This window comes from Agromyces sp. NPDC058136, assembly GCF_042884375.1.
Classification (GTDB): Bacteria; Actinomycetota; Actinomycetes; order Actinomycetales; family Microbacteriaceae; genus Agromyces.
In genome coordinates, this window is record NZ_JBHVUA010000005.1 from 1 (window position 1) to 115,343 (window position 115,343).

Sequence of the window (115,343 nt, forward strand, 5' to 3'; positions counted from 1 at the left end):
GCGGCGCGGGTCGACAGCTCGGTGCCGCCCTCGAAGACGGGCAGCGCCTGCTCGACGTCTGCAGGCAGCTCGCCGGCCTCGAGCCGGTCGAGGAGCGCCTTCTTCTCGGGGTTCGCCGCGGCCCACGCGTCGAACGAGACCTGCCACTCGGCGTGCTCGGCGGCACCGCGGGCGATCGCCTCACGGGTGTGCGAGATGACCTCGTCGGCGACGACGAAGCTCTCCTCGGGGTCGAAGCCGAGCACCTCCTTCGTCGCGGCGAGCTCGGCCGCACCCAGCGCGGAGCCGTGGATCTTGCCCGAGTTCTGCTTGCCGGGGCTCGGCCAGCCGATGATCGTCTTCAGGATGATGATGGACGGCTTCGACTGCTCGCCCTTCGCCGCCTCGATCGCGCGGTGGAGCTCGGCGACGTCCTCGACGTACTCGCCGGTCTTCTTCCAGTCGACGGTCTGCACCTGCCAGCCGTACGACTCGTACCGCTTCGCCACGTCTTCGGTGAAGGCGATGTTGGTGTCGTCCTCGATCGAGATCTGGTTCGAGTCGTAGATCACGACGAGGTTGCCGAGCTGCTGGTGGCCTGCGAGCGAGGATGCCTCGCTGGTGATGCCCTCCTGCAGGTCGCCGTCGCCCGCGATGACGTAGACGAAGTGGTCGAACGGGCTCTCGCCCGCCGGCGTCTCGGGGTCGAACAGGCCGCGCTCGTAGCGGGCCGCGTAGGCGAAGCCGACGGCCGAGGCGAGGCCCTGGCCGAGCGGTCCGGTCGTGATCTCCACACCGTCGGTGTGGCCGTACTCGGGGTGGCCCGGGGTCTTCGAACCCCACGTGCGCAGCGACTCGAGGTCGGCGAGCTCGAGGCCGTCGCCGGCCAGGTAGAGCTGCACGTACTGGGTGAGCGACGAGTGGCCCGCCGAGAGGATGAAGCGGTCGCGGCCGAGCCAGGCGTGATCGGCGGGGTCGCGGCGCATCACCTTCTGGAAGAGGAGATAGGCGGCCGGGGCGAGGCTCATCGCCGTTCCGGGGTGGCCGTTGCCGACCTTCTCGACGGCGTCAGCCGCGAGCACCCGTGCGGTGTCCACCGCGCGATCGTCGATGGGATCCCAGTGCAGAGCGCCGAGCCGGATGGCGATGCCGCCCTCAGGGAGTGCCGCGGTACGTGAATCGGTCATGTGGGTTTCTCCTCTTCAGACGCGCGTCGATCGACGCGCGCGGTTCTTCGCAGGGCGACGACGGCTTCCGTCGTGAAGCCGAATTCGCGAGACAAGGACTGGTGATGGGGCTAGGTGCCGGGCTCACATCCCAGCGCGGGTTCGCACCTCGTCGGACTCGACGATCTCAGCGTCGCCCGCTGCCGTGCCGGGCTCCAGATGGGCGTCGCTGCGCTGAAGCGGGATCAGTGTGGGATCCTCGATGATCGGTCGGAACACGAGCTCCGCCGCACCTACCAAGAGAATCTCGTCTCCGAGCGCGGTATGGCGCAAGGTCAGATCGTCGACCCCTCCTGGAAGCGTGTCCCCGATCGACCGCTTGATCTCCTCTTCGCCCACGACCTTCCAGAGTGTGCCGAGGAATCCTCCCAGCACGACGCAATGCGGATTCAAGCCGTTCACGATGCTCCGCAGAGCGACGCCGAGGTAGTCGAGTTGCCGTCGGAGCTCCCGATGACCGCGGCTCCCGGGATTCGTCCAGGCACGTGCCAATGCGCATGGAAGATCCCCAACTCGGGATGAGTCGAGCCCCACGCACTCGAGAAGCCGGTCCCGTCGGACCTCGGTCTCGAGGCAGCCGACGGCACCGCAATGACACCGCGAACCGTTCGATTCCACGAGCGTGTGCCCGAACTCTCCGGAATGCCCCGTGTGGCCGCCCAGGAGAGTACCGCCCACGGCGATCGCTCCACCGATACCGCTCGCACCGCCATTGAGATAGACGATGGCGTCGATGTCACGGCCTGCGCCGAACGCAGCCTCGGCTCCGACACCGACGTTCGCATCGTTCGCCGCGAAGACGGGGAATCCGGTCGCCTCGGAGAGCGCGAGCGCTATCCGAGCGTCCCGCCATCCCAGATGAGGCGCGAGCACCACCACCGAGTCATCGACTCGCACGAGACCCGGCACCGCCACGCCGATACCGAGGGTGCGGAAGCCCGCTTCCAGTTCCGGACGCATGCCGTCGATGATCGCCGTGACGGTGTTGATGAACTCTCCGGGTGTCGGGATCCTCTCGTGCTTGTGACGCACCCGGCGCACGACCCGTCCGCCGAGCGTGACGACGGCGACCTCGGTGGCATCGATCTCCGGATTGACCGCGATCGCCGAGACCGTGGATGAAGCATTCACCATGGGACTCGGGCGGCCGATGCGCTTGGTCTGCACCGCGTCGGTCTCGTTCACGAGGCCTCGATCGTGAAGATCCGACACGAGCGCGCCGACCGTCGACCGATTCAAGCCGGTCGCCTTCGTGATGTCGGATCGGGATACCGGTCCCCGATGATGCGCCAGCATCAGCACCTGCGCGAGATTGCGCCGACGGACGTCATCGAGCGTCGAACCGACGGAATCACCTGTCAGTACTCGCACGGCCGCCCCCTCGATGCTCGAATGCGTGTTTCGCCGTTCTCTGGAGAACCGGGGCGGCCCGCAGCGCCCACCGCGAGCCGCCCTGGCACACGTCAGCGATTCGAGAACGCCGCGTCGAACGCCGCGGTCGGCGCGGAGAACGCGTTGCGGCGGACGAACTCCAGCGCTTCGGGCGCTCCGATGAGACGGTCCATGCCGGCGTCCTCCCACTCGACCGAGATCGGGCCGTCGTAGCCGATCTGGTTCAGTGCCCGGAACGCGCCCTCCCACGGGACGTCGCCTCGACCGGTCGACACGAAGTCCCAACCCCGACGCAGATCCGACCAGGGCAGGTGGGACCCCAAGCGGCCGTTTCTTCCGTTCCCGAGGTTGAGCTTCACGTCCTTGCAATCGACGTGATAGATCCGATCCTGGAAGTCGAGGATGAAGTCCACGGGATCGAGTTGCTGCCAGATGAAGTGGCTCGGGTCCCAGTTCAGGCCGAACGCCTCCCGATGACCGATCGCTTCAAGAGTGCGGACCGTCGTCCAGTAGTCGTAGGCGATCTCGGACGGGTGCACTTCATGCGCGAACCGCACGCCGACCTCGTCGAAGACGTCGAGGATGGGGTTCCACCGGTCGGCGAAGTCCTGGTAGCCCGCATCGATGAGTTCCTGGGAGGCGGGCGGGAACATCGCCACGTACTTCCAGATCGACGATCCGGTGAATCCGATGACCGTCTTGACACCGAGCTTGGCGGCCAACCGGGCGGTGTGCTGCATCTCCTCGGCGGCGCGCCTGCGCACACCCTCGGGGTCGCCGTCCCCCCACACCCGGTCCGAGAGGATGTCGCGATGCCGCTGATCGATCGGGTCGTCGCACACGGCCTGACCCTTGAGGTGATTCGAGATGGCGTACACGCGCAGGTCGTACTCGGCCAGAAGGGCCAGCTTGCCTTGAACGTAGTCGTCGTCGTCCCAGCGCCAGGGGTCGAGGTGATCGCCCCAGCAGGCGATCTCGAGGCCGTCGTAGCCCCAGCCCGAGGCGAGGCGCGCGACCTCCTCGAGCGGCAGGTCGGCCCATTGGCCGGTGAACAAGGTGATCGGACGCGTCATTGCATTGCCTTCTTTCGGGGTGTGTTTCGAGGACTCGGTCAGCTCACGGGCTGCCAGGCGGAGTCGGATTCGGAGCTCCGTTCGACCGCTCGCAGAACCTGTTGCAGGTGCAGTCCGTCGTCGAAGGAGGGTCGCGGGGGTTCGCCCGTCGCGATGGCGTTCACGAAATCATGCACCTGGTTGGAGAACCCGTGCTCGTAGCCGAGCATGTGGCCCGGCGGCCACCATGGAGCGAGGTACGGATGGTCGTGCTCGGTGACCAGGATCGTCCTGAAACCCTGCTCGAGCGGCGGCAGGGTCGCGTCGTAGAACTCGAGCTCATTCATCCGTTCGAGGTCGAATGCAACGGCTCCGAGCGAACCGAAGACCTCGATCCGCAACGAGTTCTTCCGTCCCGTGGCGAACCGGGTCGCTTCGAAGGACGCGAGTGCCCCGGCTCCTCCTTTCGGGTCTTCGAACCGCCCGGTGAAGAGCGCGACATCGTCGACGGTCACCTGACCCCGATCGATGGATGCCGTCCCGCTGAGTCCTACGCCCGTGCCGAGGAGCGGCCGCTCGTTCACGACCGTTTCGAGCACACCCGACACCGCGGTCAGCTGAAGCCCTGTGATGTACTCGGCGAGATCGATCGCGTGGGCGCCGATGTCTCCAAGCGAACCGGAGCCCGCTCGCTCCTTCTGTAGCCGCCAGGTGAGGGGTGCTTCCGCATCGATCAGCCAGTCCTGAAGGTACGAGCCGCGGACCTGGCGTACCGTGCCGATCCGACCGCTCGCCACCAGATGCCGGGCGAGCGCCGTCGCCGGCACGCGTCGATAGGTGAATCCGACCATCGACTGCATGCCTGCGCTGGTGGCGCGTCTGGCCGCGAACGCCATGGCCTCGGCTTCGGCCACGGTGTTCGCCAGTGGCTTCTCGCAGAGGACGTGCTTGCCAGCCTCGAGTGCGGCGATCGCGATCGCTGCGTGAGACTCGCCGGGCGTCACGATGTCGATGATGTCGATATCGTCCCGGGCGACGACCTCACGCCAGTCGGTCGAGGACTCGGCCCACCCCCATTTCGCCGCGGCGCTGGCGACACCCTCGGCGTCCCGGCCGACGAGCACCTGCATGGTCGGACTCGACGGGAGGTCGAAGAAGCGGGGCGCAACTCGCCATCCCTGCGAATGCGCTGCCCCCATGAAGCCGTAACCGATCATGGCTACGCGGAGCTCTGATGTCATTGATGCCCTCCTCGGAGCGGGAAGAGTCGGGGGCGCCCGTCGTTCGGCGAACACCCCCGACCGGAATGCTGTCTAGGACTCGAATGAGAGGTCGATGTAGTCCTCGACGTTGTCCTTCGTGACCACCGGGGCGTCGAGCACGACGCGGTTCGGAACGCTCGGCGTGATGAGGTCGGAAACGGTCTTGCCCTGCGCGATGAGTCGGGCGAAGGCGATACCGTCTGCGGCCTGCGTCGACGGGTAGATGATGGTCGCCTTGAGCACCGAGTCGTCGGCCTGAATCGCTTCCATCGCGTTCTTGGAGCCGGCACCGCCGACCATGAAGAACTCGTCGCGGCCGGCCGCATCGATCGCAGCGAGCACGCCGATGCCCTGGTCGTCGTCGTGGTTCCAGATCGCGTCGATCTTCGGGTTGGCCGCGAGCAACTGCGACGTCACGGCCTCGCCGCCCTGCACGGTGAAGTCGGCGGCGACGCGTGCCGACACCTCGAGGCCGCAGTCGTCGAGGGCGTCGGCGAATCCTTCCGAGCGGTCCTGTGTCAGCGGCAGCGAGTCGATGCCCGCGATCTCGGCGACGACGGCGTCGGGGGTGTCGCCCAACTGCTCGCAGATGTAGGTTCCGGCGCTGACGCCCATGCCGTAGTTGTCACCCAGGATGGTCGTGCGGGCGGCGAACGGGCTGGAGAACTCGCGGTCGACGTTGATGACGGGGATGCCGGCTTCCATCGCCTTGATCGAGACCTCGGTCAGCGCCGCACCATCGCTGGGCAGCAGGACGATCGCGTCGACCCTGTCGTTGATGAAGGTCTCGACGGCGGCGATCTGCGCGTTCACGTCATTGGTGCCTTCAGCGACGCGCAGGTCGACGTCGGGGAAGCTCTCGGCAGCGGCGAGCGCACCGGAGTTGATGGCGCCGAGCCAGCCGTGGTCTGCCGCGGGGCCGGACCAGCCGATGACCACGGTGTCGCCGCTCGCCGAGTTCTCTTCGGTAGTGGTGCCCTGATCGACGACGCTCGGTTCGTCGGCTCCACCGCCGGTGCAACCGGCGAGCATGGACAGGGCCACGAACGAGACGCCCAAGCCGAGCGCGATGCGACCGCCGGGGATGCGCTTGATTGCCATGTGATTCTCTCCTTTGAGGATTAGGTGCAATGAGCCACGGTCTGAGATTCGACAAATTGGCTTGCCAGACAACATAACAGCGAAACTTAGAGCCTGTCTACCCTGAGTTTGACTCAATAGGTTCACCAGAACCCAGTCAATTCAACGGAAACAGTAGGCATCGATCAATCGGTTCTGATATGTTGCGTCAATGATCAAAGTCGACCATGAGGATCTCCTCAGCGTCCGAGGAGTTACCAAGGCGTTCGCGGGCGTTCGGGCGCTCAAGGGTGTCGATCTCGACATCCGGGCAGGCGAGGTGCATTGCATCCTCGGCCAGAACGGTGCCGGAAAATCAACGCTCATCAAGGTGCTCGCCGGCGTGCACAAGCCCGACGACGGTGAGATCGTCTGGCGGGGCGAGCCCATCGACCTTCCCGATCCCGAGGCAGCCCTCGGCATCGGAATCGCCACCATGTATCAAGAGCTGGACGTCGTCGACGGCCTCACCGTTGCGGAGAACATCTTCCTCGGCCATGAACTGGCGCGGGGCGGCTTCACCCGTCGATCTCAAGCGCACAAGCAGGCGAAGGAGCTTATGCGCCGTCTCGGCCATGGATCGATCTCGCCGAACACGGAAGTCGGCCTGTTGAGCGCCGCGAACAAGCAGATCGTGAGCATGGCGCGGGCACTCTCGCACGACATCAAGCTCATCATCATGGACGAGCCATCGGCCGTGCTCGACAACGAGGAGGTCAAGAACCTCTTCCACGTCGTCCGCGAGCTCACTGCTGCCGGCATCGCGGTGGTCTACATCACCCATCGCCTTGAGGAGATCCGCCAGATCGGCGACCGGATCACCGTGATCAAGGACGGTCGTTCGACCGCGAACGGACTGCCGGTGGCCGAGACGCCGACCAGCGAGTTCATCCGGCTGATGACCGGCCGAGAGGTCGCAAACGTGTTCCCGCCTGCGACCCCGGTCCGCGACGACGCCCCGGTGATGCTCGAGGTCGAGGAACTGAGCTTGCCGGGCGTATTCTCCGATGTCAGCTTCAGCGTACGAGCCGGCGAGATCGTCGGCCTCGCCGGATTGGTCGGATCCGGTCGCACCGAGATCCTCGAGGCGGTCTACGGTGCGCGGAAGCCCGCTGGGGGGAGCGTGCGAGTCGCCGGCAGACCGATCCGTCGAGGGTCCGTGGTGTCCGCGGTGGAAGCCGGCATCGGGTTGTCACCCGAGGAACGCAAGAGCCAGGGACTGGTGCCGGAGGAGCCGATCTTCGTGAACGTGACCCTGTCTTCGATGAAGCGCTTCGCCAAGGCGGGATTCCTCGACGACCGGTCGGCGCGGAAGGCCACGGCCGCTCAGATCGACGCACTCGAACTGCGACCCTCCGACCCTGATCGCCCCGCCATCACCCTGTCCGGTGGCAACCAGCAGAAGATCCTCCTCGCTCGGTGGCTGGTGCACGGCACGCGCGTGCTTCTGCTCGATGAGCCCACACGGGGGGTCGACGTCGGCGCTCGCACCGAGATCTACGGACTGATCCGGCGCCTCGCAGCGGCGGGCAACGCCGTCGTCATCGTGTCCAGCGAGATCGAGGAGGTGCTCGGCCTGTCCGACACCGTTCTCGTCATCGCCGACGGACGCGTACTCAGCACAGTACCCGCAACGGAGATCGATGAGCACGGCGTGCTCGATCTCGTCATGAAAGGAACAGCAGCGTGAGCGACAAGAAGATCGACGGCAGCGAAGTCGTCGCCGCGGGCGCGGACCCCTCGCCCTCGCCCGATACCGTGGCCAGCAGCGTCCCGTCGCACACGGAGGCCCCGGTCTGGCGAAGGATGCTCAGCGGACCCGCCGGACGAATCGTCGGACTCGTCGTCGCCCTCGCCTTGATCTACATCGTCGGCGCGCTGACGGCAGGAGATACGTTCACGAGCGTCAGCAACCTGATGGTCATCCTCCGCCAGGCGTCCATCATCGGCGTGATCAGCGTCGGCATGACGTTCGTCATCATCTCCGGTGGCATCGATCTGTCCGTCGGCGCGGTGATGGGCCTCGCTTCCGTGGTGGCCACGTTGGACGTGGTGCAGAACTTCAGCGAGCAGACGCATTGGGTCACGATGGTGCTCATCGCGCTCGCCGTCGGCTTGGCTGCGGGCGTCGTCAACGGCGTCGTGATCGCGTACGGCAACGTCGTCGCGTTCATGGCCACCCTCGCGATGCTCGTCGCCGCCCGTGGTCTGGCCGAGATCCTCGCCGAACGTCGAACCCTGACCGTCGACGCCCGCGACTTCGTGGAGTTCTTCAACGCGGACTTCCTCGGCGTCGACATCCTGATCTGGATGTTCGCGTTGGTGTCCGTCGCTGCCTGGATCCTCCTCAACCGCACGACATTCGGCCGGCGAACGGTCGCGATCGGCGGCAACCGTGAGGCCGCGCGCCTTGCCGGCATCAACGTCAAACGTCATACCGTGCTCCTCTACGCGATCGCCGGCCTGACCGCGGGCATCGCGGCGATCATGATCCTCGGGCGCACGACGGCGGGGACATCGACCCACGGGTCGCTGTACGAGCTCGACGCGATCGCCGCCGTCGTCGTCGGCGGCACCCTCCTGGTGGGTGGGCGCGGCACGATCGTCGGCACGGTATTCGGCGTGCTCATCTTCGCGACCCTCACGAACGTGTTCATCCAGAACAACCTCTCCTCCTCGGTCCAAGCCGTTGCCAAGGGCGTGATCATCGTCGTCGCCGTGCTGCTCCAGCAGCGCTTCGGACGACGTGACAGCCGAACGACGTAGTGCTCGCCCACCGGCGATCCACGTGAATACCCACTAGAGAAAGACGATTGATGACTCTGCAGCCCACTCGCGACGACCGCTTCTCCTTCGGCCTCTGGACCTTCGGCTGGCAGGCCCAAGACCAGTTCGGCGGGGCCTCACGGGCCCCCGTCGACACCGTCGAAGCCGTCCACAAGCTCGCGGAACTCGGTGCCTACGGCATGACCTTCCACGATGACGACCTCTTCGCCTTCGAAAGCGACGACGCATCCCGTCAGCGGGAGATCGACCGACTGAAGCAGGCGATGTCCGACACCGGAATCGTGATCCCGATGGTGACGACGAATCTGTTCGGTCACCCGGTGTTCAAGGACGGCGGCTTCACCTCCAACGACCGTGCGGTGCGGCGATTCGCATTGCGCAAGGTCCTCCGCAACATCGATCTCGCCGCAGAACTCGGGGCTGAGACGTTCGTCATGTGGGGCGGCCGCGAAGGCAGCGAGTACGACGCCGCCAAAGACATCCGCGCCGCGCTGGCACGCTATCGCGAGGCGGTCGACCTGCTCTCGGAGTACGTGCTCGACAAGGGCTATGGACTGCGGTTCGCGATCGAGCCGAAGCCGAACGAGCCTCGCGGAGACATCCTGCTCCCGACGGTCGGACATGCCCTGGCGTTCATCGAGACCCTGGAACACCCCGAGTTGGTGGGGCTCAACCCCGAGACGGGTCACGAACAGATGGCTGGACTGAACTACACCCACGCCATCGCTCAGGCGCTCGATGCCGGCAAACTCTTCCACATCGACCTCAACGGTCAGCGCGGCATCAAGTTCGACCAGGATCTGGTGTTCGGGCACGGCGACATCCAGAACGCCTTCTCGCTCGTCGACCTCCTCGAGTTCGGCGGAGCCGACGGCGGGCCGGCCTACCACGGTCCGCGGCACTTCGACTACAAGCCCTCGCGGACAGAGGACCCCGAGGGAGTCTGGGAGTCGGTCTCGGCGAACATGCGGATGTACCTGCTCCTGAAGGAACGCGCGGCCGCGTTCCGCGCTGACCCCGAGGTCAAGGAGGCCCTCACCGCGGCGCGAGTCGCCGAACTCTCGCAGCCCACTCTCGCGGGTGGGGAGTCCTACTCGGACCTCCTCTCAGACCGGAGCTCATACGAGGATTTCGATGCGGGCTCGTACTTCGACGGGAAGGGCTTCGGATTCGTCCGACTCCAGCAACTCGCCATGGAGCACCTCCTTGGCGCTCGCTGATTCGGCCGACGAGCGTCGCGCGGGGGTCCTCGCGTGACGCTCGTCGCGGGCGTCGACTCCTCGACGCAGAGCTGCAAGGTCGTCATCGTCGATGCGTCGACCGGTGCGGTCGTCCGGAGCGGACGAGCCGCGCATCCGGCAGGATCCGAAGTGAATCCGGCCGAATGGTGGAGCGCGCTCTCGACTGCTATCGCTGACGCCGGAGGCCTCGACGACGCTGCTGCGCTCTCAGTCGCCGGCCAGCAGCACGGAATGGTCGCCCTCGACGAGCACGGCGAAGTGATCCGCGATGCCCTGCTCTGGAACGACACGCGCAGCGGAGGGGCCGCCGACGATCTTCGACGCGAGATCGGCGCCTCGGAGCACGCCCGGAGGACGGGCCTCGTTCCCGTCGCGTCGTTCACGTCGACCAAGCTCAGGTGGCTGCGCGACAACGAACCGGAGCACGCACGTCGCGTCGCGGCGGTCGCCCTCCCCCATGACTGGCTCACATGGCGTCTGCGCGGCTACGGCCCAAGCACCGATGACGCACTCGGCGCCGACCTGCACGCCCTGACGACGGACCGATCCGACGCCAGCGGGACCGCGTACTGGTCACCGACGTCCGAGTCCTACGATCGGGAGCTCCTCGTCCGCGCCCTCGGCCGGGACGCGGTCCTGCCCAGGGTCCTCGGTCCGTCCGAGTCACCGGGCGAATCGGCCGCGACGGCCGCGACGCAGGCAGGCCTCGTCCTCGGGCCGGGCGCCGGCGACAATGCCGCGGCAGCCCTCGGTCTCGGCGGGCGGGCCGGTGATGCGATCGTCTCCATCGGCACCAGTGGAACCGTGTTCGCCGTCGCTGAGCAGCCCGTCCTCGATCCGACGGGCACGGTCGCTGGTTTCGCCGATGCCGCCGGCGGATTCCTTCCGCTTGTGGCGACGTTGAACGCCGCACAAGTCGTCGACACCGTCGCGGCGCTCCTCGGACTCGACCACGAGGCGTTCGGCCGGCTGGCGTTGCAGGCACCTTCAGGCTCCGATGGCGTCGTGCTCCTCCCCTACTTCTCAGGCGAGCGCACACCCGACCTTCCGCACGCACGCGCGCAGTGGTCGGGCCTGAGCCTGGGGAACGCGAATCGTGAGAACTTCGCCCGATCGGCCATCGAGGGGATGCTCGCCGGCCTCGCAAGCGGACTCGATGCAATCACCGCGGCCGGCGCAGCAGCGGATCGCGTGCTGCTGATCGGCGGCGGAGCGCGCCTCGCGGCGACGAGGCAGGTCGCAGCCGAGGTGTTCGGGCTTCCGATCGTGGTGCCCGACCCCGCGGAGTACGTCGCGCTCGGGGCTGCCGCCCAAGCGGCGTGGACGCTGACCGGGAACCGCCCCGACTGGGCGCCCCCCGGTGCTGCGACGATTCGAGCTCAGCACTCCACCCGGGTGCGTGAGACTTACCGGCTGTACGCGGAGCGCTTCGCGGCGGCGACCCGCCGATGAATCCGACTGCTCGGGTGGGGGTGGGGACTACGCGGATGCCGCGTTCCGTCCGCCCTCACTCGGGCTGCCGAACCCGGCAGGGTCACGCAACACTCCGGTGAATGCGAGCTCGGCGGCGCCGATCAGCAGATTGTCGCGGCCCAGCGCTGAAGAAACGAGGGCGACCTCGGTGGCAGGTCCGCGCAACGCGGACGAACGGATCGCGGTGTCGAGCGAAGCACCGCCAACCACGTGCAGAGTCGCGAGGAAGCCCCCGAGGATGATGCGGGCCGGGTTGAACGTGTTGACGATGTTCCGAAGCGCGATCGAGAGGTACGCGAGCTGCGCGTCGACGACGGCGCGAACCGCACCGCTCGTCGCGTACTGCTCGACCAGCAGTGCCTCGAGGGACTCCGACTCGGAATCGCTTGCGCCAACCGATTCGAGGAGGGCGGCGCGGGTCACCTCCGTCTCGAGGCACCCTATGGCCCCGCAGTGGCACAGGATACCGGCGGAATTCACCAATGTGTGCCCGAGCTCGCCGCCGAACCCGCTCGCGCCCGTGAGGACCCGCCCGCCAGAGATGACACCCCCGCCGATGCCGCTCGCCCCTCCGTTCAGGTACACGATGTCCTCCAGCGCATCGCCGCCCCCGAAGAGGGAATCGGCGACGACGCCGCAATTGGCGTCGTTTGCGGCGTAGGCGGGCAGGCCGGTCGCCTCTGCGGTCATCTCGACCAGGGGCTCGTCGATCCACCCGAGGTGGGGCGCGAGCTTCACGAGTCCGTCCTGAGCGCGCACCAGCCCCGGCACCGCCATTCCGACGCCGGCGATGACATGAGAAGTCTCGAGTTCCGGACGCATCCCGGCGATCACCGCTGCCGTCGCGTTCACGACCTCGCGCGCCGAGGGGATGCGTTCGGTTGCGAAGCGAACGGTTCGGAGAACGCGTCCGCCGAGGGCGACCACACCGATCGTCGTCGCATCGAGCTCAGGATTGACGGCGATCGCTACCACGCGCTCCGACGGGGTGACGACTGAACTCGGACGTCCGACTCGCTTCGGCTCCTCGGACTGCCCGGTCGCGACCAGACCGAGCTCCTCGAGTTCGACGACGATGGTCGCGATCGTCGATCTGTTCAGCCCCGTCGCCCTCGTGATCTCCGCCCGCGTGAGCGCCCTGTTCGCGTGGACGAGGCCGAGGACCGTGGAAAGGTTGTTGCGGCGGAGTGAATCGAGGTTGCCGATTCTCGTCGGTTCCGCGGAGCTGACGTCGGGTGGCTGCCGCTTGGCCTTGGACAAAGAATGTCACCTCATTCCGGGAGCGGATGCCCCGCGTGATTTTGTTCGCTCTTCCACCATAAACCGATTCGCCGTTGGGTTTGGCTAAACCGACGGGGAGCCGATCGAACGAACTCGATCGGCTCCCCGGGCAGTGACAGGTGCGGCTAGCGCGAGACCTCCTTCCGCCTGCGATTTCGCACGATGACGGCGACCAGGATCGCGATCGCGAGCAGGACGAGCGCACCGATGCCGATGACCCCGGCGGCACTGACCCAGTCCGTCGACTGCTCCCCCGATTCGGCGGCATCGCTGCCGGCGACCGGAGTCTGATCGACGATCACGAACTCGATGGATTTCTTGACCTCGGCGGCCCTGGGAGAGGTGATCGTGACGGTCACGTCCCAGCTTCCCTCGGTGAACAGCGGCTCACTCGAGACCCAGAACCCCTCTCCTTCAGGGGCCGAGACCAACGGGGTCGGCCCGACGACACCGCCGCCTTCGGACTTCGCAGTGAGCACCGGGTCGATGATCTCCGACACCGGGTGACCATCCTCCTCGTACACGGCGCTCACGGTGACACCACCGGTGCCGTCCTGATCGACGTCGAGGACGATCTTCCCGCCGTGCGCGACGGCGGCCTGGGGGCCCCCCAGGGAGGCGAGCGCAACAAGCGCTGCCACCCCGAGGGCCCGCAGGAGGGCGACCGATCCGTTGGCGCGGGATGCTCCGTGGCGCCGTTGCATACCTCGAACCTCTGCTGTCTTCCTGATTCCGGGGTTCATGGTCATCCTCCGTTGATGCAGCCGATTCACTTGACGAGCAGGATCGTCGAGCCGTTCGTCGAACCACCGTAGGTGGCGTTTCCGAGGAACGTCGCCGAGAGGTGGTGCACGCCTCGGCTCAGGTCCGGCAGGCGCACCGAGTACTTCCCCTTGTCGCCGGCCTCCAGCTCGATCGTCGCGATGACGGTCGAGCCGTCTCGGATCTCCACCGTCCCGACGACCTTCGACTTGTCTGCTGCAACGACGCGGCCCGTGTACTTCACGGTCGAGCCGAGCTTGACGACGGTCTTGGCAGGCGCTCCGGTGGTGACGGTCTCGATGACCGGCTCCGGGGTGATGTCCTCGAGGGACACCGTCTCCGAGTCTCCGACGTTTCCGGCGTTGTCGACCGGACGGGACTCCACCGTCGCCGCTGCGGTGCCGGGCACCGTGAACGGGCCGGTGTAGGCCAGCCAGGCCTCGGCGTCGTCGATGCGGTACTCGATGCGGTTGAGACCGCTCGTGGCATCCTCACCCGACAAGGTGATCAGGCGAGCCTCGTCCGATGCCGCGACGGTGGGATCGACGGTGTCGATCTTCACGGTGCGCTGCTCAGTGGCGGAGAAGAACTCCCCGTCGGTCGCCCGAAGCCAGACGGTCGTCTCGCCCTCGTCGGCGATCACGAGCGGCTCGGCCAGCGGGGCGAAGTCGACCCCATCGGTCGAGTATTCGACCGATGCCGGAGCCTCACCCGTCGTGGCTGCGGAACCCGAGATCGTGACCGACCGGGTGTACCAGCCCGCTTCACCGTTCGGTGCGTCGGGCGCGAGCGTGACATCGAGGGTGATGGTCGGGACCTCGGGCTCGACCTTCGGCACGTCGAGGATGCCGACCTCCGAGATGTTCCCGGCGACGTCGGTCGCGCGGTACGAGACCAACTGCGCCGAGTCATCGAGCTCGAACGGCGAGCTGTACGCCTGCCATGCGCCGTCACCGAGTCGGTACTCCTGAGACGCGACACCACTCGTGGCCTCGTCGGCCGAGAGGGTCACCGTTCGCGGCGACGCATCCTGCGCGAGCACTGCCGAGACCGTGGGCACGGATCCATCGATCTTGAACGACACCGAATCGGAAACCGTCTCGGCACCGGGTGCCGAGGCACGGTACTCGACCGTGTGCTCGCCATCGGTCGACACGGAGACCGGAGACGTGTACTCGACCCAGCCCGCGCCGTCGACATTCACCTCACGGTAGATGCTGCTCGCTCCGCCGCCCTCGACGTTCACGGTGACCGCGACCGGCCCCGTGTACCACCCGTTCGCACCGTTCGGCGCGGCGGGGTCGACGACTGCAGCGACGGACAACTCGGTCGCCTTGACCACTCGGAAGTAGTCGAACTTGGCCGTGTTGGAGATCTGCCCCTGCGCCGGGTTGCCGAGCGCATACAAGCCGACCTTCGCGTTCCCGAGCCCGGCGTTCTGAACCGCCTGGAACGTCGTCCATGCCTGGCCGTCGCTCGAGTACGACCCCGTGAACGTGGTGCCGCTCTTCGCGAGACGCAGCCACACGATTCCGCTCGCCGGCGCCGCAGCACTGGGTTGCGGGTTCTGGATGGCACCGCCGACCTCGCTGCGGAGTTCGAGGCCGCGATCGATCGTGGACCCGGCCGCGTTCTTCGCCAGGATGTCGAGCTTCACGTAGTTCTGGTCATCGCCGTACAGGATGATTCCGCCCTGCTGGTACCGGCGGTCCAGGTCGGTCGCATCGACCTTCGTCTCCACGGTCCAATCGCCCTCGGGCTGCGGCTGCAGCACGATGTTGTCGATCGGCGTGCCGTTCCCGTAGATGTCGGCACTCGTCGTGTCGATCTCCAGGTTGCCGCCGCCGACGCGGTACCCCACCTTGTTCTCATTGACCACGGACCAGCGACAGGTGCTCAACGTCGCTCCGTCGAACTCGTCGTTCGGGGTGTCGACAGTAGCCGTGTCATCCGGGGTGATCGTGAACCAGTCGTACTCGGCGTTCGGCGGGGTGACCCCCACGGTCTGCGTCGATGTGCTCCCGGCCACGAACAGGCCGATCTTGGGGTTGTCGATTCCAGCGAGCGTGAACGTCCCGTTGACGGCGGTGAAGTTGATGCCGTCGGTGGAGTACGAGCTCGTCAGCGTGGTCCCGTCACTCGTGATCCGAACGAAGAAGTCGTCCGGGAACTGCGTTCCGAGTGCGGGCGTGTTGATCTCCTGCGGTGCCGCGTTGTCCTCCTTCAGGAACTGGAAGACACGTGCGGCGGCATTGGAGGTCGAGCTGCGGCCCTGCTGCACGAACTTCACATAGTTGTCGTCGTTCTCGTACACGATGAGTCCGGCCTGCTGATACTGGATCCGTGCCTCGAAGCCGAGCTTGGCCGTCGCGGTCCAAGCGCCGTCAGGCGCATCCTGCAGTACCAGGTTCGGCGTGTCGCCGCCTGCGCCGTGGATGTCCGATCGGACTGCGGGGATCGTGAGCACTCCGTTCGCAACCGCTGCACTCTGGTTCAGGCGCACGCTGTCGCTCCAGCGGCCGGCGTCCAGCGCGGTTCCGACGAAGTCGTCGGAACGCCCGCTGAAGCAGATGCCCATGGGTTCGAGCACGGTGATCAGCTCGCTCTTGGTGCTCGAGGCACCTGCCGCATCCGTCGCCTTGACCGTCAGCTCGTACTTGCCGGGCCGGTCGTAGACGAACTGCGCCGTACCACCGCCGGGCTGGAATCCGGCACCCGTGCCGGTGTCCCAGCTGTACGTGATCGGCCCATCGCCGGCCACGCCGTCGGGGTCCACGGCCGACGCGGAAGCGTTGACCGTGACCGGCGCGGAACCGTTGTTAGTGTCCACACCGAGCGTGATCTGCGGCGGCGTGTTGCTGATCACGCCATCACCGTAGAAGTGCATGTAGTTGACGTTCGCGACGCCCTCGGTCATCACGAAGTAGAGCGTGCCGGTGCCGGCGGGCAGGTTCTCGACGAAGTCCGCCTTCACGTCTTCGTACACCTGCCAGCCCGTCGCCTTCGGCGTCCACCGGAACGTCGCGAGCGTCGGTCCGTCCGGAGCGTTCCAGCGGGCCTCGATCGTGCTCTGGCCGCCGGGGCCCTTCGCGACTCGCAGCATGGCACTGTCGAGGCCGACCAGGTTGAACGGCGTGTAGGACCACCAGTCACCGGTGTCGATGTAGCTGACGTTGCGTCCGCCGCCGGCGCTGTCGCCGGTCACTTCCGTCTGGACTCCGCCCGTCGTGCTGCCGATCCGACCTGTCTGGTCGAAGTACTCGGCCTGCATGGTCGACGGGTTGAGCACGCTCTGCCCGAATCCGGTCAGTGGTGCTCCTGCAGCACCACCGTCATCGATGTAGCTGAAGTTGACGACCCAGAAGAGGTTCGCCTCCAGACCGTGGCCGGAGTCCCGCGCGGTCTCGAATGAGCCCTCGCATCCGAACTGCTCGCCGAAGTCGTGGTTGTGCGAATCGTGGCCGAGTGCCGGAAGGACGCGAACCTTCGTGCAGTCGATCGGGCCAGCCGCGTCGGGGTCGTTCACGACGACCTTGTACTCGACGGTGTCGCCCCACTCGAACACTCCACCGTTCTCGGGGAAGACGATGGAGACCTCCGGCTTCGCGTTGCCGACGACGATCGGCACCGTCGCGACGGCGGTCTTGCCGTCAGTGTCGGTGACAGTGAGGCTCACGGCGTACTGCCCGGGGGCGGTGAAGAGGTGCGTCGGGTTCTCCTCAGTGCTCGTCTGACCATCGCCGAAGTTCCAGAGGTACGTCATCTGCTTCGCCAGCGGATGGCGTGTGCCGGCCGAGCTGAAGTGCGCCTCCAGGCTGGTTTCGGCGGTGTTCGTGACGTCGGCCGACGCTCGCGCGATCGGCGAGGGGTTGCCCTGGGTGTAGTCGATTCGGTAGATGCCGGAGTCCGCCGCGGATCCGCCGAAGTCCGATCCCCAGTCGACGATGTAGAGCGCACCGTCGGGGCCGAACTCGAAGTCCATCGAACGGTTCCACTTGATCTCCGCCGGCAACCCGGTGTCGAAGATGCCCGGCATCATCCGGTCGATGTCCACGACGCGGCTTCCGTCGGCACCGGGCTCGTCGCGGTTCAGCTGGAACGAGTACATCTTGCCCTGGTTCCACTCGCCGAAGAGGGCGCGGCCATCCCAGTACTTCGGCCATTTGGTGTCGGACTCGAGGTCGGGGTCGAAGTCGTACGCGGGGCCGCCCATTGGCGCACCGCTCCGACCGATCTCAGGTGCCGGCGGACGGGGTCCGCCCGCACCGTCGGCTGCGAGCCCGTTCTCCATCCACAGCTCAGCCGTCTTCACCGCCGGAAGCGTCGTCAGGCCGGTGTTGTTCGGGCTGTTGTTGATCGGCGCGGTCTGCGAGAAGGGCGCACCCGACACGCGCGAGGCGAAGTCGAAGTCGTTGTAGCTCTTCACGCCGACGACGAACGGCCAGCCGTAGTTGCCGGCCTCGTCGATGATGTTCCACTCGACGGTGCCACCGGGTCCACGGGACGCGTTCGCGCCTCCTGCGTCGGGGCCGTAGTCGGCGAGGAGAACGTTGTTCGTCTTGGGATCGAGACCCATCCGGAAGGGATTGCGGAAGCCCATCGCGTAGATCTCGGGACGGGTCTTGTTCGAGGCATCGGCGCTCTCATCGAAGAGGTTTCCGGCGGGGATGTCGTAGCCGCCGGCGTCCGTCGGGTTGATGCGGATCAGCTTGCCACGGAGGTCGTTGGTGTTGGCGGACGTACCCTGCGCGTCGTAGTCCTGACGACCGGGTCGCTCGTCGATCGGGGCGTATCCGTCGGACTGGAACGGGTTCGTGTTGTCGCCGGTGGCGAGCAACAGGTTTCCATCGTTGTCGAAGAGCATGTCGCCGCCGGCGTGGCAGCACGTGTTGCGCTGGGTAGTGACCTTCAGCACGGTCTTCGCGGAGGCGGGGTCGAACTTGTCGGTCGTGAAGTCGTAGGTGTAACGCGAAATACGGTTGTGCGGACCGTCGGTGCCCACGTTGTCGGGCGCCCAGTACATGTACGCCCAGCCGTTCTGACCGAAGTCGGGGTCGAGCACCATGCCGAGCAGGCCGTCCTCATTTCCCTGGGTGACCGGGAGCGTGAGGGTCGTGCTCTTCTGGTTCGTGCCCGCAACGAGTCGCTGCACCCGACCGTTGCGCTCGATGAAGAAGACGTTGCCCTTCTCATCGCCGGCCTGGACGACGGTGAGCGCCATCGGGTTGTCGGTGTTCTGGTCGAGCGTCACCTTCTCATAGCTGCCGCTCTGGCTGGAGCTGCACCCCGACGGCACCTGCGCCGCGGCGATCTTGATGCCGCCAAGCAGGTGGCTGAGGAACCCTGGCTCCGCATACGACGCCTCAGTGTGTCCGAGGCCGGTGTACCAGGAACGACCTCCGTCGAATTCCTGGCACCACGAGATGGGGTGCTCAACCCCGTCGGTGCCGCCGACGTAACTCGTCTCGTCGAGCGAGAGGAGCACATGGACCTTGTCCGCCTGGAAGCTCTTGTAGTTGTACCACTCGTCGAAGCGCGTCCAGGTGTCACCTGTGAGGTGCTTGGTCGACTCGTTGACGCGGTCATTGATCTTGAGCTTGGCGTTCTGCTGCGCCGGGTGGCCGTCGAAGTACCCACCGACGAGCTGGTTGTACCAGGGCCAGTCGTACTCGGCGTCGGACGCCGCATGCACGCCGACATAGCCGCCGCCATTGCGGATGTAGCTCTCGAAGGTGAGCTGCTGCTCAGCGTTCAGGAAGTCGCCCGTCGTCGAGTTGAAGATGATGGCGTCGTACGCATCGAGAGCCGCCGCGTTCTCGGGATCGAAGATCGCCGCATCAGCGGAGGTATCGACGCCGAAGTTGTTGGCCGCGCCGAGCGCCTGGATGGCTGCGGTCGCGGTCGGGATCGCCGAGTGCGCGAACCCCGCCGCCTTGGAGAACACCATGACCTTGAAGTCCGGTGTCTCCGCGGCCGCCGGAGCTGCCGCCTCCGCGGCGTTCGCGGCGGGGCCGGAATCGGCCAGGAACGGCAACGCGAGCCCTGTGACGAGGGCTGCTGTGAGCATTATGCCGCCGAGGCGGCGCCACGGATGGCGGACTGCTGTGTTCACCGAGATCTTCCTTCGCATCGGAGGAGGCACTTCGTCGTGACCTGGCTGGGTCGACGTCGACCCAGCTGTGTGGATGCTAAGAGGCCGTTTTGTTGTTTGTCAAGTAAAATCTGATGATCGCTCATCGATCCCAGCCCCCCACCCCCCCCCTGGAGGCCGCGGACGGTGCCGCTCGGCGCGACGGCTTCGCGAGGGACTCGCGCGAAGAATGGCGGACTGGCCTCCGCTTCCCCAAATCCCAAGGCCCGCGACGCATCCGAGCCAGAGACGGCCACGCGGACGAGCCGCGCGGGAGATATCACGCGACACACACGCCCTGCACGACGCGTGCGCACTCCCACCCGACCATGCGCAACCCTCGACCGCCGCGCAACGCGCCAGAGTGAGTTTTGCTTGACCTGCCAACATATTCGCATTAGCCTCAGCTCACGGCCAGCGAGTCGGTCGGCAACCCGCCGGGCCACACGCTCACCACCACCTGTCATCGTCGACGGAGTATCAAATGTCCCGAGCCACCACAGCAGCCGCACTCACCGGCACAGTGGCGCTCGGCACTGCGCTTGCTGATCGCGTCAAGGCCTTCAGCGTCGGTGCTCCTCTGTTGGCGGCGGAACTGTGGGACGAGGTATCTCATCGCACCGTCCTCGCGGGTCCGGACATCGACCGCCTCATCGGCGCCGCTCGCGCCGCCGACGGCGGCAAGTTCATGCGCCCTCGACTCGTCGCCGCCGCCTACTTCGGCTTCGGAGGCGACGATGACCGCCTGCTCCGACGCGTCGCTGCTGCGCAACAGCTCCTGCACCTCGGCCTCTGCATGCACGACGATGTGATCGACGGCGACCGTGTGCGTCACGGCCGCTCGAACGTCGTCGGCCTCGCAGAGCTCGAGGCACGTGCCGCGGGCTTCAGCACCGCTGCCGCAGCTCGACAGGGTGAGGCGTCCGGGATTCTCGCCGGCGACCTCGCACTCAACGCGGCGGTGCACGCCCTGCTCTCGGCGCCGACGGCAGACGCCACGCGCCTGCGTCTGGCTGAAGCGGCACTTGTGGCCGTCGAACGCGCGATCACCGGCGAGATACTCGATGTGCGGTCGGAGCAGCTCGCCCCGGCCAGCTGCGACCCGCTCCGTGTTGCGTTGCTGAAGACGTCGTCGTACAGCGTGACCCTTCCGCTTCTCCTCGGCGCCCTCGCCGCCGGCACCGAGGTCACCCCACTCCTCGGCGCGTTGGAACGCATCGGCGCCGCCTTCGGTATCGCCTACCAGCTCAGCGACGACGACCTCGGCCTGTTCGGCTCCCCCGCCGCCACAGGAAAGTCCGCCACGTCCGACCTCCGCGACGGAAAGCGCACGGAGCACATCAGACTCGCGCACGCCCGCGCTGATGAGGAAGGCCGTGCCGTCGTCGACGCGGTGCTCGGCAAGGCCGATGCAAGCGACGGCGACGCCGATCTCGTCCGCGAGATCGTGACCGCGACCGGCGCTCGCGCCGCCGTGCACGATCTGATCAATTGGCACCTGGACCACGGCATCGACATCGCCTTCGAGAACCTGCCCCCCGCACTCGCCGCCTACCTCGCCGACCTGGCAGGGGCGCTGCGCGGCCGCGAGTGCTGACCCCGAACCGAACACCGACGACATCTCCCCGGAGAGGACCGACATGACCCCCACCCCCGAATACCCGACTGACACCATCGCACCGGATAGCGCATGGACCAGAGGCCGAGTCGGACTCTGGCTGATCGGGGCGCGAGGCTCCGTCGCGACAGCCGCCGTCGTCGGCGTGCACGCGCTCGCCGCCGGGGTCGCGCCGCCCACGGGATGCGCGACCGCCGGCCCGGCGTTCGCGGAGGTGCCGCTCCCAGATTTTTCTGAGATCGTCATCGGCGGCCACGATGTCAGCACTCTGCCATTGGCTCGCCGTGCCGAGGCGCTCGCCGATGCCGGCATGCTCCCGGCCTCCGTCGTCGCCGCCGTCCATCACGCGCTGAGCGCCACCGATGCGGCGATCCGGCCCGGCTACGACCCGGCGACGTCGACCGAGTCGCAGTCCACCGCAATCAGCCGCCTGGCCGGCGACATCACGGCGTTCCGCGCGCGCAACTCACTCGCCCACGTCATGGTGATCGACGTCTCCTCGACCGAGGCGCTCCCCGATGATCGGCCCGAGTTCCACGACACCGTACTCCTCGCCGAGGCGCTCGCCGACACGGAGCGCAGCTTGCTTCCAGCGAGCTCCGTCGCCGCATTGGCGGCGGTCGAATCGGGCAGCGCATACGCCTGCTTCACGCCGTCGGCCGGATTGTGGCTCCCCGCGCTGCGTGCGATGGCGGACCGACGGGGTATCCCCTACGCAGGTCAGGACGGCAAGACCGGCGAGACGCTGCTGCGCACGGTGCTGGCGCCGATGTTCACCGAGCGTGGAATGCGCGTCCGATCCTGGGCTGGCACGAATCTGCTCGGCGGCGGGGACGGAGCCACGCTGGCCGATCCCGACGCTGTGCGGAGCAAGCTCGTCTCGAAGAACCGCGGCCTGTTGAGTCTCGTCGGCGAGCATGTCGTCGCGCCACTCCATATCGACAACGTTCCCGACCTCGGCGATATCAAGACCGCGTGGGACCATGTGCACGTCGAGGGATTCCTGTCCACGCGGATCACACTGCAGACCACCTGGAGCGCGTATGATTCGATGCTCGCCGCGCCGCTCGTCATCGATCTGGCCCGCTTGCTCGCGTTGGCGGATGCCGCGGGGCAGCACGGCGCACTGCCGGCGCTGGGCTTCTTCTTCAAGGATCCGTGGGGCAGCGACGTGCACGCGTTCGCGGATCAGGCGATCGCTCTAAGGTCCTGGGCGACCGACACCGGATTCGCCGTCGCGCATGCGTCGGTTCCGTCCCCGGTTCTCGATGGTGCACGATGACGACGTTCCGCGACGTACTCGAGCTCGTGCGCGCTCCCGCAGCGCTCACCGTGCTCGGCGACACCGTGGTCGGCTCGCACGCCGCCACCGGCGGATTCACGCGGCGCGGCTGGCTCCTCCCGCTCGCCTCTGCGGCGATCTACAGCGGCGGCATGGCATTGAACGATTGGGCCGATCGCCGCGTCGACGCGACGGAACGGCCTGAGCGGCCGATCCCGTCGGGTCGCGTGAGTCCGGCGCAGGCGCTCGTCGTCTCCGCTGTGTGCGGTGCCGCTGGGCTGGCACTCGCCGCAGCCGGCGGCGGTCGCCGTTCGCTCGCCACGGCGGTACCGCTCACCGCAGCCGTGGTGGCGTACGACGTCATGGCCAAGCCAACCGCGGCCGGCCCGCTGGTGATGGCGGCCTGCCGGGGGCTGGATGTCCTGATGGGTGCGCGCGGATCGGTGCGCGCGCTCCCCGCCGCGCTCTCGATCGCCGTCCACACGGTAGGGGTGACCGCCCTCTCGCGGGGCGAGGTGCATGGTGGAACGGCCACCGACCTCGGTGCCGCGTTGGTGGCGACCGGGGCCGCAGCCGCATCGATCGAGGCAGTCGCTCCATCCGTACGGGCTCCCATGGCGCAACTCGCGGGTGCGGCAGGTGCGGTCGGGTACCTCGCCTCGGCGCTCCCTGACCAGCTGACAGCGCTCGACGATCCGTCACCCATCCGTGTGCGCGATGCCACGCGCTCCGCCATCGGCTCGGTCGTGCCGCTGCAGGCCGCCCTCGTCGCGAGGAGCGGATCGTTCATCGTCGCGCTCGGCCTTGCGGCGCTCGATGTGCTCCGGCGAGCGCTCGTCGCGCGCCGTCGAGCAGGAGACGTCACATGACTCGCGCGACGCTCGATCGCAGCCCCACCGCGTCGGGCTTGCCCGGTGCGGCGTTCGCGGTCGGCTACGGGACGAACGGCTTCGTCGACCATCCCCTCGACGACGCGGTGCTCGTGCTCGACCGGCTCGGCTACCGTGCACTGGCGCTGACGCTCGGGCATCCGCACCTCGATCCGTTCTCGGCGGACGCCGACCGCACGGCGCTGCGCCTGCGCCGACGCCTCGAGGAGCTCGGCTGGCGGGTCGTGATCGAGACGGGGGCGCGGTACACCCTCGACCCATTCCGCAAGCACCGGCCGAACCTGCTCGACGACGACGCGAGCCTCCGGGAGATCTTCCTGCGCCGGGCTGTCGACGTCGCCGGCATCCTCGGGGCGGACTGCGTCTCATTCTGGTCCGGAGTTCGTCCAGACGGGGTCGCTCCCGCGCAAGCGGGCGATCGACTGCGCGACCGCCTCGCGGGTCTCCTCGAGCACGCCGCGAGGAGCAACGTCGCACTTGCGATCGAACCGGAGCCCGGCATGCTCGTCGAGACGGTCGCCGACGCGCTGCAGCTCCACGCGGACCTCGGACGCCCTGACTGCCTCGGGCTCACGATCGACCTCGGACACTGCCTGGTGGTCGAGCCGGAGGGTGTCATCGGCGCGCTCCGTGCGGCAGGGTCGCTGCTGCGCAACGTCCAGGTCGACGACATGACTCCGGCCGCGCACGAGCACCTCGAGCTCGGCCAGGGCGAGCTCCCCCTCGGCGCGGCTCTCCGTGAGCTGCAGGAACTCGGCTATCGCGGCATCGCCGCGATAGAACTGCCTCGGCACTCGCACGACGCGCCGGGCGTCGCCGCCCGGTGCCTCGCGACGATGCACGATGCATGGGCGGAACGATGAATGACGATTGGATCGTCGCCGGGGTGCTGACGGTGACAGCGCACCCGGCATCCATCGCCGAGCTGTTTCCGGCGGCAGGGCGTGCCGTGGGCCGCGAACCCCTCGCCCCCGAGCAGGATCCGCGCGGCCTCGTGCGCGGCACGGCCGACGACCGGGCACGCGAGGAGCTGCTCGGAGCACTGCTCGCGGCACTCGCCCCGCAGGACGCCGCGCCCGCCGTCGAACAGCTCTACCGCCACGGAGACGACGCCGAGCGCCGCGGGGTGCTCCGCGGCCTCAGTGCGGCCGACCCCGAAACGGAGCCGGTGGTCGCCGCCGGGCTCGAGCTCGTCGCGGACGCCCTTCGAACCAACGACCCGCGCCTCGTCGCGGCCGCCATGGGGTCGTTCAGCGCACGGCACCTCGATCAACACGCGTGGCGGCACGGCGTGCTCAAGGTGCTATTCATGGGCATCCCGCTCACCGCCGTCGCCGGCGTCGACCGGCGGGCGGACGACGAACTCGCCCGCATGGCGGCCGCGCTCGTGGCCGAGCGCCGCGAGGCCTCCCGACCGATCACCGACGACATGGCCCGGCTCGCGACCGCGACCACGACCGCCCCTCAGGAGGATTGACCGTGCGTATCTTCGACCCGCATATCCACATGACCTCGCGAACGACCGACGACTACGCGGCGATGTACCGCGCCGGCGTGCGGGCAATCGTCGAGCCCTCCTTCTGGCTCGGCCAGCCGCGCACGAATCCCGGCAGCTTCGCCGACTACTTCGATGCGCTCATCGGCTGGGAGCGATTCCGGGCGGCCCAATACGGCATCCGACACCACGCCACGATCGGGCTGAACCCGAAGGAGGCGAACGATCCCCGTTGCCGCGAAGCGCTCCAGCTGCTCCCCCGCTACCTGTCGAAGGACGGCGTCGTCGCGGTCGGCGAAACCGGCTACGACTCCAACACGCCCGCTGAAGACGAGGTGTTCGCCGCGCAGCTCGAACTCGCGCTGCTGCACGATCTCCCGGCGCTCGTACACACCCCGCACCGTGACAAGGCGGCCGGGACATTGCGCACGCTCGACGTGGTGCGCGAGTCGGGTCTCCCACCTGAACGAGTAGTCGTGGACCATCTCAACGAAATGACCGTGGCAGCGGTCGCCGAGAGCGGCTGCTGGATGGGCTTCTCCATCTACCCCGACACCAAGATGGACGAGCAGCGGTTCGTCGCGATCCTCCGCCAGTACGGAACCGAACGGATGTTGGTGAACAGCGCGGCCGACTGGGGTCACTCCGACCCGTTGAAGACCCGTGCCACCGCCGAGGCGATGCTCGATGCCGGGTTCTCAGCGCATGACGTCGACCTCGTGCTCTGGCAGAACCCCGTCTCGTTCTACGGACAGAGCGGCCGTCTCAACCTCACTCCGGTGGCAGGGTTCGCCGCGCACGACGCCGACGCGCCTGCGGCATCCGGCGCGAACTTCGAGGGCAACTCCGTGCTGCGAGGGGTGCGCGCCTGATGGAGCTCTCCTACTGCACCAATGTGCACCCAGCCGAAGACCTCGACGGGGTGATCGCCCAACTCGACGCCTCTGCAGGCCCGGCGCGCCGGGCCGCGGGCCTCGATCGCCTCGGTGTCGGCCTCTGGCTCCCTGCCGACCTCGCCCGACGACTGACTGTCGACACCGAGGGTGTGAACCGTTTGCGCGCGTGCCTGGAGGCGAACGGCCTCGAGGTGCGCACCGTCAACGCCTTCCCGTACGCCGCGTTCCACGCCGAGGTCGTGAAGCATGACGTCTACCTTCCGGACTGGACCGATCCGAGGCGCGCCGACTACACCCTGAACTGCGCCCGAGTCCTGGCGGAGCTCCTCCCCCCGGACGGCGACGGCAGCATCTCGACGCTGCCCCTCGCCTGGCGCAGCCCCTGGACCCCCGACCACGATGCGCGGGCGACGGCGGAGCTGCGGCGCGTCTCCGATCGGCTGCGTGAGCTGCGTCGCCGCACGGGCCGAACGATTCGGCTCGCCATCGAGCCCGAACCCGGTTGCGTGCTCGACACCGTCGCCGATGTCGTCGACTGGCTCGCTCCACGTCTCGGCACCGAGGGCATCGATCCCGAGCACATCGGCATCTGTCTCGATACCTGCCACCTCGCCGTCTCCTTCGCCGATCCTGTGGAGACGGTAGGCCTCATCGAGGCCGCCGGCATCCGCATCGTGAAGGTGCAGGCGTCCGCGGCCCTCCATGTCGAGGATCCCGCCGACTCCGCGAGCCGATCGGCCGTCGCCGCGTTCGTGGAGCAGCGGTACCTTCACCAGACCCGCGAGCTCGCCCCCGACGGCGTCGTGCTCGCCGCCGACGACCTCCCCGACGCCCTCGAGAAGCTGCCCGCGGAGGGGCCGTGGCGCGTGCACTTCCATGTGCCCCTGCACCTCGCGCCGACCTCGCCGCTCACCGCGACCACCGATGTGCTGCGCGCCGCGTGCGCAGCGGTACGGCAAACCAGCCACGGCGAGGAGGCGCACCTCGACATCGAGACCTACACCTGGTCGGTCCTGCCCGGCGGCGTCACCGATCTCACCGCCGGCATCTCGGCGGAACTGCGGTGGGCGCTCGACGAGCTCATCCAAGCTCCGGACGCCGAGCGCGCAATGCTCGTCCCGAAGGCGGTCGCGACATGACCCGGCTGCTCCTGCTCGACGTCGTCGGGCTCACCGAGCGTGCCCTGAGGAACATGCCCCGGCTCAGCGACCTCGCCGCCCGCGGCGTGCAGACCAGCCTCGGCACCGTGCTGCCCGCCGTCACCTGCAGTGTGCAGTCGACCATGCTCACCGGACTTCCGCCGTCTCGGCACGGGATCGTCGGAAACGGCTGGTACCTGCGCGACATCGGCGAGGTGAATCTCTGGCGACAGCACAACGCACTCGTTCGCGGAGAGAAGGTCTGGGAGACAGCACGTCGAACCGACCCCGGGTTCACCACCGCCAACGTCGGCTGGTGGTACGCCATGGGCGCGAGCACCGACCTCACGGTGACGCCGCGCCCGGTATATCACGCCGACGGTCGCAAGTCGCCCGACTGCTACACGCGCCCGCCGGCATTGCACGATCGGCTCACCGAGGAGCTCGGAACGTTCCCGCTCTTCGACTACTGGGGGCCGACCGCCTCGATCCGCTCGAGCCGCTGGATCATCGATGCCACCCGGGCGATCCTTCGCGATCCGGCGCCAGATCTCGTCATGGCGTACCTGCCCCATCTCGACTACGACCTTCAGCGATTCGGCCCCGACGCTCCTGAAGCCGATCGTGCGGCTTCGGACCTCGACGCGGCGCTTGCGCCGCTGCTCGACGATGCGCAGGCCCACGGGGCATCCGTCATCGCCGTCGCCGAGTACGGCATCGCGCCCGCGCACTCGCCCGTGGACATCAATCGGGTGCTCCGGGCGACGGGCCTGCTCGAAGTGCACGTGCAGCAGGGTCGCGAACTCCTCGACCCGCTGTCCTCGCGCGCCTTCGCAGTCGCCGACCACCAGGTCGCCCATGTCTACGTGGCCGATCCTGCCGACATCCCCCGAGTCCGGGACGTGCTCGAACAGACCCCCGGCATCGATGAAGTGCTCGACCGGGAGGATCAGGCACGCTACGGTCTCGACCACGAGCGATCTGGCGAGATCGTCGCGATCGCCGAGCCCGGTGCGTGGTTCACCTACTACTACTGGCTCGACCCGAATCGTGCGCCGGACTTCGCGCGAAGCGTCGAGATCCACCGCAAGCCGGGCTACGATCCCGCGGAGCTCTTCCTCAATCCCGCCAACCCGACGGTGAAGCTCCGCGCTGCGATGGGGTTGCTGCGCAAGCGCCTCGGGCTGCGCTACACCATGGACGTCATTCCGACGGATCCCTCCTGCGTTCGCGGTACGCATGGCCGGCTGCCGGAACGCGCCGACGACACGCCGCTGCTGATCTGCTCCGACGCTGATCTGCCGTTCTGGGATCGGGCGGGCGCCGTCGTCCCGGCCGCCCACGTGCGGGACCTCGTCCTGCAGGCGGCCCGGACCACCGGAGCCGTGGTGGCGCCGTGACGGGCGAGCCCGGCGCCGTGATCGGCGCCGCCGATGGCGGCGAGCAGGTCGTGCTGCTCGACGATGTCGGATCGCAGATCGGCACCGCAGACAAGGCGTTGGTGCATGGGATCGACACCCCGCTCCACCTCGCCTTCTCCTGCTACGGATTCGACGAAGCCGGGCGGATGCTGTTGACGCGCCGCGCACTGACGAAGCGCGCGTGGCCCGGTGTCTGGTCGAATGCGTGCTGCGGGCACCCCGCACCAGGGGAATCCCCCGAGGACGCGGTCACGCGGCGGGTGCGCCAAGAACTCGGAGTCGGGCTTCGCGGCCTGAGGATCGTGCTGCCCGATTTTCGCTACCGGGCCGTCGCCGCTGACGGGATCGTCGAGCACGAGATCTGCCCCGTGTACTTCGCCGAACTGCCCGCGTCCCTTGCCCCCGATCCCGACGAGGTTCTCGAGTGGGCGTGGGTGGCGCCCTCCGCGTTCATCGAGGTCGCCGCCCGTGCGCCATTCCTCCTCAGCCCGTGGAGCGTGCTGCAGGCCGCCGAGTTCCGCCGGCTCGATCTGTTCGCAGGATCAGGCGTTCACGCGGGGGCACGGTGCTGAGAGCATCGAACCTGTGCAATGAGGCTGCGGAATCCGTCTGACAGCACGAAGCCCCGGCATTTCCATGGAAATCCGGGGCTGTTGTAGCGAGGGCGGGACTCGAACCCGCGACACCACGATTATGAGCCGTGTGCTCTAACCACCTGAGCTACCCCGCCGGGAGGTTCTTCGAGCATAAGCTCAGAATGAACCAGAGCCCCGAGTCAGGATTGAACTGACGACCCCTTCCTTACCATGGAAGTGCTCTACCACTGAGCTATCGGGGCGTGTGCCGCATTTGGCAACCGTACGAGGATATCACCTCTCAGAGGGTGCTTCGTACCACTCCACCGAATGCGACGCCGTGCGACCGTTCCGGTCGCATCACCAGGACGGTGCGACCACCCCGGGCAGCTTCCACGCACCGAATGCGGGGCCGTCGGCCCGCGCGGTGAGCGCGTCGGTCGCACCGGTTCCGGAGGCCTCGAGCCGCAGCTCTCCGAAGGCGACGAGCGGCTCGCCGAACTCGCGCGAGACGCCCGCGAGCGGCGCACTCGCCGCCGAGCGCGCCGCCACGACGAGCACGGACTCCTCGGCCGATTCGCGCACGAACGCGACGAGTTCGTCGGTGACCGCGAGCCAGCGGATGCCGCCGTTCGCGAGCACCGCGTGCGAACGCCGCAGTTCCACGAGCCGGCGGTACGCCTCGAGCACGGGCACGACCGCGGCATCCTGCTCGGTGCCCCAGGGCATCGGCGTGCGCGAGGCCTCGCCGTCCTCGCCGGTGAGCCCGAACTCGTCGCCCGCCCACACCACGGGGATGCCGGGCATCGTGACCGCGAGGCCGAAGGCCACGGGCACGGTGCCGGGGCGCGCGTGCGTCGCGAAGCGGGGGGTGTCGTGCGTGTCGAGCGCGTTCATGCCGCCCAGGCGGGTGCGCCACGGGTAGCCGGCCGCGAAGCGCAGGTGCGCGTCGACGAACTGGGTTCCGGTGAACGTCGGCACCTGCGCGAGGGCGAAGCCGATGCCGCCGCCCGCGGGGCTGCCCGGCTGCTGCAGCCAGCTCCAGAGCGGGCGCGTGAAGGGCGTGTAGCTCATCGCGCCGTGCCACGCATCGCCCTGGAAGTCGCTCGCCCCGTCGTTCGTCGACTCGCCGAGCAGGATCGTGTCGGGGTTCACCGCGAGCATCGTGCGGCGGATCGCCCGGCGCACCGCGCTGTTGAGGTCGACGGCGCCGAGGCGGCCGGTCATGTTGGCGACATCGATGCGCCAGCCGTCGAGCCCGAAGGGCGCCTGCAGGTACTTCGCGACGATCGAGTCGGGGCCGTCGACGAAGCGGCGGCGCAGCTCCTCCGACGACCAGTCGAACTTCGGCAGGCTGGGCACGCCGAGCCACGACTCGTAGCCGTTCGGCACGGCCTCGTCGAAGGAGTAGAAGTCGCGCTCGACCGACGCCGGGTCGGCCTGCGCCGTACGGAACCACTCGTGCGCGTCGCCCGAGTGGTTCGAGGTGAGGTCGCCGATGACGCGGATGCCACGGGCATGCGCCGCCTCGACGAGACGCACGAGCGCCTCGTCGCCGCCGAGGAGCTCGTCGACGTGGTCGAAGGTCGTCGCGTCGTAACGGTGGTTCGACCGGGCCGGGAACACGGGCGTCAGATACAGCAGGTTGACGCCGAGGCCCGCGAGGTGGTCGAGCTTCTCGCGCACTCCGTCGAGGTCGCCCCCGAAGAACTGGGCCGAACGGCCCGGCGGCACCGGGTCGAGGGCGTCGCCCCACGCCGCGGGGATCGCCCACTCGGGCGTCGCTCGCTCGTCGGCCGCCGCCGACCGGGCGAAGCGGTCGGGGAACACCTGGTACAGCACGCTGCCGGGAACCCATTCGGGCACGGGCTCGTGGGCGACGAGCTTGAAGTCGTCGTGGTCGCGGGTCTCGCCCTCGCCGAAGCCGAGCTGGTTCAGCCAGTGCTGACGGCCGTCGTCGCCGACGAGCAGCCAACGGTAGCCGTGCACGGGGTTCGCGACCTCGACGCGGGCCTCCCACCACTCCCAGCCGTCGCCATCGGCTTCGGCCCCTGCGCCCGGGGCGGGCACCCGCACCGCCTCGTCGAAGCGCGGCTCCCGGTCGGGGTTCGACCGGGTGCCGACCCAGCTCAGCGGGCCGAAGCCCTCGGGCACGCGCAGCCGGACCGGCACGGTCTCGCCGAGCCTGGGGCTCTGCGTGGAGACGTGCAGCGGCGATCCGTCGTGGTGCGGGTTCAGCATGGAGGCATCCTCTCGTGGGCACTGTTGCAGAATGGAGCGTCGACGACGAGCGCGACGCGAAAGGAACCGCGGTGGCGACCCGAATCGAACTGATCGAACGCGAAGGCCTGGCCGCGTTCGCGGCCGCGAACGGCTGGGCGTACGACGCCGTCGGCGACCCGCCCGCGCTCGGCGAAGGGCTCTGGGAGCAGGTCGCGAACGGCACGGCGCACGAGAAGATCATCGCCGACGGCTGGCAGACCGGGCACCTGCGCGGCGGCACTCGCACGGCCGAGTCGGTGCGGCACACGGCGTCGGGCATCAGAGTCACGACGCGCGTCAGCTCGAGCGGCCCGATGCGCAGCATCGACGTCGGCTACCTCGCGATCGACCTGCCGCGGTACCTGCCCAACATGATCCTCGACTCGGGCCGCAACGACGGACTCATCGGGTCGAGCCTCGCCCGCCCGCCGCGCGAGAACCAGCGGCTCTCGCTCGAGGGCGACTTCGACCGGCACTTCCGTCTGTACGTGCCGAAGGGGTACGAGCGCGACGCGCTCTACGTGTTCACGCCAGACCTGATGGCGCTCGTGATCGACGAGACGGGCGACCTCGACGTCGAGGTGCGCGACGACCTGCTCATCGTCATGCGGCCCGGCGGGTTCGACTGGGCGTCGCCCGCGACGTGGGAGCGCTTCGAACGCATCCGCGCGGTCGTCGGCGCGAAGTTCCACGATCGCACCGACATGTACGTCGACGAGCGGGCCGCGGCGCCAGGCACCGCTGACGGCGCCGACGGCCACCCGGTCGCCCCGGCCGGCCGGCGGCTGCGCCGCAAGATGGACCCGGGCCTCGCGATCGGGCTCGGCTTCGGCATCGGCGGCGTGGTGATCGCGATCGGCACCGTCGGAGGCCTCGCCCTCGCGCACGCGCTCGGCGCGTTCTGACGCGACGGGCGTCGCCGGCCGCGTGGCATCCGGCTCGCTTCGACAGGACGAGCCGGTCGGCGCGCCCGCATGCAGCGGCGCCGACCGGCTCGTCCTGTTCACGGAATCCTCCAGGCGCGCGCCCTACTTGACCGCGCCCGCGGTGAGTCCGCCGACGATGTACTTCTGCAGGAAGAGGAACAGCGCGACCACCGGCAGCGCCGCCATCACGGCACCGGCAGAGAAGGCGCTCCAGTCCGCGTAGCGCGGGTTCGAGACGAGCTTCGTGAGGCCGACGGCGAGCGTCTGCTTGTCGGTGTCGATGAGCAGCACGGATGCCACGACGAACTCGTTCACCGTCGCGATGAACGACAGCAGCGCGACGACCGCGAGGATCGGCGCCACGAGCCGCAGGATGATCGTGAAGAAGATGCGGGCGTGCCCCGCACCGTCGATCTTCGCGGCCTCGTCGATCGAGGCGGGAATCGTGTTGAAGAAGCCGTACATGAGGTACGTGTTCACGCCCAGCGCGCCGCCCAGGTACACCATGATGAGGCCGAGGTGCGTGTTCAGACCGATCGCCGGGAACAGGTCGCCGATCGTCGACATCAGCAGGAAGATCGCGACCACCGCGAGCAGCTGCGGGAACATCTGCACGACCACGATCGAGATGAGCCCGAAGCGGCGCCCCGTGAACCGCATGCGCGAGAAGGAATATGCCGCGAGCGCCCCGAGGAACACCGTGCACACCGCCGTCGTGCCCGCGATGATCATCGTGTTGCCGAACCACGTCGCGAACGGCACCTGCGGGTCGCTGAGGATCCGCACGTAGCTGTCGAGACCGATCTTCGAGAACAGCGCGTTCGAACCGGTCAGCGTGCCGTTCGGGTTGAGCGACGACGACACGACGAACACGATCGGGAACAGCGAGAACATGACCATGACGACGCCCACGATGTGACGCCACCCCGTCGCCGAGAACCAGCGGCCGAAGCTGAACGGGCGCTTGGGCAGCTCGAGCGGCGCACCGCCCTTCGCCGAGAAGGCCCGCGTCGAGGCATCCGTCATCTCTTCGATCTCGCCTGCGGCGAGACTCACTCCCGTACCGGGCACGACCTTGCGAGCGGCCATCAGTTCAGCTCCTCGAGGCTCTTGGTTCGGCGGAACGCGATGATCGAGATCACCGCGACCACGATGAAGATGATGATCGAGTACGCGCTCGCGAGACCGTAGTCGCGCGTCTGCCCGGTGAACGCCACCTTGTAGACCATCGTGATCAGGATGTCGGTGTAGCCGACCGGGATCGGCGCGCCCGAGTCGCGCGGGCCGCCGTCGGTGAGCATGTAGATCGTGTTGAAGTTGTTGAAGTTGAACGCGAACGATGCGATCAGGAGCGGCGCCACGGTGACGAGCAGCAGCGGCAGCTTGATGAGGCGGAAGATCGCCCACGGCTTCGCGCCGTCGACCTTCGCGGCCTCCTGGATGTCGTCGGGGATCGACTGCAGCGCACCCATGCACACGAGGAACATGTACGGGAAGCCGAGCCACAGGTTCACGATGAGGATCGACACCTTCGCCAACCATGGATCGGTGAGCCACGGGATGGAAGCCCCGCCGAGGAGCACCTGGTTGATGAAGCCGAAGCTCTCGTTCATCATGCCCGCCCAGATGAGCGCCGACAGGAACGACGGGATCGCGTACGGCAGGATCATCAGCACGCGGTAGATCTTGCGACCCCGCATGCGCATGTCGTTGAACACGATGGCGAGGAAGAGGCCGAGGAAGAAGGTCGATGCGACCGAGATGAGCGCGAACGCGAAGGTCCACGCCGTCACGTAGAGCAGCGGGCCCGCGAGGCGGGTGTCGGTGACGGCCCGCACGAAGTTGTCGAAGCCGACCGTGATCTGCCAGCCGGGCAGCAGCTGCTCGCCGTCCTCTGCGGTGAACGCCCCGACGCCGGTGTCGGAGTAGACCGTGCCGGTCGTGAGGTCGGTCATGGTGCCGGCGGCCTCGTCGTACTCGAGCGTCGAGACGTAGAGGTAGCCGCTCGACCCGTCGGGCGTGCGGAGCGCCCCGTCGTTGGGGTCGTCCGAGGCGGGCACCGCGAGTGCCGTCACCTCGTCGGTGCGCTCGAGCACCTCGGCGAACTGCAGCGTCGTCCAGCCGTCGGCCGAGACGGCGAGGTCGCCCTCGAATTCGACGCCGGATGCCTCGGCGAGGGGCTGCTCGTTGGTGCCGACGAGGGCTTCGCCATCGGGGTCGGTGACGAGCAGGCCCAGTTCGCCCGCTCGCTCGACGACGGTGACGCCGTACGTGGGCGAGTCCTCGACCCGCTCGAGCGAGGAGGCCATGAGCGAGGAGACGGCCTGCTCCTGGGTGCCGTTGTGGCCCGTGCCGTAGTTCGTGAAGGCGATGTACCCGGTGTAGAGGAGCACGAACACCTGGAACACGACGAGGAAGATGACCCCCGGCGTGAGGTACTTCGCCGGGAGCTTCCGGCGGGAGAAGTAGATCCAGTTCACGAGCGCCGCGACGGCGGCCACGACGACCATCACCGTCCACTGCTCGTGCAGCGCGAGCACGAACACGGCGTAGACCGCGAGTGCGTCGAACAGACCCAGCGCGACGAGCTTCACGAGCAGCGCCACCATGCCGCCCGAGGCCTGTTCGGCGATGCCCGCGGCCTGACGCTGCCGTTTGCTCTGCTGCGGAGGTGCGTCCTCGCGGACGTCTTCGGTCGCGATGCTCATGCTGGTGCCTGGTCTTTCGTGTCGCGTCTGGGGTGCAGATGCGCCTCGAGGGCGGAACCCGCTGGTCGAGGAGCGCCGCGCGAAGCGCGACGCGTCTCGAGACCCGGGTTCCGCCCCTGAGGCATCCGGGATCAACCGGCGTCGATCGCCGCCTGCACGTCGGAGGCGAGCTTCTGCCAGGTGGCGACCGGGTCGGCACCGTTGATGATGTCGGCCTCGGCGATGCCCCAGTACTGCCACACCTTGCCCATGGCGGGGATGGCGGGCATCGGCACGGCGTCGGCACCCACGGCTGCGAAGCCGGCGATGATCGGGTCGGCCGAAGCGGTCTCGGCGGCCGCCGCGTTCGCGGGGAGGATGTTGCCGGCCTCGAACAGCTCGAGCTGGGTCTCCTCCGAGCCGAGGTAGTTCACGAGGAAGTCGTTCGCGGCGACCTTGTTCTTCGACTCCGAGGAGACGAAGAAGCCCTTGACGCCGGCGAACGGCTGGGTGGCCTCAGCGGTGGGGCTCGGGGTCGGGTCGATCGCGACGTTGATGCCGGCGTCGACGGCCGCGCCGACGTTCCACGGGCCGGTCAGCCAGAAGGCCGACTTGCCGGTGAGGAAGCTGTCCTTCGCGATGTCACCGTCGATGTCGGTGTTGAACGCCTTGGTGCCGTTCTTGCCCTGCGTGCCGAGCCAGGTCGCGAACGCCTCGCCGCCGGCGTTGCCGAGCTGCAGGTCGTCGGCGTTGTAGCCGTTCTCGTCGCTGCCGAACACGGGAGCGCCGAACGCGGTCTGGAAGGGGTACAGGTGGTACGGGTTGCCCTCGGCGCCCTGCTCCACGACGAACGGCTGCGTGAGGCCGGCCGCGGTGCCCTTGGCGAGCATGTCGTCGAAGCTCGTCGCCGCCTCGGGAACGAGGTCGGCGTTGCGGAGGACCGCGATGTTCTCGATCGCGTAGGGGAGCATGTAGGTCGTGCCCTCGTAGGTCGACGCGTCGACGGCGACCTGGAGGTAGTCGGCAGCCGAGTCGCCGAGCTCGATCGGGGCGACGACGCCGTTGGTCGAGAGCTCGCCGAGCCAGTCGTGGGCGCCCATGGTCACGTCGGGGCCCTTGCCCGTCGGAACCTGCTGGATGAAGTCGTCCTTGATGTCGGCGACGTCCTTGCCGACGATGTCGACGGCGACGCCGGTCTTCTCCTCGTAGGCGGCTGCTGCGCCCTTGAGTGCGTCGACGCGCTCGGCGTCGACCCAGACGGTCAGCGTGCTGCTCGCGCTCGACTCGGAGTCAGATCCGCCGTCGGCCCCAGCGCAACCGGCGAGACCGAGCGTCGCGACCACCGCGACCGCACCGGCCGCAAGGAGGCTCTTCTTGTTCACCCTCATTGGTGTGTCCTTCTCAGTGTGCGTGAGATCGGCGCCTTCGCCTGGTGGCTCGAACCGCACACCGCGCCCGAAAGGCCGTTCTTCCTTGTGTCGCTCGCGATTGCAAGCGATTACAGGTATACCCTGCTTTCTTCTCAACGCCAAACCGGCGGTTCCTGATCGATATCGGTTCGTGACCATCGAACACTTGGGGATTCCTGCAAGCGTTTCCACGGTGTATCAAGAATGTCGTACAGTTTCCGACATGACTTCCGAATGGTGGCGCACTGCCGCGATCTACCAGATCTACCCCCGCTCCTTCGCCGACGCGAACGGCGACGGCATGGGCGACCTCGCCGGCATCACGCAGCGTCTGGGCGACCTCGCCGAGCTCGGGATCGACGCCATCTGGCTCTCGCCCTTCTACACCTCGCCCCAGAAGGACGCCGGCTACGACGTCGCCGACTACTGCGACGTCGACCCGCTCTTCGGCAGCCTGACCGACTTCGACGCCATGGTGTCCGAGGCACATGCACGTGGCATCCGCGTCATCGTCGACCTCGTGCCCAACCACTCGAGCGACCAGCACGTCTGGTTCCAGCAGGCCCTCGCCGCCGCCCCCGGCAGCGCCGAGCGCGGCCGCTACCTCTTCCGCGACGGCCGCGGCGCCGACGGCGAGCTCGCTCCGAACAACTGGGAGTCCGTGTTCGGCGGCCCCGCCTGGACCCGCATCACGGAACCCGACGGCACCCCCGGCCAGTGGTATCTCCACCTCTTCGACTCGTCGCAGCCCGACTTCGACTGGACGAACGAGGAGGTCCGCGAGGAGTTCCGCCGCATCCTCCGCTTCTGGCTCGACCGCGGCGTCGACGGGTTCCGCGTCGATGTGGCCCACGGCATGATCAAGGCCGACGGCCTCCCCGACTGGACCCCGCCCGCCGAGGGCGGCAGCATGGGCGGCGCCGCCGGGCTCGAAGAGGCCGTGGTCGACCCCGCCGTCGCGCAGGCACCCTACTGGGCGCAGGACGGCGTGCACGAGATCTACCGCGACTGGCGCGCGCTCCTCGACACCTACCCCGGCGAGCGGATCCTCGCCGCCGAGGCCTGGGTCGACCCGCTCCCCCGCGTCGCGAAGTGGGTGCGGCCCGACGAGATGCACCAGGCGTTCAACTTCGCCTACCTCGAGACCCCGTGGCAGGCGGGCGCACTGCGCCGCGTCATCGACGACTCGATCGACGCGTTCGCCGCCGTCGGCGCCCCTTCGACCTGGGTGCTCTCCAACCACGACGTCGTGCGGCACGCCACCCGCCTCGCCCTCACCGAACCGAACCCCCAGGGTCACGGTGTCGGCCCCCGCACCCCCGGACTCGGCGACCCCGCGACCGGCCTCCGCCGCGCCCGCGCCGCGACCGCGCTCATGCTCGCCCTCCCCGGCTCGGCCTACCTCTACCAGGGCGAAGAACTCGGCCTGCCCGAGGTCATCGAACTGCCCGACGACGCCCGCCAGGACCCGACGTGGTTCCGCACGAACGGCGAACGCTACGGCCGGGACGGGTGCCGTGTACCGCTGCCCTGGGCCTCGGCCGCGCAGTCGTACGGCTTCGGCGACACGGATGCCGCGTGGTTGCCCCAGCCCGCATCGTGGGCCTCGTTCGCGCGCGAGGCGCAGCAGGGTGTCGAGGGCTCGACGCTCTCGCTCTACCAGGCGCTCCTCGCCGGCCGCCGCGCCCACGGCCTCGCCGACGGCTCGCTCGAGTGGCTCGACGGGGGTGCCGACGGTGCCGACGTGCTGACGTTCCGCAACGGCGACGTGACCGTGATCGCGAACACCGGGGCGACGCCCGTCGCGCTGCCCGCCGGCGAGGTCCTGGTCACGAGCGGCCCGCTCGACGTGGCATCCGCCGAGATGCCGGGCGACACGACCGTCTGGCTGCGCACCGCGTAGCGGGCCGCCCCGCGGCCCGCCCGCCCTCGCTCTTTTCAGGACGAGCACGTCGACATCGCCCACCGGCAACGTGGATATCCGCTGATCCTGAAAAGCGCGGTGTCCCGACAGGCCTCGCGCATCCCGCAGCACGCGCTTTTCAGGACGAGAGCCGCCCGACCGGCTACACCGACGGCGTTCGCCCGCTCGTCCTGAAAAGCGCGGAAGCTCAGCGCCCCTCGAAGCCCCGGTAGCGCGGCAGTGCCCGCCCCTGGACCGCGACGGCGCGCGCTCGAAAGCCCCAACGATGCTCGCCCCGGGCGATGATGCCGAGCAGCTGCGCGCTGGTCGCCTCCCAGTGCTCCATCACCATGCGATAGCTGAGACGGACCACGAGGTAACCGCGGATCGCAAGCTCGAAGTCGCGTCGGCGATCGCTCTCGAACTCGTCGTCGCCGGCGTGGAACCGTGAGCCGTCGACCTCGATGACGAGGCGATCGCCGACGAGCAGGTCGACTCGCCCGACATCGGCGATCGGCGCCTGACTGCGAAAGCGGATACGACGCGAGCGCAGCAGCATCCGCACCTTCGTCTCGATGATCGACTCCGACCCGGCATCCGAACTCTCGATCGTGCGGTGACGCGAGGGCGCACTCAGCGCCCTGACCTCGTCGAGCTCGGGCAGCGAGAGCCGCCCTGAGGAGAGCGCGGCGTCGAGCACGGTGATCGCCGTCTCGGGCGACGCGCAGTTCAACAGTTCGGCCAGAGCGAGCGGCAGCGGATCGACCGCCGCGACAGGTACGGGATCACTGCGATGGTGCAGACACACCCGGTCATGGTCGCGATCGAGTGCTCGCAGCCCCGACGAAGCGAGGTCGGGTGCGCGGAGTCGCGAAGCCCCGCGCGCGACGCGGACGTGCAGCAGGTCGTCACCGGGGACCGGGATGCCGTGCATGCGTACGACCGTCGCCGCCGTCGCGAACCCGCCGACGCGCACTGCCCGGACCGCCTCGGGATTCGCACCCGGCGTGGCGATCCATCCGCGGCGGACGCGCGACACTCGTCGAGACGCGATCGCCTCGGCAATGTGTTCGCGCGAAACTCCGGAGGCCCGAAGCCTCGCCACCGGGCACACGCCGCCCGCAGCGGCGACGACCTCGACGACCGCTGCACCGCGGTCGACGCGGGTGCGAGCTGCAGGGCCCCCCGCACGTTCGGCACGACCCGCCGATTGGGACGACGACATGCCTCGAGTCTCGACGCTCGGAGAGCGCCACGACGACGCAGATCGAGATCTGTGGAGAACCCCGACTCAGTTGGTGTTGGCGTACAGCCAGTCGAGCGGGTCGACCCACTCGCCGTTGATGCCGCCGATGCGGATCTCGAAGTGCAGGTGCGGGCCGGTCGACATGCCGGTGTTGCCGGTTTCGCCGATGACGTCGCCGACCTCGACGACGTCGCCCTCCTCGAAGAGGCGCGAGCCCGAGATCATGTGCGCGTAGACGCTCACGACCGTCTGACCGTCGATCTGGTGCTCGATCATCATGACGACGCCGAGCGAGCCGCCCGAGTCCGTCGACTTCACGACGACACCGTCGGCGATCGACTGGATGTCGGCGCCGTAGCCCGGGTTGAAGTCCTGGCCGTGGTGGTCGCTCGAGCAGCCCGCGCAGTCGCGGTAGCCGAAGCGGTCGCCGATGTGCACGCCGACCGCGAAGGGCCACTGCACGCTGCCCGAGGGGTTGTTCGTGAAGGTCGCCTCGGCGCGGATGCCCGCGGCTTGGGCGTACTCCTCGATGGTCTGCGTCTTGTAGCCCTCGCTGTCGACGCCCTGCGCGAGCACGCCGTCGTTGATCTCGACACGCTGGCCGTCGATCGTGGTCGTCGAGACGCTCTCGAGCGCCATCGCCTGCACCTCGGCGGGCGTGAGCAGCGAGAGCGACGGCACCGAGGTGGCGACGGCGAGCATCGCCGCGAAGCTCATCGCGACGACGCTGGCGATGCTGCGGGTGCGGTTGCGACGCCGCGCCGGTCGTGCGTTCTTCGGGCCGGATGCCACGGGGCGGGCCTCTGCGGCCGGCGTCGTGCGGCGCGGAGCGCGGCTTGCGCCTTCGGCGCTGCGGCGAGCGGATACCGCGGGGTGCTCCATGCGGCCGGCGGGCTCGGCGTCGTACGCCTCGGCCTCCACTCGAGCGGCGTCGATCATCGCGGCGAGGTCGTCGCGCTGGGCTGCGCCGCGCGGCGCGTGCGGAATGCTGTCGGGGGCCGCGGGCACCTCGGGGGCCGGCAGCTGCACCGCGACGGGCGCGGTGCGAGGCCCGGCGGCGGCTCCGGCGATGAGCGAGGCGAAATCGGCCGACGCGGCGGCCGCTGCAGCGGCGGTCGAGGTGGCCGCACCGGCCGCGGCAGCCGCACTGCCCGCGGGCTCGACGGTCGCGCCGCGACGCGCACCGCGCACCTCGGGCTGCGCCTTCTTGCCGAATCGGTTCTTCGCCGGCTTCTCGGCCTTGCGATCGCTGCGGGCTGCGCGGGCATCGCGGTCGGCTCGACCCGAACGGCGGCCCGACTCGTCTGCTTCGTCATCGTCGGCGCCGAGCCCGGCGAAGAGGTCGTCGAACCCGGTGGTCGCCCGCGCGGGCGCGGCGGGCGCCGTGACGGGCGCAGCGGGCGCGGGCGCAGGTGCCGGCGCGACCGGCGCAGCGGCGCGCGGCGCCAGCACCGGCGCGACGGCAGACATGGCGGAGGCCGAGCGGCGGTCGACCGGGTGGTCGATCGGCTCGGCCTCGGTGGGCGTTGCGGGGGTGGTGCGGTGGTGAAGCTGGTGGGATGCTGCGACGGGAGTCGGGGTCGGGGCGCTCGCGCCCGAGAACAACTCGTCGAACCCGGGATGCGAGGCCCTCGGCGCCGCTGCAGGCTGCGAGACGAAGGGATGCGCCGCGGGCTGCTGCGAGGCGACCGGCTGCGCCGCCATCGGCTGGCTCGGCCACGCCGGCTGCTGAGCGGGCGCCTGCTGGGCGGTTGCCTGCTGCTGAGCGGGCGCCTGCTGCGCCGCCGCCTGAGCCTGATACATCGGCGCCTGAGGCGACTGAGGTACCTGAGGCACCTGCGGCGCCTGATAGGCCTGAGCCCCGTACGAGCCACCGGCCGCGAGCTCTGCCCGACGTGCCGCCTCTGCCTCGCGCTCGCGCAGCTCTCGACGGGTCAGGGGTCGCTCGGGCCGCACTTCATCGCGTGTGCCAGGCGTGGATCCGTCGGGCACGAGGGGGGACTCGAGCACGTGTAGGGGCTTTCGGCTTCGGGGGCGAGCTTCGGGGGAGGTGGGCATCGCGCCGGCGCGCGGCGAGATAACAGGTTGGTAAAGACTACCCGGAATCGACGGTGAACGCCACGCGAAACTGCGCGATCCGTCGCGAGAACGGTCGATGAACGGCCGGATGCCGCGGAACACCGGTGCGCACGCCGACGAGGGCGCACGCGAACACCCCATCAGCCTCCCGACTCAGGCCCACGCCCCGGCCGCGGCGAGCGCGGATTCGAGCTCCTCGTACAGCCCGGGCGCGGCGGCGAGCACGAGCTCGGCACCCTCTGCGCCGCCCCGTGCTCCCCCGACCCGCGCCCCGGCTTCTCGCACGATGAGCGCGGCGGCGGCGTGATCCCACGGTGAGAGCCCGTGCTCGTAGAAGGCGTCGAGCCGCCCGGCCGCGACCCCGCACAGTTCGAGCGCGGCCGAGCCGTTGCGGCGCACATCGCGCACCTGCGGCAGCAGCGCCAACAGCACCGCGGCCTGTTCGCGTCGCACCTCGGCCGCGTAACCGAAGCCGGTGCCGACGAGGGCCCGCCCGAGCGGCACCCCGGTGGTGACATGCAGCGCGGTGCTGCCGAGCCGCGCCCCGCCGCCGGCGCGCGCCTCGTAGACCTCGCCGTTCGACGGGTTCACGACGATCCCGACGAGCGCCCGCCAGCTCGACGGCTCGGCCGGCTCCTCGACGACGGCGATGCTGACCGCCCAGCTCGGCGCCCCGTAGAGGAAGTTCACGGTGCCGTCGATCGGGTCGACGACCCACGTGAGCCCGCTCGTGCCGAATCGTTCGGCCCCCTCTTCGCCGAGGATGCCGTCGTCGGGCCGCGCCGCGAGGATGCGTTCGCGGATCAGCGACTCGGTGTCGCGATCGACCGCGGTGACGATGTCGGTCGGCGTCGACTTGGTCGCGGCGACCTCGACGCCGCCCCGGCGAGCCTCTGCGGCGAATTCGGCGGCTTCGAGGGCGATGTCGCGCGCGAGATCGAGCAGGCGGTCGAGCTCGACGGATGCCACGTGCCGGGTCATGCCCTCACGCTAGCGCGGCCCGACGACGCCCGCCATGGCCGCGAGCGGCGCACGCGGCCGGAACGGGGCCCGCGCCGCTGCATCCGCCCGGATACACGAAAACCCCGGTGAACCGGGGCTTTCTCTGGTGGCGAGTGAGGGATTCGAACCCCCGAATGCTGAGCAGTCTGATTTACAGTCAGATCCCTTTGGCCGCTTGGGTAACTCGCCATCGCACCCGACCACGTTCTGCACACAACCGGGGGCCTGACAAGGATACCCGCCGAGGCCCTGTGGCGGAAATCGAGCGCCGAAGTCGCCGATCAGGCGCCGGATGCCACGTCGGCGAAGCCCTTCGCGACACCCGCCGTCGCACGACGTCGCCGGGTCGCCGCGAACAGCATTGCCGCAGCTCCGATGACGACCGCCCCCGCAGCGAGCGCGACGGACGGCGAGGCGTCCGCCCCGGACTCCGCGAGCTGCCCGGCCGGGGCGGGCGCGGGCGAACCGGGCGCGGGCGGCGTCGACGGCACGACCACGACGGGCACGACCGCGATGGGCGGTACCGCGACCTCGGCCTGCGAACCGTCGACGACGACCGGGGCGGGCGGCGTGTATCCGGCAGGCGGCACGACCACCAGGGTGTACTCCTCGGCCTGCGGCAGCTCGACGGTGAACCCGCCGCCCTCGCCGACCGGCACCTGCAGCGTCTCGCCGGTGACATCGAGCACCGGTTGGCCGTCTGCGTCGCCGATCTCGACGACCGTTCCGGGTGGGACGGGCGCGCCGCCGTCGAGCACGACGGTGCCCGTGATCGTGGTCTTCGCGGCGGCCGCGGCGAGCCAGAGCTGGTACGACGGCGAACCGTTGACGGCACCGTAGAGCAGCTCGACACGACGCACCGCCGGATCGGGGGTGAAGCCGAGGTAGGCACCTGACGTGTCGTCGAAGTTGCCGACGACGGTGCCCGTCGTGAAGGTGATGCCGAAGTCGTCGATCGTTCCGGTGCCGACCCAGCGCGGCACGTCGTCGAAGGGACCGGGCCCGGCGCACGCGCTCGGTTTCGGCGAACCGGCGGCGCAGTAGTTCGCGGGCGTCATGGCGCCGAGCGCCTCGATCGGCAACGGCGCTCCGGCGTCGTCGAAGACGGTGACGTACACCCAGTCGGCATCGATGTCGCCGAGCACGAACCCCCAGTCGTCACCGCGCACGGCTCCGAGGTCGATGACCGTGCGCGACGGCGGCGGGTTGTCGACGGCGGGCGGTACGGGTGCAAGGGCTCCCGTCTTCGGCCGGACCGTCAGGTACGGCTGCAGCCGGCTCGATCCGTACCTCGTGCCGAAGTCGGTCGACGCGTTGAGGAAGGCGCTCGCTCCGGACGCCTCGGTCAGGGTGATCGAGTCGCTCGTGACGGTGACGGCCTGCCCGAACCCGGTCGAGGCCGGAAGCGTGCCGGTCACCGTGAAGGCACCGGCCGCCCCACCGACCGTCCAGTCGGCGTAGACACCGACCTCGGTCGCCGGGTCGACCGCGCTCGCAGGCGCGGCGGCGCCGACGACGGCGAGTGCGATGATTCCGATTCCCCCAGCGAGCGACATCCGTCGAATCGACATGGTCGCCATGCTGGCACACCCACGCGACGAGGTCTACCGTCAGTTCGACGAACGCCACCAGGGCATCTCGGCGGTGTCGTTCCGGTCGCGCGCCTCATCGCCGTCGCCTGAGCTCGAGCCCGAGCTCGAGCCCGAGCCCGAGCTCGAGCCCTCACCGCGGCCGCGGCTCAGTGCTGCGTTCTGCCGCTCGTCGTAGGTCGAGAGCCAGCCCCGGTGCCCATCGGTCGCCGACTGCACGGGCACCGGCTCGGTGCGCGGCTCCCGCGGGTCGCCGGCCTCGCGCGCGTTCCGCTCGCGATCCCACTCCTCGCGCTGCCGTGCCCGCTCGTCGAGGGCGGCCTGCTCGGCGCGCGCCCACTCGGCCCGTTCACGTGAGACCCGGGCGGGCTCCGAGCGGCGCTCCTCGGCGCCGGGCTTGCCGCCGCCCCGGAGGCCGGCACGCTGGATGACGCGCTGGATGGTGAGGCCGCGCTCGTTCGGCGAGGCGACGAAGCGGATCTCGCGGAGCCCCTGGTCCTGCGCGGCCGATTCGAAGATGAAGTGCCCGTAGTTGAAGATGCGCCCGAGGATCGGCTTGTGCACCGAGATGTCGAGGATTCGCGCGATCGGCATAGTCGCGATGCGCTGCGAGAGGATCCCGTGCACGCGGAACACGCGCATGTTCGTGATGACGAAGCGATCCATGCGTCGGGCGAGGATCCGCCATCCGCCGTGCAGCACGAGGAACAGGGAGCCGAGCAGCGGCACGAAGTACAACTGCGACGGCAGCCACGCGAGCAGGAACAGCACGGGCACCGCGGCCATCATCTCGAGCGCGGCGAACACGTTCGACGCCCAGTGCTTGCGCACCTCGTCGATGATCACCTCGCCGTCGTCGGAGATGAGATGCCGCTCGACGTGCGGATCGAACAGGCTCACGGCAGGTTCACCCGGCTATGAGGCGAGGGAGGTGAAGAACGTGATGATCGAGTTGCCGGCGTTGAACACGGCGTCGACCGCGCCCTGCACGGCATTCGCCGCGTCCTCGGGCCGGGTGATGAGATAGAAGGCGGCGAAGACCACGACGAGGCCCAGGACGATGCGCTTGACCCACTTCACGGTGGCGGTTCCCTTCGAGTGACGGATGGGCATGCCGACCACCCCTCTGGGCACACCCGTAACCAAGGCATTGTCACCCGAACGAGCCACGCGTACAACGCGCCGCGCCGCGGAGCGGCGGGTGCGAACGGGCAGCGGCGGGTGCGAACGGTAGGATTCCAACCGGTTACGGGGAGTTGAGGAGCCATGGCCGGCATCGAAGAGGTCGCGAAACTCGCGGGGGTCTCCACCGCGACGGTGTCGCGCGCGCTCAGCGGCCGCGGGCACGTCTCGCCCGCGTCGAAGGCGAAGGTGCAGGATGCCGCGGCCCGCCTCGGCTACGTCGTCTCGTCGAACGCCTCCTCCCTGGCGTCGGGGCGCACCCGCAACATCGGCGTCGTCATCCCCTTCCTCAACCGGTGGTTCTTCTCCTCGGTGCTCGAGGGCGCGCAGCAGGCGCTGCTGCGGCACGGCTACGACCTCACCCTCTACAACCTCGCCGGCGACGGGCACGAGCGCTCGAGCGTGTTCGAGCACTTCCTGCTGCGGCAGCGGGTCGACGCGGTCATCGCGGTATCGCTCGAACTCACCGAGCCCGAGGTGGCGCGGCTGCACGAACTCGGCAAGCCGCTCGTCGGCGTCGGCGGCCCCATCCCCGGGGTGCGCACCCTCACGATCGACGACGTCGCGGTGGCGCGCCTCGCGACCGAGCACCTCATCGGCCTCGGCCACCGGCGCATCGCGCACATCGGCGGCGATCTCGAGTTCGACGTCGACTTCCACCTGCCGACGAACCGGCGCCTCGGCTACGAGGGGGCGCTGCGCGACGCGGGCATCGAGCCCGACGCCCGACTGTTCGCGCCGGCCGACTTCACGATCCGCGGCGGCTACCACGCGACGAAGCAGTTGCTCGGCGCCCCCCACGACCGGCCGACGGCGATCTTCGCCGCGTCCGACGAGATGGCGATCGGCTCGATCCTCGCCGCCCGCGACCTCGGCCTCGTCGTCCCGCGCGACGTGTCGATCATCGGCATCGACGACCACGACCTCGCCGACTTCTTCGGGCTGACGACGGTCGCCCAGTTCCCGCGGCTGCAGGGCGAGCAGGCCGTCGACATCCTCATGGACGAGCTCGAGCCCGGCGTCGGCGCCGCTCCCCCGCCCGCCGCGCACCCGCTGCCGTACGAGCTCCGGGTTCGGTCGTCGACGGCACGACCCCCCGAATGACCCGGGCGGATGCCTCGGCGCGCGCGCCGTGGCATCCGATCGTCTGAAATCGCGCCTCGGTAGACTGGTCTGCATGGCAGATGCAACGTTCGACATCGTGAGCAAGGTCGACCACATGGAGGCCGAGAACGCCGTCAACCAGGCGCGGAAAGAGGTCGAGCAGCGCTACGACTTCAAGAACGTCGGGGCGTCGGTCGAGTGGAGCGGTGAGAAGATCCTGCTCAAGGCGCAGACCGAGGAGCGGGTGAAGGCCGTGCTCGAGGTCGTCGAGTCGAAGTTCATCAAGCGCGGCATCACGCTGCGGGCCCTCGACTCGGGCGAGCCGTACGCCTCCGGCAAGGAGTTCCGCATCGAGATCGCGCTGAAGAACGGCATCGACAGCGACAACGCGAAGAAGATCTCGAAGATCATCCGCGACGAGGCGCCGAAGAGCGTGAAGAGCCAGATCCAGGGCGACGAACTGCGTGTCTCGTCGAAGAGCCGTGACGACCTGCAGGCGACGATGGCGCTGCTGAAGGGCAAAGACCTGGACGTCGCCCTGCAGTTCACGAACTTCCGCTGAGCCCGCGGCGCGCGCTCAGAGGTAGCCGCGCAGCCAGGGAGTGATCGCGGCGTACGCGGCCGACCTCGCGGGCTCGCTCGAGAGGAACACGTCGTGCAGGGCGCCGTCGATGCGCTGCACCGTCACCGACGGGCCGAGCTTCAACGCCCGCTCGGCGATCTCGTCGACGACGAGCACACTGTCGCTCGACCGCATCGACTCGTCCCAGCGGGTGAGCAGCGACGAGCGCGCCGACAGCAGCGTCAGCACCGGCGCGCCGACGTCGATGCCGGCGGCGACCGTCGTGTGCCCCGCGAGCACCGCCATGAGCCACGCCGGCGACGTCGCGAACCCCCGGTCGGGTCGCCAATCGTGGTTGTACTCCCACTCGCCGCCCTGTTCGCGCGCCACGGCCCGCGTGTAGAACCCGAGGTCGACGTTCGGCAGCGGTGCGAGGGGGTCGACGCGCGCGCCGAGCTCCATCATCGGCAGCAGCGCCTGACGCCCGACCTTGCTCAGCTGGAACTCGAGCCACGGACTGTTGAGCACGAGCGCCGCGGCCCGGCCCTGGTGCCGCGCCGCCCACAACGACAGGGTCAGCCCGCCCGTCGAATGCCCCAGCAGGATCAACGGGCGGCTCGAGCGCGGCGCCGAGGGCGAGCCCGTGGCATCCGGTTGCCCCATCGCCGCGAGCGCGGCCGCGATGTCGGGGTCGTACCCGGCGAGGTCGGCGATGAATCCCGGCTTCTGCCACGGGCGCAGGCTGCGCCCGTACTTGCGCAGGTCGAGCGCGTAGAAGCGTGCGCCCAGCCCGGCCCAGTACTCGGCGAGCTCGGGATTGAAGAAGTAGTCGCTCCAGCCGTGCACGTAGAGCACGTCGGCGCCGGATGCCACGCCCGGCGTCAACCGCAGCTTCCACCGCGGGCGGTACCGCACGAGGGTCGCGACGACCTCGCCCTCGGCATCCTCGCCGAGCGGGAGCGTGAGCTGCTCGAAGCGGTCGCCGAGGAGGTCGGGGCGCCAGGTGTTCGGTTCGATGAGCTCGGTGCTGCGCAGGCTCGCATCGGTCTCCGCCACGCCGCCCTCCCCTCGTCGCGAGGCCAGCCTATCGAGACGGCCCCGAAAGGTCGTCCGTTCGCACCACGGGTGGTCGTCGCGGCTACTGCGGGCTGAAGGCGTTGATGATGCCGATCACGCCCGGGGTCATCACGACGATCATGAGCACGGGAAGCAGGCAGAACACGAGCGGGAACAGGATCTTGACCGTGACCTTCTGCGCCTGCTCCTCGGCGCGCTGCCGGCGCTTCAGGCGCATCTCTCCAGCCTGGACCCGAAGCACGTCGCCGAGCGCGATGCCATAGGCGTCGGCCTGGATCACCGCCCGAACGAACCGCCGGAGGTCGGGCGAGTTCGTCCGAGCCTCGAGTTCGAGGAATGCGTCACGACGTGTACGGCCGATCGACATGTCCTGGAGCACGCGGATGAGCTCCTCGGGGAGAGGTCCATGCCCGTTTCGGGCGGACTTCGCCATGGCCGCGTCGAAGCCGAGACCGGCCTCGACCGCGATCGTCATCTGATCGAGCGTGTCGGGCAGTGCGCGTCGGATCGCCTCCTGGCGGTCATGGGCTCGGCTGTTGATCAACACATCGGGGAGGAAGAACAACAGGACGGCCGCGAAGACAGCGAGCAGGACCTTGATCGGCTGAATGCCGCCGGAGAATGCGAACATCGTGCCGAGCACGGCGCCGACGACGCCGAGCACGAGCTTCCATGTGATGATCCCACCGAGGGTCCACCCGATCGGGCGACCGGCGAAGATGATCTGCTTCTCAATCCATCCGACGTAGCCGCGAGGTGCCGCGGCGATCAGCGATGCGCCGATCGTGCCGCGCTGCACGGGTTCTTCGACGGCGCCGGCCTCGTCCGAGAGCGCGGCCACGGTCTTTCGGGCCGGGAAGAGCAGGAAAACGAACGCCGCGAACGCGATCGCAGTGAGCAGCGCCACCCCCAACATCACCCAGGTCAACATCAGAACTTCACCCTCACCGTGAACGAGATCCAGATGGTCCCGACGATCATGAGGATCGCCGCGATGACGAGCGCGATGATCCCGTAGACGCTCGTGAAGAACACCGAGAGATAGTTCGGCTGGACGACGAGGAGGAACAGGAACACGCCGATGGGGAGTCCGACGAGCACGATCGCCGACAAACGACCTTCCGCGCTGAGCGCCTTCACGTGACGCCTGATCTGGTTGCGCTCGCGAATAGTGCGGCCGACCTGGTCGAGCACTTCGGCGAGGTTTCCACCGGTCTCCTGGTTGATGGCGATCGCCTGCGCCACCCATTCGAAGTCGGCACTCTTCATCCGTCGTGCAGTGCTCGTGAGCGCCTCGGAGAGGTTCCGCCCGAGTCGAGTCTCGTTGACCACCCGCGCGAGTTCCTCGCTCGTCGGCTCCTCCGCCTCGGCGGCAACCGCCCCGATCGTGCGGTTGAGTCCGTGACCGGCCCGCAATCCACCCGCGAGCATCTGCACCGTGTCATCGACCTGGTCGGCGAACTTCGCCTGACGCTGCGAGGTTCTGATCACGAGAACGAGCTTGAAGATGAACGGGGTCGCCGCGCCGAACAGAATCGCGAGGAGGAACCAGCTGCCGTTCGCGATGCCGAGCAGCACCCCGATGAGCGTCATCACACTCGTCGCGGAGGCGACGAGGACGAGAACGCCCGACCGATCCGTCTTGATCCCGGCGAGTTCGAGCACCTCGGAGCTGAACATTCCGCCCGAACGGTTCGACGTCGCGGACTCGATCGCCGCCGTGGTCCGGTCGGTGAGCTTCGTCAGCGTGGAGACGTGCTGCTCACCCGGCGCGAGCCGCCGTTCGCGCGCGACCCTGGGAGCCTGCGGCGCAATGACGAAGAGCACCAGGACCACCAGCGCGAGGAGGCAGATGGCGATGCCGACGACGAGAATGATCGGATTCATCGGATCTCTCCCAGCATGTCGTGATGCACGACCTGGAAGAGCGACATCGGGAGCGCGATGCCGTGGTCGGCGATCCGCTCGGCGAATCGCGGCCGCACTCCGGTCGGTTCGATGCGCCCTCGGAGCCGTCCCTCCTCATCGAATCCGGCGGAGTAGTCGAAGCTGAACGCGTCCTGCAGGGTGATCACATCGCCCTCCATGCCGTGCACCTCGGTGACGCTCGTGATGCGCCGCACCCCGTCCTTGTGCCTCGAGATCTGCACGATGATGTCGATCGCGGAGGCGATCTGCTCCCGGATTGCGCGGAGGGGAAGCTCCATGCCCGCCATGAGCACGAGCGTCTCCATGCGCGAGATCGCGTCGCGCGGCGAGTTGGCGTGCAACGTCGAGATCGACCCTTCATGACCGGTGTTCATCGCCTGCAGCATGTCAAGCGACTCGGCGCCACGGACCTCGCCGACGACGATGCGGTCGGGACGCATTCGCAACGAGTTGCGCACGAGGTCGCGGATCGTGATCTCACCGCGCCCTTCGATGTTCGGCGGGCGGGATTCGAGACGCACGACGTGGTCCTGCTGAAGTTGCAGTTCGACCGCGTCTTCGATGGTGATGATGCGTTCGTCGGCGGGGATGAACGCCGAGAGCACGTTGAGCAACGTCGTCTTTCCGGTGCCGGTTCCGCCCGACACCAGGATGTTCAGTTTCGCGCGCACCGCGGCGTCGAGCACCGTCGCGACCTCTCGAGTGAGGCTGCCGAACCCGATGAGATCATTAACGGTGTACGGGGTCCCCGCGAACTTCCGGATCGTCAGTGACGCGCCGTCGACGGCGAGCGGCGGGATGATCGCGTTCACGCGCGAACCGTCTTCGAGACGTGCATCGACGAGCGGCGAGGATTCGTCGATGCGCCGGCCGACCTTCGCCACGATGCGCTCGATGACCCGCCGCAACTGCGGTTCGCCGGTGAAGCGGTGCGGGGTCTCCTGCAGGCGGCCGTTCCGTTCGACGTAGAGCCGATCGAACCGGTTGACCATGATCTCGCTCACGCTCGGGTCGGCGAGCAGCGGCTCGAGCGGTCCGTACCCGAGCACATCCGCGCCGATGTCGTCGATGAGCCGATTGCGCTCGGCCGTCGAGAGCGCGAGCTGCTCACCCGCGACGATCTCGGCGAGCTCCGCACGCGCGAGGATGTGCAGCTGTTCTTCGGTCATGGTCGGGTCGTTGAGCCGGGATCCGATGCGGCCGAAGAGCTCTTCGGCGGCCTTCTCCTTCACTGCGGCCAGCGGATCGACCGAACCGACGGGCCGCACCTGCATCGCTCTCGGCACGGCAGGCTGCCGGAATGACGGCTGCTCACCGTCGCCGGCCGACGCGTCTGCTGGCGCGATCGACGGTGAGAGGCCCTCGGGAGGCTCGGAAGCATCGGGATCCGCCGGCAACCGTTGGGACGTCGGCGCGAAGGGATCGGCAGCTTCGCGCTCCGCGCGGAGCGCGTTCAGACGCTCATTCAGGTTCATTCGTCCGCCGCTTTCTCTGGATCTTGCTGCGCTTGGGGAACGCCTCGGGTGCGATGCGGAGCACGATCGAACGGATCGCCTTCGCCGCCGGGTCGCGCACGTCGTCGTGGATGAGCGGCACGCCCTTGTTGGAGGCGAAGAGCACCGCCGACGACTTCGGCACCTCGATGTCGACCCGGGTGCCGATGATGTTCTCGACGTCCTTGATCGTGAGCCCGCTGTTCTTGTCGGTCTGGTTCACCACAACATGCCGATTGCTGGGCATGAGCCCGATCTTCGTCAGCAGCTCGAACTCGGTGCGGGTGGCCCGCAGGCTCGGCACACCCATGTTCGTCACGAAGATCGCATCGGTGACGTGTTCGAGCGTGATCAGGGTGTGCTCGCCCAAGCCCGGCGTCGTGTCGATGACGACGTAGCGGAACGCCTCGCGAAGCCGGTCGATGAGTTCGGCGAGGGCTGCCGGTGCGACCTGATCACCGAGCTCCGGCGACGGCGCACTCGCGACGACGAAGAAGCCGTCGTCGTGGTGCGTGAGCGTGGTCTTCAGGACGAGCTCGTCGGCGGCAGCGTCGGCGACGGCGTCGACGATGGTGCGTTCGGGCGCGAGCGCGAGCGCTGCGGTGATGTCGCCGAACTGCAAGTCGGCGTCGACGAGCACCACCGAATTCGGGGCGATCTCGGCAAGCCCCGTCGCCAGATTGATCGCGATGGTTGTCTTGCCCTGCCCACCTTTCGGCGCCACGACGGCGATCGCCTCGGTCGGGACTCCGGCCTCGATCGGCGGAAACTCCCATTCCGGAGCAGCCGGCTCCGGCTCGAGTTCCTCCTCCGATGTCTCCTCGACCACGGTTTCCGCCGGCGCATCGACCACGCTGGTGACATCAGCCTCGCTCAGGGCGACGAAGGGCATGTCGTCGATCTCCAACGCCGGCGGCGCATCGAAATCCTGAGTCTCGGCATGGCCGTTCGCGACGAGCCAGGCCGCCAGGCGATCGAGCAGTGCCAGTGTGGTCTCGTCGGTGGCGTCTGGGTTCAGCACCGCGTGCAGCGCGAGCTCGTCGACCCAGTCTTCGAGATCGGAGCGCTGCTCCCTGACGACGATCAGCCCGAGCGTCGGATGCTTCGCGGTGAGCGCCGCGACGAGTCCCCTCGTCTCCTCGTAGTTGAGGACCGGACCGAGCAGTGCGATCCGGGGCGCCTCGGGCACTCGGGTGACTACCGCCTCGGGACCGAAGGTGAGGAACTCGCCGGGGACGACGGTGAGGCGCTCGCCGAGCACCGACCGGAGTCGGGTCTCGTACTCGGCCGAGCGGCTGACCAGCAGAAAGGGGGGCGTACCCACCGGATCACCCGAAGATGTTCTCGCCGGAGCGCGGCGTCGAGCCGCCCTGGTCTGCGGTTTCGGGCTCGAGCGTCAGCCAGATGCCACCGTTGCCGTCCTGTTGCTGCTCAGCACCGTAGACGATCTTCTCGACCTGGGGCGTCGTCGCCGCGATGGTGACGAGGAACGTGTTGACCATCTGCGGAGCAGCGCTCTCGTCGTCTTCGTCGACCGCGACATCTGCACCCGCGACGATCCTCGTCACCAGCATGCGGTGGAAGATGTACTGGGTGATCGCCTTGTCCTCGTTCGCCTGCAGCGACTGGGTACTCGTCGTGTAGACGACGCCGACGGTGCTTCCGGGCTGGACCGCACCGCCCACCATCCGGTCGGCGGGCACCGTGATGGTGACTTCCTGCATGCCCTCGGGAACCGGGACCTCGCCTCGTGCGGCGAGTTCGAGGGGATCGATGAATCGAGCCTCCGCCAACTGCTCGCCGGGCAGGAGATCGGCATCCGCGACGAGGCCGTCGAGCACGGTGAGGTCGGTGACGGCTCCCTCGACCAGGTTGCGGTTCGGCACAGTGTCGAGCTTCACGAAGTCATCGACGACTTCGCCGGCGGTCCCCTTCGGGATCGTCTCCTGAACGATGTAGACATCGGTGAGTTCGGCACCCTCTGCGGCCCGGGCATCGGCCCCCCGGACGTAGACGACGAGGGCGAACGCACCGACGATCGCGAGAACGAGGGCGATGATCGCCCCGATGATTCGGGTCTTCATGGCTGCGTGCTTTCGGTAGGGCGGATGGGTGGATCAGTCGAGCAGGCCGGCGAGTTCTTCGGGGGTGATGATCATGCGCACGACGCTGAGTCCCTCGCCGTCGCCGTCGCCGAGCTCGAACGCTTCGTCGACCGAGACGTACTTCACGAAGTACCCCTGGAGACCGCGGCAGCTGCCATTGCAGCGCGGCGCGGTCGGATCGGTGTAGGTGTTCGGGCCACTCAGCTTGAAGCCCGTGAGCACGAACGCGGCGAACTGCTCGATGTGGAAGCAGATCTTTCCGCCGCTGGCGTTGTTGGCCTCGGAACACGTCCCGTTGACCTTCTTGAACGAGTCGTAGATCGGGATGAGCACGGTGCTTCCGAGCCGGAGTGCCAGGTCGGTGTCGGGATCACCGCTCCCGACATCGCAACCGCTCTTGGACAGGTTGTTGCCGCGATCGGCCTTGTGCCAGACCGAGCCGGCCGTGAGGTCGATGTCGGCGAGGCAGTCGACGGCATCGAGCCATCCGAAGCCACCGGGCGAGAAGGTCGGGTCGCAGCCGCGGCGCGCCTCCGTGTTGTATTCGACGAGGATCTTCGTGGGTGTCGCGTTGGGATCGATCGGCGGGAACTCCTCGAACTCGCACGCCCCGATCGCGAGGGGGAGCGTGCTGCCGGCGACCGGCGTGCCCCACTCGGCGGACCCCGACGCATGGACCGTCTCGGCTCCCGCCCCGGCGAACACGCGCGCGAGATAGTGATCGACATCCGCACCGGCGGTCACCGTCACGACGTTGCCCGCCGTGTTCAGGCTCGGCGCGTTCGCAACGGGGTCGTACGGCAAGGTCGTGTTGCCGACGACGTACGACTGCGCGGTCGCGGTCGCACCGCTCGCGCAGGTCGCCTCGTTCTTCGCGCATGCCGCGGCAAGCGCCAGGGCAGCGCCGTCGACGCCGTTCTGCAGCTCGGTTCGCTCGGACACCAGTGCGCCCACGTCGACCGCGATCGCCCCGGCTCCGATGAGAGGTACGAGCATGACCGCGACGAGCACCGCTGATGCACCGCGCTCACGGCGCAGCTTGCGAATCATCCGCCGCATATCATCTGCCCCTTGCCTTCGATGACGAAGTCGTCGCCGGTCACCAGATCCCAGAAGCCCGGCACGATCAGCGACGTCTCGTAGTTCACCGTCGCCGTCACCGGCATTCCGGGGTTGTCCTCGCATGAGCCCGGCGTGATCGAGATGTCGCCCACCGTCAGAACGGGGTTCAGAACACCGGCGGTCGCTGCGACGCCGGCAGCCTTCGCCGTACCGACGTTGTCCTCGATCGCCATCACCCGAGCGGCCTCCCGCGCCGAGTTCGCGACGACGAGCTGGATGTTGAAGAGCCGGCCGAACTCGAAGATCCCGAGGATCACGAGCAGGAGCAGCGGCAGCACCAGCGCGAATTCCACCGCCGCTGCGCCACGTTCCCGGCCTTGCTTCTTCTGATTCATTCCGACCTCTCGAAAACCCAGATTGGGGAACCGCATTCCAGCGGTTCCCCAACTCGACTCACCTCGCGGCGTGCCGACAGTGACGACGAGATGCCGTCTTAGAGGGCTGCTGCGATCTGGTCGAAGATCAGGTCGAGGTTCGTACCGACGAGCGTGACCGCCGCGATGATCACGACGGCGATGAGGGCGACGATGAGGCCGTACTCGACCGCGGTCGCGCCCTCCTCGTTGGAACGGACGGAATTGATGACCGCACGAGCGCGGGCGTATGCCTTCAGCATGAGGGACCCCTTCGGGTTATGGGACACCTGCACTCCCAAGCGGGTGGTGCATCCCGCATGCGGGTACATGCGGTGACATGAAAGGTAGCCACCGCATTCCCGGTGCCCTATGCCCCACTTTGGGGGATGCACCCCCTCATCGACGCAACGAATGCCCCCGATCGGCCGTTTCTCGCGCAAGATGCGATACCTTGCCCCCCAATCTGGGGGTTTAACGGGGTACAACGTTGGGGTACAGGCGTACCCGGGTATCGGGGTACAGGTGTACCCCGGTTCAGAGGGCGGGGTGCGGGGGTCTCGATACGCTCGCTTCGCTCGCTACTCGACCGCCGAGGTGCGATCGGTCAGCCCACCGGTCCCACCAGCAGCACCGCCACGAGCGCGCCCGCGAGCATCGACGGCCCGAACGGAATCGACCCGCGCATCGTCACCCGCTTCAGGATGAGCGCGATGATCGCGAGGACTCCCCCGATCACGAATGCGGCGAGCAGCGCGACGAGCCACGCCGTCAGCCCGAACCAGCCGGCGAGCATCCCGATGACGAGGGCGAGCTTCACATCGCCCATGCCCATCGACGACGGCGAGATGAGGGCGAGCACGAAGTACACGGCGAACATCGCGGCCGAGCCGACAAGAGCCCAGACGAGCGACATCCACGAACCCGTGGCCCAGGTCGCGGGCACGAGCAGCACCGCCACGGCGCCGAGCGCCGGAAACACCACGGCGTTCGGCAGGCGCTTCTCGACGAGGTCGACGATCGAGAGCACCGTGGCGCACGCGGCGAAGGCGAGGAGGGCCGGCAGCACCCAGTCGAGACCGAAGCGCAGGCCGAGCACGCCGAAGGTCGCCGCGGTCGTCGCGGCGGCGGCGATCCGCAGGGTCGCGCGACGTGGCATCCGCTCGCCGGTGATCGAATGGGCCGACCAGGCAGCCAACGGCCACCAACCGAGCGCGAACCCGACCGCGGCGAGTGCGAGCGCGGTCAGCGGCACGATCAGGGGCATGGTGGAGAGCGTAGCGCCGCCCGGCCGCTCAGCCGTGCAGTGAGAGCAGCAGGCGCCCCGCGTCGAGCGCGTGCACCGCGTGCGGCACGCGCGCCGCGACGTAGACGATGCCGCCGGGCGCGAGTTCGACGACCCGGCCGTCGGCCTCGAAACGGAACCGTCCCTCGAGGCACTGCACCGTGATCGGCACCGCGGCGGTGTGCTCGGTGAGCGCTTCGCCCGCGTCGAGGGCGAGGTGCATGAGACGCACGCCGTCGGCCTTCAGCAGGCGCGCGGTGCTGATGCGGGCGGGCTCGACGGGGTGCGCGGCCGCGATCTCGTCAGCGGCGGTCGCGACGACGATGAACGAGTCGGTCATATGGCGCCCTTCTCTCGGTGACGGGGGTCTCGAGACGCGTCGACGCTTCGCGCCGGCGCTCCTCGACCATCGGGGCCGCTACGCGACCTCGCCGACCGAGATGTCCACCATCTCGTCGCGCGGCACGACCTTCACGCGCTTGCGCCCCTCGGCGGCGCCGAGCGCCTGCTCGTGCTCGTCGAGGCGGTGCCAGCCGTCGAGATCGGTCCAGCGGATTCCGCGGGACTCGAGCAGCTCGATCACCGATTCCTCCGACGGCGACTCGGGCCGCCACCAGTTGCCGAGGTCGTTGATGACGTGCTTGATGGTCTCCATCGCGTCGGACTTGGTGTGGCCGATGAGGCCCACGGGGCCGCGCTTGATCCAGCCGGTCGCGTAGACGCCGTACATCTGGCGCGCCTCGCCGGTCTCCTTGTCGCGGATGAGCACCTGGCCCTCGTGGTTCGGGATGACGCCGAACTTCTTGTCGAAGGGGATGCCCGGCAGCGGCGAACCGAAGTAGCCGACCGCGCGGTAGACCGCCTGGATGGGCAGTTCGCGGATCTCGCCGGTGCCGACGACCCCGCCCGCGCCGTCGGAGACGGTGCGTTCCCAGCGGATGCCGCCGACGCGCCCGTTGCCGTCGTCGATGATCTCGAGCGGCTTGGCGAAGAAGTGCAGGTGCAGGCGGCGCGACGCCTTGCCGACCTCGCGCTGGCGCCACTGGTTCAGCACCTTGTCGATGACGAAGACCTGCTTGTTGCCCGACACGGCCGCGCGGGCGGCGTCGTCGTAGTCGAAGTCCTCGTCGTAGACGATCATGTCGACGTCGCGCAGTTCGCCGAGCTCGCGCAGTTCGAGCGGGGTGAACTTCACCGACGTCGGGCCGCGGCGACCGAAGACGTGCACGTCGGTCACGGGCGACTCGGCGAGCCCGGCGGCGACGTTCGCGGGGATCTCGGTCGGCATCAGGTCTTCGACGTGCTTCGCGAGGATGCGCGAGACATCCAGCGCGACGTTGCCGTTGCCGATGACCGCGACCTCCTTGGCCTCGAGCGGCCAGGTGCGCGGGAAGTCGGGGTGCCCGTCGAACCAGCTCACGAACTCGGCGGCCCCGTACGAGCCCTCGAGTTCGATACCGGGGAGGTTGAGCGACGCGTCGCGAACCGCACCGGTCGCGAAGATGACCGCGTTGTAGTGCTTCTTGAGGTCGTCGAGCGTGATGTCCTCGCCGAAGCGCACATTGCCGAAGATGCGGATGTCACCGCGGTCGAGCACCTCGCGGAGCGCCGTGATGATGCCCTTGATGCGCGGGTGGTCGGGGGCCACGCCGTAGCGGACGAGTCCGTAGGGCGCCGGCAGGTGATCGAACAGGTCGATCGAGACGTCGAAGTTGCGCTCGGCCTTCAGCAGGATGTCGGCGGCATAGATGCCGGCCGGGCCCGCACCGACGATCGCCAGTCGCAGCTTGTTCCTCGTCACGTCTCTCCTCGCTTCGTCACTCGGCTTCGTCCTCTGGGCGCTGCGCGGTCGGCGCCGCCGTCGTCAGCTGTGGCGCTCGACGACCGTCTCCGCGAATCGCGTCAGCGCCTTCTTCACACTTCCTTCGGGCAGGGGCGCGAGCGCCTCGACCGCTTCGGCGGCCCAACGGTGCGCCTCGGCGAGCGTCGCCCGGGTCGCCTCGTGCTCGCGCAGCTCGGCGACGATCGCGTCGACCGTCGCCCGCGACGGCACGATGCGCGACGCGAGCGTGTTCGTGTCGAGCGGGTCGCCGAGATCGGCGGCCGTCACGTTCACGGTGATCACGTCGCGCTCGATGCGGGCGAGCAGATCGGCGGATGCCTCGTCGGACTTCGCCATCTCAGCGAGCCTCAGGAGGGGCAGCGTCACCACGCCGGCCCGCAGGTCGGTGCCGGGCACCTTGCCGGTCTCTTCGGGCTGCGGCGACAGGTCGATGACGTCGTCGATGAGCTGGAACGCGACGCCGATCTTCTCGCCGAACTCGACGATGGGGGCCTCGAAGGCCGGGTCGGCGCCCGAGAACACGACCCCCGACTGCGCGGCCGCCGCGATGAGCGAGCCCGTCTTGTCGGCGAGCACCTGGATGTAGTGCTCGATCGGGTCGTCGCCGTCGGTCGGGCCGACGGTCTCGTGCAGCTGGCCGAGCACGAGCCGCTCGAAGGTGTCGGCCTGCATGCGGATCGCCCGCTCGCCGAGGCTCGCCATGAGCTGGCTGGCCCGAGCGAACAGCAGGTCGCCCGTGAGGATGGCGACCGAGTTGCCCCACACGGCATGCGCCGCGGGCACGCCGCGGCGGCGGTCGGAATCGTCCATCACGTCGTCGTGGTACAGCGAGCCGAGGTGCGTGATCTCGATCGCCTCGGCGGCGGTGATGACGTCGTCGGTCGCCCCCGCACCGAGCTGCGCGGTGAGCAGCGTCAGCATCGGGCGCACCCGCTTGCCGCCGGCCTCGAGGAGGTACCGGGTGGAGACGTCCGCGATGGAGTCGGCGAACTGCACCTCACGGACGAGGCCCGCCTCGACGCGTTCGATGCCGGCATCGATGGCCCGCGCCATGGCCTTGTCGGCGGCGGACGCGAAGACCCGCTCGCTCAGACCCAGGTTGGCGGCGAGCGCGGAGCCGCGACGGGCGACCGGGTGGCTCGGTTTCACGCTCACCAGCCTACCGGTGCCCGCATGCGCGCCCGTGTCAGCGACGGCGAACGGATGTCACGGGCTTCGCCCTGATGTCGGGCGCGGGTGGCTACGCGACGGGCTTGCGGCCGCGGTGCAGCGCGACGACGCCCATCGTGAGGTTGCGCCACGCCACGTCGGTGTACCCGGTCTCGCGGATCCACGCGGCGAGCTCGGGCTGCGCCGGCCACGCGTTGATCGACTCGTTGAGGTACTCGTAGGCCGTGTCGTTCGAGCTCGACAGCTTCACGAGCGGCGGCATCACGTACTGCTGGTAGACGTTGTAGCCGAAGCGCACGAACGCGACCGGCGGGTGCGAGAACTCGCAGATCACGAGGCGCCCGCCCGGCTTCGTCACGCGGAAGAACTCGGCGATCGCCCGCTTCGGCTCGTTGACGTTGCGCAGGCCGAACGAGATCGTGACGGCGTCGAAGGAATCGTCCTCGAAGGGCAGCTTCGTGGCATCCGCCTCGACGAAGACGAGGTTCGTCACGTGCGCCTGCCGCTTGCGACCGACCTCGATCATGCCCGGCGAGAAGTCGGCGGCGACGACCGAGGCGCCCGACTTCGCGAGGCTCGCGCTCGAGGTGCCGGTGCCGGCAGCGACGTCGAGGATGCGTTCGCCCGGCTTCGGGTCGACGGCGCGCGTCGTCGCGACCCGCCAGAGCGGGGCGTTGCCGACCGAGAGCACGTTGTTGGTGCGGTCGTACGCGGCGGCGACGCGATCGAACATCGCCGACACCTCGCGGGGGTCCTTGCCGAGGTCTGCGCGGGTCATCCTTCGATTCTACCGGCGGTCGGTCAGCCTCCGAAGGCCTCCACGATCGGGCGGAACTTCATCTCGGTCTCCGCGAGCTCCTCGGCGGGCACCGAGTCGTGCACGATGCCGCATCCGGCATATGCCGTGACGGTGCCGTCGGGGTCGACCTGCGCGCAGCGCAACGCGATCGCCCATTCGCCGTCGCCCCCGCCGTCGACCCAGCCCACGGGGCCCGCGTAACGGCCGCGGTCGAAGCCTTCGAGTTCGGCGATCGCGCGGAGCGCGACCGTGCGCGGCGTGCCCGCGACCGCGGCCGTCGGGTGCACCGCCTTGACGAGGTCGAGCGAGTTCGACCCGTCGCCGAGGGTGCCCTTGAGGTCGGTCGCGAGGTGCCACAGGTTCGGCAGCTGCAGGGTGAACGGTTCGGGGCTCGTGTCGAGCCGTGTCGTGTGCGGGGCGAGGGTCTGCACGGCGCTCGCCACGGCGAGCGCGTGCTCGGCGAGGTTCTTCTCGCTCGCCGCGAGCGTGGCCGCATGATCACGGTCGGATGCCTCGCCGGCGCCCCGCGGCGCTGTGCCCGCCAGAACCCGTGCCGAGACGGTGCCGTGGTCGACCCGCACGAGCGTCTCGGGGCTCGCGCCGATGAGTCCGTCGACGGCGAAGACCCAGGTGTCGGGGTAGTCCTCGGCGAGCCGGTTGATGGTGGCCCGCAGGCCGGCGTCGTCGCTCAGGGTGCCGACGAGTTGGCGGGCGAGCACCGCCTTCTCGAACTCGCCGGCGTCGATGCGGCGCACCGCCTCGGCGACGGCCGACTCGTATGCCTCGGGCGGCAACGATCCCGCCGCGAATGCGACGCGCGGCACCTGCCGTTTCGGGGCGGGCTCGGGGATCGTCACCTCGGCGGGCGTCTCGAATCCGATCCGCGTCACCCACGCCCGGCCGTCGCGGCGGCCGATGACGAGCTCGGGGACGATGAGCACGCTCGTCGCGGCCGACTCGTCGGCGAACGCGAAGGCGCCGAACGCGACGAGCCCCGTGCCGGGCAGGCCGACCCGGTCGTCGATGTCGGCCTCGCCGGCGAGCGAGGTCCACGCGGCCGCCGCGTCCTCGATGCGGGTCTCACCCGTCGTCTCGATGCGCAGCACTTCGCCGAGCCCGACGATGCCCTCGCCGCGACGCATCCACACGAGCGGGCGCCGCGGGTCGGTGCGCGGAATCAGCGGTTCGGTCTCATCGACGGCCACCGTCCTGACGACGAGGCGCGCCTGGTGCGTCTGACTCACCGAACCAGCCTACGCGCCACCCGGTGGTTGAGGAGCGCGCGACGCAGGAGCACGCGTCTCGAAACCGCGAGACGAATGTCGAGCGGGTTGAGGAGCGCGCGACGCAGGAGCACGCGTCTCGAAACCCGGTGACCCGAACGACGAGGTTTCGAGACGCGTCGCCGCTCCGTGTCGGCGCTCCTCAACCAGCGGGCTCAATCTGCGGCGAGCCGCGCCTGCTGCTCGGCGACGTCGTAGTCGGCGGCGGGCCACGAGAGGTTCATGGCCTCGAGCGCGTCGATGAGGAGGTGCTGCACTGCGAGCCGTGCGTACCACTTGCGATCGGCGGGCACGACGAACCACGGGGCATCCGCCGTCGACGTGCGATCGAACACCCGCTGGTACGCGTCGCGGTACGCGGGCGCGAGGAGCCGCTCGTCGATGTCGCCGGGGTTGAACTTCCAGTGCTTGTCGGGGCGTTCGAGACGCTCCTGCAGTCGCTGCTTCTGCTCGTCGAGCGAGATGTGCAGCATCACCTTGATGACCGTCGTGCCGTTCGCGATCTGCCCGCGTTCGAACTCGTTGATCGCGTCGTAGCGGCGTTCGATCTCGGCGGGCGGCGCGAGCTCGCGGACCCGCCCGATGAGCACGTCCTCGTAGTGGGAACGGTCGAACACGCCGATCATGCCCGGCCCTGGCGTCTGCTTGCTGATGCGCCAGAGGAAGTCGTGGTCGAGCTCTTCCTCCGTCGGCTTCTTGAACGCGGCGAGCTGCACGCCCTGCGGGTCGACGGCGCCCATGACGTGCTTCACGATGCCGCCCTTGCCCGCGGTGTCCATCGCCTGCAGCACGAGCAGGATGCGACGCTTGTCGCCGCCCATGCGACTGCCTGCGAAGAGCTGCTCCTGCAGTTCGGCGAGGATGCCTGCGCCTTCGGCGAGGGCCTCCTTCGCATCGTCCTTGTCTCCGTCGAAGCCGGGGTGCCCGTTCGGGTCGACCCCGTCGAGCCGGAACCCCTCGCCGACCCTCAGCGTGTCGGCCGGGTCGGCGGTCCAGAACGTTTCGCGACTCATTGCGCCCCCTCTGCAGCGGCGCGGCGCCGCGGTGCTCCTCACATCCTGCCGAGCGCGGATGCCACGGGGCAAGGCCCCCGCCCGGTGAGCGTTACGTCACTGATACGCGCTTGGCATCGCGCACCCGATACCAGGCGCGCATCAGTGACGTAGTGCCGCAGGGCGGATCAGCGCGGCAGCGGCACCTCGAGGAGGGTCGGGCCGTCGACGCGGGTGCCGAGGGCTTCGTCGAGCTCCGCCCGGGTGGTGGCGCGCGCGTACGTCCAGCCGTAGGCGGCGGCGAGCGCCGCGAGGTCGACGTGCTGGGGGGTGAACTGCACCCGGTCGAAGGCGTCGGCGGGCGCCGTCCCGGCGACCTCGAGCGCGTCGAAGATCGTGCCGCCGCCGTCGTTGCCGACGATGACGAGCAGTCGCGGTCGCGACTCCCCCGCGCCGAGCAGCAGCGAGCCGACGTCGTGCAGCAGCGTGAGGTCGCCGATGAGCGCCCGCGTGACGCCGGCCGACGCGACCGCCGATGCGGGGCGGGCGGCGACGACCCGCTCGACCGCTTCGGCGTGCGCGAGCTCGGAGGCGAAGTCGGTGCCCGTCGCCGCGGCGAGATCGCCGAACGCCGCGGCCGGCGTCGCCTCGGCCGGCAGGTCTTCGATGGCCGCCGCCTCGGCGCGCGGCCCCTCGTGCGGGTGCGGCGCGGGGGCATCCGACTGGCTCGCGATGGCGATGCCGAGCGCGGTCGCGACCGTGCCGTCGATGCCCGCGAGACCGCGGTTCGCGTGCACGGCGATGCGGCGGCCGGGCACCGCCCGGTCGGCGTCGCGAATGAGCCGTGATGCCCCGAACACGAGCCGGTCGTGCGGCCACGTCGCACCCCAGATGGCGTCGACGAGCATGCGGCGCGTGATCGGCGCCCGGGCGGCGGCGAGCTGTGCACGCATGAACTCGCGGTGCAGTTCGAGATCGCCGACGTGGCCCGTCTCGTCGATGCCCTCCGCGACGGCGGGCGCCGCGGTCGGCAGCCCCGACTCGACGGCGATGCGGCTCGCATGCACCCAGCGGCGCACCCAGGTGCGCTCCTCGAAGGTCTGCGGGGCGGCCGCGCTCACCGGGTCGGCGTGCACGGCACGCTCGAAACGGTGCACCCGGCGGCCGGGGTTGAACCACTCGATGCCCGACGGGGCGACGACGATCGTCTCGACGTCGTCGCGCTGCACGAGCGCCGGCACCTCGCGCGACAGCGTCGGATGCCCGAACACCACGACCCGCTCGACCACGTCGCCGAAGCCCGGCTCGCGCAGCAGCTCGCGGTACGCGACCACGAGGTTCGGGCCGAAGTGCGCGCCGCTCGTGACCTCGGCCGCGAGCGGCCAGTCGCCCGCACGGGCGAAGGCTTCGGCCTCGGGGCCTGCGCCCGCACCCGCGACGACGAGGGTGCGCGGCCCCCGCGCGATCAGGACGCCGGATGCCTCGGGCAGTGCCTCGGCAGCGGCTGAGACCGCGTCGGCGTCACCGTCGGCACGCGACTCAGCGATGCCTTCGGTCGCACGGGCGATGGTCTCGGCATCGACGGGCGAGGAGAGCGGCTCGCGCAATTGCAGGTTGAGGTGCACCGGGCCGGGCCCGGGGTGCGCGACGAACGACCCCTCGGCGTCGCGTCCGAGCGCGGCGGCGACGACGTCTCGGGCGAGCTGCTCGGCGACGCGCTCCTCGCCGGGCGCACCCTCGGGCGCGGCCGCATCGAGCTCGAGGCGCACGGCACCGGCGAAGATCCCGGGCTGCATCGTCGTCTGGTTCGAGCGGATGCCGCGGAGCTCCGCCGGGCGGTCGGCCGTGAGGAGCACGAGCGGTACTCCCGAGTGATGCGCCTCGAGCACCGCCGGGTGCAGGTTCGCGACCGCCGTGCCCGAGGTCGTGATGACGACCGCGGGGCGCCCCGACTCGACCGCGAGGCCCAGCGCGAGGAACCCCGCACCCCGCTCGTCGAGACGCACGTGCAAGCGCACGAGCCCCTGCCGTTCGAACTCGGCCGCGGCGAGCGCGAGCGCCTGCGACCGCGAACCGGGGGCGACGACGACGTCGATGACGCCGGCACGCACGAGCCCGCCGAGGAGCGCCACCGCGTACGCAGACGACGGCGCGACCGGCGCGGCCGGGCCGCTCGGCGCCGGCTCAGGCATTCGGGCGCGGCGACTGGCCGGACTCGCCGGGAGCTTCGGGGTTGTCGGGACGCTTGCCGGGTTCGGCCTTGTGGCCGGCGGCCGGGCCGTCGGCCGAGGCATCCGTCTCGCCGTCGAGCTCGGCGAGTTCTTCTTCGAGGCGACGGATGCGCTCCGCCTGCACCGCGTCGTCGCCGAGGCGACGGAGGAACTCGGTGTCGTCGTCGGGGGCGACGGTGCGGAGGCGCCCGCTCGGCATCCGCTCGGCGCGAGCGCGCCCGACGATGAACCAGAGCAGGGCACCCACCACGGGCACGACGAGGATCACGACGATCCACCAGCCGCGCTTGATGCCGCGGATACGGGAGCGATCGATGAGCGCGCAGTCGACGACCGCGTAGACGACGAACACCACCACCGCCACGATGAGGCCGAAGAGCAGCCGCGCATTCATGCAGTCAGTCTAGGCTCGCCCGGTCACGACTGGCTGGGAGCCGCCCTCAGACTGCGCACCTACACTGTCAGGGTGAAATCCGTGCCCGTCTGGATCTGGTACACCGCGCTGCGCATCCTGCTGTTCGCGGTGCCGCTCGCCATCCTCCTGCTCGCCGGCGTCAACCCCTGGGTCTCGACGCTGCTCGCCGCGCTCTTCGGGTTCAGCGCCTCGCTCCTGTTCCTCCGCCGTCAGCGCGAGTCGATGTCGAGCGAGCTCTACGCCGCGCGCCACCGCGAGACGCCCGTCGTGCGCGAAGACGACGAAGCCGAGGACGCCGCGCTCGACGCGAGCGAGCTCGCCGCGGAGAAGCCCGCCGCGGAGTAGTCCGGGCTGCCGCCCAGCGGCCCGAGACCCCCGCACGGGCGCGCCCCGCGCTACAGGGCGAACGCCAGCCCGAGCCCCACGCCGTACAGCAGCGCCGTCGCGCTCGTGAGCTGCAGCGCGATGATGAGTTCGCGCGGCGTCTTCGCGGCGACGACGACGATGCACGCCGGCACCGCCGCGAGCAGCGCGAAGAGCACGAGCCACGCCGTCGGGTAGAAGAGTGCGAAGAACACGGCGATGCCGAACGGCACGAGCGTGAACACGACGAACAGGATGCGGCCGACGACCGGGCCCACGAGCACGGCGAGGGTGCGCTTGCCCGCCACCTTGTCTTGTTCGACGTCGCGCAGGTTGTTCGCCATGAGCACGGCGCACGCGAGCAGCCCCACCCCGGCGCCGCCGAGCCACGCCTCGAGGTTCACGGTGAGCGCCTGCACGTACGCCGACCCGGCCGTCGCGACGATGCCGAAGAAGACGAACACGAAGAGCTCGCCGAGTCCGGCGTAGCCGTAGGGTCGCTTGCCGCCGGTGTAGAACCAGGCGGCCACGATCGCGGCGGCGCCCACGGCGATGAGCCACCACTGCTGCGTGATGACGACGAGCGCGAGCCCCGCGAGCGCCGCGAGCGCGAAGAACGACAGCGCGACGGCGAGCACGTGCTTCGGGTTCACCGCGCCCGAGGCGGTCAGGCGTGCGGGCCCGACCCGGTGGTCGTCGGTGCCGCGCACCCCGTCGGAGTAGTCGTTCGAGTAGTTGACCCCGATCTGCAGGGCGAGCGCGACGACGAGGGCGAGCAGCGCACGCGCCGGATGCCACGGGGTGTCCACGAGCGCGATGACCCCCGCGCCCGTGCCGAGCGCGACGGGCGCGATGGCGAGCGGGAGGGTGCGCAGGCGCGCCCCCGAGATCCAGTCACGGGCGGTCGCCGGCCCGACGGGTGCCGCCGGGGCGCCGCTGCGCGGGGATCCCGCCTTCGCGGGGTTGCCCGATCGGCCGTGCGTGCGCGAGCGCTTCGCGAGGTCGTCGGCGGGATTCATCCGTTGGGGTTTCGGGCGTGCCACATGGCAATGCTAGTTCGGCCCCCTGTGGCCGCGCTGGCGGCGGGACGCACTGATGGCGGGGCGGGCCGCCGACGTGCTCAGCGCACCTCTTTGACGGCGTCGAGGTAGCGCGCGACGACCTCGAGCTCGTCGACGGTGAACCCCTCGTGCACCCGCTGCATCCCCGCGAGGATCTCGCGGTATGGATCGTCCTCGCCACCGGAGCCGGCGCCGGGCAGGGCGTCGGGGCGCAGCTGCACGACCACGCGCCGGCGATCGTTCGGATCGGTGGAGCGCTCGATGTAGCCCTGCTTCTCGAGCCGGTCGAGCACGCGGGTCGTGGTGCTGGTCGGCAGGCCGGTCTGCTGGCTCACCTCCCCCGCCGTCATCGGTGCGCCGTTGCGCGCGATGAAGCCGAGTGCCTGCAGGTCGACCACGCTCACGCCCATCGATCGGGCGACGCGCTCGTTGGTCATCACCGAGGAGGCGATCACGAGCTGGAGCAGCTCGACGATGCGCGAGGTGACCTGGGCCTTGCTTGACATCGTGGCGCCACGCTCCTATTCTTCCCGTTATGGGAATGTCCCAATATGGGACTATACCGATCCGGTACGAATTCAGTCTATGAAAGGGCGGCCGACATGACCACCGCACCCCGCCGAGGCCTCGCCGTCGGCATCCTCCTCTTCGCCTCGTTCATGGACCTGCTCGACGTCACCATCGTGCAGGTCGCACTGCCGTCGATCGGCAGCGACCTCGGGGCATCCGAAGCCCAGCTCGAGTGGATCGTGAGCGGATACATGCTCGCCTTCGCCGTCGCCCTCATCACCGGCGGACGACTCGGCGACCTCTTCGGCCGCCGCAGGGTCTTCCTCATCGGTGTCGCCGGCTTCACCCTCGCCTCCGCCGCGGCGGCCGCCGCCTGGTCGGGCGAGGTGCTCGTCGCCACCCGCATCCTGCAGGGGCTCTTCGCGGCGCTCATGGTGCCGCAGCTGCTCGCGACCGTGCAGGCGCTCTTCACCCCGCGCGAGCGGGCACCGATGTACGGGCTCATCGGCGGCGTGAGCGGCCTCGCCGCAGTCGTCGGCCCCGTGCTCGGCGGCTGGCTCATCGACGCCGACCTGTGGGGGCTCGGCTGGCGCACGGTGTTCCTCATCAACATCCCGGTGGGCATCGCCATCTTCGTGCTCGCCGCGCTCATCGTGCCCGAGACGCGTTCGACCCGACCGATGCGACTCGACCTCGCCGGCGTCGTGCTGCTCAGCGGCGTGGTGCTCGCCGTCATGGTGCCCCTCGTCGAGGGCAGGTCGCTCGGCTGGCCCGCCTGGCTCTGGGCGCCGGTCGCCGCCGGCGCGGTGCTGCTCGCCTGCTTCGTGCTGCACGAACGCCGGCGGATGCGGCGCGACGGCTCGGCGCTGCTGCCGATGCCGCTCTTCGCCGATCGCGGGTTCTCGGCGGGCATCGTCACCCAGGCCGCATTCCAGGGCTCGCTCAACGCGTTCACCCTGCCCTTCATCATCTACCTGCAGGTCGGGCTCGGGTTCGACGCGCTGACCGCGGGCCTCAACCTCCTCGCGTTCAGCCTCGGCGCGCTCGTCGGCACGGGCGCAGTCATCCCGCTCGTCGCCAGGGTCGGAAAGGTCCTCGTCACGATCGGCGCGGCAGTCCTCGCGGTCGGCGTGCTGTGGGTGTTCGCCGTCGTCGCCGACACCGGCGCCGCGTTCACCGGCTGGGCCGCCCTCTGGCCGATGCTGCTCTCCGGCGTCGGCCTCGCCTTCCTCGTCATCCCGCTCGTCGACGTCGCGCTGGCCACCGTGCCGGTGTCGGATGCCGGAGCCGCGTCGGGCACATACAGCACCTTCCAGCAGCTCGGGGCCGCGGCCGGTGTCGCCGTCTCGACGACGGTGTTCTTCGGCGTGGTCGGCGACGACTGGAGCCGGGCGCACCTGCTCACCGCCCTGCAGGCCTCGGTCTGGGTCGCCGTCGCCGGGTTCGCGATCGCCGCGCTCTCGAGCCTCATGCTCCCCCGGCGCGCGGAGGTGCAGGCGCACCTCGACGAAGCACGCAGACTGGCTGAGGCCGATGTCGAGGTGGAGGCCTCACCTGCGTCGACCACCGCTGGGGCCCCCTCGGCGGGCTGAGCCCGGCGCACCCTCGAGGTGAGCGAGTGCGGAGCAGAGGGACGCGCGCGGGGCGCGTCAGGCGTCGGCGGCGAGGGTCGTGATGGCCCGCCGGTCGGGCTTGCCCGAGGCGAGCACGGGCCAGGGCTCGGCGACCACGAGCCGCACCGGCCTCGCGGCCGGGCCGAGGCCCGAGGCATCCGTGACCTCGCGCAGTCGGGCGAGGTCGGATGCCTCGTCGCCGACGCCGCCCGGCACGACGACGACGGCGCGCTCGCCCCACTCGGCGTCGGGCACGGCGACGACGACGGCCGTGTCGAAACCGTCGAGGCGGCGCACGGCACGCTCGACCTCGCCGAGCACGACCTTGACACCGCCCGAGATCATGACGTCGTCGGCCCGCCCGCGCACGCGAAGCCGCCCGGTGGCCTCGTCCAGTTCGCCGAGGTCGCCCGTGCGGTACCAGCGTGTCCCGCGTTCGGCGATGAACGCCGCGGCCGTGCGTGCGGGGTCGTCGAGATACCCGTCGGCGAGGCTCGAGCCGCTGAGCTCGATGCGCCCGTCGACGAAGCGGATGCGGGTGTCGCCGATCGGCCGCCCGTCGTAGACGCAACCGCCGGCGGTCTCGCTCGACCCGTACGTGCGCACGATGCGCACGCCCGCGGCGTCGGCGCGATCGGCGATGGCGGGTGCGAGCGCCTGCCCGCCGACGAGCACCGCGTCGAAGGAGCGGAGCGCCGCCCCGACGAAGGCGTCGCGCTCGGCCGCGTCGAGCAGTCGCGCGAGCTGGGTGGGCACGAGCGAGGTGTAGTGGGGCACGTGATCGAGCATGCGGGCGGATGCCTCGGCGAACGCCGCGGGATCGAACGCGCCGCTCGGCAGCGCCACGGTCGGGGTGCCGGCGACGAGGCCCCGCACGATCACCTGCGCTCCGGCGATGTAGTGACCGGGAAGCGCGAGGAGCCATTGCCCGGTCGAGCCGAGCGCGTCGTGCGTGGCGTCGGCGCTCGCCGTGAGGGCGTCGGCCGAGAGCAGCACCCGCTTGGGGGCGTCGGTCGAGCCGCTGGTCTCGACGACGAGGGCGACGCGGTCGTCGACGTCGATGGGCGAACCGGGCAGGCCGGCCTCGGGCACCGGCCAGACCGCCGCGCCCCCGTCGAGGGCGGCGGCGAGCGAACGCGTCAGCTCCGGGACATCCGAAGCCGAAACCTGCATGAGTGGTTTCATCGCAGCACCCGACACCGGCCGAACCGGTTCGCCATAACCGGCATCAGTAGTGCCACGGGTACGGGCCCCAGTCGGGGTCGCGCTTCTCGAGGAATGCGTCGCGCCCCTCGACCGCCTCATCGGTGCCGTACGCGAGGCGCGTCGCCTCGCCGGCGAACACCTGCTGCCCGACCATTCCGTCGTCGACCGCGTTGAACGCGAACTTCAGCATCCGGATCGCCGTCGGCGACTTCGTGAGGATCGTGCGCGCCATCGCGATCGCCTCGCGCTCGAGCTCGGCGTGCGGCACCACCCGGTTCACCGCACCCATCTCGTAGGCACGGTCGGCCGAGTACTCCTCGGCGAGGAAGAACACCTCGCGCGCGAACTTCTGCCCGATCTGGCGGGCGAAGTACGCCGAGCCGTAGCCGGCGTCGAAGGAGCCGACATCGGCATCCGTCTGCTTGAAGCGCCCGTGCTCGCGCGACGCGATCGTGAGGTCGCAGACGACGTGCAGCGAATGCCCGCCGCCGGCCGCCCACCCGGGCACGACGGCGATGACGACCTTCGGCATGAAGCGGATCAGGCGCTGCACCTCGAGGATGTGGAGGCGCCCCGTGCTCGCGGCCGCCGCCGGGTCGCGCACGACCTCGTCCTCGTCGGCCGAGTACTGGTACCCGTCGCGCCCGCGGATGCGCTGGTCGCCGCCCGAGCAGAACGCCCAGCCGCCGTCCTTCGCGCTGGGGCCGTTGCCCGTGAGCAGCACGACGCCGATGCGCGGGTTCGTGCGCGCGTCCTCGAGCGCTCGGTAGAGCTCGTCGACCGAATGCGGACGGAACGCGTTGCGCACCTCGGGCCGGTCGAACGCGATGCGCGCGATGCGGCCGTCGAGCGAGTGATGGTAGGTGATGTCGGTGAAGGATGCACCCGCGGGAGCCGCGGCCCACTCGCTCGGATCGAACAGTTCGGAGACCTCGGCACTCATGGGTCCAAGCCTATTCGGGTGCTGCCGCCCGCGACTCAGGGTTCGGCGAGTGCCTGTCCCGTGAGGAATCCGCTCACGAGCGCATACGCCATCGTTCCCACGGTCAGCAGTCCCCAGGTGATCGGGATCGCCGCCGCGATCACGATGAGGATGCCACCGACTCCGATCGCGATGTCGCGCCCCGTCGACTCGGGGCGCACCTCGCTCGTGGTGAGCCCCAACTCTTCGATCCCCGCAGCCGTCATCCCCCCACCCTAGGCGCACGCGGTCCGCCGCGGTCGGGCGGTCCCGGAATCCGGTGCCTGCTCAGGCGGCCGGGGCGCCGCCGCCCGTGAGCACCCGTACCGCCGTCGCCGTGCTCGTGCCGAGCAGCACGAGCCCCGAACCGAACCCGGCGACGAGCTGGACGAGGGCGGCGTCGTGCGTCGTGAAGGCGATCACGAGCCCGATCGCCCCGAGCGATGCCATAACCGCGCCGACGACGAGCAGCTCGCGCTGCCCGCGCACCCACCAGAGGGCGAACGCGAGGAAGTGCAGGCCCACGATGAGTGCGATCCAGCCGACGTTCGCCGCGGGCTCGATGCGGTTCAGCACGGCGAGCCCGCCGAAGAGGAGCGCCGCCTCGATCGCGACGATCACCCAGAACGCGACGTGCGAGCGCGCGAGGTCCTGTGCGGGCGGGCGCCCGCCGCGCCGGATGGTCGCGATGAAGCCCGCAACGACGACGACCGCCGCGACGACGCCCAGCGCGCCGATGACGAGCTGCGCCGGCTGCCCGAGCAGCGCCGTGTTCGCGATCACGAAGACAACGCCGAACGACGCCCCGATCACGTGACCGGGATAGATGCCGCTCGCCCGGCTCGTCCGGGCGGGCAGGGTGGTCGCGGGGTTCGTGTCGGTGCTCACGCGGATGAAACTACGGCATCGAGCCGCCCCCGGTGCCAGACTGTCCACATGTCGCCCGCAGCCCTGCCCGAGCTCGACGAACTGCTCGCCACCGCCCGCGTCGTCGCGCTGCCGCTCGTCACCCGCTTCCGCGGCATCGAGGTGCGCGAGGCGATGCTCTTCGAGGGCCCGCAGGGCTGGACGGAGTTCTCCCCCTTCGCCGAGTACGACGACCACGAGGCATCCGCGTGGCTCGCCGCCGCGATCGACTTCGGCTGGAACGCGCCGCCGCCCGCCCTCCGCGACCGCATCCCGGTGAACGCGACCGTGCCCGCCGTCGACCCCGACAGCGTCGCCGCCGTGCTCGCCCGGTTCCCGGGCTGCCGCACCGCGAAGGTGAAGGTGGCCGGTTCCGACCAGACCCTCGCGCAGGACGTGGCGCGCGTGCGGGCCGTGCGCGAGGCGCTCGGGCCCGAAGGGCGGGTGCGGCTCGACGCGAACGGCGGCTGGAACGTCGACGAGGCCGAGCACGCCATCCACGCGCTCGCGCCGTTCGACCTCGAGTACGTCGAGCAGCCGTGCGCCACCGTCGAGGAGCTCGCCGAGATCCGCCGCCGCACGAAGTACATGGGCATCCCGATCGCCGCCGACGAGAGCGTGCGCCGCGCCGACGACCCGCTCGCCGTCGCCGAGGCGGGCGCCGCCGACCTGCTCGTCATCAAGGCGCAGCCGCTCGGCGGGATCCGCCGGGCCCTCGAGATCATCGGGCGCACCGGGCTGCCCGTCGTCGTGTCGAGCGCCCTCGACACGAGCATCGGCCTCGCGATGGGCGCCCACCTCGCCGCCGCCGTGCCCGAACTCGAGTTCGATTGCGGGCTCGGCACGGCGTCACTGCTCGCGGCGGATGTCACGCGCTCGCCCCTCGTGCCCGAGCACGGGTCGATCGAGGTGCGTCGGGCGCTGCCCGACCCCGAGCTGCTCGAGCGCTACGCCGCGTCGGCCGAGCGGGTCGACTGGTGGATCGAACGGCTCGGCCGCTGCCACTCGGTGCTCGCCGGCTGACCGACGGCCTCCGCACGGCCCGAAGACCCCCTGAGCGCGTCGACGTGCTCGCGCGCGAATGTGTCGGCGCCGGTGATCAGCACCGTGGTCATGCGATTTCTCCCTGTTCCGAGCTGATGAGGGCGTCGATGACTGCGAAGAATCGTTCGATGCCGGGGTGGTTCGCGCCCTTCGCCCGGGATGCCGCGAGGTCGGCTTCGCCGAGCCACTCGACGATGTCGAGCCACTCGTTGAACGAGGCGCGCGTCGATGAATCCGTCGCGGTCGGCGCGGAAGTCGGCGAGCATCGCCGGCCGCGCGGCACGCAGGGCTCGGGCGTCGCTCGCCCGGAATCGTGTGAGTTCGATCGTCATTTCGTGCCAACCCTTCGTCGGCTCCTGACGTTATAGTAAGTTTTAGTGATCGTCAATTAAACTGACCATTTAGGAGCGCGATGCGGCGCAGCGAACGGAAGAACCTCGATCCCGACCTCGGCATGCTGACGGCCCGGCTGCTGTTCACGGTGCAGCGCGAACTCACCGCGGCGCTGCCTGAACGCGGGCATGCGGACCTCAAGCCCAAGCACGGCGCGATCCTCGCCCACCTCGACGCCGAGGGCAGCCGGGCGACCGACCTCGCCAGATTCTCAGGGCAGCACAAGCAGGTGATCGGCACGCTCGTCGACGAGCTCGTCGAACTCGGGTACGTGCGGCGCGAACCGGACCCGGCCGACCGGCGCGCCAAGCTCATCGTGCCCACCGACCGTGGCCTCGCCGAGATGCGGGCATCGGATTCGATCATCGAACGGATCGAGGGCCACTACGCCGAGGCCATCGGGGCCGCGGAGTTCGACCTGTTCAAGGCCACGCTGCGTCGAATCGTCGAGACACCGACTCCCGGAAGCGCGAAAGCCGAATAGCCGACCACTCGAGCGCGACGCCGCATCGCACGAGGCCTCGTCGGGCGGATCGAATGACTCGGCACCGCCACGCCCTGCCCCTCAGCCCGTGATGGTGGCGCGGTCGAGGTAGTCCGCGATGGCGTCGCGATTCTTCGAGAGGCAGCCGATGCGCTGCTCGAGCTGCGCCCGGCGCGCTGCGAGCGACTCGGCGAGCGCGCGGGCGATGACGGGGGCCTCGGGGTCGGTGACGCTCGCGAGGCACGGGATCATGTCGAGGATGACCGCGGTCGGGATGCCGGCGTCGATGAGGTCTCGCACCTGCCCGACGCGTTCGACGGCACCCTCGGGGTAGTCGCGGTACCCGTTGCTCTCGCGCGTGGAGGAGATGAGCCCCTGCGCTTCGTAGTACCGAAGCAGGCGCGCGGAGACCCCGGTCTGCGAGGCGAGTTCGCCGATGCGCATGACACCTCCAGGGAATCGACTTGACCTTAACACTAGTGTCAAGGTTCGACACTGGCGGCATGGCTTCTCCGATCACCGCTTCCTCACCCGTCGTCGGCTCGCCGACGCGCACCCGGCTGCCCGTCAACGGCCTGCTCGCACTCGCCTCGATCGTGTTCGTCGGCGTCGTCACCGAGATCCTGCCCGCAGGTCTCCTGCCGCAGATGAGCGCCGACCTCGGCGTCTCGGAGGCGCAGATCGGATGGCTCGTCGCGGCCTATGCGGTCACGACGGCGGTGACCGCCATCCCCCTCACCGCACTGACCCGAGCGGTGCCCCGCAAACGACTGCTGCTCTCGCTCGTGGTGGGCTTCGCCCTCGTCAGCGGCATCACCGCGATCGCGGGCGACTACACGACCATCCTCGTGGCGCGCACGTTCGGCGGAATGCTCGCGGGGCTGCTCTGGGCGATCGCCGCCGGGTACGCGATGCGCATGGTCGAACCCGAGCACTCGGGTCGCGCGCTCTCGATCGCAATGGTCGGCACGCCGCTCGCGTTCGCGTTCGGGCTGCCGATCGCGACGACGCTCGGCTCGCTGCTCGGCTGGCGCGCGGCCTTCGCCGTGCTCGCCGGCCTCGCCCTCGTGCTCGCCGTGTGGGCTGCACTGGCCCTCCCGGCGTTCCCAGGAGAACGGGCGGGCAGCCGACCGGGCCTCCGCGCCGTGCTGCGCCTGCCAGGTCTGGTCGCCGTGCTCGCGACCACCGCCGCCTTCGTGCTCGCCCACAACGTGGCGTACACCTACATCGCCCCGCTCGCCGTCGCCTCGGGTCTCGATGAGCGCATCGACGTGGTGCTGCTCGTGTTCGGCGTCTTCGCGGTGGCCGGCGTGCTCGTCTCGGGTGCCCTCGTCGACCGGCACCTCCGCGCGATGGTGCTGATCGCCGCGGCGGCGCTCGGCGTCGCCATGCTGGCGATGGGATTCTTCGCCGAGCAGCCGGTCGTCGTCTACGGCGCGGTCGCACTCTGGGGCGTCGCCTACGGCGGCGCACCGACCCTGCTGCAGTCGGCCCCCGCGCGCATCGCCGGCAGCGCCGCGGACGTCGCCCAGTCGATGGTGGTCGCCACCTGGAACGGCTCGATCGCGGTCGGCGCGTTCCTCGGCGGCGTGGTGCTCGACGCGGCGGGCGTCGGCGGGCTGCCGTGGATCGCGCTGGCCCTCGTCGCCGTCGCGGCGCTCATCGCCTCGACCTCGCGCGCGGCGTTCGCACCGCTCGACTGAGCGCGAAGGAGCGTCTCGAGACCTGGGGGCACCAGGTCTCGAGACGCGTCCTCATCTGTCGGGCGCTCCTCGACCAGCGGAGGCGGCTACCAGAGCAGGATCGGCACCGGCACCGTCCGCGTGCCGGCGTAGCCCTCGTCGCCGGTGAAGACCGCGTGCACGAGGTGCAGGCCGCGGCCGAGCTTCGGCAGCTTCAGGTTGACCCGGCCCTTGTCCTTCGCGGTCAGCGAGACCTCGGCGAGCTTCGTCCCGCCCTCGTACACCGCGAACGTGCCCGTCGGCGTCGAGCCGTCGAACGCGACGACCTTCGCGACGTACTTCACGGCCGAGCCCGCCTTCGCGAGGAGCTTGTCGGGCGCACCGAGGGCGAGCGTCGCCACCGCGGGCGGCGGCTGCTCGTCGACCAGCACGGCGACGCTGCGGGCCGGCACGGTGACCGTTCCCGTCGCGGCATCCCAGCTCGTCTGCTTGACGACCGCGTCGGAACCCGAGGCCTGCGCCTCGGCGAGCGCGAAGCCGCGCCCCGCGAGCCCGCCGACCGTCTGGCTGACGGCCGACGGCGAGGCGTTGAACACGACGAGCGCCCCGTCGAGCTCGGGGTCGACATCGTCGCCCACGAGGTCGTCGATCTGCATGACGATGACGCCCGGCGTCGCGTCGGGACCCGAGTTCGGGAAGGACACCTTCTGCTCGATGAGCTCGGCCGAGCCCAGCTGCAGCAGGTCGACCGAGGAGCGCACGCGCAGCAGGTCGAGGGCGGATGCCTCGGCTGCAGCCATGTCGGCCGCCGTCGGCTTCAGGGCGGGGTCGGCGAGGAGCGGGCCCATGACCGACCACTTGCCGCCGTTGTCGGCCTCGCCCGGGAGTCCCGAGCCGAAGGTCGACTCCTGGCCGGTCCAGTCGATGCGGTTGAACCAGTCGCCCGAGTTGTAGCTGTTGCGGTCGAGCGACTTCGAGCGCAGCAGCTCCGTTCCGGCGTGCCAGAACGAGGGCGACTGCGAGAGCGTCACCGTCGCGAGCGACAGCGTGTTCATGCGCACCCGGTCGGCCATCGGCGTGCCCTGCGGCAGCTTGAACACCGAGAGATCGTAGAGCGTCTCGTTGTCGTGGGCGTCGACGTAGTTGATGACCTCGTCGGGCTGGTCGGCGTAGCCGGCCGGTGAACCGCGGTAGTCGAGCTGGTCGCCGCGCACGCTCTGCCCCGTGGCATCCTCGAGCTCGTAGGCGCGCAGGTTGCCCGCCAGGCCGAGCTTCACGAGATCGGTCTGGTGCGCGAGGTCGGCGAGCTGGTCGGCCTGCGACGGGGTGCCGGGGCGCCCGTTCGGGTCGGTGCCGAGGCCGGTGCCGAAGCCCTGCTGGAACGTCGAGGAGCCGTCGACCGGGCTGCCGCCGTGCACGGCGTCGCGCAGCCGGTCGTTGAACGTGCCGATGCCGGTGCCGCCGAGCTGACCCTGCGTGGCTTGCTCGAACAGCGCGTTGTTCGCGACCTCGCCGAAGTTCCAGCCTTCGCCGTACAGGTACACCTTCGACCCGTCGACCCCGTCGGCCTCGAGGGTCAGCTCGTCGAGCGCGGCGCGCACGGCGAGCATGTTCTCCTTCGAGTGGTGGCCCATGAGGTCGAAGCGGAACCCGTCGACCTTGTACTCCTTCGCCCACAGCACGACCGAGTCGACCATGAGCTTCTCGGCGACCTCGTGCTCGGTGGCGACGTTCTGGCAGCACGTCGAGGTCTCGACCGCGCCGACCGCGTTCAGCCGCTGGTAGTAGCCGGGCACGATGCGGTCGAGCACCGACTTCTGGCCCTGACCGGCCTCGGCGGTGTGGTTGTAGACCTCGTCGAGCACGACCTGCAGGCCCGTCGCGTGCAGCGCCCCGACCATCTCGCGGAACTCGGCGACGCGCGCCCCGCCCTCGGGGTCGACGGAGTACGAACCCTCGGGCGCCTGGAAGTGGTACGGGTCGTACCCCCAGTTGAAGCCGTCGAGGTCGCGGACCGCGTCGATGCACGCCTGCTGCTCGGCCGAGGCCGGGCCGAAGCTCGCAAGGTCGCACTGGGGCGTCGCCTGCGCGGCGCGCTCCTCCTCGATCGTCGCGAGGTCGAACGTCGGCAGCAGATGCACGGTGTTGATGCCCGCCTCGGCGAGCTCGGTCAGCTGCTGGGTGCCGGCCGAGTCGCGAGTGAAGGCGCGGTAGGTGCCGCGCTCCTCCTCGGGCACGGTCTCGTCGGTGATCGAGAAGTCGCGCACGTGCAGTTCGTAGACAGCACGGTCGACGGGCCGCTCGACGACGGGCGCGGGCGTCTCGGCCCACTGCCCGGGGGCGAGGGCCGGGTCGTCGAGGTCGACGACGACGGTGCGCGCCGAATTCGTCGTGAGGGCCACGGAGTACGGGTCGGTGACCGAGTTCTGCTCGATCTCGCCCGTCGACGGCGCGAACACCTCGACCGACCAGCGGTACTCGTCGCCCGCGGCGACGCCGTCGACCGACCAGGTGCCGCTCGCGTCGTCGCGCACGGCCTCGGTCACGCTCGGGTCGCCGGTCGCGCCGGCGCTCCAACGCTCGAGCGAGACCTGACGGGCGGTGGGCGCCCACAGGGTGAGCGTCGCGTCGCCGTCGTTCCAGCTCGTCCCGAGCGCGGTGGATGCCACGGCGTCGGCGTAGAGGTCGTCGAGCACGCCGGGCAGCTGCACGCCGGTGAAGGCGGTCAGCTCGTCGCCGACCCGCTGCGCGACCGCGAGCTGCTCGGTGAGGAGCTCCTCGACCTCCGCCCGGTCGGCCCCCGTGACGCGCAGCGCAACGAAGCCGTCGAGCGCGGGGAACTTCGCGAGCTGCTCGTCGGTGAGCCCGGCCGGGTCTCGTTCGAGGGCGACCGCGTCGCCGCCGCCCGTCACCTCGCCGGCCGTCACCCCGAGGCCCGCGTCGGCCGCGTGCTCGAGGGTCCACGTGGCATCCGATGCCGGGGCGCCGCCGAGCAGGGCCGCAGGCCAGGCGAGCGTCTGCTCGTCGACCCAGTGCGCCTGCGACTGGCCGGATCCGGCGAGCGGCGGGTCGGTGACGACGATCTCGAGCACGTGCGTCGCGAGGGTGTACCGGAACTCGACGAGCTTGCCGCCGGTCGCGGTGAACGTGTAGTTCGCGCCGCCCGGCGCGCCGCCGACGCCGTAGTTCTCATCCCAGCCGAGCCCGTGCGCGACCTTCGCCTCGTAGGCGCCATCCGGAATCGACGAGGTCGAGAAGGTGTACACGCCGTCCCGGTCGCCGTCCTGCATGAGGGAGGCGAGGCAGTCGGGCGCCCAGTCGCCGGCGCAGCCGATCTCCTGCTGGAAGCTGCCCGGCAGGGTGACGACGGGGCCTTCGGCGCTCGACGACACGACCTTCGTGACCGGGTTCCAGTAGAACGTCACCGGCTTCGAGCCGTCGGTCGAGTACGTGATGTTGCCGCCGTTCTGCTCGCCGTTCGCCCCGTAGTTGAGGTCCCAGCTGCCGTTGAGCGCGACCTTGTACTCGTAGTCGCCCGCAGGCACGTCGAAGGTGCCCGAGTAGATGCCGTCGGCGCGGAGCGTCAGCTTCGCGGCCTCGCAGCCCGGGGCCCAGTCGCCCGCACAGCCCATCTCGCTGTTGTGCGAACCCGGCACGGTGACGAGGTCGATCGGCTGCTCGGGCTCTTCGCCGCCGTCACCGAGATTCACGGCGTTGCCGACGCTCGCGTAGGTGCTCGCCGCCGACCGCTGACCGGCGGCGTCGGTCGAGACCGCGCGGTACTCGATGAGCGTGCCCTTGGCGAGGCCGGCCGTGTCGTGGAAGACGCGGGGGCTCGTGTCCTCGGCGGTGCCGAGCGCGTGCCACGCGTCGTCGCCCGCGCCGGCGACACGCCACGCGAAGCTCGTCTCCTGCCAGGTGGCGTCGTCGACGTCGGCCCCGACGGGCGTGATGCCCGTCACCCCGGCGCCCGCGACGGGCACCGCGACCGAGATCGCGGCGGCCGCGTCGGGCGCGGTCACCTCGCGGTCCGCGCGCAGCACCACGGTGCCGAGCGCGGGCACGGTGACGGATGCCACGCCGTCGGCGTCGGCCGTGACCGTCGCCGTGCCTGCGCCGCCCGCGCCGCCGTCGTAGAGCACCTCGAACACGCCGCTCTTCGTCAACGTCGGCACCTGCACGGTGCGCGCCTCGGCGGCGTTGTTCGCGGCGACGAGGAACTCGACCTTGTCGCTGCGGTCGGCGCGGCTGAACGCGTAGACGCCCGCACCGTTGTCGACGTAGCGCTCGATCTGCGCGCCCGTCGAGAGCGCCGGGTGCGCCTGCCGCAGCGCAGAGAGTGCGGCGATGTGCTCGTAGAGCGGGGCATCCGTGCCGAATCGGTCGACGCTGCCCGCCTGCTCACCGGTGACGAGCTGCTGGTTCTGGTACTCGGTCACCTGGCTCGCGAACAGCGACTGGCGGGCGTCCTTGTCGCCGCCCGTGCCGGCGAAGCCCTGCTCGTCGCCGTAGTAGACGACGGGCTGGCCGCGGGTCAGGAAAAGGAGCTCGTGCGCGAGCTCGTCGCGCTCGAGCGGGGCGCCCGTCGACTGCAGGAAGTAGCCGACGCGACCCATGTCGTGGTTGCCGAGGAAGGTCGGCAGCGCCGTCGCCGACGAGTCGGGCGTCGTGTAGTAGTCGTCGCCCGCGAAGAGCGACTGCAGGTTCTTCGCCGAGTTGCCGGCGGCGAAGCTCACCGCCTGCGACTGGAAGGTGAAGTCGAGCACCGAGTTCATGTCGGTCTTGCGCACGTACGGCGAGAGCTTCTGCGGGTCGGCGTCGTACACCTCGCCGAACATGAAGAAGTCGTCCTTGCCGGCGGCGTGCGCGTAGTCGAGCACCTCGGTCGACCACTGCTCCCAGAACTCGAAGTTCACGTGCTTGGCGGTGTCGATGCGGAACCCGTCGATGCCGAGGTCGATCCAGCCCTGGTACACGTCGATGAAGCCGTCGACGACGGTCGGGTGCTCGGTCATGAGGTCGTCGAGGCCGACGAAGTCGCCGAGGGTGACCGACTCGCCCTCCCACGTCGAGTCGCCGCGGTTGTGGTACAGCGTCGGGTCGTTGAGCCAGGCCGGCACCTTGAGGTCGGCGTCCTCGGCCGAGATCATCGGCGTGTACGGGAAGCTCGTCGCCGCGTCGAGCGCCGGGAAGTCGGCGGACGTGTCGGCGCCGGCGAAGTCTGCGGGGTCGAACGTGCCGCCGGCGGCGTCGCGGTACGGGCTCGTCGCCTGGTCGACGTACGAGTACTGCTGCTCTTCGTAGTCGATGACGTCGGCCGTGTGGTTCGTGATGATGTCGAAGTACACCTTGATGCCGCGGTCGTGCGCGTCGGCGATGAGGGCCTCGAGCTCGGCGTTGGTGCCGAGGTGGGGGTCGATCTGGGTGAAGTCGGTGACCCAGTAGCCGTGGTACCCGGCGCTCGCGTTCTGTCCCTCGCCCTGCACGGCGCGGTTCTTGAAGCTCGGGGTGAGCCAGATCGCGCTCGTGCCGAGCCCGTCGATGTAGTCGAGCTGCTCGCGGAGGCCCGCGAGGTCGCCGCCCTGGTAGAAGCCCTTGTCGGCGGGGTCGAACCCGGTCGCGAGGCGGTCGCCGGTGAGCCCGCCCTCGTCGTTCGACGGGTCGCCGTTGGCGAAGCGGTCGGTCATGACGAAGTAGAAGGTCTCGTCGCTGCCGGGCTGACGCACCGGGTCGGCCACGAGGGCCGCGTCGGATGCCTCGTCGTAGGCGCCGGCCATCGCGCCCGGGGCGAGCTCGAGGCCGACCTTCTTGAGGGTGTCGTCGAACACGACGCGAACGGCGGTGTCGCCCGCGACGGTGAGCGGGATGTTGTCGCCGCCGCCGTTCAGCCCGTACGCCTCGTCCCATGTGTCGTTCACGGCGACCTTGTACTGCCAGTCGCCCGCGGGCACCGTGAAGTCGGCCGCGAAGACGCCGGGCGTCGACGTCGGCAGGAGCTCGGTCTCGGCGCAGGCTGGCGCCCAGTCCTCGGCGCAGCCGAGCTCGGACTGCAGGTCGCCGACGAGCGCGAAGCTGCGATCGGCCGCGGTCGCGGCGGTGATGCCGAGGCCGGGAGCGAAGCTCAACGCCGTCGCGGCGAGCCCTCCGGTCACGGCGGCGGCCAGCCACCTGCGGACGTGTGAGCGTTGCGTCATCTTCGACTCCCGATTCCCGGCACGACTCCGTGCACCGACACTGCTCGCGAACGTAGCAGCGTCGGATCGGTTAATGCAAGCGTTTGCAATCGGGATGACTCTGGGTTGCCGTCTCCCGCTTGATCACTCGCGAGCATCCATGCAAACGCTCTCAATTGTGAGCCCAGCCGGGCTCAGTCGGGCTCAGCCGTCGATGGGCGGGTAGGTGTCGAGCAGGAACGTCCGCAGTTCCTCCAGGCACTGCTCGATCGGGCCGGCGGCGTAGTGCTTCTCCTCCCAGACGCCGAAGAGCGTGATCACGAGCGGACCGGCGTTCGTCGTGATCGGGAGGGGGACGAGGTCGAAGCGCGGATCGTCGGAGAGGATGCAGATGCCGCGTCCGGCGGCGGCCATCGCCTGCGCGAGCGGCGGCGACTCGGTCTCGATCGCGGGGGTGAACTTCAGCCCCGCACGTGCCGCCGCCGAGTCGAACAGCTGGCGCACGCCGTGCGCGCGGCTCATCACCAGCAGCGGGTGCGCGACGAGTTCGGCGATGCCGATCGAGTCGCGATCGGCGAGCGGATGATCCGGTCGCACCTGCGCCCAGAGGTACGCGTGACCGAGGATCTTCGTGCGGAACTCCTCGGGAGGCAGGCGGGTGCCGACTGCGAAGTCGGCACGTCCGCTCGAGATGGCGCCGTACACCTGCTCGGGCATCGCCTCGATGACGTTGCCGATGACGCCGTCGGGCCCCGAGCGCACGATGAACGGCGCGACGATGTCGGTCGCCGTCGTCGGGGCGGTGACCACGGTGAGGTTCGGTGCGGTCCCTCGCGCGATCGCGGATGCCGCGTGGCCGGCCTGCGAGGCGCGGGCGACGAGGTCCTCGGCGATGGGCTGGAACCTGCGGCCGGCCGGGGTGAGGGCGAGCCCGCGCGCCGAACGCTCGAACAGCTCGAACCCGAGATCCTGTTCGAGGCGACGGATCTGCCGGCTCAGCGAGGGCTGCGCGACGTGCACCTCGGCCGCCGCGGCGTGCAGGGTTCCGCCACGGCAGACGGCGAGGAAGTAGCGCAGCAGTCGCAGATCCATCGATACCTCCCAGGCATCACTTCGGCCGAAAACAAGTATTGGCGCGTCAACTCTCGCTGTCCATAGACTGGCCGCACTTCGACGCCGAAGCGACCCCCCTCGGCGGCGACACCCACCCCCAGGAGGCAGTCATGGCAGTCATCCCGACGCGACGCCGTCGCGCACTCACCCTTCTCGCCGCCGGGGCCGCCGTCACCGGCCTCGGCCTCACCGGATGCACGGTCGGCGGTGCGAGCGGTGCCGACACCGGCAGCGACACGGCGGTGCTGAGCGTCGCCGCCTCCGCCGCGATCACGACCTGGGACCCGGTGAGGTCGTTCTCGACGGAGGCGCTCTACCTCGGCAACGTCTACGAGCCGCTGCTGTGGAAGAACGCCGAAGGCGCCTCCGAGGACTTCACGCCCGGCATCGCCGAATCGTGGGAGGTCGACGCCGACGGGCTCACCTGGACGTTCCACATCCGCGAGGGCGTCACCTTCCACGACGGCGAGGCCGTCGACGCCGACGCCGTCGTGGCGAGCATCGAAGCGGCGAAGGAGTACGCCGGAGCATCCTTCATCTGGGCGCCGCTCGAATCGATCGAAGCGACCGACGAGACGACCGTGGTCATGCACCTCGCTTACTCGGCGCCGATGGACCTCGTCGCCGCATCGACCTACGGCGCCTGGATCGTCTCGCCGAAGGCGCTCGAAGCCGCGGCCGACGACGAGACGTACTTCGAGGCGGGCATCGACGCGGGCACCGGGCCGTACACCGTCTCCTCGTACACCCCCGGCGAGAAGGTCGTGCTCGAGGCGTACGACGAGTACTGGAACGAGGACGCGGCCCCCGGCTACGACATCGTCGACATCGCCATCACGCCCGACGCCGTCACCGCGCAGCAGATGCTGACGTCGGGCGAGGTCGACCTCGCCACGAACCTGCCGCTCGAGAACATCGACACCATCGCCGAAGAGCTCGGCAGCGAGGTGCGCACGGCGAACTCGCCGTTCAACTTCCTCGCGTACTTCAACACGACGCGGCCGCCGCTCGACGACCCGAAGGTGCGCCAGGCCTTGAGCTACGCCGTCCCCTACGAGGACATCATCGAGGTCGGCGGCGCAGGCTACGGCGCCCAGTCGCACGGGCCGGTGCCGAAGGGCATCTTCCCCTACTCCGAGGACGTGCCGCAGTACCAGCAGGACCTCGACAAGGCGGCCGCACTGCTCGCCGAGGCCGGGCACGCCGACGGGCTCGAACTGACGCTCAGCTACGCCTCCGAGAACTCCGCCGAAGCCCGCTTCGTCCCGCTCATCAAGGACGCCTTCGCGAAGATCGGCGTCGAGCTCGACGTGCGCGCCGAACTGTTCAACCAGCAGTGGGAGACCGCGAAGGCCGACCCCGCCACCGCGCAGGACATCTTCGTCGTCTACTACTGGCCGACGTACAGCGACGCGGGCGCCGACAACCTGTACTCGCTGTTCCACTCGAGCGATGAGCCGTTCTTCAACCTCAGCTACTGGAAGAACGCCGAGTACGACGCGCTCGTCGACGAGGCCGGCACCCTCACGGGCAGCGACCGCGCCGCCGCCCAGGCGATGTACGAGCAGGCGATGGACCTGCTCGTCGACCAGGCGCCCGGCATCTTCCTCTACGACGCGCAGGCCGTGAGCGTCATCCCCGAAGACCTCGAGGTCGCCGACTTCAACGAGAACTACCCCTTCACGACCTTCTTCGCCCCCATCCGCCCGGCGAGCTGACCCGCCCGGTCCGCCGTGCCCCGCTCGGGTGAGCCCGCCCCCACGGGCTCGCCCGAGCACCCCCGAACGTCACAGGAGACCCCATGTTGCGCTTCCTCGTCAGCCGGCTCGGAACCGCGGTCCTCGTGCTCTTCGTGCTCACCCTCGTCGTGTTCGTGCTCTCCCGCGTGATCCCGGCCGATCCGGCGGTCGTCTACGCCGGGCCGAAGGCGCCGCCCGAAGAACTCGAGCGCATCCGCGAGAAGCTCGGCTTCGACCAGCCGATCGTCGTGCAGTACTTCAGCTACCTCGGCGGGCTCGTGACCGGCGACTGGGGCGACTCCCTCGCCACCAAACGGCCCGTGCTCGACGAACTCGCGACCCGCCTCCCCGCCACCCTCGAACTGCTCTTCGCCGCGATGCTCATCGCCGTCGTCATCGGGATCCTCCTCGGCGTCATCGCCGCGAAGCGGCCCGGCGGGCCGCTCGACGGGGTCATCCGATTCCTCGCGATCGGCGGGGTCTCGATGCCCGCCTTCTGGCTCGGGCTGCTGCTGCAGGTGCTGTTCGTCGGGCAGCTGAAGCTCCTCCCGGCGACCGGCCAGTTCAGCACCGAGGTCGACTACCTCTCCCCCATCACGACCGTCACCGGTTTCCCGCTGTTCGACAGCCTCATCACCGGCAACTGGGCGGCGTACAGCGACGGGCTCGCCCACCTCGTGCTGCCCGCGATCACCCTCGCCGCCTACCCGCTCGGCCTCATCGCAAGAATGACCCGCGCCTCGATGCTCGAGGTCCAGGGGCAGGACTTCATCTTCACCGCGAACGCCTACGGCCTCCGCGACGCGCTCATCAGGTGGAAGCTCGCGCTGAAGAACGCGATGCCCCCGACGATGACCATCATCGGGCTCGCGGCCGCGTACGCCCTCACCGGCACCTTCTTCGTCGAGGTCGTCTTCAACTGGCCCGGCATCGGGCAGTTCGCTGCCGGCGCGATGCTCGCCGTCGACTACCCGGCGATCATGGCGATCACGCTCCTCGGAGCGGCCGGCTATCTCATCGCGAACCTCGTCGTCGACCTCGTCCAGGCACGACTCGATCCCCGAGTGAGGCTCTCATGACCGCCGCCGCCGCGCTGCCCGTCTTCGTGCCGATGGGCGGCAGCACGCTCAGCCGGATCGGGCGGGTGCTGCGCACCGACCGGCTCGCCGCACTCGGCCTCGCACTCATCGTGCTCGTCGTGATCCTCGCCGTCTTCGGCCCGTGGCTCGCCCCGTTCCCCGAGCAGGGCTACGGCGAGACGAACGTCGCGACCCGCGGGCTCGCGCCGAGCGCCGCGCACTGGTTCGGCACCGATCAGCTCGGCCGCGACGTGCTCAGCCGGGTCATCATCGGCGCCCGCCCCGCGCTCACGATCTCCCTCTTCGTCGTGTTCGTCGCCGCTCTCATCGGGATCCCGCTCGGAGCCATCGCCGGCTACCGCGGCGGCTGGCTCGACGAGGTGCTCATGCGCGTCACCGAGGTCTTCCAGGCGTTCCCGCCGCTGCTGCTCGCCATGGTCACCGTCGCCATCCTCGGCCCCAGCCTCATGAACGCGGGGCTCGCCCTCGCGATCTGCTGGTGGCCCTGGTACGCGCGGCTCGTGCGGGCCGAGGCCCGCTCGCTGCGCGACCGCCCCTTCGTCGAAGCGGCGCGATCGATCGGCGTGCCGATGTGGCGGATCCTCCCCCGCCACATCCTGCGCAACTGCCTGACCCCGGTGCTCGTGCAGGCGACCGTCGACGTCGGCAGCGTCGTGCTGGCGGCAGGCTCGCTCGCGTTCATCGGGCTCGGCGCGCAGCCGCCCGCACCCGACTGGGGGCTCATGGTCGCCGAGGGGCGCGGGCAGATCTTCACCGCCTGGTGGATCTCGACGTTCCCCGGTCTCGCGATCTTCGTGACCGTGCTCGGCTTCAATCTGCTCGGCGACGCGCTGCGCGACTTCTTCGACCCCCGGCAGGTGCAACGATGACCTCGCCGTTCCCGGCGCAAGCGCCCACGCAGACCCCGACGCGCGAGCTGCTCCGCATCGACGAGCTCGAGATCGCCTTCGCCGAGCGCGGCACCCTCACGAACCGGCCGGTGCGCGGCATCAGCCTCACGGTGGCGCCCCGCGAGGTCGTCGGCATCGTCGGCGAGACGGGCTGCGGCAAGAGCCTCACCGGGCTCGCCGTGCTCGGGCTGCTGCCGCGGGCGGCGGTGCCGAGCGGCCGGGTGCTGCTCGACGGCGTCGAGCAGCCGCTCGACGGGCGCGGCTCGGCGCGCGGCGATGCGATCTCGATCGTGTTCCAGAACCCCGGCACCGCCTTCAACCCCGTCTTCACCCTGGGCCGGCAGATGCGCGACGTGGTCGCGCGGCACCAGCGCGTCGACGGCCGCCGGCTGGGGCGCGCCGAGGCGAACGCGCACATCCTCCACTACCTCGAACAGGTCGGGCTCCCCGACCCCGAACGCATCGCGCGCAGCTACCCGCACGAGTTGTCGGGCGGGATGCTGCAGCGCGCCATGATCGCGATGGCGCTCGTCTGCGAGCCGAAGCTCCTGATCCTCGACGAGCCCACGACGGCACTCGACGTGACGATCGCGAAGCAGATCCTCGAGCTCATCCTCTCCCTGCGCGACCGCTTCGGGTTCGGGGTGCTGCTCATCACCCACAACCTCGGCGTCGTACGCGAGGTCTGCGACCGCATCGCGGTGCTCTACGCGGGCCGGGTGGTCGAGACCGGTCCGACGGCGGCCGTGCTGGCCGCCCCGGCGCATCCGTACACGCGGGGCCTCCTCGGCGCGCTGCCCGCGCGGCATCGGCCGGGGCAGCCGCTCGAGGCGATCCGCGGCTCGGTGCCGGGCAACCTGCTCGGGCTCGAGGGCTGCTCGTTCCGCGACCGCTGCCCGGTCGCCGTCGCCGGGTGCGCGACGATCGACCCCGGACTCGAACCGGTCGCGCCGCTGCACGAGGCGGCCTGCATCCTGGCCGGCGAGGCCGGCGACCCCGGCGAGGCCGGCACCGCCGACCGGACCGCGTCGAATGGAGGCCGCCCATGACCGACATGCTTCGCGTCGAGAACCTCGTCAAGGTGTACAAGGCGCACGGGTCGGAGGTGCGCGCGGTGGACGGCGTGAGCTTCACGATCGAGGCGGGCACGACGTTCGGCCTCGTCGGCGAATCGGGGTCGGGCAAGAGCACCGTCGCACGCTGCGCACTGCGGCTCATCGAGCCGACCTCTGGCACGTCGAGCATCGACGGCGAGGCGATCGGCGCACTGCGCGGGCGAGCGTTGCAGCGGCTGCGCGCCCGGACCGGCATGGTCTTCCAGAACCCGGTCGCGGCGCTGAACCCGCGGATGACGATCGAGGAGTCGATCGCCGAGCCCCTGCTCACCCACACGACTCTGCGTGGTCGGGCGCTCTCGCAGCGCGCCCGCGAACTGCTCGACGAGGTCGGGCTCGCCGCCGCGCACGCCGAGCGGCTGCCGCACCAGCTCTCGGGCGGTCAGTGCCAGCGCGTCGGCATCGCGCGGGCGCTCGCGACCCGGCCGAAGCTGCTCGTCCTCGACGAGCCGACCAGCGCCCTCGACGTCTCGGTGCAGGCGCAGGTGCTGAACCTCCTGCAGGAGCTGCGCCGCGAGCACGCACTCAGCTACCTGCTCATCTCGCACGACCTCGACGTGGTGCGCCACATGAGCGACACCGCGGGCGTGATGCGCCGCGGTGCGCTCGTCGAGGTCGGCCCCGCGCGCGAGGTGCTCGTCGACCCCCGCCACGAGTACACCCGGCGACTGCTCGCGGCGATGCCCGAGACGCCCGGCGCGGTGGTCTTCGCGGGCGGCGACGGCCCGGGGCATCCGCCCGGTTTCGATGCGCCGGATGCCACGGGCACCCGCCCTTCGATCGCCACCGACCCCACCGAGAACAGGACCCTCTCGTGACCGCACCGGTTTCTCAGCCCCTCGTGACCGACGTCCACCCGCCCCGCCTGCCGGGTGCCGCCCTCGGCGAGCCGACGCTCGAGACCTGGCAGGACGCCCCGCACAACCGTTGGGCGTTCGCGCACGTGTCCGAGTTCGTGCCGACGGCACCGATCGCGCGACGACCCGTCGACGGCGGGGCTGAGCACGTCGTCGGGATCGATCGCCTCGAGGCGGCGATGCCCGGACTCGTCGAGCGGCTCGAGCAGAGCTACACGGACGCCATCGTGGTGGTGCGCGACGGCGCCGTCGTCGCGGAGCACTACCGCGACGGCTTCGCGCCGAGCGACGTGCACCTGCTGATGAGCGTCTCGAAGTCGCTGTGCGGGCTGACCGTCGGCACGCTCGTCGACGACGGGGTGCTCAGCCCCGATCGGCTCGTCGCGTCATACGTCCCGGCGCTCGCCGGCAGCGCCTACGGCGATGCGACGCTGCAGCAGGTGCTCGACATGACCGTCGACGTCGACTACGACGAGGACTACCGCAACCCCGCCTCGGAGGTGCAGGCGCAGGATCGGGTCGCCGGCTGGCGGCCGCGGCGGGGCGGCGACCCGGCCGACACGTACGCGTTCCTCGCCACCCTCCGCGGCGACGGGCGGCACGGGAAGCACTTCAAGTACTGCTCGGCCGCGACCGACGTGCTCGCGTGGGTGGTCGAGAACGTCACGGGCCTGCGGTACGCCGACGCCGTCTCGCAGCGGCTCTGGTCGAAGCTCGGGTGCGAGCACGACGCGCAGATCACCGTCGACCCCGGTGGCTTCGCCTTCGCGAACGGCGGCATCTCGTGCACGGCGCGCGATCTGAGCCGGGTCGGGCAGCTCATGCTCGACGGCGGGGTCGTCGCGGGCCGCCGCATCGTCTCCGCCGACTGGGTCGACCGCACCGTCCGCGGCGGCGATCGCGCGGCCGCGGCGGGCACGGCCTTCCAGCGCGTGCACCCCGACGGCTCGTACTCGAACCAGTGGTGGGTGACCGGCGACCGCCGCGGCGACTACTACGCCGTCGGCATCCACGGTCAGTTCATCTGGGTCGATCCGTCGACCCGCACCGTCGTCGCGAAGTTCTCGTCATGGCCCGAACCGATCACCGAGCACTGGAACCGGGTGCACGCCGAGCTCTTCCGCGAGGTGTGCGACGCCGCGGCGCTCCTCGAGCGCTGACCCCGCCGTCAGAGCAGCCGCGCGAAGGCTCCGCTTCGGAACTGCTCTTCGCGCAGGCGCCGTGCCTCGTGCCGGAGCTGGTGGCGGCGGACCTGCTCGTCGCGGTCGAGGGTCTGCGCGGTGCCGCGAAGCAGGATGCTGCGCGCCTCGGCGAAGCGGCGCGCCAGCCGTGCGTGCAGCGTCGAGCGTCGAGTCGGGCGGATCGTCGTGGAGACGGATCCGGCGAGTGCGGTGTTCATGATGATCCCCTGTCGGTTCACGGCTCCCGCCTCCGCGGGCCGTGATTCCATCCCACTCCCGGGCGCTCATCGGGGCATCGGCGAGCGCTACCGAGATCACGGGACGCGCTACCGAGATCACGTCGAGAGCAGGTTCCGTTCCTCGGCGATGCGCACGGCCTCCTGACGCGACGCGACCCCGAGCTTCGCGAGCACGGCGGCGACATGGCTGTCGACCGTGCGAACGGAGACGACGAGCCGCTCGGCGAGCTCGGCGTTGGTGAGTCCCTCCGCGAGGAGCCGCAGCACGTCGAGCTGCCGGTCGGTGAGGCCGTCGGGGTTCCGGCGGGTGAGGCTCGACGGGCCGCGCGGGATGCTTCGGACGCCGCGGTCGCGCAGTTCGGCACGGACCCGGCGGGCGAGCGGTTGCGCCCCGATTCGATCGAGGATGACGAGCGCATCCAGCAGGTCGGCGTCATCGGGGCTCTCGGCGAGCGCCGAGGCCTCGTGGTAGGGACATCCGGCCGCTCGCCAGAGGTCGGCGGCGCGCCGCCAATCGCCGCGCGCCTGCACGGCGAACGGATGCTCCCCCTCGGGCGCTTCGACCTCCACGCCCGCCCGGCGCAGCAGTGAGGCGAGCTCCGCCCGGAGATTCTCATCCCGCCGACGCACCGCCTCCTCGTGCACGGGAAGGGCGATCGCGCGCACCGCCGCCCGGTCGCCGCGGAGCAGCGCGGCCTCGGCGCGAGCCGCGGCGGCCGGGCCCGTGCGCTGCAGCTCACCGAGCCGTTCGGCCACGAGTGTCGCCTCCTCGAGCGTCGACTCGCCGTCGGGGTCGCCGCGGCGGATTCCGACCATGCCGATGATCGTGAGCGCGACGCAGTACAGCTGCGGCATCGCCTCGGTCTGGTACGCGGCCGCTGCGAGGGCCTCGTCCCATTGCGCTCGCGCGAGGTGCAGCCGCCCGCGTTCGGCCTGCTGGTAGGTCCACAGTCCGAAGACCTCGGTGCGCTCCGAGAGTTCGAGGGCCGGCTCGAGGTAGCGCTCGGCGAGGTCGAGCCGGTACTGGTCGAGCAGGCTCCAGACGAGGTTCACGTGTGCGCGGGCCGCGTCGTCCATGAGGTTCGCGGCGACGGCGATCTCGGCGGCCTCGAGCAGCTCCGCGATGCCGTCGTCGCGCGTCTGCAGCATGTGCGCGGTGCCGAGATTGTTGAGCGCATGGGAGAGCGCCCTCGGTGCCCCGACCTCCCGCGCGATCGCGGCGGCGCGCGACGCGAGGTCGATCGCCCGAGGCAGTTCGTGGGCGAGCATCGCGAGCTGCGCCTCGTTGCTCAGCGCCAGCGCGAGCAGCCCCCGGTCGTCCGACCCGGCGAGCGCCGCCGACGCCTCACGACCGGCCTCCTCGGCAGCCGATCGATCGCCCGCGAGCCATTGGAATCGTGAGAGCCAGCGAAGGCTCGCCCCCAGCGCGGTGAGGTCGCCCCGCTCGCGCCGAAGGCGCACCACCTCGGTCTCGGCCTTCACCGACTCGGGCCCCTGCCCGATCGTGTACGCCTCGATCGCGTACCCCTCGAGCAGCTCGCTTCGCTCGGCCGCGTCGTACCGGTCGAGGTGGGCCAGCGCCGTGCGGAAGTGCGCGGCCGCCTGCACGTGCGCGCCGGATGCCGAGGCGTCGCTCGCGGCGCGCGGCGCCCAGGCGACGACGGTGTCGATGTCGCCGGCCGCGACCGCGTGGTGCACGAGCGTCGACGGATCGGCGGCCCCCGACGCGAGCAGTTCGACGAGCACCCGGCGCTCGAGCTCGATGCGACGGGAGGCCGGGAGCGCATCGACGATCGCCCGGCGCGTCAGCTCGTGGCGGAACCGCACGCTCTCGGGGTGGACGTCCAGGAGTCCGGCCTCCTCGGCCGTGCGCAGCGCGCCGGCCGATCCCGGGACCAACCGCGCGAGCAGGGCGGCGTCGACCGCCGACGGCAGCACCGCGAGCTGCTCGACGTGATCCTGCGTCGCCTCGTCGAGGCGACGCAGCCGGCCGGTCACCGCGTCGACGACCGTGGGAGGAACCGCGGCTTCGTCGGCCGAGGCGACGAGTTCGGTGACGAAGTACGGGTTGCCCTCGGTCATCGAGTAGACCCGATCGGGGTCGAGCCCGCTGCCGGCCGTCAGCGCACCGACCGCGTCGGCCGAGAGGTGCCGCAGCGCGAGACGCTCGACGTGGTCGCCGTGGCCGAGGTCGCCGAGAAGCCGGGCGAGCGGATGGTCGCGGTCGAGTTCGTCGCGGTACGTGAGCACGAGCACCGCGGGCAGATCGTCGATGCGACGGGCGAGGAATCGGAGCGCGTCGAGCGTGGCCTCGTCGGCCCAGTGCACGTCCTCCACGATGAGCACGGTGCCGCCGGGTGCGGCGAGTTCTTCGCGGAGTGCCTCGAACACGTCCTCCCGGTCGCCCGCGCGAAGCGCCTCGCCCAGCCGCGACCCGACCGACGACGCGAGGTCGCGCAGCGGCCCCAGGGTGCGGGGCGTCGACATGGCGTCGCACGCCCCGACGAGCACCCGCACCCCGTGGGGCGCCGCGCGTCGCAGGGCACCCACGAGGCTGGTCTTTCCGATGCCCGCCTCGCCGTGGACCAGCACGACCCGCCCGCGTCCGGCCGCGGCTTCGCGCGCGGCGGCGAGGAGTTCGGCGAGCTCGGGTTCACGTTCGAGCAGATCCCTGCCCATGGAGCGATCGTGCCCGCACCAGGCCGGCGCCGCAACCGGGCCGGCCCTGAGTCATCCGCGGATCAGAGACCCGAGTAGGCGTGCAGACCCTTGAAGAAGAGGTTGACCACGGTGAAGTTGAACAGCACCGTCGAGAAGCCGATGATCGCGAGCCAAGCCGACCGCGAACCGCGCCAGCCGCGCGTCGCACGCGCGTGGATGTACCCGGCGTAGACCACCCAGATGATGAAGGTCCACACCTCCTTGGTGTCCCAGCCCCAGTAGCGGCCCCAGGCCTTCTCGGCCCAGACCGCGCCGGCCATGAGGGTGAAGGTCCACATGATGAAGCCGATGATGTTGACGCGGTAGGCGAGGTTCTCGAGCGAGACGGCGTCGGGCAGCGTCGCGAGGAAGCTCGCCTTCACCGCCTTCGCCGAGGCGATCACGGCCTCGCGGCGGGCCTGCATGAGCTGCACGACCGACAGCGCGAAGCCGAGCGCGAAGAAGCCGACGGAGGCGCTCGCGACGAACACGTGGATCACGAGCCAGATCGACTGCAGCGCTGGCGGCAGCGGGATGGGGCTCACGTAGAAGTTGATGGTCGCGATGCCGAGCAGCACGAGCACGAGGCCGGTGACGAAGGTGCCGAGGAACCGGAGGTCCTGCTTCGCGACGACGATGACGACGAGGAACACCGTCGTGATGATGAGCGTGCCGGTGAGGGCGAACTCGTACATGTTGGCCCACGGCACACGACCCGCGGCGAGGCCGCGCAGCACGGTGCCCGAGAGGTGCAACAGCCAGGCGAGCACCGTCATCGCGACGCCGACGCGCAGCGCGGGCGAACGGCCGTAGGCGACGGATGCCCCGGCACCCGGGCCGCCCGCGGAGCCGAGCTTGATCTTCGCCGGTCGCTTCGAGGCGTCGGCCGCAGCAGCGTCGCCCGACGTCACGCCCGACGTCGCGGAGGCCGCCGCGGCTGCCTGCAGCACCCCGACCCGCGCGGGCGCGTCGGCTGCCGATGCGGGCGTGGCATCCGCCGCCGCCGTGGCCGCGGCCGAGCGCTTCGCGAGGTCGATCGAGAACGCGATGAACGCGATCGCGTACACGACCATGGCCGAATACACGCAGAGGATGGAGATCTCGTCGAGCTGCACCGTTCTACCTTACGTCGAATGCTGGGTTGGTCAGGGGGTTACTTCGAGGGGGCAGGCGAATCCGCCGGCCCGGCGTGCTTGTCGGCGAACGACGCCACGGCGTCCTCGAGCGTCGGGTCCTCGCCGCGGGCGAGGCCGGCGTACTCGAGCACCACGCGCCCGTCGGGCTGCGTGACCGCCTTCACCCACATGCGGCGACGCGGAACGAACAGCGAGACGAGGAGTCCGCCGAGGATGAGCGCGGCGAACGCGAGCACCCACATCTGCGTCGGGTCGTGGTGGATGTCGAACGAGGCGAAGCGCGGCACGCTCTGCGAGTAGTCGTCGCCGGCGTCGGGCGAGGCGTTCTCGAACGTCACGGTGCCGAGCCCGTTCGGCAGGTCGACGGTCTCGCCGGGCATGAGCTCGATCGAGTCGACGCCGGTCTTGCCGCCCGTGAGCTGCTCCATCGTCGAGGGGTCGAGGGTGTACACCGAGGTCGGCTTGCCCTCGTTGATGCCGAGGTCGCCCGTGTACACGTTGAGCGTCAGCACCGGGTAGATGAGGTCGGGGTAGCTCGACGCGTACGCACCCGTGTCGAGCGTCTCCTGCGTCGGGTAGAAGAAGCCGACCATGCCGAGCTGCTCGGGCATGCCGTCGGGCACCTTCACGACGCCGATCGAGGTGAGGTTCGCGTCCTGCGGGAGGAACGGCACCGAGTCGGTGAACACCACGTCGCCGTCGGCGTTGCGCACCGTGATCGTCGGGGCGTAGCCGTTGCCGAGCAGGTACACGTCGGTGCCGTGCGTGTAGAGCGGCTCGTTCACCTTCACCGTGCGCTCGACCGGCGCTTCGCCCTTGCCCTCGACGGTGACGTGCGCGGTGAAGTCGATCGGCTGCCCGATCGCCTCGCGGTTCTGCGTCTCGTAGACGGCGTCGAGTTCGCCGAGCGAGAGCGAGTACGGCTGCAGCGCGCTGTCGTCGAAGAAGCGGCCCGGGTTGAACGAGTCGTACGCGGCGAGCGTGTTGACGAAGGCCTGCCCCTCGACGATCACGCGCTGCCCCGAGAACCCGAAGCCGCCGCCGAAGCCGACCGCGACGAGCACGCCGAGCAGCGCCGTGTGGAACACGAGGTTGCCCGTCTCGCGCAGGTAGCCGCGCTCGGCCGAGACCGACAGCACCCCGCGCTGCTCGTACCGCTCGACGCGGTACCCCGCCTGGCGGAGCTGGGTCGCCGCAGCGTCGATCGCCGTCTCGGCGTCGATGCCCTCGGGGGCCGTGCGCTCGGTGTAGCCCGCGAGCCGGGCGAGGCGGGCGGGGGTGCGCGGCGGCCGCGCGCGCAGCGCCTCGAAGTGGTGCTTCGTGCGCGGGATGATGCAGCCGATGAGCGAGACGAACAGCAGCAGGTAGACGGCCGAGAACCACGCCGAGGTGTAGACGTCGAACATCTGGAAGCCGTCGAGGATCGGCGCCAGCCTCGGGTTGTCGTCGAAGTACTGGGTGACGCCGTTGGGGTCGCTCGAGCGCTGCGGCACGAGCGAGCCGGGCACGGCGGCGATCGCGAGCAGGAGCAGCAGGAGCAGCGCGGTGCGCATGCTCGTCAGCTGCCGCCACGCGAAGCGCACCCAGCCCACGAAGCCGAGCTTCGGTTGGTTGACGGATGCCTCGCCCGCGTCGGGCTCGGTCGAGTCGATGTGGTCGGCGGGGCGCGAGGGCGCTCCGGGGTCAGATCGGGAGGTCAAAGCCCGTGATCACCGCCTGCAGTTCGTACATCCAGATGGACCAGAGACCCGTCACCATGCACACGCCGATCGCGATGAGCAGCGCACCGCCCACGAGGTTCACGACGCGGATGTGACGGCGGAGGAACGCGAGCGACCCCGTCACCCAGCCGAACCCGGCGGCGACGAGGAGGAAGGGGATGCCGAGGCCGATGCAGTAGACGAGCCCGAGCAGCACGCCGCGCCAGGCCGATGCCGAGTCGGCGCTGAGCGCGAGCACGACGGCGAGGGTCGGGCCGATGCACGGCGTCCACCCGATGCCGAACACGATGCCGAGGAGCGGAGCCCCGGCGAGCCCGGTCGCGGGCCGCCAGCTCGGTTTCAGCGTGCGCTGCAGAAAACTGAACTGGCCGACGAACACGAGCCCCATGACGATGAGCAGCACGCCCGCCACGCGGATGATGACGTCGGTGTACTGCAGGAGCCACGCCCCAGCGACCCCCGCGACGAGGTTGAACGCGACGAACACGAGGGTGAACCCGGCCACGAAGAGCAGCACGCCGAGCATGAGCCGCCGACGGTTGCGGCGCTCCTCCGCGGCGTCGGCCGAGGCATCCGTGAACCCGCCGAGGAACCCGAGGTACCCGGGGACCAGCGGCAGCACGCACGGGGAGAGGAACGAGATGAGACCCGCCGCGAGTGCGATCGGCACCGCCGCGAGCAGTTGCCCGCTGAGCACGACCTCGCCGACGCCGCCCATGCCTACGCCTGCTCGGCGAGGAGGTCGTCGATGATCGACGAGAGGATCGACGCCTCTTCGAGCTGCCCGAGGATGCGGGCGGCGACGCGCCCCTCCTGGTCGAGCACGATCGTCGTCGGCACCGCCGCGGGCGGCACGCGCCCGGCGAACGCGAGCTGCACCTCGCCCTCGTTCACGTCGAGGATCGAGGGGTAGGTCACGCCGTAGTCGTCCTCGAAGGATGCCGCGGTGCCGGCCTGGTCGCGCACGTTGACGCCGACGAAGCTCACGTCGGCGGGGTCGACCTCGGAGTACACGTCTTCGAGGATGGGCGCCTCGACGCGGCACGGGGCGCAGCCCGCGTACCAGAAGTTCACGATCTGCACCTGGCCCGCGGCATCGGCGCTGTCGTACTGCTCGCCGTCGACGGTCTCGCCCGCGAACTCGATCGGCTCGCCCCGCTCACCTGCCGGGTACACCGAGATCGTGCCGTCGCCGGCGATGTAGTTCTTGCCGCTGCCCTCGCGGAACTGATCGGCGAGCGGGTCGCTCGCACACCCTGCGAGGGTGAGCATGGATGCCACGGCGAGCGCCGCGACGAGTGCCTTCTTCTTCACACCGCTCCTACGTCGGTCGCCTGCGCGGCGAGTCCCGCCGCCGGATCCGTGTAGCCGACCTCGACGAAACGGCCGCCGTGCCGTTCGAGGGTCGTGATGCTCGACAGCGCGCAGCGACGGTGCCGCGGGTCGTGCGGGAGGCGTTCGCCGGCGAGATGGCGGTGCACCATCCAGATCGGAAGCTGGTGGCTGACGATGACGACGTCGCCGCCGTCGGCCGCGTTCCACGCGTCGTCGACGGCGGCCATCATGCGCGCGGCGATCGACGCGAAGGGCTCGCCCCAGCTGGGCCGCCACGGGTTCAGGAGCAGACCCCAGTTGCGGATGTCCCGCAGCGCACCGCCCGGCCCGCGCATGCGCTTGCCCTCGAAGCGGTTCTCGGGCTCGATGACCCGTTCGTCGAGGCTCGCCTCGAGTCCGAATGCAGCGGCGATCGGTTCGCCCGACTGCTGCGTGCGCAGCAGCGGCGAGGTGATGAGCGCCGTGACGGGGCGCCCGCGGGCGACGAGATCGTCGGCCGCGGCCTTCGCCATCAGCCGCCCGAGGTCGCTCAGCCCGTAGCCCGGAAGTCGACCGTAGAGCACGCCCTGGGGGTTGAACACCTCGCCATGGCGCACGAGATGGATCTGCTCGGCCGGCACGGGTTCCAGTCTAGAGAGCCGTTCCCTTTGAATCCGCCGAGTATCCGGCGCGGAGAGCCCGCCGGAGGACTCCCGTCGGTCGAGGAGCGCCCGACGCGGGTCTGACCCCCCGTCGGTCGAGGAGCGCCCGACGAAGGAGGACGCGTCTCGAGACCGAATGCGCCGAGGCGCGTGCTCGACTCGTGCGCAGCGCTCACGACGCGTCGGCGAGCCCCTCGAGCAGTTGCAGCGAGGGCACGAAGAACGTCGTGCCGGTCGCGGCGGTCGAGACGTCGAGGATCCGGTCGTGATAGCCCGGCGGGTCTCCGAGGAACATGCGCTGCAGCATCCGCTCGATCACCCAGAGGCGGCGGGTGTACCCGATGAAGTAGGTGCCGTACTCGCCGGCCGCAGGGCTGCCGAAGGGCATGTTGTCGCGCAGGATGTCGAACTCGTAGCCGTTGTCGTCGGTGATCGTCGCGAGCGTCTTGTGCGCGCGCTGCGGCTCGGTGTCGTCGAGCTCGACATCATCGGCCTTGCGGCGGCCGATCACCGCCTCCTGCTGTTCGGTCGTCAGCGCGTTCCAGGCGGCGAGGTCGTGCAGGTACTTCTGCACGACGACGTAGCTGCCGCCGGCGAACGCCGGGTCCTCATCGCCGATGAGGGTCGCGTCGGCCATGCCCCGCCCGGTCGGGTTCGCGGTGCCGTCGACGAAGCCGAGCAGGTCGCGGGCGTCGAAGTAGCGGAATCCGTTCACCTCGTCGACGACCTCGACCGAGTCGCCGAGCTGCTCGAACAGCAGTCGCTCGAACTCGAAGCAGAAGTCGGGGCGCTCGGCGCGGATGTGGAACAGGAGGTCGCCAGGGGTGGACGGCGCCGTGTGCTTCGGGCCCTCGACGGCGACGAAGGGATGCAGCTCCGCAGGCCGGTCGCTGCGGCCGAGCCGATCCCAGGCTGCGGACCCGATGCCGACGATGCACGAGAGGTTCGCCCCGAGGTCGCGGAAGCCGACCGACTTCACGAGGTCGTCGATGCCGGCGACCACGTCGAGCGCGGTGCGCAGCTGCTCAGGCGTGGGGCCGATCGTGACGACGAGGAACACGGCCGAGCGCGAGAGCGGTGCATCGACCTGCTGGGCATCGAACGGGACTCGGCGGCCTGCGGCATCCATGTCGTGCTCCCCTCATGGGCTGTGACCCTGCCGCCACCCTAGAGCGGGGCCGACCGACGTGTCACGTGCGGTCTCACACCCGCGACGGGCGGAGGAGCGGGTTTCGAGACGCGTCGACTTCGTCGGCGCTCCTCAACCAGCGGGGGGGTCGACTTCGTCGGCGCTCCTCAACCAGCGGAGACGCGCGTAACCCCCGCAGGTAGGATGGACGATCGTGAACAACCGCACCCTCGTCAAGAACCTCGCCGCGCTCCCCGACGGCCCCGTCACCGTGTCCGGATGGGTCGAGACGGTTCGCGATCAGAAGAAGGTGCAGTTCGTCATCCTGCGCGATGAGTCCGGCGCCGTGCAGGTCGTGAACCCCGCCACGCGCGAGCTCGACGAGAGCCAGCAGGGCGACGCCGAGGCATCCGCCCGCCTGGCGACGACCGAGGCGATCTCGGGTCTCGCCCACGGTTCCTTCATCACCGTGACCGGTGAGCTGAAGCACGACGAGCGCGTCAAGCTCGGCGGCATCGAGGTGAAGCTCGCGACGCTCGACGTCGTCACCGCGGCCAACCCCGAGACGCCGATCGCGGCCGACTCGAGCCTCGACAAGCGCATGGACTGGCGCTTCCTCGACCTGCGCCACCCGAAGCAGAACCTCATCTTCCGCATCCAGACGACGTTCCTGCACGCGCTGCGCGGCGTCTGGGTCGAGAAGGGCCTCATCGAGATCCAGACCCCGAAGCTCATGGCCTCGGCGTCCGAGTCGCGCGCCGAGCTGTTCGAGGTCGACTACTTCGAGGGCAAGGCGTACCTCGCGCAGAGCCCCCAGTTCTTCAAGCAGATGGCGCAGGCCGCCGGCTTCGGCGGCATCTTCGAGGTGGGCCCCGCGTTCCGCGCCGACCCCTCGTTCACGAGCCGGCACGCGACCGAGTTCACCTCGGTCGACACCGAGATCAGCTGGATCGACTCGCACGAGGACGTCATGGACCTCCACGAGGAGCTCATGGTCGCGGGCTTCCAGGCCGTCGTCGACAAGCACGGCGCCGAGATCCAGGAGCTGTTCGGCATCGAGCTGCAGGTTCCCTCGCGTCCGTTCCCGCGCATCCCGCTGGCCGAGGCGAAGCAGATCGTCGCCGACCACGGCTACGTGATCCCGCGCGCCGACGCCGACATGGACCCCGAGGGCGAGCGCCAGATCTCGGCGTACGTCAAGGAGACCTACGGCCACGACTTCGTGTTCCTCACCGACTACGCGTCGAGCATCCGGCCGTTCTACCACATGCGCCACGAGGGCGACCCGAGCCTCACGAACTCGTACGACCTCATCTACAACGGCGTCGAGATCTCGACGGGCGCGCAGCGCGAGCACCGCATCGACGTGCTCGTCGAGCAGGCGCGCGACAAGGGCATGGACCCCGAGGAGCTCGAGTTCTACCTCGACTTCTTCCGCTACGGCGTGCCGCCGCACGGCGGCTTCGGCATGGGCCTCGCCCGCGTGCTGATGCTCATGCTCGAGGAGCACTCGATCCGCGAGACGACGTACCTGTTCCGCGGCCCGACGCGCCTGCTTCCCTAGAAGACGGGCGGGCGGCATCCCCGGTAGCGTGAAGCTGCGCGAAGGGGGATGCCGCAGATGCCTCGACGACTCACCGCGACGCTCCGCGGGTGGTTCCCACGTCCGTTCGCGGGCCTGACGAAGCACAACCTGCTGCGCGAGGCCGGTGCCGGCGTGACGCTGCTCGCGATCGCCGTGCCGCTGAACATCGGCTACGCCCAGATCGTCGGGCTGCCGCCGACGGTCGGGCTGTACGCACTCGTGCTCCCGCTCATCGTGTGGGCGCTCACGGTCTCGTCGCGACAGCTCGTCGCCTCGCCCGACGCCGCGGCAGCGGCCCTCGTGGCGACCTCGATCGGCGGCCTCGCGATCGCCGGCACGGCCGACTACCTCTCGCTCGTGCTCGCGCAGACGGTGCTCTGCGGCGCGCTGTTCCTCGTCGCCGCGGTGTTCCGGCTCGGCTTCCTCGCCGACTTCCTCTCGAAGCCGATCCTCGTCGGGCTCCTCGCGGGCCTCGCGCTCGACATCCTCGTCGGACAGGTGGCGAAGATGCTCGGCATCCCGGTACCGCCGGGCGGCGAGTTCTTCGAGAAGCTCGGGGCGCTCTTCGCCGGGTTGCCCGACACGAACGTCTGGGCGGCGATGATCGCGGCGGGATGCCTCGTGGTGCTGCTGCTCGGCCGTCGTCTCGCACCCGCGGTGCCGTGGGCGCTCGTCGTGCTCGTGCTCGCGACGCTCGCCACGATGTTCGGCGGGCTCGAGGCGCGGGGCGTCGCGACCCTCGGTCCGGTCGAGGGCGGCCTGCCCGAGCTGCGCTGGCCGGTCGTGGCCTGGACCGACTGGGCGGCCGTGCTACCCTCGGCGGTCGCGCTCTTCCTCGTCGGGGCGGGCGAGGGCCTGCTCGTCTCGCGGGCGTACGCCGACAAGCGCGGGTACCGGGTGAATGCGAACCGGGACCTGTTCGCGTTCGGCCTCGCGAACGTGGCCTCCGGCACCACCGGGAGCTTCGCGATGGGCTCGTCGACGGCTCGCACGGCCGCGCTCGACCAGGCGGGCTCGCGCACCCAGTTCCCGGCGATCATCGCCGCCGTCGGCGCGACCCTGCTGCTCGTCTTCGGCACCGGCCTGCTCGAGCACGTGCCGGGGCCGGCGATCGGGGCGGTGCTCGCGGTCGCGGTGCTGCCGCTCCTCGGCATCCCCGACTTCATCGACCTCTGGCGTCGCGACCGCGCCGAGTTCGCGATCGCCGGGGTCTGCTTCGGCGTCACCGTCGTCTTCGGATCCATCGTCGGCATCGGCGTCGCGTTCGTGCTGGCGCTCGTGAACCTCGCCCGGCGGGCGGCGAACCCCGACATCGACGTGCTCTCGCTCGACGAGTACGGCGCATCCTCGGCCGAGGGGCTGCCGCTCGGGCGGACGACCGCTCCGGGCGTCGTGGTGGTGCGCCTGGCCGCGCCGCTCTTCTTCGCCAACGGCACCGTGTTCCAGGACGCGGTGCAGCGCACCATCGAGGCGGCCGAACCCCGAGTGCGCCACGTCGTCTTCGACATGGAGGCGGTGAGCGACGTCGACATCACCGGAGCGGACGCGTTCGAGCGGCTGCGGTCGTGGCTCGTCGAGCGCGACATCGACGTGAGCTACAGCCGGATGCGGCACGAGACCCTCGAACGCATGCAGCACCTCGGGCTCCTCCACGACGAGCCCATCCACCACAGCAACCGCGAGGCGCTCGCCGCGCTCGGAGCGAACCCCGGCGGTGCCGGCCCCGGCGGCCCGAGCGCGGGCGCTCCGAGCCCCTAGGCTCGAGGCATGGCCGACGTCACTCCGCTCATCCGCATCGAGGGCGGCACCTTCCGCATGGGTTCCGAGGAGTTCTACGCCGACGAGACCCCGGTGCACGAGCGCACGGTCGCGTCGTTCGAGCTCGAGCGGCACCCCGTGACGAACGCGCAGTTCGCCGCGTTCGTCGAGGCGACCGGCTACGTGACGGTCGCCGAGCGCCCGCTCGACCCGGCTGACTTCCCGGGCGTCGACCCCGCCGAGCTCGTGCCCGGCGGCCTCGTCTTCACGCCGACGGCCGGCCCGGTCGACCTCCGCGACTGGCGCCAGTGGTGGCGCTGGGGCGCGGGCGCGAGCTGGCAGCGTCCGTTCGGCGCCGACGGGCCCGACGCGCTCGCCGAGCGCCCCGACCACCCAGTGGTGCAGGTGAGCTTCGAGGATGCCTCCGCCTACGCCGAATGGGCCGGCCGCCGCCTGCCCACCGAGGCCGAGCTCGAGTACGCCGCTCGCGGCGGGCTCGAGGCTGCGCGCTTCGCGTGGGGCGACGAGGAGACGCCGGGCGGACAGGTCATGGTGAACCGCTGGCTCGGGCACTTCCCGTACGAGACCTCGGTCGGCTTCGCGGGCACCTCCCCCGTCATGAGCTTCCCCGCGAACGGCTACGGACTCTTCGACGTGACCGGCAACGTGTGGGAGTGGACGACCGACTACTACTCGCCCCGCCACCAGGTGCCCGGGCAGCAGGCCGTCGACGCCGGCGCCCGCGAGAACCTCCTCGCCGCGGCATCCGCCGAACCGGGCTCGCGCATCCCCCGCCGCGTGCTCAAGGGCGGGTCGCACCTCTGCTCGCCCGAGTACTGCCTGCGCTACCGCCCCTCTGCGCGTTCGCCCCAGGCCGACGACACGGCGACGACGCACATCGGGTTCCGCTGCGCACGCAGCGCTGACTGAGCACGGGGCCGCCGGGTGCGAACCCGCCGATCCGCACTTCTCAGGACCGGCGGCTCGATGCCGTCGGGACGCGACGCATCGCCCCGCTCATCCTGAGAAGTGCCGAAGCAACCGTCACTCGACCTTCGCAGCGGCCGCGGCATCGAGCGTCGGATAGACCCGACCGGCCTCCTCGACTCCTCTGAACCAACGCCCGCGCCGCGACATCTCGGCGCCCGCCTCGGGCACCGCCGCGAGGCGCAGTTCGACGCCCTGGTCGGCGAGCTCGCGGTCGAGTTCGGCGAGCGCGTCGAGGATCGTCACCGAGACCACGTCGAGCCGGCTGAGCTCGAGCGCCACCGCGGTCGTGCCCGGGTGCGCGCGCACGGCGTCGAGCACCGCGTTCTCGTAGGCGAGCACGTTGGCGGTGTACATCGGCCCGAGCAGGCGCAGCGGCAGCACCGCCCCGCCCGCCCCGTCGTCGCGCTGCTCGCCGACGTCGAGGCGCACCCGGTTGAGCTCGCGCAGGATCACGACCATCGTCGCGATGATGCCGACGGCGACCGCGAGCAGGAGGCCTGCGGTGAGCCCGACGATCGCGGTGGCGATCGCGATCCAGAAGTCGTTGTGGCTGATCCGCCAGAACCGCACGAGCGACCCGATGTCGATGAGGCCGACGACCGCGACGAACACGAGCGACGCGAGCGTCGCCTGCGGCAGCAGGCTCAGCACCGGGCCGAGGAACAGCGCGACGAGCACGGCCAGCCCGACGGTGACGAGCGTCGAGAGCTGCGTGCGCGCGCCGGCGCCTTGGTTGACGGCGCTCTGCGAGAAGCCGCCGGCCGCGGGCAGCACCTGGAAGAACGAGCCGATCGTGTTCGCGGCACCGGTCGCGAGGAGCTCCTGGTTGCTGTCGACCTGCGGTTCACCGGGCCGGCGGATGCCCCGTGCGACGGCCGCAGACTCGAGGAACGCCATGATCGCGATCGCGCACGCGCCCGGCAGCATCGGCACGACGTTCGCGAACGTCGGCAGCTCGAACGGCGGGAACCCCTGCGGCACGGGCGCGATGAGCTCGACGCCCTGGTCCTCGATGCCGGTGAACGCGACGAGCAGGATGCCGACGGCGACCACGATGAGCGGCGCCGGCACCTTCTTCAGGAACGCCTTCATGAGGAACATCGCCGTGATCGACGCGACCGACAGCAGCACGGTCGTGGTGTGCGCCGAAGGCAGCGCCGCGAGGGCGGCGGCGAGCGAGTTGAAGAATCCCTCGCCCGAGGCGTTCGAGGTCTCGCCGAGCAGCTTCGGCAGCTGCCCCACGGCCACCGTCGCGCCGACGCCGATCTGGATGCCGACGATCGTCGCCTGCGAGATGTTCTCGACGAGCGACCCGAGCTTCGCCGCGCGCGCGATGAGCAGGATCACCCCGACCAAGAGGGTCAGCGCGATGAGGTCGGGCACCGGGTCGTCCGAACCGGCGGCGACGCCGGCGGAGACGAGCGTCGTCGCGGTGAGCGTCGCGATCGTCGACGTCGTCGACACGCTCATCGCCCGCGAGCCGCCGAGCATCGCGTAGACGAGCATCGGCACCATGCAGGTGTAGAGGCCCAGCTGCACCGGCAGGTTCGCGATCGTCGCGTACGCCATCGCCTGCGGGATCACGACCGCACCGGCCGAGAGCCCCGCGATGAGGTCGGGCCCGAGCCATCCGCGCTGGTAGCCCGCGAGGGTCGGGAAGAGTCGCAACCGGCGCGCGGCCGGTGTCGCGGTCGAGGTCACCGGGTCAGCTCTCGGGGTGGATGCGCGACCAGTCGTGCTTCACGCTCACGACCGTGTAGCCGCGATCGGATGCCTCGGCGAGCGCCCGCTCGGCCCCCTTGTCGTACGGCGGGTCGCCGCCCCCGTCGTCGTCGTGGTGCACGAGCAGCGCGAGCCCGCCTCCGGCGCGTGCGAAGTCGAGCATGGGCTGGTCGCCGTTCGAGTTGCCGCCGGCGATGAGCGGGCGACGGCCGATGCGGCTCCAGATGCGCACGGGCTTCTCGGGCCCGTCGTCGAAGAAGTCGAGGCCCGCGGTGTATCGGACGTCGCCGGAGTCGGCGTCGTAGCTGAGGCCGAGCGCCGAACCGACGACCCGCTCGGGCGGGATGCCGTAGTACTGCTCGGTCATCGGCCGCATGAAGTCGCGCTCGCCGCCCGAGACGATGTACACGGTGAACCCGTGCGCCTCGAGGTAGCGCAGCAGCTCGACCATCGGCGCATAGACCGCGTCGGCGTACGGTGTGCCGAGCGTGAGGTGTTTCGCGGTCTCGTAGAACTGCGACACCGAGGTCGCGTAGTCGTCGACGCTCATGCCCGCGGTGATGCCGACGAGGGCGCCGATCAAGATCTTCAGATCGCTGTCGTCGCCGGTGTAGTGCTTGTCGATCGCCCCGCCGAGCCAGGCGTAGTCACCGGTGACCGCTGCCTTGTACGGCTGGCGCTCCGCGAGCGAGGGGTCGGCCGCCGCCTGCACCTTCCACTGCTCGACGATGTAGTGCAGCTGGGTCGGCATGGGCTTCTCGGTCCAGAGCGTGCCGTCGTTGTCGAACACCGCGACGCGCTCGGCCTCGGGCACTGCGTCGGGGCCGGTCGTCACGCGCTCGACGAAGTCGACGATCGCGGCTCGGGTCGGGGTGTCGGCCCAGGAGGGCAGTTCGTTCGGCATGTTGCGGTCCTCTCGGGCGGTCGCGTCAGGACGGACGACGGCGGGGATGCCGGAAACCGCACCCCCGCCGCCATTCTGGCAGTGCGTCGTTCAGTCGCGGGCGTACGCCGCCGCGAGGTGCGCCTCGAGGTCGAGGTAGGCGTCGTCGGCGATGTCGAAGACGACCCGCGCGATCTCGCCGTTCTTGAAGTCGAACCCGTAGCCGTACAGCGACGACACCGGGTCGGCGCTGTCGCGGCCGATCGTGAGCCCCTCGCCGCAGAGCGAGAAGTGGCCGAGCACGGTACGGATCTGCTTCTCGCCGACCTGCTGGTCGTCGATGTAGAGCTTCACCGGGCCTGTGCCCTCGCGATACTCGCCCATCCCCTCCTTCACGAACTCGACACCGATGATGTGCTTGCCCGAGGTGGGCACCGGCGCCGAGACGCGGTCCTCGGGCGGAATGCCGAGGAAGTTGTACACGTAGTGCACCTGGCCGTCCTTCACGACGAGCGCGTGCCCGCCGAAGCGGGAACCGTGCGCGAAGATCACGCCCTCGGTGTCGGGCGTGAACTCGACCTCGGCCGCGATCTTGTACGAGACGCCGTGCACGTTCGCCGCGCTGCGCTCGGGGATCTCGCTCGTGCCCGGGTAGTAGACGAACTGCCCGCTCGGCGGCGCCGGCTGGTGGAACTCCATGTGGAGGAAGGTCTCGTAGTCCTTCGGGTTGCCGATGATCTGCAGGTCGTTCAGCGGCAGGACGTTGTTCTGCTCCGCCTCCGACATCCACAGCGCCTTCAGCTCTTCGAGCTTCTCGGGATGCTCCGCCGCGAGGTCGTTCGACTCCGAGCGGTCGACCTCGGTGTGGTACAGCTCCCACACGTCGCTCGGGAAGTCGCCCCTGCCGCTCACCGGCCCGTGCACGGTGACGGCCTTCCAGCCCTCGTGCCAGATTCCGCGCTGGCCGAACATCTCGTAGTACTGGGTCTGCTTGTTCGTCGGCGCATCGGGCGCGGCGTCGAACGAGGGCACCATCGAGACGCCCGAGAGCGGAGTCTGTTCGACACCGTTGTAGGTGTCGGGGAAGGCGACGCCGCAGGCCTCGAGGATCGTCGGCACGACGTCGGTCGAGTGGTGGTACTGGTGACGCACCTCGCCTCGCGCGGCGATGCCCTTCGGCCACGAGATGACCATGGGGTCGGAGACGCCGCCCTGGTAGGTGTAGCGCTTGAACATCTTGTACGGCGTCGAGAACGCGGCCGCCCACCCGGTCGGGTAGTGGTTGTAGGTATCGGGCGAACCGAGCTTGTCGACGAGCTTGAGGTTCTCCTCGAGCGAGTCGGGGTAGCCGCCGAAGATCTTGCCCTCGTTGACCGAGCCGTTCGGCGAGCCCTCGCCCGAGGCGCCGTTGTCGGCGCAGTAGATGACGAGGGTGTTGTCGAGCTGGCCCGACTCCTCGAGGTAGTCGACGATGCGGCCGACCTGGGCGTCGGTGTACTCGCTGAAGCCCGCGTACACCTCGGCCATGCGGCTGAACATCGACTTCTGCTCGTCGCTCAGCGACGCCCAGGGCAGCACCTCGTCGCTCTGCGAGAAGGTGCCGTCGGGCATCGGGTTGAGCTCGGTGAGCGCGGTGTCGGCGGGCAGGATGCCGCGTTCGATCATGCGCGGGAGCACCCACTCGCGGTACGCCTCGTAGCCGTCGTCGAACTTGCCCTTGTACTTGTCGATGTACTCCTGGGGTGCATGGTGCGGAGCGTGGTTCGCGCCCGGGCAGAACCACAGGTACCAGGGCTTGTCGGGCTCGGTCTGCTTGACGTCGCGGATCATCTTGAGGGCCTGGTCGGCCAGGTCCTTCGACAGGTGGTACCCGTCTTCGGGCAGGTAGGGCTGGTCGATGTACTTGTTGTCCTCGGCGAGCGAGGGGTACCAGTTGTTGGTCTCACCGCCGACGAAGCCGTAGAAGCGGTCGTAGCCCTGGGCGAGCGGCCAGTTCTTCTTCGACGACCCGGCCGTCCACTCGTCGATCGGCACGTTGTGGTTCTTGCCGACCCAGAACGTCGACCAGCCGGCGTCGCGCAGCAGGTGCGCCATCGGCACGTTCGACGGCGGGATGTGCGAGTTATACCCCGGGAAGCCGGTCGACGACTCGGAGATCGTCGCGAAGCCGTTCAGGTGGTGGTTGCGCCCAGTGAGGAACGTCGAGCGCGTCGGCGAGCACAGCGCCGTCGTGTGCCACTGCGAGTAGGTGAGCCCGTTCTTCGCCAGCCGCTCCATCGTCGGCATCTCGATGCGGCCGCCGTACGGCGACCACGCGGCCATGCCGGTGTCGTCGTAGAGCACGACGAGCACGTTCGGCGCCCCCTCCGGCGCCTTGTCGGGGAGGAACGCGTCCCAGTCCCCCTGCGAGTCCCGAACGTCGAGTTCGATCTTGCCCCTGAATTCTCGCGCCACGCGTTCTCCCCTTCGAATGCGGGGTCGACCGACCGGTGTCCCCCGCTGGTCACCCTAGCCACCGGGTTCCGGGCACGCCAGAGAATCGCGGTGAACTCGAAGTGATGAGGGGCACTCAGTACAGTGCGCTCGGCGCCGCTCAGCCCTTCGCGCAGAGCGCGGTCTTCAACCGCACCGGGTCGACACGCCAGTAGGTGTGCACCTCGCCGTCGATGAGCAGCACCGGGATCTCCTCGGCGTAGCGGGCGCGGAGCGCCTCGTCGTCGAGGATCGACTGCTCGGCGAGCGAGATGTTGCGCGTGGCATCCGACCCGAACTCGGCGACGACCGCCTGCACGACCTCTCTCGCGTCATCGCAGAGGTGGCAGCCGGGCTTGCCGATGAGGGTGAGCTGGATGTCTCGGGCCATAGCCCGATGCTACGTCGCGCACCCCGGAGACAGCGAAAAGCGCCGAACCCCGGAGGGGCTCGACGCTCAGCCGTCGTCGCGGAGTGCGACTACTTCTTGTTGCGACGCTGGTGGCGCGTCTTGCGAAGAAGCTTGCGGTGCTTCTTCTTCGCCATGCGCTTGCGACGCTTCTTGATGACGGAACCCATCAGAACCTCACAGAAAAGATCGTGCCGGCCGCGCGAGCCGCAGCCGTAGGCAGAATGCCTCGGAGTAGTCTAGCCGACTCGCGAGGTGTTCCTTGACACACGGGTGAGCGGGGCCTCGTGATCGGCTAGCTTCGTGGGATGCAGGCCTCCGATGTGACCATCCGCACGACGACCGCCGACGACTGGCAGGCGGTGCGCGCACTGCGCCTCGAGATGCTCCGCGACTTCCCGATCGCCTACGGCGAGACCCTCGAGCACGCGCTCGACGCCGGCGAGGCGAACTGGCGGTTGCGCGGTGCGCGCGGCGAGACCGAGGGGCAGACCTCGTTCGTCGCGATCGAGGGCTCGCGCTGGGTTGGTCACATGGGCGGGTACATCCCGGATGCCACGTCGGGGCCCATGCTCGTGGGCGTCTACGTCGCGCCCGATCACCGCGGCGATGCCGCAGGGGTCGCACGCCGACTGCTCGACGCCGTCGAGGATTGGGCGCGCGACTACGGCACGACGCTGCGCCTCGAGGTGCACGAGCAGAACCCGCGGGCGATCCGCTTCTACGAGAAGCTCGGCTACACCCTCACCGGCCGCAGCCGCGAGTACGAGCTCGCCCCGGGCGGCCTCGAGCTCGAGATGATCAAGCCCCTGCGCTGACGCGCCCGCGGGCGGGATCAGCCGACGAGCAGGGTCACGACGAGGCAGACGCAGGCCGCCGCCGAGGCCAGCCACCGCACGTGGTTCCAGGCGAGCCATCCGGGCCGGAACTCGTGCCAGGCCGCGGCGAGCGCCGTCTCGTCGCGCTCGGGCACGGCAGCGAGCCGGTTGTTGCGCGGCACGTTCGCGGCGGCCGTGACGCCGATGGCCCCGACGAGGTAGACGATCGCGGCAGCCAGCATGAGCCACCCCGTACCTTCGATGCCACCGGCGAGCATGAAGGCGACCACTTCGAGCGCGACGAGCGCGAGCCCCGTGCCGAAGAGCGCGAGCATGAGCGGCGGTCGCGGTGCGGTCACGTTGATCTCCTGCATCGCGCGGGCGGCGTCCGCGGCGGGCAGGCGATCGAGCCCCTGCATGACGAACCCCGAGAAGGCGAAGAACACGCCTGAGACGAGCCCCGTGCCGACGATGCCGAGCACGAGGAGGACGTTGACGACGGTCATCGCGCCAGTCTGCCCGAACCCGCCCGCCGGCGGGAGGGGAAGCGGCTACTTGCGCTTGACGACCTGGGTGACGTCGGCGAAGACCTTGCCGATGGCCGAGGCGAAGGCGAGCTGGTCGTCGTTCAACGACGCCTCCTGCGCGGCGACGCCCGCGAGCGTCGCGGCGTCGGCCGCGGCATCCGACGACATGAACGGGATCAGCCAGTCTTCGAGGGTCTCGAGCGGTGCGCGGTCGAGCCGGTAGTACCGGTGCTGACCCTCTTCGCGCACGCTCACGAGACCCGACTCGCGCAGCACCTTGAGGTGCTTCGACACGGTGGGCTGGCTCGTGCCGAGCGCCGCGACGATCTCGGAGACGCTGATCTCGCCACCCGACTGCGGCACCGCCGACTCGCGTTCGAGCAGCACGGCGAGGATGTCGCGTCTGGTCGCGTCCGCCACCACATCGAAGATGTCAGCCATGCCCCAAGGGTAGTCATTCGCGGCGGGGAGTACCATGACTCACGCGTCCGGTGACGGCACATGAGGGGGGTCGATGCGCGCACAGCGGGTGGCCCGCCTCGGTCGAGTCGATCGGCGGTCCTGGCTCGGGCGGCTCCGTGATGCCGTGGACGCGCTCGTCAAGAGCTCGCCGTCGCGGTTCGCGATCCTCGTGTTCGCCGCCCTCATCATGCTGTTCACGCTGCTCTTCTCGCTGCCGATCGCCAGCGCCGACGGCCGCATCACCCCGCTCCACGACGCGCTCTTCACCGCCGTCTCGGTGATCTGCGTCACCGGCCTCGCCACGGTCGACATGGCGACGTACTGGTCGCCGTTCGGCCACGGACTCGTCTACCTGGGCGTCAACATCGGCGGCGTCGGCGTGCTGACCCTCGCGACGACCCTCGGCTTCGTGATCTCGCGCCGGCTGGGGCTCCGCGCGAAGCTCATGGCCGCGAGCGACACGAACCCGTCGCGCATCCACGTCGGGCCCGTCGCCGAACGCCAGGCCGTCCGCCTCGGCGAGGTCGGCGGGCTGCTGTTCACCGTCGCCATCAGCGCGTTGGTCATCGAGGCCGCGATCGCGATCGGCCTGATGCCGAGCATGCTCGCGGCCGGCTACGACGTCGGGCACTCGATCTGGTACAGCCTCTACTACTCGGCGATGGCGTTCACGAACACCGGCTTCTCGCCGAACCCCGGCGGGCTCCTCCCCTTCGAGCACGACTACTGGATGCAGTCGCTGCTCATGATCGGCGTGTTCCTCGGCAGCCTCGGCTTCCCGGTGATCTTCGCGCTCTCCCGCGCCTGGCGGCAGCCGCGGAAGTGGAGCGTGCACGTGAAGTTGACGCTCACGACGACGGTGATCCTCTTCGTCGCGGGCGCGGCGATGTTCCTGCTCCTCGAGCACGCGAACCCCAAGACCTACGGCCACCTCGACGCAGGGCCGACGATATTCCAGTCGTTCTTCATGTCGGCGATGACCCGGTCCGGCGGCTTCGCGACGATCGACATGCACGACCTCTACGGTTCGAGCCAGCTCGTCAGCAGCATGCTCATGTTCATCGGCGGCGGCTCCGCGTCGACCGCGGGCGGCATCAAGGTGACGACGCTCGCCGTGCTGTTCCTCGCCGCATTCGCCGAGGCGCGCGGCGCCCCCTCGATGGAGGCGTTCGGCCGCCGCATCCCGCGCGACATGCTGCGCCTGTCGGTGAGCGTCGTGCTCTGGGGCTCGACGATCGTCGCGGGCGCCTCGATCGCCATCCTGCAGATCACCAAGGCGCCCTTCGAGAACGTGCTGTTCGACGTCATCTCGGCGTTCGCGACCTGCGGGCTCTCGACGGGGCTCACCGCCGAACTGCCGCCCGAGGGCGTCTACGTCATGGCCGCGACCATGTTCATGGGCCGCGTCGGCACCGTGACCCTCGCCGCCGCGCTGGCGGCGAGCCAACGCCGCCAGCTGTTCAAACGACCGGAAGAGAGGCCCATCGTTGGTTGACAAGATCAGGCACGACGCCCCGGTGCTCGTGATCGGCCTCGGCCGGTTCGGCGCCGCCACCGCGGGCCAGCTCGACCGCCTCGGCCGCGAGGTGCTCGCCGTCGACACCGACGAGAGCCTCGTGCAGAAGTGGTCGGAGCGGGTCACCCACGCGGTGGTCGCCGACGCGAAGTCGATCGACGCGCTCAAGCAGATCGGCGCGCAGGACTTCTCGATCGCCGTCTGCGCCGTGGGATCGTCGATCGAGGCATCCGTGCTCATCACGGCGAACCTCGTCGACCTCAAGATCCCGCAGATCTGGGCGAAGGCGATCTCGGCGTCGCACGGCAAGATCCTGCAGCGCATCGGTGCGAACCACGTCATCTACCCCGAACGCGAGGCCGGTGAGCGCACCGCGCACCTGGTGTCGGGGCGCATGCTCGACTTCATCGAGTTCGACGACGATTTCGCGCTCGTGAAGATGTACCCGCCGAAGCCGATCCGCGGCAAGAACCTCACCGAGTCGGGCGTGCGCTCGAAGCACCGCGTGACGGTGGTCGGCGTGAAGAGCCCGGGCAAGCCCTTCACCTATGCGACCGAGAACACGGTCGTGTCGAACCACGACCTCATCATCGTGTCGGGCACCGAGGGCGACATCGAGAAGTTCGCGGCGCTCGAGTAGGCGCTCGATCGCCCGCTGGTTGAGGAGCGCCGACGCGCAGCGGCGACGCGTCTCGAAACCTCACGGGCCGCTCTCGAGCCCGGCTCACGCGGTTTCGAGACGCGTGCTCCTTCGTCGCGCGCTCCTCAACTAACGGGAAGGCCGTATGGATTCCGTTAGGAAGATTCACAAATTTGTGAATCCGGCGTAGCATCGCGCTCATGACCACAGTGATCAGCGCCAGCGGCCTCGAGAAGCGCTTCGGCCGCACCGTCGCGCTCGACGGGCTCGACCTCCAGGTCGAGGCCGGCGAGGTGCACGGGTTCCTCGGCCCGAACGGCGCGGGCAAGTCCACCACCATCCGCATCCTGCTCGGCCTGGCCCGCGCCTCCGGCGGCTCCGCCGCGCTCTTCGGGCAGGACCCGTGGAAGCACGCGGGCGAGCTCCACCGCCGGGTCGCCTACGTGCCCGGCGACGTCAGCCTCTGGCCGAACCTCACCGGCGGCGAGGCGATCGACCTGCTCGCGCGCCTCCGCGGCGGCGCGCACGACAAGGCCGCCTACGCCGCCCGCAAGCAGCGCCTGCTCGAGGTGTTCGACTTCGACCCGCGCAAGAAGGGCCGCGCCTACTCGAAGGGCAACCGGCAGAAGGTCGCCCTCATCGCCGCCTTCGCGACGCCCGCCGAGCTCTACGTGCTCGACGAGCCCACGAGCGGCCTCGACCCGCTCATGGAGCAGGTCTTCAACCGCGAGATCGCCCGCGTCTCGGCCGAGGGCGCGACCGTGCTGCTCTCGAGCCACATCCTCTCCGAGGTCGAGGAGCTCTGCGACCGGGTGAGCATCATCCGCTCGGGGAAGACCGTCGAGTCGGGCACGCTCGCCGAGCTCCGCCACCTCACCCGCACCGAGATCGCGTTCGCCACCGACGGCATCGACCCGACCGCGCTCGCTGCCGAGGTCGACGGCATCCCCGACGCGCACGACCTCATCATCGACCACGGACGAGTGAGCTTCACCGTCGACAGCGAGCGCGTGGCATCCGTGCTGCCCGACCTCGCGCGCCTCGACGTGCGCGGCCTCACCGTCTCGCCGCCGTCGCTCGAGGAGCTCTTCCTCCGCCACTACGGCGACGAGCTCAGCGCGCGAGCAGCAGAGGTCTCGGAGGAGGCACGGGCATGAGCACCTTCGGCACGCTGCTCGGGCAGCGGCTGCGCCGCGACCGCTGGCAGCTCGCCCTGTGGCTCGTCGGCACCGGGCTCCTCGCCTACTCCTCGACCGCCGCGGTCGCCGACACCTACGGCGCCGAGGCCGACCGCGCCCAACTGCTGCAGCTCGCGACCGCGACGCGCACGATCCTCGTGTTCCGCGGAACGCCCGACGGCACCGACCTCGGCGCCGTCACCTTCTTCGCCCTGTTCGCCTGGCTGGCGCTCATGGGCGGACTCATGAGCACCTTCCTCGTGACCCGGCACACGCGCGCCGAAGAGGAGCAGGGCCGCGCCGAGCTCGTGGCGGCCACGCCCGCGGGGCGCGTCGCACCGACCGTCGCGACCCTCGTGCACGGCGTGCTCGCCAACCTCGGGCTCGGCGCGCTCGTCGCGCTCGGATTCCTCGCCGGCGGGCTCGACCCGACCGGCTCCTGGCTGACCGGAGTCGCGATCGCCGCGAGCGGCATCGCGTTCGTCGCGATCGGGTTGTTCGCAGCGCAGCTGTTCCGAACCTCACGCGGTGCGAACGGCGCCGGAGTCGCGGTGGTCATCGGCGCCTACCTCCTCCGAGGCATCGGGGATGCCACGGGCACGCCCTCGTCCGACCTGCTGCACGTCACTCCGTCCTGGGTGAGCTGGCTCTCGCCGATCGGCTGGGGGCAGGCGATGAGCCCGTTCGGCGACCCGACGCTCACCCCGCTCTGGCTCTCCCTCGCCGTCTCGGCGGCGGTCGTCGCGATCGTGTTCGCGCTGCAGTCGGTGCGCGACCAGGGCGCGAGCCTGCTGCCCGGCCGCAAGGGGCGGGCCGCGGCCGGCCCGGCGCTGTCGACCTCGTTCGGCCTCGCGTGGCGGCTCAACGTGTCGACGCTGATCGCCTGGGCGGTCGGCGGCGCCGTCGCCGGACTTCTCGCGAGCTCGCTCTCGGACCTCGTCGAGCAGATCGGAGGCGACGCCCCGCAGGTCGCGGAGACGCTGCAGGCCGCGCTCGGCGGCGGCGCCACCCTCGAGCAGGCGTTCATCGCGACGTTCTACGGCATCATCGGCGTGCTCGCCGCGTGCTGCGCGGTGCAGGTCGGCATCCGGGCGCGGCAGGAAGAGGCGCACGGCACCGCCGAGGTCGTGCTGGCGACTCCGGTGTCGCGCACGCGCTGGCTGCTCGAGTACTGGTTCGTCGGCGTCATCGTGATCGTGGTCGTGCTCGGCGCGGCCCTCCTCGCGGGTCTCGCGGGCGCCGCTTCGTCGGCACACGCCGACGAGCTCGTGCCGCTCATCTCGCAGGCCGCGCTCGCCCAGCTGCCCGTCTCGCTCGTCTTCCTCGGGCTGACGCTCGTCGTGTTCGCCTACCTGCCGCGGTGGACGATCCCGCTCGGCTGGACGGTCGTCGGCGTCGCCGCCATCCTCGGCACCTTCGGGCCGCTGCTCGGCGCGCCCGACTGGATGCTCGACCTCTCGCCGTTCACGCACTCCCCCGTTCCGACGGGCGACGACGTCGACTGGTCGGGCGGCCTCTGGATGATCGCGATCGGACTCGGCGCCGCTGCTGTGGCCGTCGTGTCGATGCGCCGCCGCGAGCTGGCGGCGGGCGGCTGAGCCGGGCGACGACTGAGAGAATCGACGGATGGCACGCGACGAGCAGGCACTGCGCACGGCGGTCGAGCAATCGGCCGCCGTGCTCACCGCCGCCGGTTTCCCGAAGATGCCGGCGCGCGTGCTGATGGCGCTCCTCGTCGCCGACGACGGCGGACTCACCGCCGCCGAGCTCGGCGAGTCGCTCGGGGTGAGCGCCGCGGCGATCTCGGGCGCGGTGCGCTACCTGCGCACGCTCGGCATCATCCATCGGATGCCGCATCCCGGCAGCCGGCGCGAGCGCTGGGAGATCTTCGACGACGCCTGGTACACCGCGCTCGCGGGCAAGAACTCGGTCTACGGCACCTTCGCCGAGACCGCGGCGCAGGCGATCGACGCGCTCGGCGACCCTTCGTCGGCGGGTGCGCGGCGCACGGGTGAGATGGTCG

At 69.9% G+C, this 115,343-nt stretch carries 97 protein-coding genes, 3 tRNA genes and 2 pseudogenes (1 of these 102 running past the window's edge); 38 read left to right on the forward strand and 64 right to left on the reverse strand.

The features are described from left to right. From ACFVTX_RS14155 to ACFVTX_RS14175, 5 genes and pseudogenes are all read right to left on the reverse strand, one after another. Positions 1–1,166: pseudogene (locus ACFVTX_RS14155) on the reverse strand (transketolase); the annotation flags it as partial. Positions 1,167–1,289: 123 nt separating this feature from the next. Beyond that, positions 1,290–2,576: an ROK family protein gene (locus tag ACFVTX_RS14160; RefSeq protein ID WP_386901169.1), complete on the reverse strand. Its 1,287-nt coding sequence runs from the start codon at positions 2,574–2,576 to the stop codon at positions 1,290–1,292. 92 nt (positions 2,577–2,668) lie between these two features. After that, complete coding sequence (locus ACFVTX_RS14165) at positions 2,669–3,670, reverse strand: sugar phosphate isomerase/epimerase family protein (protein ID WP_386901171.1); 1,002 nt, start codon at positions 3,668–3,670, stop codon at positions 2,669–2,671. 38 nt (positions 3,671–3,708) lie between these two features. Then, entirely contained in the window at positions 3,709–4,866 is a 1,158-nt protein-coding gene (locus tag ACFVTX_RS14170) for a Gfo/Idh/MocA family protein (RefSeq protein ID WP_386901753.1), read from the reverse strand. 96 nt (positions 4,867–4,962) lie between these two features. After that, entirely contained in the window at positions 4,963–5,943 is a 981-nt protein-coding gene (locus ACFVTX_RS14175; RefSeq protein WP_386901755.1) for a substrate-binding domain-containing protein, read from the reverse strand. 259 nt (positions 5,944–6,202) lie between these two features. On the opposite strand from ACFVTX_RS14175, the gene ACFVTX_RS14180 reads away from it, so the two are divergent. From ACFVTX_RS14180 to xylB, 4 genes are all read left to right on the forward strand, one after another. Continuing rightward, positions 6,203–7,720, forward strand: a complete 1,518-nt coding sequence (locus ACFVTX_RS14180; protein ID WP_386901173.1) for a sugar ABC transporter ATP-binding protein — start codon at positions 6,203–6,205, stop codon at positions 7,718–7,720. A 116-nt stretch (positions 7,721–7,836) separates the two neighbouring features. After that, entirely contained in the window at positions 7,837–8,796 is a 960-nt protein-coding gene (locus ACFVTX_RS14185) for an ABC transporter permease (protein WP_386901756.1), read from the forward strand. A gap of 50 nt (positions 8,797–8,846) precedes the next feature. Continuing rightward, positions 8,847–10,037, forward strand: a complete 1,191-nt coding sequence (xylA, locus tag ACFVTX_RS14190) for a xylose isomerase (RefSeq protein ID WP_386901175.1) — start codon at positions 8,847–8,849, stop codon at positions 10,035–10,037. A gap of 33 nt (positions 10,038–10,070) precedes the next feature. After that, positions 10,071–11,510, forward strand: coding sequence for a xylulokinase (xylB, locus tag ACFVTX_RS14195; protein WP_386901176.1), 1,440 nt, complete (start codon positions 10,071–10,073; stop codon positions 11,508–11,510). Between the two features lie 27 nt (positions 11,511–11,537). Here the strand turns inward: xylB and ACFVTX_RS14200 are convergent, their stop codons facing one another. From ACFVTX_RS14200 to ACFVTX_RS14215, 4 genes and pseudogenes are all read right to left on the reverse strand, one after another. Beyond that, positions 11,538–12,458 carry an ROK family protein gene (locus ACFVTX_RS14200; protein WP_386901758.1) on the reverse strand — a complete coding sequence of 307 codons (921 nt, stop codon included), beginning with the start codon at positions 12,456–12,458 and terminating at the stop codon, positions 11,538–11,540. Between the two features lie 99 nt (positions 12,459–12,557). Continuing rightward, a pseudogene (locus ACFVTX_RS14205) lies at positions 12,558–12,791 on the reverse strand (MarR family transcriptional regulator); the annotation flags it as partial. 146 nt (positions 12,792–12,937) lie between these two features. Then, positions 12,938–13,516 carry a hypothetical protein gene (locus ACFVTX_RS14210; RefSeq protein WP_386901178.1) on the reverse strand — a complete coding sequence of 193 codons (579 nt, stop codon included), beginning with the start codon at positions 13,514–13,516 and terminating at the stop codon, positions 12,938–12,940. A 65-nt stretch (positions 13,517–13,581) separates the two neighbouring features. Next, a complete protein-coding gene (locus tag ACFVTX_RS14215) occupies positions 13,582–19,686 on the reverse strand; it encodes a ThuA domain-containing protein (protein WP_386901180.1) in 6,105 nt (2,034 codons plus the stop codon). A 706-nt stretch (positions 19,687–20,392) separates the two neighbouring features. On the opposite strand from ACFVTX_RS14215, the gene ACFVTX_RS14220 reads away from it, so the two are divergent. The 9 genes from ACFVTX_RS14220 to idi are packed head-to-tail and all read left to right on the forward strand — an operon-like array spanning position 20,393 to position 29,017. Next, entirely contained in the window at positions 20,393–21,301 is a 909-nt protein-coding gene (locus ACFVTX_RS14220) for a polyprenyl synthetase family protein (RefSeq protein ID WP_386901760.1), read from the forward strand. 43 nt (positions 21,302–21,344) lie between these two features. After that, a complete protein-coding gene (locus ACFVTX_RS14225; RefSeq protein ID WP_386901182.1) occupies positions 21,345–22,604 on the forward strand; it encodes an inositol-3-phosphate synthase in 1,260 nt (419 codons plus the stop codon). Further along, positions 22,601–23,473 carry an SCO3242 family prenyltransferase gene (locus ACFVTX_RS14230; RefSeq protein WP_386901184.1) on the forward strand — a complete coding sequence of 291 codons (873 nt, stop codon included), beginning with the start codon at positions 22,601–22,603 and terminating at the stop codon, positions 23,471–23,473. The genes ACFVTX_RS14225 and ACFVTX_RS14230 overlap by 4 nt, the downstream gene beginning before the upstream one ends. Beyond that, positions 23,470–24,357 (forward strand): sugar phosphate isomerase/epimerase family protein, encoded by an 888-nt coding sequence (locus ACFVTX_RS14235; RefSeq protein ID WP_386901186.1) that lies wholly within the window; start codon positions 23,470–23,472, stop codon positions 24,355–24,357. The genes ACFVTX_RS14230 and ACFVTX_RS14235 overlap by 4 nt, the downstream gene beginning before the upstream one ends. Beyond that, positions 24,354–24,971, forward strand: a complete 618-nt coding sequence (locus tag ACFVTX_RS14240) for an EboA domain-containing protein (protein WP_386901187.1) — start codon at positions 24,354–24,356, stop codon at positions 24,969–24,971. Before ACFVTX_RS14235 ends, ACFVTX_RS14240 begins: the two co-directional genes overlap by 4 nt. Before the next feature lie 2 nt (positions 24,972–24,973). Next, a complete protein-coding gene (locus ACFVTX_RS14245) occupies positions 24,974–25,861 on the forward strand; it encodes a TatD family hydrolase (protein WP_386901189.1) in 888 nt (295 codons plus the stop codon). Continuing rightward, positions 25,861–27,024 carry a metabolite traffic protein EboE gene (gene eboE / locus ACFVTX_RS14250; protein ID WP_386901191.1) on the forward strand — a complete coding sequence of 388 codons (1,164 nt, stop codon included), beginning with the start codon at positions 25,861–25,863 and terminating at the stop codon, positions 27,022–27,024. The genes ACFVTX_RS14245 and eboE overlap by 1 nt, the downstream gene beginning before the upstream one ends. Next, positions 27,021–28,424, forward strand: coding sequence for an alkaline phosphatase family protein (locus ACFVTX_RS14255; protein WP_386901193.1), 1,404 nt, complete (start codon positions 27,021–27,023; stop codon positions 28,422–28,424). Before eboE ends, ACFVTX_RS14255 begins: the two co-directional genes overlap by 4 nt. Positions 28,425–28,441: 17 nt before the next feature. Next, positions 28,442–29,017, forward strand: coding sequence for an isopentenyl-diphosphate Delta-isomerase (idi, locus tag ACFVTX_RS14260; RefSeq protein ID WP_386901195.1), 576 nt, complete (start codon positions 28,442–28,444; stop codon positions 29,015–29,017). A gap of 84 nt (positions 29,018–29,101) precedes the next feature. On the opposite strand, the gene ACFVTX_RS14265 is transcribed toward idi, so the two are convergent. From ACFVTX_RS14265 to ACFVTX_RS14275, 3 genes are all read right to left on the reverse strand, one after another. Beyond that, positions 29,102–29,175: transfer RNA gene (locus ACFVTX_RS14265), tRNA-Met, on the reverse strand. 36 nt (positions 29,176–29,211) lie between these two features. Continuing rightward, a tRNA-Thr gene (locus ACFVTX_RS14270) sits at positions 29,212–29,283 on the reverse strand. A gap of 97 nt (positions 29,284–29,380) precedes the next feature. Next, positions 29,381–31,261 carry a glycoside hydrolase family 13 protein gene (locus ACFVTX_RS14275; RefSeq protein WP_386901196.1) on the reverse strand — a complete coding sequence of 627 codons (1,881 nt, stop codon included), beginning with the start codon at positions 31,259–31,261 and terminating at the stop codon, positions 29,381–29,383. Between the two features lie 71 nt (positions 31,262–31,332). Between ACFVTX_RS14275 and ACFVTX_RS14280 the strand changes: the two genes are divergently transcribed. Further along, a complete protein-coding gene (locus ACFVTX_RS14280) occupies positions 31,333–32,187 on the forward strand; it encodes a hypothetical protein (protein WP_386901198.1) in 855 nt (284 codons plus the stop codon). A 123-nt stretch (positions 32,188–32,310) separates the two neighbouring features. Here ACFVTX_RS14280 and ACFVTX_RS14285 read toward each other — a convergent pair whose 3' ends face one another. The 3 genes from ACFVTX_RS14285 to ACFVTX_RS14295 all read right to left on the reverse strand — a co-directional run bounded on the left by ACFVTX_RS14285 (position 32,311) and on the right by ACFVTX_RS14295 (position 36,283). Beyond that, the gene (locus ACFVTX_RS14285) at positions 32,311–33,234 is read right to left on the reverse strand and encodes a sugar ABC transporter permease (RefSeq protein WP_386901762.1); all 924 of its coding nucleotides are present in this window, start codon (positions 33,232–33,234) and stop codon (positions 32,311–32,313) included. A gap of 62 nt (positions 33,235–33,296) precedes the next feature. Next, entirely contained in the window at positions 33,297–34,916 is a 1,620-nt protein-coding gene (locus ACFVTX_RS14290; RefSeq protein WP_386901200.1) for an ABC transporter permease subunit, read from the reverse strand. Between the two features lie 131 nt (positions 34,917–35,047). Beyond that, the gene (locus ACFVTX_RS14295; RefSeq protein WP_386901202.1) at positions 35,048–36,283 is read right to left on the reverse strand and encodes an extracellular solute-binding protein; all 1,236 of its coding nucleotides are present in this window, start codon (positions 36,281–36,283) and stop codon (positions 35,048–35,050) included. Positions 36,284–36,527: 244 nt separating this feature from the next. Here ACFVTX_RS14295 and ACFVTX_RS14300 point away from each other — a divergent pair, with 244 nt between their 5' ends. After that, positions 36,528–38,207 carry a glycoside hydrolase family 13 protein gene (locus ACFVTX_RS14300; protein WP_386901204.1) on the forward strand — a complete coding sequence of 560 codons (1,680 nt, stop codon included), beginning with the start codon at positions 36,528–36,530 and terminating at the stop codon, positions 38,205–38,207. Positions 38,208–38,415: 208 nt separating this feature from the next. Here the strand turns inward: ACFVTX_RS14300 and ACFVTX_RS14305 are convergent, their stop codons facing one another. From ACFVTX_RS14305 to ACFVTX_RS14335, 7 genes are all read right to left on the reverse strand, one after another. Continuing rightward, the gene (locus ACFVTX_RS14305; protein WP_386901206.1) at positions 38,416–39,141 is read right to left on the reverse strand and encodes an endonuclease domain-containing protein; all 726 of its coding nucleotides are present in this window, start codon (positions 39,139–39,141) and stop codon (positions 38,416–38,418) included. A gap of 357 nt (positions 39,142–39,498) precedes the next feature. Continuing rightward, the gene (locus tag ACFVTX_RS14310; RefSeq protein WP_386901208.1) at positions 39,499–41,256 is read right to left on the reverse strand and encodes a peptidoglycan DD-metalloendopeptidase family protein; all 1,758 of its coding nucleotides are present in this window, start codon (positions 41,254–41,256) and stop codon (positions 39,499–39,501) included. A 429-nt stretch (positions 41,257–41,685) separates the two neighbouring features. Beyond that, complete coding sequence (locus ACFVTX_RS14315) at positions 41,686–42,513, reverse strand: inositol monophosphatase family protein (RefSeq protein WP_386901210.1); 828 nt, start codon at positions 42,511–42,513, stop codon at positions 41,686–41,688. Positions 42,514–42,638: 125 nt separating this feature from the next. Then, positions 42,639–42,723, reverse strand: a tRNA-Tyr gene (locus ACFVTX_RS14320). 92 nt (positions 42,724–42,815) lie between these two features. Next, on the reverse strand, positions 42,816–44,105 hold the full coding sequence (locus tag ACFVTX_RS14325) for a hypothetical protein (RefSeq protein WP_386901212.1): 1,290 nt from the start codon (positions 44,103–44,105) through the stop codon (positions 42,816–42,818). A gap of 39 nt (positions 44,106–44,144) precedes the next feature. Further along, complete coding sequence (locus ACFVTX_RS14330; RefSeq protein WP_386901214.1) at positions 44,145–45,023, reverse strand: PH domain-containing protein; 879 nt, start codon at positions 45,021–45,023, stop codon at positions 44,145–44,147. Between the two features lie 15 nt (positions 45,024–45,038). Continuing rightward, positions 45,039–45,236 carry a hypothetical protein gene (locus ACFVTX_RS14335; protein WP_386901216.1) on the reverse strand — a complete coding sequence of 66 codons (198 nt, stop codon included), beginning with the start codon at positions 45,234–45,236 and terminating at the stop codon, positions 45,039–45,041. 153 nt (positions 45,237–45,389) lie between these two features. Here ACFVTX_RS14335 and ACFVTX_RS14340 point away from each other — a divergent pair, with 153 nt between their 5' ends. Both ACFVTX_RS14340 and ACFVTX_RS14345 read left to right on the forward strand, forming a co-directional pair. Beyond that, positions 45,390–46,409: a LacI family DNA-binding transcriptional regulator gene (locus ACFVTX_RS14340; RefSeq protein ID WP_386901218.1), complete on the forward strand. Its 1,020-nt coding sequence runs from the start codon at positions 45,390–45,392 to the stop codon at positions 46,407–46,409. A gap of 73 nt (positions 46,410–46,482) precedes the next feature. Further along, complete coding sequence (locus tag ACFVTX_RS14345) at positions 46,483–46,971, forward strand: YajQ family cyclic di-GMP-binding protein (protein WP_386901220.1); 489 nt, start codon at positions 46,483–46,485, stop codon at positions 46,969–46,971. Positions 46,972–46,986: 15 nt separating this feature from the next. On the opposite strand, the gene ACFVTX_RS14350 is transcribed toward ACFVTX_RS14345, so the two are convergent. The 18 genes from ACFVTX_RS14350 to ACFVTX_RS14435 form a co-directional block, all read right to left on the reverse strand. Continuing rightward, a complete protein-coding gene (locus ACFVTX_RS14350) occupies positions 46,987–48,027 on the reverse strand; it encodes an alpha/beta hydrolase (protein WP_386901222.1) in 1,041 nt (346 codons plus the stop codon). An 82-nt stretch (positions 48,028–48,109) separates the two neighbouring features. Further along, positions 48,110–48,979, reverse strand: coding sequence for a type II secretion system F family protein (locus ACFVTX_RS14355; RefSeq protein ID WP_386901224.1), 870 nt, complete (start codon positions 48,977–48,979; stop codon positions 48,110–48,112). Further along, the gene (locus tag ACFVTX_RS14360; protein WP_386901226.1) at positions 48,979–49,935 is read right to left on the reverse strand and encodes a type II secretion system F family protein; all 957 of its coding nucleotides are present in this window, start codon (positions 49,933–49,935) and stop codon (positions 48,979–48,981) included. Before ACFVTX_RS14360 ends, ACFVTX_RS14355 begins: the two co-directional genes overlap by 1 nt. Continuing rightward, positions 49,932–51,452, reverse strand: coding sequence for a CpaF family protein (locus tag ACFVTX_RS14365; protein WP_386901228.1), 1,521 nt, complete (start codon positions 51,450–51,452; stop codon positions 49,932–49,934). Before ACFVTX_RS14365 ends, ACFVTX_RS14360 begins: the two co-directional genes overlap by 4 nt. Continuing rightward, positions 51,439–52,491 carry a CpaE family protein gene (locus ACFVTX_RS14370; protein ID WP_386901230.1) on the reverse strand — a complete coding sequence of 351 codons (1,053 nt, stop codon included), beginning with the start codon at positions 52,489–52,491 and terminating at the stop codon, positions 51,439–51,441. Before ACFVTX_RS14370 ends, ACFVTX_RS14365 begins: the two co-directional genes overlap by 14 nt. Positions 52,492–52,798: 307 nt before the next feature. Then, the gene (locus tag ACFVTX_RS14375; protein WP_386901232.1) at positions 52,799–53,554 is read right to left on the reverse strand and encodes a Flp pilus assembly protein CpaB; all 756 of its coding nucleotides are present in this window, start codon (positions 53,552–53,554) and stop codon (positions 52,799–52,801) included. Positions 53,555–53,587: 33 nt separating this feature from the next. Beyond that, a complete protein-coding gene (locus ACFVTX_RS14380; RefSeq protein ID WP_386901234.1) occupies positions 53,588–54,625 on the reverse strand; it encodes a pilus assembly protein TadG-related protein in 1,038 nt (345 codons plus the stop codon). Next, on the reverse strand, positions 54,622–55,032 hold the full coding sequence (locus tag ACFVTX_RS14385) for a TadE/TadG family type IV pilus assembly protein (RefSeq protein ID WP_386901236.1): 411 nt from the start codon (positions 55,030–55,032) through the stop codon (positions 54,622–54,624). Before ACFVTX_RS14385 ends, ACFVTX_RS14380 begins: the two co-directional genes overlap by 4 nt. Before the next feature lie 98 nt (positions 55,033–55,130). Further along, positions 55,131–55,313, reverse strand: coding sequence for a Flp family type IVb pilin (locus ACFVTX_RS14390; RefSeq protein ID WP_386901238.1), 183 nt, complete (start codon positions 55,311–55,313; stop codon positions 55,131–55,133). 344 nt (positions 55,314–55,657) lie between these two features. Continuing rightward, positions 55,658–56,317, reverse strand: coding sequence for a prepilin peptidase (locus ACFVTX_RS14395; protein WP_386901240.1), 660 nt, complete (start codon positions 56,315–56,317; stop codon positions 55,658–55,660). Between the two features lie 28 nt (positions 56,318–56,345). Next, on the reverse strand, positions 56,346–56,675 hold the full coding sequence (locus ACFVTX_RS14400; protein ID WP_386901242.1) for a cupin domain-containing protein: 330 nt from the start codon (positions 56,673–56,675) through the stop codon (positions 56,346–56,348). A gap of 78 nt (positions 56,676–56,753) precedes the next feature. Then, positions 56,754–58,136, reverse strand: a complete 1,383-nt coding sequence (locus ACFVTX_RS14405; RefSeq protein ID WP_386901244.1) for an FAD-dependent oxidoreductase — start codon at positions 58,134–58,136, stop codon at positions 56,754–56,756. A 63-nt stretch (positions 58,137–58,199) separates the two neighbouring features. Beyond that, positions 58,200–59,327, reverse strand: coding sequence for a polyprenyl synthetase family protein (locus tag ACFVTX_RS14410; RefSeq protein ID WP_386901246.1), 1,128 nt, complete (start codon positions 59,325–59,327; stop codon positions 58,200–58,202). A gap of 91 nt (positions 59,328–59,418) precedes the next feature. Then, on the reverse strand, positions 59,419–60,126 hold the full coding sequence (locus tag ACFVTX_RS14415) for a class I SAM-dependent methyltransferase (protein WP_386901248.1): 708 nt from the start codon (positions 60,124–60,126) through the stop codon (positions 59,419–59,421). Positions 60,127–60,149: 23 nt separating this feature from the next. After that, positions 60,150–61,391, reverse strand: coding sequence for an isochorismate synthase MenF (locus ACFVTX_RS14420; RefSeq protein WP_386901250.1), 1,242 nt, complete (start codon positions 61,389–61,391; stop codon positions 60,150–60,152). Positions 61,392–61,585: 194 nt separating this feature from the next. After that, positions 61,586–62,443: a polyphosphate kinase 2 family protein gene (locus ACFVTX_RS14425; RefSeq protein ID WP_386901252.1), complete on the reverse strand. Its 858-nt coding sequence runs from the start codon at positions 62,441–62,443 to the stop codon at positions 61,586–61,588. Between the two features lie 167 nt (positions 62,444–62,610). Next, positions 62,611–64,614, reverse strand: a complete 2,004-nt coding sequence (menD, locus tag ACFVTX_RS14430; protein ID WP_386901254.1) for a 2-succinyl-5-enolpyruvyl-6-hydroxy-3-cyclohexene-1-carboxylic-acid synthase — start codon at positions 64,612–64,614, stop codon at positions 62,611–62,613. Then, positions 64,607–65,047, reverse strand: coding sequence for a PLDc N-terminal domain-containing protein (locus tag ACFVTX_RS14435; RefSeq protein WP_386901256.1), 441 nt, complete (start codon positions 65,045–65,047; stop codon positions 64,607–64,609). The genes menD and ACFVTX_RS14435 overlap by 8 nt, the downstream gene beginning before the upstream one ends. A gap of 72 nt (positions 65,048–65,119) precedes the next feature. Between ACFVTX_RS14435 and ACFVTX_RS14440 the strand changes: the two genes are divergently transcribed. Beyond that, positions 65,120–65,413 (forward strand): DUF4229 domain-containing protein, encoded by a 294-nt coding sequence (locus tag ACFVTX_RS14440; RefSeq protein ID WP_386901258.1) that lies wholly within the window; start codon positions 65,120–65,122, stop codon positions 65,411–65,413. 50 nt (positions 65,414–65,463) lie between these two features. Here the strand turns inward: ACFVTX_RS14440 and ACFVTX_RS14445 are convergent, their stop codons facing one another. Next, a complete protein-coding gene (locus ACFVTX_RS14445; protein ID WP_386901764.1) occupies positions 65,464–66,450 on the reverse strand; it encodes a 1,4-dihydroxy-2-naphthoate polyprenyltransferase in 987 nt (328 codons plus the stop codon). Between the two features lie 101 nt (positions 66,451–66,551). After that, positions 66,552–66,998: a MarR family winged helix-turn-helix transcriptional regulator gene (locus tag ACFVTX_RS14450; RefSeq protein WP_386901260.1), complete on the reverse strand. Its 447-nt coding sequence runs from the start codon at positions 66,996–66,998 to the stop codon at positions 66,552–66,554. 96 nt (positions 66,999–67,094) lie between these two features. Here ACFVTX_RS14450 and ACFVTX_RS14455 point away from each other — a divergent pair, with 96 nt between their 5' ends. Next, entirely contained in the window at positions 67,095–68,594 is a 1,500-nt protein-coding gene (locus ACFVTX_RS14455) for an MFS transporter (protein ID WP_386901262.1), read from the forward strand. Positions 68,595–68,651: 57 nt separating this feature from the next. Here the strand turns inward: ACFVTX_RS14455 and ACFVTX_RS14460 are convergent, their stop codons facing one another. The 4 genes from ACFVTX_RS14460 to ACFVTX_RS14475 all read right to left on the reverse strand — a co-directional run bounded on the left by ACFVTX_RS14460 (position 68,652) and on the right by ACFVTX_RS14475 (position 71,670). Next, on the reverse strand, positions 68,652–69,788 hold the full coding sequence (locus ACFVTX_RS14460) for an AMP-binding protein (RefSeq protein WP_386901264.1): 1,137 nt from the start codon (positions 69,786–69,788) through the stop codon (positions 68,652–68,654). Positions 69,789–69,843: 55 nt separating this feature from the next. Continuing rightward, the gene (locus ACFVTX_RS14465; RefSeq protein ID WP_386901266.1) at positions 69,844–70,764 is read right to left on the reverse strand and encodes a 1,4-dihydroxy-2-naphthoyl-CoA synthase; all 921 of its coding nucleotides are present in this window, start codon (positions 70,762–70,764) and stop codon (positions 69,844–69,846) included. Between the two features lie 35 nt (positions 70,765–70,799). Next, a complete protein-coding gene (locus ACFVTX_RS14470; RefSeq protein WP_386901268.1) occupies positions 70,800–71,009 on the reverse strand; it encodes a hypothetical protein in 210 nt (69 codons plus the stop codon). A gap of 61 nt (positions 71,010–71,070) precedes the next feature. After that, the gene (locus ACFVTX_RS14475; RefSeq protein WP_386901270.1) at positions 71,071–71,670 is read right to left on the reverse strand and encodes a hypothetical protein; all 600 of its coding nucleotides are present in this window, start codon (positions 71,668–71,670) and stop codon (positions 71,071–71,073) included. Between the two features lie 48 nt (positions 71,671–71,718). Here ACFVTX_RS14475 and ACFVTX_RS14480 point away from each other — a divergent pair, with 48 nt between their 5' ends. The 3 genes from ACFVTX_RS14480 to ACFVTX_RS14490 all read left to right on the forward strand — a co-directional run bounded on the left by ACFVTX_RS14480 (position 71,719) and on the right by ACFVTX_RS14490 (position 73,609). After that, positions 71,719–72,711 (forward strand): o-succinylbenzoate synthase, encoded by a 993-nt coding sequence (locus ACFVTX_RS14480; protein ID WP_386901272.1) that lies wholly within the window; start codon positions 71,719–71,721, stop codon positions 72,709–72,711. A 128-nt stretch (positions 72,712–72,839) separates the two neighbouring features. Then, on the forward strand, positions 72,840–73,100 hold the full coding sequence (locus ACFVTX_RS14485; RefSeq protein WP_386901274.1) for a hypothetical protein: 261 nt from the start codon (positions 72,840–72,842) through the stop codon (positions 73,098–73,100). A 44-nt stretch (positions 73,101–73,144) separates the two neighbouring features. Beyond that, positions 73,145–73,609, forward strand: a complete 465-nt coding sequence (locus ACFVTX_RS14490; RefSeq protein WP_386901276.1) for a MarR family winged helix-turn-helix transcriptional regulator — start codon at positions 73,145–73,147, stop codon at positions 73,607–73,609. An 81-nt stretch (positions 73,610–73,690) separates the two neighbouring features. On the opposite strand, the gene ACFVTX_RS14495 is transcribed toward ACFVTX_RS14490, so the two are convergent. Further along, positions 73,691–74,053 (reverse strand): MerR family transcriptional regulator, encoded by a 363-nt coding sequence (locus ACFVTX_RS14495; RefSeq protein WP_386901278.1) that lies wholly within the window; start codon positions 74,051–74,053, stop codon positions 73,691–73,693. 59 nt (positions 74,054–74,112) lie between these two features. On the opposite strand from ACFVTX_RS14495, the gene ACFVTX_RS14500 reads away from it, so the two are divergent. Further along, on the forward strand, positions 74,113–75,312 hold the full coding sequence (locus ACFVTX_RS14500; RefSeq protein WP_386901280.1) for an MFS transporter: 1,200 nt from the start codon (positions 74,113–74,115) through the stop codon (positions 75,310–75,312). An 86-nt stretch (positions 75,313–75,398) separates the two neighbouring features. Here ACFVTX_RS14500 and pulA read toward each other — a convergent pair whose 3' ends face one another. Both pulA and ACFVTX_RS14510 read right to left on the reverse strand, forming a co-directional pair. Further along, on the reverse strand, positions 75,399–81,485 hold the full coding sequence (gene pulA / locus ACFVTX_RS14505; protein WP_386901281.1) for a pullulanase-type alpha-1,6-glucosidase: 6,087 nt from the start codon (positions 81,483–81,485) through the stop codon (positions 75,399–75,401). Between the two features lie 183 nt (positions 81,486–81,668). Continuing rightward, positions 81,669–82,556, reverse strand: coding sequence for a LysR family transcriptional regulator (locus tag ACFVTX_RS14510; RefSeq protein ID WP_386901283.1), 888 nt, complete (start codon positions 82,554–82,556; stop codon positions 81,669–81,671). 131 nt (positions 82,557–82,687) lie between these two features. Between ACFVTX_RS14510 and ACFVTX_RS14515 the strand changes: the two genes are divergently transcribed. The 6 genes from ACFVTX_RS14515 to ACFVTX_RS14540 all read left to right on the forward strand — a co-directional run bounded on the left by ACFVTX_RS14515 (position 82,688) and on the right by ACFVTX_RS14540 (position 89,438). Further along, a complete protein-coding gene (locus ACFVTX_RS14515; protein ID WP_386901285.1) occupies positions 82,688–84,295 on the forward strand; it encodes an ABC transporter substrate-binding protein in 1,608 nt (535 codons plus the stop codon). A gap of 83 nt (positions 84,296–84,378) precedes the next feature. Then, entirely contained in the window at positions 84,379–85,395 is a 1,017-nt protein-coding gene (locus ACFVTX_RS14520) for an ABC transporter permease (protein ID WP_386901287.1), read from the forward strand. Further along, complete coding sequence (locus tag ACFVTX_RS14525) at positions 85,392–86,285, forward strand: ABC transporter permease (RefSeq protein WP_386901289.1); 894 nt, start codon at positions 85,392–85,394, stop codon at positions 86,283–86,285. The genes ACFVTX_RS14520 and ACFVTX_RS14525 overlap by 4 nt, the downstream gene beginning before the upstream one ends. Beyond that, positions 86,282–87,355 carry an ABC transporter ATP-binding protein gene (locus ACFVTX_RS14530; RefSeq protein ID WP_386901291.1) on the forward strand — a complete coding sequence of 358 codons (1,074 nt, stop codon included), beginning with the start codon at positions 86,282–86,284 and terminating at the stop codon, positions 87,353–87,355. Before ACFVTX_RS14525 ends, ACFVTX_RS14530 begins: the two co-directional genes overlap by 4 nt. Then, the gene (locus ACFVTX_RS14535; RefSeq protein ID WP_386901293.1) at positions 87,352–88,239 is read left to right on the forward strand and encodes an ATP-binding cassette domain-containing protein; all 888 of its coding nucleotides are present in this window, start codon (positions 87,352–87,354) and stop codon (positions 88,237–88,239) included. Before ACFVTX_RS14530 ends, ACFVTX_RS14535 begins: the two co-directional genes overlap by 4 nt. Before the next feature lie 23 nt (positions 88,240–88,262). Next, positions 88,263–89,438, forward strand: a complete 1,176-nt coding sequence (locus ACFVTX_RS14540) for a serine hydrolase domain-containing protein (protein WP_386901295.1) — start codon at positions 88,263–88,265, stop codon at positions 89,436–89,438. A gap of 8 nt (positions 89,439–89,446) precedes the next feature. On the opposite strand, the gene ACFVTX_RS14545 is transcribed toward ACFVTX_RS14540, so the two are convergent. From ACFVTX_RS14545 to ACFVTX_RS14580, 8 genes are all read right to left on the reverse strand, one after another. After that, positions 89,447–89,677 carry a hypothetical protein gene (locus ACFVTX_RS14545; RefSeq protein ID WP_386901297.1) on the reverse strand — a complete coding sequence of 77 codons (231 nt, stop codon included), beginning with the start codon at positions 89,675–89,677 and terminating at the stop codon, positions 89,447–89,449. A 117-nt stretch (positions 89,678–89,794) separates the two neighbouring features. Continuing rightward, positions 89,795–92,377: an ATP-binding protein gene (locus tag ACFVTX_RS14550; protein WP_386901299.1), complete on the reverse strand. Its 2,583-nt coding sequence runs from the start codon at positions 92,375–92,377 to the stop codon at positions 89,795–89,797. Positions 92,378–92,439: 62 nt separating this feature from the next. After that, the gene (gene ccsB / locus ACFVTX_RS14555) at positions 92,440–93,471 is read right to left on the reverse strand and encodes a c-type cytochrome biogenesis protein CcsB (RefSeq protein WP_386901766.1); all 1,032 of its coding nucleotides are present in this window, start codon (positions 93,469–93,471) and stop codon (positions 92,440–92,442) included. An 80-nt stretch (positions 93,472–93,551) separates the two neighbouring features. Next, positions 93,552–95,234 carry a cytochrome c biogenesis protein ResB gene (locus tag ACFVTX_RS14560; protein WP_386901301.1) on the reverse strand — a complete coding sequence of 561 codons (1,683 nt, stop codon included), beginning with the start codon at positions 95,232–95,234 and terminating at the stop codon, positions 93,552–93,554. Further along, positions 95,218–95,973 (reverse strand): cytochrome c biogenesis CcdA family protein, encoded by a 756-nt coding sequence (locus ACFVTX_RS14565; protein WP_386901303.1) that lies wholly within the window; start codon positions 95,971–95,973, stop codon positions 95,218–95,220. The genes ACFVTX_RS14560 and ACFVTX_RS14565 overlap by 17 nt, the downstream gene beginning before the upstream one ends. 2 nt (positions 95,974–95,975) lie before the next feature. After that, positions 95,976–96,569 (reverse strand): TlpA family protein disulfide reductase, encoded by a 594-nt coding sequence (locus ACFVTX_RS14570; protein WP_386901305.1) that lies wholly within the window; start codon positions 96,567–96,569, stop codon positions 95,976–95,978. Continuing rightward, on the reverse strand, positions 96,566–97,210 hold the full coding sequence (locus tag ACFVTX_RS14575; RefSeq protein ID WP_386901307.1) for a histidine phosphatase family protein: 645 nt from the start codon (positions 97,208–97,210) through the stop codon (positions 96,566–96,568). Before ACFVTX_RS14575 ends, ACFVTX_RS14570 begins: the two co-directional genes overlap by 4 nt. Before the next feature lie 193 nt (positions 97,211–97,403). Then, positions 97,404–98,360, reverse strand: a complete 957-nt coding sequence (locus ACFVTX_RS14580) for a Dyp-type peroxidase (RefSeq protein ID WP_386901309.1) — start codon at positions 98,358–98,360, stop codon at positions 97,404–97,406. A gap of 214 nt (positions 98,361–98,574) precedes the next feature. On the opposite strand from ACFVTX_RS14580, the gene aspS reads away from it, so the two are divergent. From aspS to ACFVTX_RS14595, 3 genes are read left to right on the forward strand one after another with little or no spacing between them, the layout of a single operon-like run. Further along, on the forward strand, positions 98,575–99,924 hold the full coding sequence (gene aspS / locus ACFVTX_RS14585) for an aspartate--tRNA(Asn) ligase (RefSeq protein WP_386901311.1): 1,350 nt from the start codon (positions 98,575–98,577) through the stop codon (positions 99,922–99,924). 57 nt (positions 99,925–99,981) lie between these two features. Beyond that, complete coding sequence (locus ACFVTX_RS14590; RefSeq protein ID WP_386901313.1) at positions 99,982–101,703, forward strand: SulP family inorganic anion transporter; 1,722 nt, start codon at positions 99,982–99,984, stop codon at positions 101,701–101,703. Positions 101,704–101,712: 9 nt separating this feature from the next. After that, positions 101,713–102,633 carry a formylglycine-generating enzyme family protein gene (locus ACFVTX_RS14595; RefSeq protein WP_386901314.1) on the forward strand — a complete coding sequence of 307 codons (921 nt, stop codon included), beginning with the start codon at positions 101,713–101,715 and terminating at the stop codon, positions 102,631–102,633. 114 nt (positions 102,634–102,747) lie between these two features. Here ACFVTX_RS14595 and ACFVTX_RS14600 read toward each other — a convergent pair whose 3' ends face one another. The 5 genes from ACFVTX_RS14600 to ACFVTX_RS14620 all read right to left on the reverse strand — a co-directional run bounded on the left by ACFVTX_RS14600 (position 102,748) and on the right by ACFVTX_RS14620 (position 108,349). Then, positions 102,748–104,394 (reverse strand): SulP family inorganic anion transporter, encoded by a 1,647-nt coding sequence (locus tag ACFVTX_RS14600; RefSeq protein WP_386901316.1) that lies wholly within the window; start codon positions 104,392–104,394, stop codon positions 102,748–102,750. 4 nt (positions 104,395–104,398) lie between these two features. Beyond that, positions 104,399–105,319 (reverse strand): HAD family hydrolase, encoded by a 921-nt coding sequence (locus ACFVTX_RS14605; protein ID WP_386901318.1) that lies wholly within the window; start codon positions 105,317–105,319, stop codon positions 104,399–104,401. Positions 105,320–105,409: 90 nt separating this feature from the next. Beyond that, positions 105,410–107,752, reverse strand: coding sequence for an arylsulfatase (locus ACFVTX_RS14610; protein WP_386901320.1), 2,343 nt, complete (start codon positions 107,750–107,752; stop codon positions 105,410–105,412). Positions 107,753–107,891: 139 nt separating this feature from the next. Continuing rightward, positions 107,892–108,161, reverse strand: coding sequence for a glutaredoxin family protein (locus ACFVTX_RS14615; protein WP_386901322.1), 270 nt, complete (start codon positions 108,159–108,161; stop codon positions 107,892–107,894). Between the two features lie 89 nt (positions 108,162–108,250). Next, a complete protein-coding gene (locus ACFVTX_RS14620) occupies positions 108,251–108,349 on the reverse strand; it encodes a 30S ribosomal protein bS22 (RefSeq protein WP_003792170.1) in 99 nt (32 codons plus the stop codon). 138 nt (positions 108,350–108,487) lie between these two features. Between ACFVTX_RS14620 and ACFVTX_RS14625 the strand changes: the two genes are divergently transcribed. Continuing rightward, positions 108,488–108,997, forward strand: coding sequence for a GNAT family N-acetyltransferase (locus ACFVTX_RS14625; RefSeq protein WP_386901324.1), 510 nt, complete (start codon positions 108,488–108,490; stop codon positions 108,995–108,997). Positions 108,998–109,014: 17 nt separating this feature from the next. Here the strand turns inward: ACFVTX_RS14625 and ACFVTX_RS14630 are convergent, their stop codons facing one another. Then, positions 109,015–109,503 carry a DUF1772 domain-containing protein gene (locus ACFVTX_RS14630; RefSeq protein ID WP_386901326.1) on the reverse strand — a complete coding sequence of 163 codons (489 nt, stop codon included), beginning with the start codon at positions 109,501–109,503 and terminating at the stop codon, positions 109,015–109,017. Between the two features lie 45 nt (positions 109,504–109,548). Next, complete coding sequence (locus tag ACFVTX_RS14635) at positions 109,549–109,965, reverse strand: ArsR/SmtB family transcription factor (protein ID WP_386901328.1); 417 nt, start codon at positions 109,963–109,965, stop codon at positions 109,549–109,551. Positions 109,966–110,038: 73 nt separating this feature from the next. On the opposite strand from ACFVTX_RS14635, the gene ACFVTX_RS14640 reads away from it, so the two are divergent. The 5 genes from ACFVTX_RS14640 to ACFVTX_RS14660 all read left to right on the forward strand — a co-directional run. Further along, positions 110,039–111,481 (forward strand): TrkH family potassium uptake protein, encoded by a 1,443-nt coding sequence (locus ACFVTX_RS14640; RefSeq protein WP_386901330.1) that lies wholly within the window; start codon positions 110,039–110,041, stop codon positions 111,479–111,481. Next, positions 111,474–112,142: a potassium channel family protein gene (locus ACFVTX_RS14645; protein ID WP_386901332.1), complete on the forward strand. Its 669-nt coding sequence runs from the start codon at positions 111,474–111,476 to the stop codon at positions 112,140–112,142. The genes ACFVTX_RS14640 and ACFVTX_RS14645 overlap by 8 nt, the downstream gene beginning before the upstream one ends. Positions 112,143–112,342: 200 nt before the next feature. Then, a complete protein-coding gene (locus ACFVTX_RS14650) occupies positions 112,343–113,299 on the forward strand; it encodes an ATP-binding cassette domain-containing protein (RefSeq protein ID WP_386901333.1) in 957 nt (318 codons plus the stop codon). After that, positions 113,296–114,918, forward strand: a complete 1,623-nt coding sequence (locus ACFVTX_RS14655; protein WP_386901335.1) for an ABC transporter permease — start codon at positions 113,296–113,298, stop codon at positions 114,916–114,918. The genes ACFVTX_RS14650 and ACFVTX_RS14655 overlap by 4 nt, the downstream gene beginning before the upstream one ends. 28 nt (positions 114,919–114,946) lie before the next feature. Next, on the forward strand, positions 114,947–115,343 hold the 5' portion of the coding sequence (locus tag ACFVTX_RS14660; protein ID WP_386901337.1) for a GbsR/MarR family transcriptional regulator. The gene runs 80 nt beyond the window's last position; the window shows 397 of its 477 coding nt (coding positions 1–397); its start codon is at positions 114,947–114,949; its stop codon lies off the right edge, out of view.

Coding starts and splice junctions, on each gene's coding strand:
- ACFVTX_RS14255 (WP_386901193.1), top strand. CDS start 27,021: ATGACCCGGCTGCTCCTGCTCGACGTCGTCGGGCTCACCGAGCGTGCC.
- ACFVTX_RS14310 (WP_386901208.1), bottom strand. CDS start 41,256: ATGTATCAGGCTCAGGCGGCGGCGCAGCAGGCGCCCGCTCAGCAGCAG.
- ACFVTX_RS14545 (WP_386901297.1), bottom strand. CDS start 89,677: ATGAACACCGCACTCGCCGGATCCGTCTCCACGACGATCCGCCCGACT.
- ACFVTX_RS14655 (WP_386901335.1), top strand. CDS start 113,296: ATGAGCACCTTCGGCACGCTGCTCGGGCAGCGGCTGCGCCGCGACCGC.
- ACFVTX_RS14490 (WP_386901276.1), top strand. CDS start 73,145: ATGCGGCGCAGCGAACGGAAGAACCTCGATCCCGACCTCGGCATGCTG.
- ACFVTX_RS14360 (WP_386901226.1), bottom strand. CDS start 49,935: ATGAATCCGATCATTCTCGTCGTCGGCATCGCCATCTGCCTCCTCGCG.
- ACFVTX_RS14325 (WP_386901212.1), bottom strand. CDS start 44,105: ATGTCGATTCGACGGATGTCGCTCGCTGGGGGAATCGGAATCATCGCA.
- ACFVTX_RS14470 (WP_386901268.1), bottom strand. CDS start 71,009: ATGACGGCTGCGGGGATCGAAGAGTTGGGGCTCACCACGAGCGAGGTG.
- ACFVTX_RS14550 (WP_386901299.1), bottom strand. CDS start 92,377: ATGGGCAGGGATCTGCTCGAACGTGAACCCGAGCTCGCCGAACTCCTC.
- ACFVTX_RS14400 (WP_386901242.1), bottom strand. CDS start 56,675: ATGACCGACTCGTTCATCGTCGTCGCGACCGCCGCTGACGAGATCGCG.
- ACFVTX_RS14460 (WP_386901264.1), bottom strand. CDS start 69,788: ATGCAGGTTTCGGCTTCGGATGTCCCGGAGCTGACGCGTTCGCTCGCC.
- ACFVTX_RS14315 (WP_386901210.1), bottom strand. CDS start 42,513: ATGACCCGGCACGTGGCATCCGTCGAGCTCGACCGCCTGCTCGATCTC.
- ACFVTX_RS14495 (WP_386901278.1), bottom strand. CDS start 74,053: ATGCGCATCGGCGAACTCGCCTCGCAGACCGGGGTCTCCGCGCGCCTG.
- ACFVTX_RS14240 (WP_386901187.1), top strand. CDS start 24,354: ATGAATGACGATTGGATCGTCGCCGGGGTGCTGACGGTGACAGCGCAC.
- ACFVTX_RS14480 (WP_386901272.1), top strand. CDS start 71,719: ATGTCGCCCGCAGCCCTGCCCGAGCTCGACGAACTGCTCGCCACCGCC.
- ACFVTX_RS14425 (WP_386901252.1), bottom strand. CDS start 62,443: ATGAGTCGCGAAACGTTCTGGACCGCCGACCCGGCCGACACGCTGAGG.
- ACFVTX_RS14375 (WP_386901232.1), bottom strand. CDS start 53,554: ATGAAGACCCGAATCATCGGGGCGATCATCGCCCTCGTTCTCGCGATC.
- ACFVTX_RS14580 (WP_386901309.1), bottom strand. CDS start 98,360: ATGGATGCCGCAGGCCGCCGAGTCCCGTTCGATGCCCAGCAGGTCGAT.
- ACFVTX_RS14510 (WP_386901283.1), bottom strand. CDS start 82,556: ATGGATCTGCGACTGCTGCGCTACTTCCTCGCCGTCTGCCGTGGCGGA.
- eboE (WP_386901191.1), top strand. CDS start 25,861: ATGGAGCTCTCCTACTGCACCAATGTGCACCCAGCCGAAGACCTCGAC.
- ACFVTX_RS14180 (WP_386901173.1), top strand. CDS start 6,203: ATGATCAAAGTCGACCATGAGGATCTCCTCAGCGTCCGAGGAGTTACC.
- ACFVTX_RS14380 (WP_386901234.1), bottom strand. CDS start 54,625: ATGATTCGCAAGCTGCGCCGTGAGCGCGGTGCATCAGCGGTGCTCGTC.
- ACFVTX_RS14465 (WP_386901266.1), bottom strand. CDS start 70,764: ATGAGTGCCGAGGTCTCCGAACTGTTCGATCCGAGCGAGTGGGCCGCG.
- ACFVTX_RS14305 (WP_386901206.1), bottom strand. CDS start 39,141: ATGCACGGCATCCCGGTCCCCGGTGACGACCTGCTGCACGTCCGCGTC.
- ACFVTX_RS14595 (WP_386901314.1), top strand. CDS start 101,713: ATGGCCGACGTCACTCCGCTCATCCGCATCGAGGGCGGCACCTTCCGC.
- ACFVTX_RS14530 (WP_386901291.1), top strand. CDS start 86,282: ATGACCTCGCCGTTCCCGGCGCAAGCGCCCACGCAGACCCCGACGCGC.
- ACFVTX_RS14415 (WP_386901248.1), bottom strand. CDS start 60,126: ATGACCCGCGCAGACCTCGGCAAGGACCCCCGCGAGGTGTCGGCGATG.
- ACFVTX_RS14625 (WP_386901324.1), top strand. CDS start 108,488: ATGCAGGCCTCCGATGTGACCATCCGCACGACGACCGCCGACGACTGG.
- ACFVTX_RS14385 (WP_386901236.1), bottom strand. CDS start 55,032: ATGAATCAGAAGAAGCAAGGCCGGGAACGTGGCGCAGCGGCGGTGGAA.
- ACFVTX_RS14635 (WP_386901328.1), bottom strand. CDS start 109,965: ATGGCTGACATCTTCGATGTGGTGGCGGACGCGACCAGACGCGACATC.
- ACFVTX_RS14335 (WP_386901216.1), bottom strand. CDS start 45,236: ATGCCCATCCGTCACTCGAAGGGAACCGCCACCGTGAAGTGGGTCAAG.
- ACFVTX_RS14170 (WP_386901753.1), bottom strand. CDS start 4,866: ATGATCGGTTACGGCTTCATGGGGGCAGCGCATTCGCAGGGATGGCGA.
- ACFVTX_RS14615 (WP_386901322.1), bottom strand. CDS start 108,161: ATGGCCCGAGACATCCAGCTCACCCTCATCGGCAAGCCCGGCTGCCAC.
- ACFVTX_RS14620 (WP_003792170.1), bottom strand. CDS start 108,349: ATGGGTTCCGTCATCAAGAAGCGTCGCAAGCGCATGGCGAAGAAGAAG.
- ACFVTX_RS14650 (WP_386901333.1), top strand. CDS start 112,343: ATGACCACAGTGATCAGCGCCAGCGGCCTCGAGAAGCGCTTCGGCCGC.
- ACFVTX_RS14590 (WP_386901313.1), top strand. CDS start 99,982: ATGCCTCGACGACTCACCGCGACGCTCCGCGGGTGGTTCCCACGTCCG.
- ACFVTX_RS14390 (WP_386901238.1), bottom strand. CDS start 55,313: ATGCTGAAGGCATACGCCCGCGCTCGTGCGGTCATCAATTCCGTCCGT.
- ACFVTX_RS14395 (WP_386901240.1), bottom strand. CDS start 56,317: ATGCCCCTGATCGTGCCGCTGACCGCGCTCGCACTCGCCGCGGTCGGG.
- ACFVTX_RS14175 (WP_386901755.1), bottom strand. CDS start 5,943: ATGCTCGCCGGTTGCACCGGCGGTGGAGCCGACGAACCGAGCGTCGTC.
- ACFVTX_RS14220 (WP_386901760.1), top strand. CDS start 20,393: ATGCGCCCTCGACTCGTCGCCGCCGCCTACTTCGGCTTCGGAGGCGAC.
- ACFVTX_RS14290 (WP_386901200.1), bottom strand. CDS start 34,916: ATGAGCATCGCGACCGAAGACGTCCGCGAGGACGCACCTCCGCAGCAG.
- ACFVTX_RS14345 (WP_386901220.1), top strand. CDS start 46,483: ATGGCAGATGCAACGTTCGACATCGTGAGCAAGGTCGACCACATGGAG.
- ACFVTX_RS14165 (WP_386901171.1), bottom strand. CDS start 3,670: ATGACGCGTCCGATCACCTTGTTCACCGGCCAATGGGCCGACCTGCCG.
- ACFVTX_RS14295 (WP_386901202.1), bottom strand. CDS start 36,283: ATGAGGGTGAACAAGAAGAGCCTCCTTGCGGCCGGTGCGGTCGCGGTG.
- ACFVTX_RS14500 (WP_386901280.1), top strand. CDS start 74,113: ATGGCTTCTCCGATCACCGCTTCCTCACCCGTCGTCGGCTCGCCGACG.
- ACFVTX_RS14605 (WP_386901318.1), bottom strand. CDS start 105,319: ATGCCGAACGAACTGCCCTCCTGGGCCGACACCCCGACCCGAGCCGCG.
- ccsB (WP_386901766.1), bottom strand. CDS start 93,471: ATGGTCGTGTACGCGATCGCGTTCATCGCGTTCTCGATCGACCTCGCG.
- ACFVTX_RS14355 (WP_386901224.1), bottom strand. CDS start 48,979: ATGTTGACCTGGGTGATGTTGGGGGTGGCGCTGCTCACTGCGATCGCG.
- ACFVTX_RS14450 (WP_386901260.1), bottom strand. CDS start 66,998: ATGTCAAGCAAGGCCCAGGTCACCTCGCGCATCGTCGAGCTGCTCCAG.
- xylA (WP_386901175.1), top strand. CDS start 8,847: ATGACTCTGCAGCCCACTCGCGACGACCGCTTCTCCTTCGGCCTCTGG.
- ACFVTX_RS14520 (WP_386901287.1), top strand. CDS start 84,379: ATGTTGCGCTTCCTCGTCAGCCGGCTCGGAACCGCGGTCCTCGTGCTC.
- ACFVTX_RS14455 (WP_386901262.1), top strand. CDS start 67,095: ATGACCACCGCACCCCGCCGAGGCCTCGCCGTCGGCATCCTCCTCTTC.
- ACFVTX_RS14210 (WP_386901178.1), bottom strand. CDS start 13,516: ATGCAACGGCGCCACGGAGCATCCCGCGCCAACGGATCGGTCGCCCTC.
- ACFVTX_RS14285 (WP_386901762.1), bottom strand. CDS start 33,234: ATGACGGATGCCTCGACGCGGGCCTTCTCGGCGAAGGGCGGTGCGCCG.
- ACFVTX_RS14300 (WP_386901204.1), top strand. CDS start 36,528: ATGACTTCCGAATGGTGGCGCACTGCCGCGATCTACCAGATCTACCCC.
- ACFVTX_RS14185 (WP_386901756.1), top strand. CDS start 7,837: ATGCTCAGCGGACCCGCCGGACGAATCGTCGGACTCGTCGTCGCCCTC.
- ACFVTX_RS14235 (WP_386901186.1), top strand. CDS start 23,470: ATGACTCGCGCGACGCTCGATCGCAGCCCCACCGCGTCGGGCTTGCCC.
- pulA (WP_386901281.1), bottom strand. CDS start 81,485: ATGACGCAACGCTCACACGTCCGCAGGTGGCTGGCCGCCGCCGTGACC.
- ACFVTX_RS14275 (WP_386901196.1), bottom strand. CDS start 31,261: ATGCTGAACCCGCACCACGACGGATCGCCGCTGCACGTCTCCACGCAG.
- ACFVTX_RS14445 (WP_386901764.1), bottom strand. CDS start 66,450: ATGAATCCCGCCGACGACCTCGCGAAGCGCTCGCGCACGCACGGCCGA.
- ACFVTX_RS14485 (WP_386901274.1), top strand. CDS start 72,840: ATGACTGCGAAGAATCGTTCGATGCCGGGGTGGTTCGCGCCCTTCGCC.
- ACFVTX_RS14365 (WP_386901228.1), bottom strand. CDS start 51,452: ATGAACCTGAATGAGCGTCTGAACGCGCTCCGCGCGGAGCGCGAAGCT.
- ACFVTX_RS14340 (WP_386901218.1), top strand. CDS start 45,390: ATGGCCGGCATCGAAGAGGTCGCGAAACTCGCGGGGGTCTCCACCGCG.
- ACFVTX_RS14640 (WP_386901330.1), top strand. CDS start 110,039: ATGCGCGCACAGCGGGTGGCCCGCCTCGGTCGAGTCGATCGGCGGTCC.
- ACFVTX_RS14630 (WP_386901326.1), bottom strand. CDS start 109,503: ATGACCGTCGTCAACGTCCTCCTCGTGCTCGGCATCGTCGGCACGGGG.
- ACFVTX_RS14435 (WP_386901256.1), bottom strand. CDS start 65,047: ATGAATGCGCGGCTGCTCTTCGGCCTCATCGTGGCGGTGGTGGTGTTC.
- ACFVTX_RS14525 (WP_386901289.1), top strand. CDS start 85,392: ATGACCGCCGCCGCCGCGCTGCCCGTCTTCGTGCCGATGGGCGGCAGC.
- ACFVTX_RS14565 (WP_386901303.1), bottom strand. CDS start 95,973: ATGGGCGGCGTCGGCGAGGTCGTGCTCAGCGGGCAACTGCTCGCGGCG.
- ACFVTX_RS14225 (WP_386901182.1), top strand. CDS start 21,345: ATGACCCCCACCCCCGAATACCCGACTGACACCATCGCACCGGATAGC.
- ACFVTX_RS14515 (WP_386901285.1), top strand. CDS start 82,688: ATGGCAGTCATCCCGACGCGACGCCGTCGCGCACTCACCCTTCTCGCC.
- ACFVTX_RS14535 (WP_386901293.1), top strand. CDS start 87,352: ATGACCGACATGCTTCGCGTCGAGAACCTCGTCAAGGTGTACAAGGCG.
- ACFVTX_RS14230 (WP_386901184.1), top strand. CDS start 22,601: ATGACGACGTTCCGCGACGTACTCGAGCTCGTGCGCGCTCCCGCAGCG.
- menD (WP_386901254.1), bottom strand. CDS start 64,614: ATGCCTGAGCCGGCGCCGAGCGGCCCGGCCGCGCCGGTCGCGCCGTCG.